The sequence below is a fragment of the Klebsiella spallanzanii genome, from assembly GCF_902158555.1.
GTDB classification, from domain to species: domain Bacteria; phylum Pseudomonadota; class Gammaproteobacteria; order Enterobacterales; family Enterobacteriaceae; genus Klebsiella; species Klebsiella spallanzanii.
This window is the reverse complement of the sequence record NZ_CABGGS010000047.1, coordinates 1-115,099: the sequence shown is the minus strand read 5'-3', so window position 1 is coordinate 115,099 and position 115,099 is coordinate 1. Positions and strand designations below refer to the sequence as shown.

At 53.0% G+C, this 115,099-nt stretch carries 107 protein-coding genes and 2 pseudogenes (1 of these 109 cut by a window edge); 63 read left to right on the top strand and 46 right to left on the bottom strand.

Going from position 1 to position 115,099, the window contains the following annotated elements:
• From FN082_RS28860 to yciH, 4 genes are all read left to right on the top strand, one after another.
• Positions 1-222 carry the 3' portion of a LapA family protein gene (locus tag FN082_RS28860; protein WP_139537987.1) on the top strand. 87 nt of this gene lie to the left of the window's left edge, so 222 of the gene's 309 nt are visible here — the last part of the coding sequence; the start codon falls outside the window, past its left edge; its stop codon occupies positions 220-222.
• Between the two features lie 6 nt (positions 223-228).
• The gene (gene lapB, locus FN082_RS28855) at positions 229-1,398 is read left to right on the top strand and encodes a lipopolysaccharide assembly protein LapB (protein WP_142982819.1); all 1,170 of its coding nucleotides are present in this window, start codon (positions 229-231) and stop codon (positions 1,396-1,398) included.
• Between the two features lie 191 nt (positions 1,399-1,589).
• Positions 1,590-2,327: an orotidine-5'-phosphate decarboxylase gene (gene pyrF / locus FN082_RS28850; protein ID WP_139537989.1), complete on the top strand. Its 738-nt coding sequence runs from the start codon at positions 1,590-1,592 to the stop codon at positions 2,325-2,327.
• Positions 2,327-2,653 carry a stress response translation initiation inhibitor YciH gene (gene yciH, locus FN082_RS28845; RefSeq protein WP_139537990.1) on the top strand — a complete coding sequence of 109 codons (327 nt, stop codon included), beginning with the start codon at positions 2,327-2,329 and terminating at the stop codon, positions 2,651-2,653. Before pyrF ends, yciH begins: the two co-directional genes overlap by 1 nt.
• A gap of 95 nt (positions 2,654-2,748) precedes the next feature.
• Here the strand turns inward: yciH and osmB are convergent, their stop codons facing one another.
• The 14 genes from osmB to pspF all read right to left on the bottom strand — a co-directional run bounded on the left by osmB (position 2,749) and on the right by pspF (position 16,426).
• Complete coding sequence (gene osmB / locus FN082_RS28840; RefSeq protein WP_139538233.1) at positions 2,749-2,967, bottom strand: osmotically-inducible lipoprotein OsmB; 219 nt, start codon at positions 2,965-2,967, stop codon at positions 2,749-2,751.
• A 277-nt stretch (positions 2,968-3,244) separates the two neighbouring features.
• Positions 3,245-3,994: a DNA-binding transcriptional regulator YciT gene (gene yciT / locus FN082_RS28835; RefSeq protein ID WP_139537991.1), complete on the bottom strand. Its 750-nt coding sequence runs from the start codon at positions 3,992-3,994 to the stop codon at positions 3,245-3,247.
• 72 nt (positions 3,995-4,066) lie between these two features.
• The gene (locus tag FN082_RS28830; protein WP_139537992.1) at positions 4,067-4,249 is read right to left on the bottom strand and encodes a YciZ family protein; all 183 of its coding nucleotides are present in this window, start codon (positions 4,247-4,249) and stop codon (positions 4,067-4,069) included.
• A 176-nt stretch (positions 4,250-4,425) separates the two neighbouring features.
• Entirely contained in the window at positions 4,426-6,360 is a 1,935-nt protein-coding gene (locus FN082_RS28825) for an exoribonuclease II (protein ID WP_142982818.1), read from the bottom strand.
• A gap of 81 nt (positions 6,361-6,441) precedes the next feature.
• Complete coding sequence (locus FN082_RS28820; RefSeq protein WP_142982817.1) at positions 6,442-7,599, bottom strand: carboxymuconolactone decarboxylase family protein; 1,158 nt, start codon at positions 7,597-7,599, stop codon at positions 6,442-6,444.
• Positions 7,600-7,782: 183 nt separating this feature from the next.
• Complete coding sequence (fabI, locus tag FN082_RS28815; RefSeq protein ID WP_142982816.1) at positions 7,783-8,571, bottom strand: enoyl-ACP reductase FabI; 789 nt, start codon at positions 8,569-8,571, stop codon at positions 7,783-7,785.
• Between the two features lie 210 nt (positions 8,572-8,781).
• Positions 8,782-9,324, bottom strand: coding sequence for a HutD/Ves family protein (locus FN082_RS28810; RefSeq protein ID WP_139537996.1), 543 nt, complete (start codon positions 9,322-9,324; stop codon positions 8,782-8,784).
• 17 nt (positions 9,325-9,341) lie between these two features.
• Complete coding sequence (gene sapF, locus FN082_RS28805) at positions 9,342-10,151, bottom strand: putrescine export ABC transporter ATP-binding protein SapF (protein WP_139537997.1); 810 nt, start codon at positions 10,149-10,151, stop codon at positions 9,342-9,344.
• A gap of 1 nt (position 10,152) precedes the next feature.
• Positions 10,153-11,145, bottom strand: a complete 993-nt coding sequence (gene sapD, locus FN082_RS28800) for a putrescine export ABC transporter ATP-binding protein SapD (protein ID WP_112216493.1) — start codon at positions 11,143-11,145, stop codon at positions 10,153-10,155.
• Complete coding sequence (sapC, locus tag FN082_RS28795; protein WP_112216494.1) at positions 11,145-12,035, bottom strand: putrescine export ABC transporter permease SapC; 891 nt, start codon at positions 12,033-12,035, stop codon at positions 11,145-11,147. Before sapC ends, sapD begins: the two co-directional genes overlap by 1 nt.
• Complete coding sequence (gene sapB / locus FN082_RS28790) at positions 12,022-12,987, bottom strand: putrescine export ABC transporter permease SapB (protein ID WP_139537998.1); 966 nt, start codon at positions 12,985-12,987, stop codon at positions 12,022-12,024. The genes sapC and sapB overlap by 14 nt, the downstream gene beginning before the upstream one ends.
• Positions 12,984-14,627: an ABC transporter substrate-binding protein SapA gene (sapA, locus tag FN082_RS28785; protein WP_139537999.1), complete on the bottom strand. Its 1,644-nt coding sequence runs from the start codon at positions 14,625-14,627 to the stop codon at positions 12,984-12,986. The genes sapB and sapA overlap by 4 nt, the downstream gene beginning before the upstream one ends.
• Before the next feature lie 359 nt (positions 14,628-14,986).
• On the bottom strand, positions 14,987-15,271 hold the full coding sequence (locus tag FN082_RS28780) for a hypothetical protein (RefSeq protein ID WP_139538000.1): 285 nt from the start codon (positions 15,269-15,271) through the stop codon (positions 14,987-14,989).
• A 165-nt stretch (positions 15,272-15,436) separates the two neighbouring features.
• A complete protein-coding gene (gene pspF, locus FN082_RS28775) occupies positions 15,437-16,426 on the bottom strand; it encodes a phage shock protein operon transcriptional activator (protein ID WP_180349533.1) in 990 nt (329 codons plus the stop codon).
• A 152-nt stretch (positions 16,427-16,578) separates the two neighbouring features.
• On the opposite strand from pspF, the gene pspA reads away from it, so the two are divergent.
• The 7 genes from pspA (at position 16,579) to FN082_RS28740 (ending at position 21,039) form a co-directional block, all read left to right on the top strand.
• On the top strand, positions 16,579-17,247 hold the full coding sequence (gene pspA / locus FN082_RS28770) for a phage shock protein PspA (protein ID WP_139538002.1): 669 nt from the start codon (positions 16,579-16,581) through the stop codon (positions 17,245-17,247).
• Between the two features lie 51 nt (positions 17,248-17,298).
• Positions 17,299-17,523: an envelope stress response membrane protein PspB gene (gene pspB, locus FN082_RS28765; protein WP_139538003.1), complete on the top strand. Its 225-nt coding sequence runs from the start codon at positions 17,299-17,301 to the stop codon at positions 17,521-17,523.
• Positions 17,523-17,882, top strand: a complete 360-nt coding sequence (gene pspC / locus FN082_RS28760) for an envelope stress response membrane protein PspC (RefSeq protein ID WP_139538004.1) — start codon at positions 17,523-17,525, stop codon at positions 17,880-17,882. The genes pspB and pspC overlap by 1 nt, the downstream gene beginning before the upstream one ends.
• Before the next feature lie 19 nt (positions 17,883-17,901).
• Positions 17,902-18,132, top strand: coding sequence for a phage shock protein PspD (gene pspD, locus FN082_RS28755; protein ID WP_142982900.1), 231 nt, complete (start codon positions 17,902-17,904; stop codon positions 18,130-18,132).
• 33 nt (positions 18,133-18,165) lie between these two features.
• Positions 18,166-18,483, top strand: coding sequence for a thiosulfate sulfurtransferase PspE (pspE, locus tag FN082_RS28750; RefSeq protein WP_139538005.1), 318 nt, complete (start codon positions 18,166-18,168; stop codon positions 18,481-18,483).
• A 100-nt stretch (positions 18,484-18,583) separates the two neighbouring features.
• Complete coding sequence (locus FN082_RS28745) at positions 18,584-19,981, top strand: YcjX family GTP-binding protein (RefSeq protein WP_142982815.1); 1,398 nt, start codon at positions 18,584-18,586, stop codon at positions 19,979-19,981.
• Positions 19,978-21,039 (top strand): YcjF family protein, encoded by a 1,062-nt coding sequence (locus tag FN082_RS28740; protein ID WP_142982814.1) that lies wholly within the window; start codon positions 19,978-19,980, stop codon positions 21,037-21,039. Before FN082_RS28745 ends, FN082_RS28740 begins: the two co-directional genes overlap by 4 nt.
• A 172-nt stretch (positions 21,040-21,211) precedes the next feature.
• Here the strand turns inward: FN082_RS28740 and FN082_RS28735 are convergent, their stop codons facing one another.
• Positions 21,212-22,138: a LysR substrate-binding domain-containing protein gene (locus FN082_RS28735; RefSeq protein WP_142466571.1), complete on the bottom strand. Its 927-nt coding sequence runs from the start codon at positions 22,136-22,138 to the stop codon at positions 21,212-21,214.
• A gap of 114 nt (positions 22,139-22,252) precedes the next feature.
• Between FN082_RS28735 and FN082_RS28730 the strand changes: the two genes are divergently transcribed.
• The 6 genes from FN082_RS28730 to FN082_RS28705 all read left to right on the top strand — a co-directional run bounded on the left by FN082_RS28730 (position 22,253) and on the right by FN082_RS28705 (position 31,106).
• A complete protein-coding gene (locus tag FN082_RS28730; RefSeq protein WP_139538009.1) occupies positions 22,253-23,566 on the top strand; it encodes a 6-phospho-beta-glucosidase in 1,314 nt (437 codons plus the stop codon).
• A 106-nt stretch (positions 23,567-23,672) separates the two neighbouring features.
• Entirely contained in the window at positions 23,673-24,758 is a 1,086-nt protein-coding gene (locus FN082_RS28725) for a lysophospholipid acyltransferase family protein (RefSeq protein ID WP_142982813.1), read from the top strand.
• Positions 24,755-25,654: a phosphatase PAP2 family protein gene (locus FN082_RS28720; RefSeq protein ID WP_139538011.1), complete on the top strand. Its 900-nt coding sequence runs from the start codon at positions 24,755-24,757 to the stop codon at positions 25,652-25,654. The genes FN082_RS28725 and FN082_RS28720 overlap by 4 nt, the downstream gene beginning before the upstream one ends.
• Positions 25,654-28,161: a PEP/pyruvate-binding domain-containing protein gene (locus tag FN082_RS28715; RefSeq protein WP_235892163.1), complete on the top strand. Its 2,508-nt coding sequence runs from the start codon at positions 25,654-25,656 to the stop codon at positions 28,159-28,161. Before FN082_RS28720 ends, FN082_RS28715 begins: the two co-directional genes overlap by 1 nt.
• 232 nt (positions 28,162-28,393) lie before the next feature.
• The gene (gene tyrR, locus FN082_RS28710; RefSeq protein ID WP_139538012.1) at positions 28,394-29,935 is read left to right on the top strand and encodes a transcriptional regulator TyrR; all 1,542 of its coding nucleotides are present in this window, start codon (positions 28,394-28,396) and stop codon (positions 29,933-29,935) included.
• Between the two features lie 115 nt (positions 29,936-30,050).
• Complete coding sequence (locus FN082_RS28705; protein ID WP_185932175.1) at positions 30,051-31,106, top strand: AbrB family transcriptional regulator; 1,056 nt, start codon at positions 30,051-30,053, stop codon at positions 31,104-31,106.
• A 45-nt stretch (positions 31,107-31,151) separates the two neighbouring features.
• On the opposite strand, the gene tpx is transcribed toward FN082_RS28705, so the two are convergent.
• Entirely contained in the window at positions 31,152-31,658 is a 507-nt protein-coding gene (tpx, locus tag FN082_RS28700; protein WP_142982812.1) for a thiol peroxidase, read from the bottom strand.
• A 101-nt stretch (positions 31,659-31,759) separates the two neighbouring features.
• Between tpx and ycjG the strand changes: the two genes are divergently transcribed.
• Entirely contained in the window at positions 31,760-32,725 is a 966-nt protein-coding gene (gene ycjG, locus FN082_RS28695; RefSeq protein ID WP_142982811.1) for an L-Ala-D/L-Glu epimerase, read from the top strand.
• On the opposite strand, the gene mpaA is transcribed toward ycjG, so the two are convergent.
• On the bottom strand, positions 32,716-33,429 hold the full coding sequence (gene mpaA / locus FN082_RS28690; protein ID WP_142982810.1) for a murein tripeptide amidase MpaA: 714 nt from the start codon (positions 33,427-33,429) through the stop codon (positions 32,716-32,718). The genes ycjG and mpaA overlap by 10 nt on opposite strands.
• Before the next feature lie 189 nt (positions 33,430-33,618).
• Here mpaA and FN082_RS28685 point away from each other — a divergent pair, with 189 nt between their 5' ends.
• The 5 genes from FN082_RS28685 (at position 33,619) to FN082_RS28665 (ending at position 38,827) form a co-directional block, all read left to right on the top strand.
• Positions 33,619-35,235, top strand: coding sequence for a peptide ABC transporter substrate-binding protein (locus tag FN082_RS28685; protein WP_142982809.1), 1,617 nt, complete (start codon positions 33,619-33,621; stop codon positions 35,233-35,235).
• 234 nt (positions 35,236-35,469) lie between these two features.
• Positions 35,470-36,339, top strand: coding sequence for an aldo/keto reductase (locus tag FN082_RS28680; protein ID WP_142982808.1), 870 nt, complete (start codon positions 35,470-35,472; stop codon positions 36,337-36,339).
• Positions 36,340-37,081: 742 nt separating this feature from the next.
• Positions 37,082-37,270, top strand: coding sequence for a cold shock small protein YmcF (ymcF, locus tag FN082_RS28675; RefSeq protein WP_139538018.1), 189 nt, complete (start codon positions 37,082-37,084; stop codon positions 37,268-37,270).
• Positions 37,271-37,490: 220 nt separating this feature from the next.
• Complete coding sequence (locus FN082_RS28670; RefSeq protein ID WP_139538019.1) at positions 37,491-38,120, top strand: winged helix-turn-helix transcriptional regulator; 630 nt, start codon at positions 37,491-37,493, stop codon at positions 38,118-38,120.
• Positions 38,121-38,245: 125 nt separating this feature from the next.
• Positions 38,246-38,827: an outer membrane beta-barrel protein gene (locus FN082_RS28665; RefSeq protein ID WP_142461604.1), complete on the top strand. Its 582-nt coding sequence runs from the start codon at positions 38,246-38,248 to the stop codon at positions 38,825-38,827.
• A 134-nt stretch (positions 38,828-38,961) separates the two neighbouring features.
• Here FN082_RS28665 and FN082_RS28660 read toward each other — a convergent pair whose 3' ends face one another.
• From FN082_RS28660 to FN082_RS28650, 3 genes are all read right to left on the bottom strand, one after another.
• Positions 38,962-39,276 (bottom strand): PTS sugar transporter subunit IIB, encoded by a 315-nt coding sequence (locus tag FN082_RS28660; protein ID WP_139538021.1) that lies wholly within the window; start codon positions 39,274-39,276, stop codon positions 38,962-38,964.
• A gap of 179 nt (positions 39,277-39,455) precedes the next feature.
• The gene (locus FN082_RS28655) at positions 39,456-39,647 is read right to left on the bottom strand and encodes a hypothetical protein (protein ID WP_139538022.1); all 192 of its coding nucleotides are present in this window, start codon (positions 39,645-39,647) and stop codon (positions 39,456-39,458) included.
• A 156-nt stretch (positions 39,648-39,803) separates the two neighbouring features.
• Complete coding sequence (locus FN082_RS28650) at positions 39,804-39,998, bottom strand: hypothetical protein (RefSeq protein WP_139538023.1); 195 nt, start codon at positions 39,996-39,998, stop codon at positions 39,804-39,806.
• A 294-nt stretch (positions 39,999-40,292) separates the two neighbouring features.
• Between FN082_RS28650 and umuD the strand changes: the two genes are divergently transcribed.
• Entirely contained in the window at positions 40,293-40,715 is a 423-nt protein-coding gene (gene umuD / locus FN082_RS28645; protein WP_139538024.1) for a translesion error-prone DNA polymerase V autoproteolytic subunit, read from the top strand.
• The gene (gene umuC, locus FN082_RS28640; protein WP_142982807.1) at positions 40,715-41,980 is read left to right on the top strand and encodes a translesion error-prone DNA polymerase V subunit UmuC; all 1,266 of its coding nucleotides are present in this window, start codon (positions 40,715-40,717) and stop codon (positions 41,978-41,980) included. Before umuD ends, umuC begins: the two co-directional genes overlap by 1 nt.
• Before the next feature lie 69 nt (positions 41,981-42,049).
• On the opposite strand, the gene FN082_RS28635 is transcribed toward umuC, so the two are convergent.
• Both FN082_RS28635 and FN082_RS28630 read right to left on the bottom strand, forming a co-directional pair.
• On the bottom strand, positions 42,050-43,141 hold the full coding sequence (locus FN082_RS28635) for an oxidoreductase (protein WP_185932174.1): 1,092 nt from the start codon (positions 43,139-43,141) through the stop codon (positions 42,050-42,052).
• Positions 43,134-43,877: a DeoR/GlpR family DNA-binding transcription regulator gene (locus FN082_RS28630; protein ID WP_142461608.1), complete on the bottom strand. Its 744-nt coding sequence runs from the start codon at positions 43,875-43,877 to the stop codon at positions 43,134-43,136. Before FN082_RS28630 ends, FN082_RS28635 begins: the two co-directional genes overlap by 8 nt.
• 720 nt (positions 43,878-44,597) lie before the next feature.
• Between FN082_RS28630 and FN082_RS28625 the strand changes: the two genes are divergently transcribed.
• The 4 genes from FN082_RS28625 to dbpA all read left to right on the top strand — a co-directional run bounded on the left by FN082_RS28625 (position 44,598) and on the right by dbpA (position 48,341).
• Positions 44,598-45,152 carry a helix-turn-helix transcriptional regulator gene (locus FN082_RS28625; RefSeq protein WP_235892162.1) on the top strand — a complete coding sequence of 185 codons (555 nt, stop codon included), beginning with the start codon at positions 44,598-44,600 and terminating at the stop codon, positions 45,150-45,152.
• A gap of 349 nt (positions 45,153-45,501) precedes the next feature.
• Complete coding sequence (zntB, locus tag FN082_RS28620) at positions 45,502-46,485, top strand: zinc transporter ZntB (RefSeq protein ID WP_139538028.1); 984 nt, start codon at positions 45,502-45,504, stop codon at positions 46,483-46,485.
• A gap of 277 nt (positions 46,486-46,762) precedes the next feature.
• On the top strand, positions 46,763-46,948 hold the full coding sequence (gene ynaL, locus FN082_RS30415; RefSeq protein WP_289177103.1) for a proline-rich small protein YnaL: 186 nt from the start codon (positions 46,763-46,765) through the stop codon (positions 46,946-46,948).
• A 19-nt stretch (positions 46,949-46,967) separates the two neighbouring features.
• Complete coding sequence (dbpA, locus tag FN082_RS28615; RefSeq protein ID WP_142982805.1) at positions 46,968-48,341, top strand: ATP-dependent RNA helicase DbpA; 1,374 nt, start codon at positions 46,968-46,970, stop codon at positions 48,339-48,341.
• A gap of 44 nt (positions 48,342-48,385) precedes the next feature.
• Here the strand turns inward: dbpA and ttcA are convergent, their stop codons facing one another.
• The 5 genes from ttcA to nifJ form a co-directional block, all read right to left on the bottom strand.
• Positions 48,386-49,321: a tRNA 2-thiocytidine(32) synthetase TtcA gene (ttcA, locus tag FN082_RS28610; RefSeq protein ID WP_139538030.1), complete on the bottom strand. Its 936-nt coding sequence runs from the start codon at positions 49,319-49,321 to the stop codon at positions 48,386-48,388.
• 190 nt (positions 49,322-49,511) lie between these two features.
• Positions 49,512-49,946, bottom strand: a complete 435-nt coding sequence (gene uspF, locus FN082_RS28605; protein ID WP_139538031.1) for a universal stress protein UspF — start codon at positions 49,944-49,946, stop codon at positions 49,512-49,514.
• An 82-nt stretch (positions 49,947-50,028) separates the two neighbouring features.
• Positions 50,029-50,241, bottom strand: a complete 213-nt coding sequence (locus tag FN082_RS28600) for a KTSC domain-containing protein (RefSeq protein WP_110273436.1) — start codon at positions 50,239-50,241, stop codon at positions 50,029-50,031.
• Between the two features lie 155 nt (positions 50,242-50,396).
• Positions 50,397-51,503, bottom strand: coding sequence for a porin OmpC (gene ompC / locus FN082_RS28595; RefSeq protein ID WP_142982804.1), 1,107 nt, complete (start codon positions 51,501-51,503; stop codon positions 50,397-50,399).
• A gap of 356 nt (positions 51,504-51,859) precedes the next feature.
• Positions 51,860-55,387: a pyruvate:ferredoxin (flavodoxin) oxidoreductase gene (gene nifJ / locus FN082_RS28585; protein WP_142982897.1), complete on the bottom strand. Its 3,528-nt coding sequence runs from the start codon at positions 55,385-55,387 to the stop codon at positions 51,860-51,862.
• A gap of 487 nt (positions 55,388-55,874) precedes the next feature.
• Here nifJ and FN082_RS28580 point away from each other — a divergent pair, with 487 nt between their 5' ends.
• The 16 genes from FN082_RS28580 (at position 55,875) to FN082_RS28500 (ending at position 75,502) form a co-directional block, all read left to right on the top strand.
• On the top strand, positions 55,875-56,576 hold the full coding sequence (locus tag FN082_RS28580) for a S24 family peptidase (protein ID WP_185932173.1): 702 nt from the start codon (positions 55,875-55,877) through the stop codon (positions 56,574-56,576).
• A gap of 434 nt (positions 56,577-57,010) precedes the next feature.
• On the top strand, positions 57,011-57,373 hold the full coding sequence (locus tag FN082_RS28575) for a transcriptional antitermination N peptide (RefSeq protein ID WP_142982803.1): 363 nt from the start codon (positions 57,011-57,013) through the stop codon (positions 57,371-57,373).
• 77 nt (positions 57,374-57,450) lie between these two features.
• Positions 57,451-57,843 (top strand): phage holin family protein, encoded by a 393-nt coding sequence (locus FN082_RS28570; RefSeq protein WP_139538035.1) that lies wholly within the window; start codon positions 57,451-57,453, stop codon positions 57,841-57,843.
• A complete protein-coding gene (locus FN082_RS28565; RefSeq protein ID WP_139538036.1) occupies positions 57,833-58,108 on the top strand; it encodes a phage holin family protein in 276 nt (91 codons plus the stop codon). Before FN082_RS28570 ends, FN082_RS28565 begins: the two co-directional genes overlap by 11 nt.
• Before the next feature lie 129 nt (positions 58,109-58,237).
• Positions 58,238-58,780 carry a glycoside hydrolase family 108 protein gene (locus FN082_RS28560; protein WP_139538037.1) on the top strand — a complete coding sequence of 181 codons (543 nt, stop codon included), beginning with the start codon at positions 58,238-58,240 and terminating at the stop codon, positions 58,778-58,780.
• An 85-nt stretch (positions 58,781-58,865) separates the two neighbouring features.
• Positions 58,866-59,285: a hypothetical protein gene (locus tag FN082_RS28555; RefSeq protein ID WP_139538038.1), complete on the top strand. Its 420-nt coding sequence runs from the start codon at positions 58,866-58,868 to the stop codon at positions 59,283-59,285.
• Positions 59,286-59,409: 124 nt separating this feature from the next.
• Entirely contained in the window at positions 59,410-60,072 is a 663-nt protein-coding gene (locus FN082_RS28550) for a phage tail protein (protein WP_139538039.1), read from the top strand.
• 59 nt (positions 60,073-60,131) lie between these two features.
• A complete protein-coding gene (locus tag FN082_RS28545) occupies positions 60,132-60,443 on the top strand; it encodes a phage tail assembly chaperone (protein ID WP_139538040.1) in 312 nt (103 codons plus the stop codon).
• The gene (locus FN082_RS28540; RefSeq protein ID WP_328592369.1) at positions 60,440-60,751 is read left to right on the top strand and encodes a DUF1799 domain-containing protein; all 312 of its coding nucleotides are present in this window, start codon (positions 60,440-60,442) and stop codon (positions 60,749-60,751) included. Before FN082_RS28545 ends, FN082_RS28540 begins: the two co-directional genes overlap by 4 nt.
• Positions 60,752-60,836: 85 nt before the next feature.
• Complete coding sequence (locus FN082_RS28535) at positions 60,837-61,946, top strand: phage tail tape measure protein (RefSeq protein ID WP_142982802.1); 1,110 nt, start codon at positions 60,837-60,839, stop codon at positions 61,944-61,946.
• A gap of 22 nt (positions 61,947-61,968) precedes the next feature.
• Positions 61,969-62,316 (top strand): phage tail protein, encoded by a 348-nt coding sequence (locus FN082_RS28530; RefSeq protein ID WP_139538042.1) that lies wholly within the window; start codon positions 61,969-61,971, stop codon positions 62,314-62,316.
• Entirely contained in the window at positions 62,313-63,065 is a 753-nt protein-coding gene (locus FN082_RS28525) for a phage minor tail protein L (protein WP_142982801.1), read from the top strand. The genes FN082_RS28530 and FN082_RS28525 overlap by 4 nt, the downstream gene beginning before the upstream one ends.
• A 1-nt stretch (position 63,066) precedes the next feature.
• Positions 63,067-63,777: a C40 family peptidase gene (locus FN082_RS28520; protein WP_142982800.1), complete on the top strand. Its 711-nt coding sequence runs from the start codon at positions 63,067-63,069 to the stop codon at positions 63,775-63,777.
• A 227-nt stretch (positions 63,778-64,004) separates the two neighbouring features.
• Positions 64,005-64,619 (top strand): tail assembly protein, encoded by a 615-nt coding sequence (locus FN082_RS28515; protein WP_142982799.1) that lies wholly within the window; start codon positions 64,005-64,007, stop codon positions 64,617-64,619.
• 62 nt (positions 64,620-64,681) lie between these two features.
• On the top strand, positions 64,682-75,010 hold the full coding sequence (gene gpJ / locus FN082_RS30315) for a TipJ family phage tail tip protein (protein ID WP_235892161.1): 10,329 nt from the start codon (positions 64,682-64,684) through the stop codon (positions 75,008-75,010).
• A gap of 219 nt (positions 75,011-75,229) precedes the next feature.
• A complete protein-coding gene (locus tag FN082_RS28500; protein WP_139538049.1) occupies positions 75,230-75,502 on the top strand; it encodes a putative hemolysin in 273 nt (90 codons plus the stop codon).
• Here the strand turns inward: FN082_RS28500 and hslJ are convergent.
• From hslJ to FN082_RS28485, 3 genes are all read right to left on the bottom strand, one after another.
• Positions 75,499-75,939, bottom strand: a complete 441-nt coding sequence (hslJ, locus tag FN082_RS28495) for a heat shock protein HslJ (RefSeq protein ID WP_142461621.1) — start codon at positions 75,937-75,939, stop codon at positions 75,499-75,501. The two genes, FN082_RS28500 and hslJ, sit on opposite strands and share 4 nt — an antisense overlap.
• Positions 75,940-76,064: 125 nt before the next feature.
• Positions 76,065-77,054, bottom strand: a complete 990-nt coding sequence (locus FN082_RS28490) for a 2-hydroxyacid dehydrogenase (protein ID WP_139538051.1) — start codon at positions 77,052-77,054, stop codon at positions 76,065-76,067.
• Between the two features lie 146 nt (positions 77,055-77,200).
• The gene (locus FN082_RS28485; RefSeq protein ID WP_139538052.1) at positions 77,201-77,701 is read right to left on the bottom strand and encodes a DedA family protein; all 501 of its coding nucleotides are present in this window, start codon (positions 77,699-77,701) and stop codon (positions 77,201-77,203) included.
• 195 nt (positions 77,702-77,896) lie between these two features.
• Between FN082_RS28485 and FN082_RS28480 the strand changes: the two genes are divergently transcribed.
• The 3 genes from FN082_RS28480 to FN082_RS28470 are packed head-to-tail and all read left to right on the top strand — an operon-like array spanning position 77,897 to position 81,052.
• Positions 77,897-80,536, top strand: coding sequence for a YdbH family protein (locus FN082_RS28480; protein WP_142982798.1), 2,640 nt, complete (start codon positions 77,897-77,899; stop codon positions 80,534-80,536).
• A complete protein-coding gene (locus FN082_RS28475) occupies positions 80,536-80,721 on the top strand; it encodes a YnbE family lipoprotein (RefSeq protein ID WP_110273412.1) in 186 nt (61 codons plus the stop codon). The genes FN082_RS28480 and FN082_RS28475 overlap by 1 nt, the downstream gene beginning before the upstream one ends.
• Positions 80,722-80,728: 7 nt before the next feature.
• Positions 80,729-81,052: a YdbL family protein gene (locus FN082_RS28470; RefSeq protein ID WP_110273411.1), complete on the top strand. Its 324-nt coding sequence runs from the start codon at positions 80,729-80,731 to the stop codon at positions 81,050-81,052.
• Here the strand turns inward: FN082_RS28470 and feaR are convergent, their stop codons facing one another.
• Positions 81,053-81,961, bottom strand: coding sequence for a transcriptional regulator FeaR (feaR, locus tag FN082_RS28465; RefSeq protein WP_142982797.1), 909 nt, complete (start codon positions 81,959-81,961; stop codon positions 81,053-81,055).
• A gap of 235 nt (positions 81,962-82,196) precedes the next feature.
• On the opposite strand from feaR, the gene FN082_RS28460 reads away from it, so the two are divergent.
• The 3 genes from FN082_RS28460 (at position 82,197) to FN082_RS28450 (ending at position 85,999) form a co-directional block, all read left to right on the top strand.
• Complete coding sequence (locus FN082_RS28460) at positions 82,197-83,696, top strand: aldehyde dehydrogenase family protein (protein WP_142982796.1); 1,500 nt, start codon at positions 82,197-82,199, stop codon at positions 83,694-83,696.
• A 204-nt stretch (positions 83,697-83,900) separates the two neighbouring features.
• Positions 83,901-85,091 carry an MFS transporter gene (locus tag FN082_RS28455; protein ID WP_139538056.1) on the top strand — a complete coding sequence of 397 codons (1,191 nt, stop codon included), beginning with the start codon at positions 83,901-83,903 and terminating at the stop codon, positions 85,089-85,091.
• A 29-nt stretch (positions 85,092-85,120) separates the two neighbouring features.
• Positions 85,121-85,999: a LysR family transcriptional regulator gene (locus FN082_RS28450; RefSeq protein ID WP_142982795.1), complete on the top strand. Its 879-nt coding sequence runs from the start codon at positions 85,121-85,123 to the stop codon at positions 85,997-85,999.
• A 37-nt stretch (positions 86,000-86,036) separates the two neighbouring features.
• Here the strand turns inward: FN082_RS28450 and FN082_RS28445 are convergent, their stop codons facing one another.
• The 4 genes from FN082_RS28445 to FN082_RS28430 are packed head-to-tail and all read right to left on the bottom strand — an operon-like array spanning position 86,037 to position 90,047.
• Positions 86,037-86,768, bottom strand: a complete 732-nt coding sequence (locus FN082_RS28445) for a class II aldolase and adducin N-terminal domain-containing protein (RefSeq protein WP_142982794.1) — start codon at positions 86,766-86,768, stop codon at positions 86,037-86,039.
• Between the two features lie 4 nt (positions 86,769-86,772).
• Positions 86,773-87,603 carry an ABC transporter substrate-binding protein gene (locus FN082_RS28440; RefSeq protein WP_139538059.1) on the bottom strand — a complete coding sequence of 277 codons (831 nt, stop codon included), beginning with the start codon at positions 87,601-87,603 and terminating at the stop codon, positions 86,773-86,775.
• A 23-nt stretch (positions 87,604-87,626) separates the two neighbouring features.
• Positions 87,627-88,499, bottom strand: coding sequence for a phytanoyl-CoA dioxygenase family protein (locus FN082_RS28435; protein ID WP_142461627.1), 873 nt, complete (start codon positions 88,497-88,499; stop codon positions 87,627-87,629).
• A 27-nt stretch (positions 88,500-88,526) separates the two neighbouring features.
• Positions 88,527-90,047, bottom strand: coding sequence for an amino acid ABC transporter permease/ATP-binding protein (locus tag FN082_RS28430; protein WP_142982793.1), 1,521 nt, complete (start codon positions 90,045-90,047; stop codon positions 88,527-88,529).
• A 486-nt stretch (positions 90,048-90,533) separates the two neighbouring features.
• Here FN082_RS28430 and FN082_RS28425 point away from each other — a divergent pair, with 486 nt between their 5' ends.
• The 7 genes from FN082_RS28425 (at position 90,534) to FN082_RS28395 (ending at position 97,558) form a co-directional block, all read left to right on the top strand.
• A complete protein-coding gene (locus FN082_RS28425) occupies positions 90,534-91,448 on the top strand; it encodes a LysR substrate-binding domain-containing protein (RefSeq protein ID WP_112215697.1) in 915 nt (304 codons plus the stop codon).
• Positions 91,449-91,617: 169 nt separating this feature from the next.
• Positions 91,618-92,877 (top strand): flavin-containing monooxygenase, encoded by a 1,260-nt coding sequence (locus FN082_RS28420; RefSeq protein ID WP_142982792.1) that lies wholly within the window; start codon positions 91,618-91,620, stop codon positions 92,875-92,877.
• Positions 92,878-92,899: 22 nt separating this feature from the next.
• A complete protein-coding gene (locus tag FN082_RS28415) occupies positions 92,900-93,334 on the top strand; it encodes a RidA family protein (RefSeq protein WP_139538064.1) in 435 nt (144 codons plus the stop codon).
• Entirely contained in the window at positions 93,331-94,005 is a 675-nt protein-coding gene (locus tag FN082_RS28410) for a DUF1028 domain-containing protein (protein ID WP_142982791.1), read from the top strand. The genes FN082_RS28415 and FN082_RS28410 overlap by 4 nt, the downstream gene beginning before the upstream one ends.
• Positions 93,998-95,167 (top strand): acetylornithine deacetylase, encoded by a 1,170-nt coding sequence (argE, locus tag FN082_RS28405; RefSeq protein ID WP_142982790.1) that lies wholly within the window; start codon positions 93,998-94,000, stop codon positions 95,165-95,167. The genes FN082_RS28410 and argE overlap by 8 nt, the downstream gene beginning before the upstream one ends.
• Positions 95,168-95,190: 23 nt before the next feature.
• Positions 95,191-96,006 carry a phytanoyl-CoA dioxygenase family protein gene (locus FN082_RS28400; protein ID WP_142982789.1) on the top strand — a complete coding sequence of 272 codons (816 nt, stop codon included), beginning with the start codon at positions 95,191-95,193 and terminating at the stop codon, positions 96,004-96,006.
• 568 nt (positions 96,007-96,574) lie between these two features.
• The gene (locus FN082_RS28395; RefSeq protein WP_142982788.1) at positions 96,575-97,558 is read left to right on the top strand and encodes a hypothetical protein; all 984 of its coding nucleotides are present in this window, start codon (positions 96,575-96,577) and stop codon (positions 97,556-97,558) included.
• 227 nt (positions 97,559-97,785) lie between these two features.
• Here the strand turns inward: FN082_RS28395 and gap are convergent, their stop codons facing one another.
• Positions 97,786-98,796 (bottom strand): type I glyceraldehyde-3-phosphate dehydrogenase, encoded by a 1,011-nt coding sequence (gene gap / locus FN082_RS28390; protein ID WP_142982787.1) that lies wholly within the window; start codon positions 98,794-98,796, stop codon positions 97,786-97,788.
• 78 nt (positions 98,797-98,874) lie between these two features.
• Positions 98,875-99,855 (bottom strand): GlxA family transcriptional regulator, encoded by a 981-nt coding sequence (locus FN082_RS28385; RefSeq protein WP_142982786.1) that lies wholly within the window; start codon positions 99,853-99,855, stop codon positions 98,875-98,877.
• Positions 99,856-100,223: 368 nt separating this feature from the next.
• On the opposite strand from FN082_RS28385, the gene FN082_RS28380 reads away from it, so the two are divergent.
• Positions 100,224-100,970, top strand: a complete 747-nt coding sequence (locus tag FN082_RS28380; protein WP_139538071.1) for an SDR family oxidoreductase — start codon at positions 100,224-100,226, stop codon at positions 100,968-100,970.
• 187 nt (positions 100,971-101,157) lie between these two features.
• On the opposite strand, the gene FN082_RS28375 is transcribed toward FN082_RS28380, so the two are convergent.
• The 7 genes and pseudogenes from FN082_RS28375 to FN082_RS28345 form a co-directional block, all read right to left on the bottom strand.
• Positions 101,158-102,141, bottom strand: coding sequence for an alpha/beta hydrolase (locus FN082_RS28375; RefSeq protein ID WP_142982785.1), 984 nt, complete (start codon positions 102,139-102,141; stop codon positions 101,158-101,160).
• A 180-nt stretch (positions 102,142-102,321) separates the two neighbouring features.
• On the bottom strand, positions 102,322-103,986 hold the full coding sequence (locus FN082_RS28370) for an ABC transporter ATP-binding protein/permease (RefSeq protein WP_142982784.1): 1,665 nt from the start codon (positions 103,984-103,986) through the stop codon (positions 102,322-102,324).
• 61 nt (positions 103,987-104,047) lie between these two features.
• The gene (locus FN082_RS28365) at positions 104,048-106,543 is read right to left on the bottom strand and encodes a TonB-dependent siderophore receptor (RefSeq protein ID WP_142982783.1); all 2,496 of its coding nucleotides are present in this window, start codon (positions 106,541-106,543) and stop codon (positions 104,048-104,050) included.
• 99 nt (positions 106,544-106,642) lie between these two features.
• Positions 106,643-107,653, bottom strand: a complete 1,011-nt coding sequence (locus tag FN082_RS28360; protein WP_235891693.1) for a FecR domain-containing protein — start codon at positions 107,651-107,653, stop codon at positions 106,643-106,645.
• Positions 107,628-108,182: a sigma-70 family RNA polymerase sigma factor gene (locus tag FN082_RS28355; protein ID WP_080895899.1), complete on the bottom strand. Its 555-nt coding sequence runs from the start codon at positions 108,180-108,182 to the stop codon at positions 107,628-107,630. The genes FN082_RS28360 and FN082_RS28355 overlap by 26 nt, the downstream gene beginning before the upstream one ends.
• Positions 108,183-108,413: 231 nt before the next feature.
• Positions 108,414-108,544, bottom strand: a pseudogene (locus FN082_RS30310) (integrase); the annotation flags it as partial.
• A 250-nt stretch (positions 108,545-108,794) separates the two neighbouring features.
• Positions 108,795-110,156, bottom strand: coding sequence for a YncE family protein (locus FN082_RS28345; RefSeq protein ID WP_139538075.1), 1,362 nt, complete (start codon positions 110,154-110,156; stop codon positions 108,795-108,797).
• A 446-nt stretch (positions 110,157-110,602) separates the two neighbouring features.
• On the opposite strand from FN082_RS28345, the pseudogene FN082_RS28335 reads away from it, so the two are divergent.
• Positions 110,603-111,237, top strand: a pseudogene (locus tag FN082_RS28335) (transposase); the annotation flags it as partial.
• 319 nt (positions 111,238-111,556) lie between these two features.
• Here the strand turns inward: FN082_RS28335 and FN082_RS28330 are convergent.
• Positions 111,557-112,216 carry a DUF1345 domain-containing protein gene (locus FN082_RS28330; RefSeq protein ID WP_142982782.1) on the bottom strand — a complete coding sequence of 220 codons (660 nt, stop codon included), beginning with the start codon at positions 112,214-112,216 and terminating at the stop codon, positions 111,557-111,559.
• Between the two features lie 421 nt (positions 112,217-112,637).
• On the opposite strand from FN082_RS28330, the gene FN082_RS28325 reads away from it, so the two are divergent.
• The 3 genes from FN082_RS28325 (at position 112,638) to FN082_RS28315 (ending at position 114,500) form a co-directional block, all read left to right on the top strand.
• Entirely contained in the window at positions 112,638-113,216 is a 579-nt protein-coding gene (locus FN082_RS28325; protein WP_142982781.1) for a hypothetical protein, read from the top strand.
• Positions 113,217-113,369: 153 nt separating this feature from the next.
• A complete protein-coding gene (locus FN082_RS28320; RefSeq protein ID WP_142982780.1) occupies positions 113,370-113,753 on the top strand; it encodes a GFA family protein in 384 nt (127 codons plus the stop codon).
• A gap of 207 nt (positions 113,754-113,960) precedes the next feature.
• Positions 113,961-114,500: a VOC family protein gene (locus tag FN082_RS28315; protein ID WP_142982779.1), complete on the top strand. Its 540-nt coding sequence runs from the start codon at positions 113,961-113,963 to the stop codon at positions 114,498-114,500.
• 280 nt (positions 114,501-114,780) lie between these two features.
• Here FN082_RS28315 and FN082_RS28310 read toward each other — a convergent pair.
• A partial coding sequence (locus FN082_RS28310; RefSeq protein WP_142982778.1) for an EAL domain-containing protein occupies positions 114,781-115,099 on the bottom strand: 319 nt, incomplete at its 5' end.

Sequence of the window (115,099 nt, the reverse complement as noted above, 5' to 3'; positions counted from 1 at the left end):
TTCAACTATTTACTCGCGCAGGGTGAATTCCGCATCTCAACGCTGCTGGCCGTGCTGTTTGCTGCCGGTTTTGCCATCGGCTGGCTGATTTGCGGCCTTTTCTGGCTGCGCGTTCGCGTCTCTCTGGCGCGTGCCGAGCGTAAAATTAAGCGCCTGGAGCATCAGATTGCCCCGGCCAACGCTGCGCCTGCTCAAGCTGGTGTTCCTGCGGTGAAGGAATAATCATTTATGCTGGAGTTGTTGTTTCTGCTTTTGCCCGTTGCCGCAGCCTATGGTTGGTATATGGGGCGCAGAAGTGCACAACAGTCCAAACAGGACGATGCGAGCCGTCTGTCGCGTGATTACGTAGCGGGGGTCAACTTCCTGCTGAGTAATCAGCAGGATAAAGCTGTCGACCTGTTCCTCGATATGCTGAAAGAAGATACCGGCACCGTCGAGGCCCACCTTACGCTTGGCAACCTGTTTCGCTCGCGTGGTGAGGTTGATCGGGCTATCCGTATTCACCAAAGCTTAATGGAAAGCGCCTCGTTAACGTACGACCAGCGCCTGCTGGCCGTACAGCAGCTGGGGCGTGACTATATGGCGGCCGGGCTCTATGACCGGGCTGAAGGCATGTTTAAACAGCTGGTGGATGAAACGGATTTTCGACTTGGCGCTTTGCAGCAGTTACTGCAAATTTATCAGGCAACCAGCGACTGGCAGTCCGCGATTGAAGTGGCCGAACGTCTGGTTAAGCTGGGGAAAGAGAAGCATCGCGGTGAAATCGCCAATTTCTGGTGTGAACTGGCGCTGCAGCAAATGGCCGGCAACGACCTGGACAAGGCCATGACGCTGCTGAAAAAAGGTGTGGCAGCGGATCGTAATAGCGCTCGTGTCTCCATCATGATGGGGCGAGTATGGATGGAAAAGGGCGACTATGCGAAAGCCGTAGAGAGCCTTGAGCGGGTGATTGAGCAGGACAAAGAGCTGGTGGGTGAAACGCTGGAGATGCTGCAAACCTGTTACCAGCAATTGGGGAAAACCGACGAGTGGGAAGCGTTTTTACGCCGCTGCGCGGAGGAAAATATCGGGGCGACCGCCGATCTTATGCTGGCGCAGATCATCGAGCAGCGAGAAGGGGTTGAATCCGCGCAAAACTATGTGACTCGCCAGCTGGAGCGCCATCCAACGATGCGAGTGTTCCATAAGCTTATTGATTACCACATCAATGAAGCTGAAGAAGGGCGCGCGAAAGAGAGCCTGGGCGTCCTGCGCCATATGGTGGGTGAGCAGGTCCGTAGCAAACCGCGTTACCGTTGCCAGAAATGTGGCTTTACCGCCCATACGCTGTACTGGCACTGCCCGTCCTGCCGCTCATGGTCAACAATCAAGCCAATTCGCGGCCTTGACGGACAGTAAATTAAAAAAAACGCCATTTTAGTTACAACATACTTAATGCGTTTTTCTCTTCTCCTCGCCGGCTCCTGCGATTAAATCGCCTGGCAGGGAGGGGAAATGCAGCCTGTTATTTTCGCTTTATCACAGGTAGAATGCTGCCCGTTTACCTTTTTTGCGCCGCACCGGCGCTCATTAACAATTAAGGTCCGGTCATGACGTCTACAGCTACATCTTCTTCTCGTGTTGTCACATCCTCTCCCATCGTCGTTGCTCTCGATTATGATAACCGTGATAAAGCGCTGGCATTTGTCGACCGCATCGATCCACGCGACTGCCGCCTGAAGGTTGGCAAAGAGATGTTTACTCTGTTTGGCCCACAGCTTGTTCGCGACCTGCACCAGCGCGGTTTTGAGGTCTTTCTCGATCTTAAGTTTCACGATATCCCAAATACTACGGCACATGCGGTCGCCGCGGCGGCTGACCTGGGCGTCTGGATGGTCAATGTCCACGCATCCGGCGGTGCGCGTATGATGACCGCCGCACGTGAAGCCCTGCTGCCGTTTGGTAAGGATGCGCCTTTGCTGATTGCGGTCACCGTATTAACCAGTATGGAAGCCAGCGACCTGCAGGATCTGGGCATTACGCTTTCTCCGGCCGACCACGCCGCGAAGTTGGCGGCGCTGACTCAGCGCTGCGGCCTGGATGGAGTTGTCTGTTCAGCGCAGGAAGCGGTGCGCTTCAAACAGGAACTCGGTCAGGCGTTTAAACTGGTGACGCCAGGTATTCGTCCGCAAGGCAGTGATGCAGGCGATCAGCGGAGGATCATGACGCCGGAACAGGCGCAGGCCGCAGGCGTTGATTATATGGTTATTGGTCGTCCGGTTACGCAGTCTGCCGATCCTGCCGCCACGTTACTTAGCATTAATGTATCGTTGAACAAGGGGGCATGATGAGCGATTCCAACAGTCGTCTGGTGTATTCGACGGACAGCGGCCGTATCGATGAACCTGAACAGGTACAAGATCGCCCTAAAGGGGATGGAATTGTGCGTATCCAGCGTCAGACCAGCGGTCGTAAGGGTAAGGGCGTGTGCCTGATTAGCGGAATTGATGAAAATGACGAGGCGCTGGCTAAGCTAGCTGCCGAGCTGAAAAAGAAATGCGGCTGCGGCGGGTCGGTTAAAGATGGCGTGATAGAGATTCAGGGCGATAAACGTGATTTGCTGAAATCACTTCTTGAAGCCAAAGGAATGAAAGTAAAGCTTGCTGGCGGTTAATCAATAAATAAGGCCACGATGAATATCGCGGCCTTGAATTTTTGCTGCTGTACTAGTCAGCTAATATATTTTTATTCTCTTTATTCCGATAAGTATTATTTACCGACCTGGTGGCCAATAATACCGCCGACTGCTGCGCCGCCCAAGGTACCCAGGGTGCTGCCGTCGGTTAATACCGCACCACCAATCGCACCGGCACCCGCGCCGATAGCCGTGTTACGATCGCGTTTAGACCAGTTAGAACAAGCGCTCAGAGACATTGCAACAGTGACGGCCAGGACCACAGCGGCCATTTTTTTGTTCATTGAAGTCATCATTTTTTTCTCCTGAATAATCTATTCATGGATACAACTTCCTTTAAGCATAGCTTGTTACTCCTGCCCAGGGGTTATTCCATGAAGCTTAAGTTGCGCAGGTGTTACTTTAATCACGCAGGTGATAGTCACTTCCTGTTATATCGCTAACATTAATTCTACTTTCTATAAATTTTTCAGGGAGGTAAAAAGTCTGAATTCAGGCGTCAGAAAAGTCTCAGACGAAGCCTGTGCCGGGCATCACCCGGCACAATAAACGGAATGGCGATAATAAATATCAGGGCTGGTTAACGATATCAACGGCTAAGCCGCACTGGGTTAATTGGTTGCGAACGGCATCGCTAAGATTGTCATCGGTAATAATGCGATTGAATCGACCGACGGGGCCGAGCGGATAGGGGTGAATTGCGTTGAATTTTGAGCTGTCGCTAAGAACAATTGCTTCACAGCCTTTTTCCAGCACCGCGTTGACCACATCGGCGCGCATCATATCGCGCCCAGTAAATCCGGTTTCACCCTGCCAGCCGTCAATGCCGATAAAAGCCTTACTGAAGTGGACCTGCTGAATAAACTGTCGCGTCAGTGGACCCACCATACTCTCGCTACGCTTTTGATAGATTCCGCCCAGCAGGATCACTTCTCCGGGCGTCTCTTTCAGCAGATGCGCAATATAGCTGCTGACGGTGATGATCGTGATATCGCCACGCTCGGCAAGCGTACGGGCAAGCAGGGCGTTGCAGCTCCCGTTTTCGATAAACACTGTCTCACCGGACGAAACGAGCGTAGCGGCCCGCGCAGCCAGCTCTCGCTTGATGGCGAAATTGGTCATCATGCGGGTTTCCACATCTTCGCTATCCAGAGGAACGGCGAAACCGTGAGTACGACGCAGGTAGCTCTGCTTCTCTAATGAATTCAGATCCTGACGAATAGTGACTTCAGAGACACCGGTCATCTTCGCGAGGTCGGTCACGCTCATACGGCCTTTATCGATGACCATTTGCAAAATACTTTGTTGTCGGGCGTTCATAGCAACATCACGGTTAAGGGCTATTTGGGCTAACAATCGGCCTTGCCTGGTCGATTGCGGCGATGAAGATTATCAGATTTCCCACGGCGCTTTAGGCTGACCGGGTTTACCTTCCTGCTCGTCGCTGGAGAGCGCCTGCAGTTCGGCTTTCAGAATTTCCAGGTTATGGATCGCAGAGTGATAATCCCCGGCAACCAGGATATCCAGTACGGTATCGATACGTTGGGCGAGCAGGCGGGCATTCAGATCTGACATGGCGTTATCCTGGTTACAAATGTGAATAAAATCAATGATGCTAAAAACGGATGAAAAAGAGAAGCGAAAAAAACGCACAACCTAACTCATCTACGATGATTAGCGGCAACGCACAGAAAAATAACGGGAAGGACCTGAATGCGGCTCCGTATAGGGGAGCCGCACGGGAAAGTCTATCAGGCGGCAGGACGCGCAATCACGCTGCGAGTTTCCATGCGAACTTCGGCAATCGTCACATCGATAACGTCGGTCACTTTATAGACGACTTCGCCTTTAATCTGCACGGTACCGTTTTCCTGGCTGCAAACCAGCTCATCGCGCACGGCGTGCAGGAACGGTGCGGGTATAAAGGCAACCGCGCCGTTATCCACCAGACGCACACGCATACCGCCACGGCTGACATCAATAATTTCAGCCGCAAAACGGGTATCGGTACCCGCTTTCGGACTCAGATAGCGGGCGTATAGCCAGTCTCCGACATCGCGCTCCGCCATGCGGTTGAGGCGACGACGCTCAGCCATTTGCACCGCAACGTCATCCTGCGGACGAGCGATAGATTCCCCCTTAACAATCGCTTTCAGCAGGCGATGGTTGATCATATCGCCGTACTTACGAATCGGGGAGGTCCAGGTTGCATAGGCCTCAAGACCCAAACCAAAGTGCGGGCCTGGCTCGGTGCTAATTTCGGCAAACGACTGGAAGCGGCGAATACGGCTGTCGAGGAAGCCGGACGGTTGTGCATCCAGTTCGCGACGAAGCTTGCAGAAACCTTCGAGCGTCAGTACTTCCACCGGGTCAACGTGCACATCGTGAGTTTTCAGCAACGCAGCGAGCTGCTCGGTATTGGCCGGATCGAACCCGGTGTGGACGTTATAAACGCCGAAGCCAAGCTTATCGCGCAGCACGCGTGCAGCGCAGATGTTTGCCGCGATCATTGACTCTTCAACGATGCGGTTGGCGATGCGGCGCGGCTCGGCAACGATATCCAGCACTTCGCCTTTCTCACCCAGCACAAAGCGATAGTCCGGGCGATCTTTGAACACCAGCGCGTGGTTTTTACGCCATTCGCTACGACGCAAGCAGACATCCTGCAGCAGCTTAATTTGCTGTGCGATAGTCTCGTTGTCAGGCTGCCAGCTACCGTTATTTTCCAGCCAGTCAGAAACATCATCGTAGGCCAGCTTCGCTTTAGACTCGATGGTGGCGGCGAAGAACTCAATATCGCCCTCGATGGCGCCATCATCAGCCAGAATCATACGGCAGGCCAGAACCGGACGAACTTCGTTAGGGCGCAGAGAACAGAGGTCATCGGACAGTTCGCGCGGCAGCATGGGAATATTGAAGCCCGGCAGGTAGTTGGTAAAGGCGCGAATCTTCGCCGTATTATCCAGCTTGCTGCCTTCAGCAATCCAGGCCGTCGGGTCGGCGATAGCGACGGTCAGATGCAGTTTACCGTCTGCGGCAAGCTCTGCGTACAGCGCATCGTCCATATCTTCGGTGCTGGCGCTGTCGATAGTCACGAAAGCCAGCGCGGTTAAATCGCGGCGTTCCAGACCTTCATCCAGCATTTCAGTCGCTGCACCGTCCGGTGCTTCTTTTTCCAGATTGTGACGCGCCAGGGTGACCCACCACGGCACGAAATGGTCATCGCCATAGGTGATGTACTGAGTGAGTTCAGCATAGAAACCGCGGTCACCTTTCAGCGGATGACGACGCATTTCAGCAACGGCCCAGTCACCCTCTTTAAAATCATGCTCTACGCCGCGAGCGGCGCGGCAGGGGATAGCATCTTTCAGCAGCGGATGATCAGGAACGATGGAAAGACGATCGTCTTTCTTATGAACTTTACCGACAAAACGCGTCAGGAACGGCTCAACCAGTTCTTCCGGCTCAGCGCTTTCGCGTTCTTTTTCCGTATTGACCACAGCGATAATACGATCGCCATGCATCACTTTTTTCATTTGCGGCGGCGGAATGAAATAGCTTTTCTGCGAGTCGACCTCGAGGAAGCCAAACCCTTTTTCCGTCCCCTTAACGACCCCTTCAACGCGCGGAGTCTGGGAATGCAGTTGCTGTTTAAGCTGCGCTAGCAGCGGGTTGTCCTGAAACATAATTTCGTATTTTCGTGGCTAAAAGAGCGGCTGACATTTTTACGCGAATATGCCTGCCGCAGCAAGCGCTGTTTCAGCATTTTACGTCTGCTGACGCACATTCCCGAGGGCGATTTTCAGACGATTCATCCAGCCGCACAGCCCGCACCAGACAAGAAGATCGATAGCGGAGGTGCGGGAAAGCCCGTATTCAGTCAGGGGAGTTAGCTGGGCGGCGCTGAAGCGGTCAGGTGAGCGGGTTAAAAGCTGTGCGGATTGTAAAAGCAACCGCTCAATGGAATGGTTTTTTCCCCATGCCTGAGCGCCAGATTCGTGACGAGATAACGTCTCTGCGAGTTCGGCTAAATCTGGACATCGCGAGGCCCAGGCGTCAAAACAGCTTGTGCTGCCATTAATACGCGCGGCTATCAGCGCCACCTGTGCGGCCAATGGCTGCTGTGCGCTGAGGTGGCTCAGAAGTTGCTCCAGTATCTCAAGCGGTGGTTCCTGAGCGGCCAGCAGGGGGGCCAGTTCAAACAGGCCGGGATGCTTTTGCCAGTTTGTCAGCAGAGACTGACGTTCGTCATCAGCATAGCGTAAATCTGAATCGTCCAGGCCCGGCTGCCAGTCAAGATCGCTCACGGCAAAAAGCGCTTCTGGCGCATCTTCCTGCTGTGGCATGCCGGGTATCCAGCGAACCGGATAGGCTAATGCTGCCTGGAATGCGGCGATAGCGCGGGCCTGAAAGCCGACAAAACCAATGATCTGATTGATAAGAATAATATCGCGACTGGTCAGGCCGACTTCGTCCAGTTGGCTGCGGGACTGCGCGTTAATCACTGAAGGGGAGCTGGCGAGCTGGCGGGCATACTGGGTCATTTGCGCCAGGCGGCGGTTGCTCTCACGCGAGGAGTCCGGGCCAGGAAGCGGAGCCAGCCGTGCCGCGTAGTGGTTACAAAGACGCTGTACGCCATAAACCTGGGCGACGGTCAGCGCCGTGCTCAGCCGATCGTAGGCGTTAAATGTTTGCAGACGATTAACCGTCACTGACGCCGGGAAGAGCGCATCAGCCAGCCGACGGGCGGGCGTAAGCCAGCGCGCATGCGCCTGGTGCAGGTCTTCGGGCAGAGTCAGATCGAGTAGAAAGCGATCTTCGACATGGGCGGCTTCAGGGACGAGCGGCAATACATCCACCGGGCAGATTGTTGACTGGGTCTCATGATACCAGTGGTTTTTGCCGTAAATGCGGCGTTGCTCCATGGGCGTTCCTTGTTCGGTATGTGGCAAACCGCCGTTTCGCGGTCATGCTATGCGGAACTATCCTGGCTTAACCCTGGGGTGGGAGAAAATATTGATACGTGCTAACAAATAGCGGATTGGAATAACAAAAGGAAGGCGCGGGGGGAAAGTCCCCTCCTCACGGTCGCGAGGAGGGTAAAGAACTTATTTCAGTTCCAGCTCGTTCATTGCGGCGATGCTGAAACCGCCGTCAACGTGAACAACTTCACCGGAGATACCGGCAGACAGGTCGGAACACAGGAATGCCGCGCTGTTACCCACGTCTTCGGTGGTGACGGTGCGACGGATCGGGGTGACCGCTTCGCAGTGTGCCAGCATTTTACGGAAATCTTTAATACCGGATGCCGCCAGAGTACGGATCGGGCCAGCAGAGATGGCGTTAACGCGAACGCCTTCCGGACCCATGGCGTTAGCCATGTAACGAACGTTAGCTTCGAGAGAGGCTTTAGCCAGACCCATCACGTTATAGTTCGGGATGGCGCGCTCAGCGCCCAGGTAGGACAGCGTCAGCAGGGCGGAGCCCGGGTTCAGCATCCCGCGGCAGGCTTTCGCCATCGCCACAAAACTGTAGGCGCTGATATCGTGAGCGATTTTGAAGCCTTCACGCGTGACCGCATTTACATAGTCGCCGTCTAACTGGTCTGCCGGGGCGAATCCAATGGAGTGCACGAAACCGTCGAACTTCGGCCAAACTTTGCTCAGTTCGGTGAACAGAGACGCAATGCTCTCATCTTCAGCCACGTCGCACGGCAGGACGATATTAGAGCCCAGCGCGGCAGCAAATTCTTCCACACGACCTTTCAGTTTTTCGTTCTGATAGGTGAACGCCAGTTCAGCCCCTTCACGGTGCATGGCTTGCGCGATGCCGTAGGCGATGGACAGTTTGCTGGCAAGGCCAGTCAACAGAATGCGCTTACCGGAAAGAAAACCCATAGCTTTTAATCCTTATCGTTATTGCTTATTTTTACTTTAACAATCATTTGGTTAGCATTGCTATTTCAAAATAACTCAAATTTAGCCGGGAATTATATCCCACTGACGACCCCTTGTGTCACGATATTTTTCTGCCATTCGCCACCTCATACCGCGCGTTGGCTACCGTGTATACAAGAGTATACCATCTGATGCTACAGGCATCTGGCGCTAGCGGCGTTCGATCTCCGCCAGTAAAAGCCGGGCATCGGGAGAGTTCGGAATCAGTTCGCCAGGCGACTCGTCCTGCCACCAAATCCCGGAACTGGCCTCATAAATCCTGTCAGCCAGTAGCCAACTGCCCTGGAGCACCCATGCGATGCCCTCCGTGCCCGGTCGCTGTGGCTCAGAGACGACGCTGACCCGCGAGGCGGCACGCGAGCGCTGGGTCATAATATTGAAGTCCAGGCCGCGCCCGGAGATCCCTTCGCTGGCAAGAGACCATTCGCCAGCAAACCCCCACGGCTGCCAGAGTTCAAGCCGCTGGGCGATATTGTCGCCGCGCAGCCACAATGGCTGCCCCTCAAGAAGGATGATGACCCTGTCGACACCGGGGAAGGGGGAAAAAGGACCATCGTTTTCCAGCGTGGCGATACTGGCGCGCCAGGTAAACGGTGCATCTGGCGATGCAACGCAGACGATTTCACGCGTTTCGCCGCCACCGTTTTTCCACGGCGTCACCGGGAGGGAAGAAAAGTGAACCGGGACGATCATTGTAATTTGCGCCTCAATTATTTGCCGTCTTTACGCCACGCATCGGCGGTAAGCGCCTCGCCAAAATGACCGGCAATAAGACGTTTAGTCAGATCGTGCAGTGGAGAAGCCAGAACGTCGGCGGTGCTGCCGCGCTCAACCACTTCCCCCTGGTGCATCACCAGCACCTGATCGCTGATGTGCTTCATCATGCCCAGATGCTGCGTCACGTAAATATACGAGATCCCCTGTTTTTCCTGCAGCTCCAGCATCAGGTTAATCAGCTGCGAGCGCATCGACATATCCAGCGACGCCAGCGCTTCATCGCAGACGATCACTTTTGGCCGCAGGATCAGCGCTCGCGCCAGACCCAGACGCTGCTTTTGCCCTGGTGCCAGCATATGCGGGTAGTAGCTGACGTGATCCGGCAGCAGGCCGACCATACGCAATGTTTCGATAATCTGCTTCTGCCGGGCTTCGGGCTCAAGGTCGGTATTCAGGCGCAGCGGAAAATCGAGAATTTGCGAAATCCGTTGTCGGGGGTTAAGCGAAGTCGATGGATCCTGGAAGATCATGCGAATTTTCTGGCTGCGGAATGAGTAATCGCCAAACTCCAGCGGATGGTCATCAATCAGCAGTTCGCCGGTGCTCGGTTCAACCATCCCGGCGAGCATTTTCGCCAGCGTGGATTTCCCCGAGCCGTTTTCGCCAATAATCGCCAGCGTCTGGCGTTCACGCAGGGTGAAACTGAGCGGCTTTACCGCTTCCACTGTTTGCCGATGGAACCAGCCGGTACGATAGCGAAAGGTCTTACTCAGATTGCGTACTTCAAGCAACGTTTCGACCATTTCACTCTTTCTCCATGTTCAGCGGGAAATGACAGGCGTAGAGATGATTACGCACGCCCACCAGGCGAGGCGTTTCGATGCATTCCCGCTGGGCGTAGGGACAACGCGGCCCGAGACGACAGCCGATGGGCAGTTGTTCAAGTAGCGGGATGGCCCCTGGCATAGTATTGAGTCGGCTTTTATGCGGCATGGCGCTACCGAAATCCGGAATTGCCCGAATCAGCGCCTGGGTATACGGATGATGGGGGATCGTCACCAGCTCTTCGCTCGGCGCGCTTTCCACCGTCTGTCCGCAGTACATCACGTTAATTTTGTCCGCCCATTTGCTCAGCATCTGCATATCGTGGCTGATCAGCAAAATCGTGGTGTTGTTGTTTTGGTTGAGGCGCGTCAGCAGACGGATGATTTGTGCCTGGGTAGTGGGTTCCATGGCGTTGGTCGGCTCATCGGCAATCAGCAGCCGCGGCTGGTTAGCCAGCGCGATGGCAATCATTACCTTCTGGCACTCTCCGTCCGTCAACTCATAGGGGAAGCTGCGCATTGCATCTTTATGATCTTTGATCCCTACGCGGTGCAACAGTTCGATTGCGCGCCGTTTGCGCCAGCCTGGACGCTGCCACCAGCGACCTTTAAAGGTCCAGCCGGGGATATTCTGCGTCAGCTGCTGGCCGATGCGTTCGGAAGGATCGAGACAGGATTGCGGCTCCTGAAAAATCATCGAGACGTTGTGGCCCACCAGCTTACGGCGCTCGCGAACCGAGAGACGCAGCAGATCGATGTCGTCGAAGCGCATACGGTCGGCGGTGACCCGCCAGTTGTCTTTAGTGACGCCGCAAATAGCCTTGGCGATTAAGCTCTTACCCGAGCCAGACTCCCCAACCAGGCCGCGAATTTCCCCTTCGGCAAGGGTCAGGCTGACGCGATCGACGGCTTTAACCCAGCCTTCGTTAGTCTTGAATTCGATGGTTAAATTACGGATATCGAGTAACGGCATTATTCCACCCCTGCGATAATTGCGCGGCGGATCCCGTCGCCCAGCAGGTTAACCAGCAGGACGCTTAGCATAATTGCTCCGCCTGGCAGCATGACCGTCCACGGCGCGACGTAAATCAGCTCCAGCGCGTCGCCGAGCATCGCTCCCCACTCCGGCGAGGGGAGCTGAGCGCCGAGGTCAAGGAATCCCAGCGCGGCAATATCCAGAATCGCCATCGACAGCGCCCGGGTGATTTCGGTGACCAGGCCGGAGGTAATATTCGGCAGCACTGCAAACCATAAAATATTCAGCGTTGATGCTCCGTCGAGGCGCGCGGCAATAACGTACTCTTTTTCCAGCTCATCATGCACCATGCTGTAAACAGACCGCACCATACGCGGCAGCAGCGCCAGCCAGACCGCGAACATCGCGTGGCTGAGATGTGGGCCGGCGAAGGCGACAACGATAATCGCCAGCAGCAGGGATGGGATCGACAGCAGAGTATCGAGAATATGATTCATCACCGCCGAACGCAGGCCGTGAGTCGAGCCGGCAATCACGCCAAGCACCAGACCCAGCAGCGTCGCGGCGAGTGTGACCACAAATGCGCCGCCGACCGTGGGCGCCGCGCCGCTTAGCAGGCGGCTGAGGACGTCACGGCCAAGATCGTCAGTGCCGAGAAAGAACGACACTTCACCGTAGCGCGACCATGATGGCGGCAACAGCTGATAGCCAAGAAACTGCTGGTCGATGCCGTATGGAGCAAACCAGCCGCCGAAAACGCACAACAACACCAGCGCTCCACAGCCGTACAGGCCCACCATCGCGGTGGTATCACCGTAGAATTTTCGCCATACGGTGCGCAGCGCACCCGGCGGGCGCTTCTCCAGATAAACGCTATCGTAGGGCATACCATTCCTTATGTTTCAGTGGGTTAGCCATGGCACCCAGAATATCTGATATCACGTTAACAATAATCACCAGCGCGCCGATGACCATCACGCCCGCAGAGATAGCGGCGTAGTCCTGTTGGCGAATCGCATTGATTAGCCAGCGGCCCAGGCCAGGCCAGCTAAAGACCATTTCGGTAATCATCGCCAGCGTCAGCATGGTGGAAAACTGCAGCCCCAGACGCGGGATCACTGGCGGCAGCGCATTGTGCAGCACGTGGCGATGCAAAATCGTGCGCCGGGATACGCCGCGGGTGGCGGCAGCTTTGACATAGTTGGTGTCGTACACTTCGCTGGTGCTGATTCGCATCAGGCGGATAACTTCTGTCGTCGGCGCAACCGCCAGAGTAAGTACCGGCAGTACCATATGGCGCGCGGCGCTGACGATCATTTCATGGCGCCACGGCGAATCAGAGAGCCAGGCGTCGATCAGCGCAAAGCCGGTGACCGATTTCACTTCGTATAACAGGTCAAAGCGTCCAGATACCGGAAACCAGCCCAGGGTGAGGGAGAAGAACAGGGTCAGCAGCAGCGCCAGCCAGAATACCGGAATGGAGAAGCCCAGCAGCGCCAGTGCGCTGATCAGGGTATCTGGCCATTTATTGCGCATAATACCTGCTAGCATGCCGACGGGGATCCCGATGACCAACGCAAAGCCGAAGGCGAGGATACAGAGCTCCATCGTGGCGGGAAAGACCTCTTTAAGCTGCTCAGAGATCAACTGCCCATTGATACTGGAGACGCCAAAATCCCAGCGCAGTACGCCTTCAAACCAGAACAGCCAGGCGTTCCATAGCGAGGCCCCCTGTAGCGGCGCGTGGGGCGTAAAGTAGCTCAGGCTAAAACCGACAAAGGTCAGCAGGAAGAGGGTAATCAGCAGCAGCAGCAGGCGGCGCAGGGTAAAAATAATCATGGTTCTTTCACCTCATTTTCTTTTTCCCGCGAGACGCCGGCAAAAGAGGCGTTGCCAAACGGACTCAGCACCAGGCCTTTCATATCGTAGCGATAGGCCTGTAAACGCAGTGAAGAGGCCAGCGGCAGTACCGGCAGTTCAGCAGCAAGGATGTGCTGGGCCTCTTTATAAGCCTCAATGCGTGAGGCCAGCTGCTGTGACGTCAGCGCTTTTTGCAACACTTCGTCGAACTCACGATTACACCAGTGGGCGTAGTTGGTTTGCGAGGCAATCGCCGCGCAGCTCAGCAGTGGACGGAAAAAACTGTCCGGGTCATTGCTGTCCGTTGCCCAGCCGGAAAGCGTCAGATCGTGGTTCATATCCATCAACCTGGCTTCCTGGAAACGGCCCTCAACCGGCACAATGATCACCCTCACGCCAATTTGCGCCATATCTGCCTGAATAAGCTCGGCGGTTTTGAGCGGACTGGGATTCCAGGCCTGCGAGCTGGTTGGCACCCACAACTTAAGCGTTAGCTTTTCCAGCCCGAGCGCTTTAAGCCGGGCGCGGGCTTCCGTTGGATTATATTCAGTAATCCTGGCGTCGTTATCATAAGCCCAGGACGCTCGGGGCAGCATTGATGCCGCGGTTTCCGCTGTCCCATAGTAAATCGACTGCATCAGCCGCTGGTTATTAATAGCCAGCGCCAGCGCGTGGCGAACTTCAGGGTTATCGAGCGGCGGTTTCGCGGTGTTAAATGCCAGCCAGGCGATGTTCATTCCCGGACGCAAGGTCAAACGTAAACGCGGATCGTCGCGCAGAATAGAGAGCTGGCTGGCGGCGGGCCAGGCCAGCACGTCGCATTCGCCGGTTAGCAGTTTAGATAAGCGCCCGGTGCCGCCGGAACCAAGATCGACAACCACTTGCGGCATCAATGGCTTACCGCGCCAGTAAGCAGGATGGCGCTGCAAGCGGATGTACTGACCGCTGCGGTACTCTGACAACAGGAAAGGGCCGGTGCCGACGGGTTGACGGTCAATGAGTTCCTGACGATCGCCCTGGGCCAGCTTTGCGGCATATTCTGCGGACATTACCGAAGCGTAGTGGGTTGCCAGGTGCCACAGGAACGAGGCGTCCGGGCGCTTGAGACGAAACTCAACGGTCTGATTATCCAGCTTACGCACGCTTTCTACGCTATCGGCAAACTGTAAGCTGTCGAAATAGGGGAAGCTGCTGCCGTTGACGTTATGCCACGGATGGTCGCGGTTAAAAATGCGGCCAAAGGTGAAGATAACGTCATCGGCATTAAAATTACGCGTCGGTTTGAACCAGGACGTGGTCTGAAATGGCACGTTGTTGCGCAGATGGAAGCGGTAAGTTGCGCCGTTGTCCAGCACCTCCCAGCTTTCGGCCAGTTCGGGGACCAGACGGTAGGTATAGGGGTCAACATCGAGCAGTCGGTCGTAGAGCTGAGCGGCCAGGGTATCGACAATCAGGCCACTGCTGACTTTTTGCGGGTTGAAGGTGTTGACCTGGCCGCTTACGCAATACACAAAGCCGCTGTCACGAATATCCGCGTGCGCAGGCAGGGCGGGCGCGGCAAAAGCTTGCCCGCACAGCATAGATACGGCTGCCAGGAGAGAAGACAGTTTCAGGCGCATAGTTTCTTTTTGATTATAGAGCAAGGCTCTATCTTATTAATATTAAATAACATTTACCACCACCTTAATTGCTTATGGAGATAATGTAAGCGATGGTTGCGTTGGTTATTTGGCCAACTGAATCAAATTTAAACCGCTTATTAACTTCGAGTATACCTCTTAAATCACCCTGCGTTTGGCGGCAGGCAAGCGAAGGTATTATGAAAAGGATTCATATGCGCCACGGGTTGCGGGCACTATACGTACTGAGCACGGCGCTTTTCTGCACCGTAGGCACCCTGTTTTTGGCCACATGGTATCTTTTTATTAGCGGTTTCTCCAGTTAGCCGTGTTGGCACGGCCGCTGGATTGTGAAGGCGTTATAGCGGAAGGAGTCGGTTATAACGGGCGATATAGTCTTTGGGGGTTATTTCCAGCTCGCCGCCATCCTGGTGGATGGCAACGTAAGTACGCAGTACCAGGCCGCTTTTTCGCGGCGTAATTTCCCAGCCTTGTTCACGATACGAATCCTCGGTCGAGCGAATCAGCAGGTCGGAAAAGATCATCATCACCGAGAGCGCGGGGCCTTTGTGGCCTTTCATGGTATGGACCAGGCTGACGTGCGCCGCATAACGGCCAAGCGTTGAAGAATTAACCGGAATCATCTGTATTTTCAGTCCGTTGAGTCATTATGCGCAGATGATAATTCACATTGACTTATCTTACCAGTTACAAATATTTAACTGCGGGTCTCGATCATTGAATCAGCCTCAGCTCATCAATAATAAATAAAATACCGCTTGGTGACAGTGTCACTTTTTTCGTTATCGTCAAAGCTGATGCTTTTTCAGCAGCGCCCGCAGCTGGTGGTAGGTCAACCCTAACAGGTCAGCCGCTTGCTTTTGATTGTACTTAGCCTGTCCGAGACTCATCTCGAGCAGGCTTTTTTCTTGCTCCTGCTGGAAGGCGCGTAAATCGAGCGGCAGCGTTGGCCCGGCGCGCTTTTCCGCCACCGCAAGCGGCGTCGTTTGCTGCTGGCGGAAAGGATTAATAATGATGTTATCCAGCTCGCTGTCGCTGCTGCCGTGGCGGTAGACCGAACGTTCAACCACGTTTTTTAATTCACGAATATTGCCCGGCCAGCGGTAGCTTTGCAGCGTCTCAATGGCGCGTTCGCTAAAGCCGGGAAACAGGGGCAGCCCAAGCTCGCGGCACATCTGGATGGCAAACTGCGTGGCGAGTAGCATGATATCACTCTGACGCTCGCGTAGCGGCGGCAACTGCACCACATCAAAGGCCAGGCGGTCGAGAAGGTCCGCGCGAAAGAGTCCTTCCTCCACCATTTGCGGCAGGTCGGCGTTGGTTGCGCACACCAGACGGACGTTCACCTGCAGCGGCTGGCTGCCGCCGACGCGCTCCAGTTCACCATACTCAATCACCCGTAGCAGCTTTTCCTGCACCAGCATCGGCGCGGTGGCCAGCTCATCAAGAAACAGGGTACCGCCGTCGGCGCGTTCGAAACGCCCCGGATGACGTTTGCTGGCGCCGGTAAACGCCCCGGCTTCGTGTCCGAAGAGTTCAGAGTCGAGCAGGTTTTCATTCAGCGCTGCGCAGTTCAGCGAGATAAACGGTCCCTGCCAGCGGGAAGAGAGGAAGTGCAGGCGACTGGCGATCAGCTCCTTGCCGGTTCCGCGCTCGCCGATCACCAGCACCGGTTTATCCAGCGGCGCCAGTCTTGATACCTGCTCCAGCACTTCAAGAAAGCTATTAGCCTCGCCGAGCAGGTTGTCCTTGTAATCCGCCATGATGAATTTCGCCATTTAGTAGTGTGATTCACCAAATCACTTTAGCAATCCACTGTGCAGATAACAACCTCATCTTTTAAAATCAATAAGATAAAAAGTTGGCACGCCATTTGTATTAGTCATTACACAGGCCGATGCCTGATACCAGAACTATGAGGATTGAAATTATGGGTATTTTTTCTCGTTTTGCCGACATCGTGAACGCCAACATCAACTCCCTGCTGGAGAAAGCGGAAGATCCGCAGAAGCTGGTTCGACTGATGATTCAGGAGATGGAAGACACGCTGGTTGAAGTGCGTTCCACCTCGGCGCGGGCGCTGGCGGAAAAGAAACAACTGAGCCGTCGTATTGATCAGGCCGTTGCCCAACAGGCGGAATGGCAGGACAAAGCCGAACTGGCGCTGCGTAAAGAGAAAGAGGATCTGGCGCGTGCAGCGCTGATCGAAAAGCAGAAGCTGACCGATCTTATCGGTAGTCTGGAGCACGAAGCGCAGCTGGTTGATGAAACCCTGTCGCGGATGAAAAAAGAGATTGGCGAGCTGGAAAACAAACTCAGCGAAACCCGTGCTCGTCAGCAGGCGCTGATGCTGCGTCATCAAGCAGCAAGCTCTTCCCGCGACGTTCGCCGTCAGCTGGATAGCGGCAAAATTGATGAGGCGATGGCGCGTTTTGAATCGTTCGAGCGCCGTATTGACCATATGGAAGCAGAAGCGGAGAGCCACCGTTTCGGTAAAGATAAATCGTTGGATCAGCAGTTCGCCGACCTGAAAGCGGACGATGAAATCAGCGAGCAGCTGGCGGCGTTAAAAGCCAAAATGAATCAAAATAACCAGTAATTGTATTCGGGCGGCACCGAGACGTGCCGCCGCCATCTGCAAGGAGTTGATATGAGCATGCTTTTTCTCGCCATCCCTTTAACGTTGTTTGTGCTGTTTGTTTTGCCGGTCTGGCTCTGGCTGCATTACAACAACCGTACCGCCAACGGTAGCTTATCGCAGAACGAACAGCAGCGTCTGCTGCAGCTGACCGATGACGCTAAGCGGATGCGCGAGCGTATTCAGGCGCTGGAAGCCATCCTTGATGCTGAGCACCCGAACTGGAGAGAGAAATAATGGGCGGACTGGATCTGAGTAAAAAACTGTGGCGCATTCCGCAGCAGGGCATGGTGAAAGGCGTTTGCGCCGGTATCGCGCAGTATCTCGACGTGCCGGTTAAGCTGGTGCGCCTGATTACCGTACTGGCAATGATTTTTGGTCTGTTCCTGTTTGTGGTTGTGGCCTACATCATTCTCTCGTTTGCGCTGGATCCGATGCCGGAAAGCGAGCTGTATGGTGAAAAAAAGCCGAGCAGCGGAGAGCTGTTAGCGGCTGCGGATAAAGAGCTGGCGGCCGGCGAGCGTCGTTTGCGTGAAATGGAACGTTATGTCACCTCCGACACCTTCTCGCTGCGCAGTCGTTTTCGCCAGCTATAACTGAAAGTTGAGGTTAATGATGAACATGAAATGGCAGCAGGCCGGGCAAAAAGTGAAACCGGGTCTGAAAATCGTAGGCAAGCTGGTGTTGCTCACCGCGCTACGCTATGGCCCGGCGGGCGTCGCTGGCTGGGCGGTAAAATCCGTCGCCCGTCGGCCGCTGAAAATGCTGCTGATGCTTGTTCTGGAACCGATGCTCAGCCGGGCAGCGCTGCGGTTTTCTAAACGTCGCGGATGGCGTATGTTATGAGTGCCTAATAACTCACTCTATCAGGATGATAAAATGCTACGAAAATTGCTCTTGGGTTTAGCGCTGGCGGTTGTCTTACCCGCATCCGCAGCGGAGCACTGGATTGATGTTCGCGTTGCGCAGCAGTATCAAAAAGAACACGTTAACGGCGCGGTGAATATCCCGCTGGCGGATTTAAAAACGCGGATTGCAGCTGAAGTACCGGATAAAAACGACACGATTAAAGTCTACTGCAACGTTGGACGGCAGTCGGGCCAGGCTCAGCAGATGCTGACCGAGATGGGCTATACACAGGTGGTTAACGCGGGCGGCCTCAGTCAGATTGATATGCCGAAAAGCGCCAGCAAATAATCTTCAGCCCCGTTGCTGCGGGGCTATTGCATTTCATTGATAATTAGCAAGTTAGCCCTCATGTTTATTTCCCCCGTTCTTCAGGCACAACAGGATGGCGATGAAGCGACTCAAAACTGAATTTAATGCGCTGGTTAATCGTGGGGTTGACCGGCATCTCCGTCTGGCCGTTACCGGCCTTAGCCGCAGCGGCAAGACCGCCTTTATCACCGCGCTGGTCAATCAGCTCCTGAACATTCACGCCGGGGCGCGATTACCGTTGCTCAGCGCGGCGAGAGAAGAACGCCTGCTGGGCGTCAAGCGCGTACCGCAGCGGGATTTTGGTATTCCGCGCTTTACCTATGACGAAGGGCTGGCTCAGCTATATGGTCAGCCGCCGGTCTGGCCAACGCCCACCCGCGGCGTCAGCGAAATCCGCCTGGCGCTGCGCTATCGCTCTAACGATTCGCTGCTACGTCACTTTAAAAATACTTCGACCCTGTATCTGGAGATTGTTGATTACCCCGGCGAGTGGCTGCTGGATCTGCCGATGCTGGCGCAGGACTACCTGACCTGGTCACGACAGATGACCGGGTTGTTGCAAGGGCTGCGGGCGGAATGGTCGACGCGTTGGCGGCAGCTTTGTGAAGGGTTGGACCCGCTGGCTCCGGCCGATGAAACCCGCCTGGCAGAGATTGCCAGCGCATGGACCGATTATCTGCATACCTGTAAACGCGAAGGGATGCACTTTATTCAGCCAGGGCGTTTTGTGCTGCCCGGCGAAATGGCCGGCGCGCCTGCGCTGCAATTTTTCCCCTGGCCGGACGTTGATGCCGCCGGTGAAGCTAAGCTGGCGCAGGCGGATAAGCATACCAATGCCGGAATGCTGCGTGAGCGTTTTAAATACTACTGCGAGAAAGTGGTTAAGGGTTTTTACAAAGAGCATTTCCTGCGTTTTGACCGACAAATCGTGCTGGTGGACTGCCTTCAGCCGCTCAATAGCGGGCCGCAGGCGTTCAACGATATGCGCCTGGCGCTGACGCAGCTAATGCAAAGTTTTCACTATGGTCAGCGCACGCTGTTTCGCCGTCTGTTTTCGCCGGTTATCGATAAGCTGCTGTTTGCCGCAACCAAAGCGGATCACGTGACCGTCGATCAGCACAGCAATATGGTGTCGCTGCTGCAACAGCTGATTCAGGACGCCTGGCAGAATGCGGCATTTGAAGGGATCAGTATGGATTGCCTGGGGCTGGCGTCGATTCAGGCGACCCAGGGCGGGCTTATCGAGGTGAACGGCGAGAAGATCCCTGCGCTGCGGGGCAACCGGTTGAGCGATGGCCAACCGTTGACCGTTTATCCCGGCGAAGTTCCTGCCCGTCTGCCGGGTCAGGCATTCTGGGAACAACAGGGGTTCCAGTTTGAAAACTTCCGTCCGCAGGTGATGGACGTTGATAAGCCGCTGCCGCATATTCGCCTCGACGCGGCGCTGGAATTTTTAATAGGAGACAAGCTGCGATGACCGAACCGTTAAAACCGCGTATCGATTTCGACGGCCCGCTGGAGGCGGAAAAGGCGCAAATTTTGAAATCCGCGCGCGCTTTTGCTGGCGCGGACGCGGAGAAGTTCGCTCCGGCGCGCCTTGATGTCGTGGAAGAAGAAGAGGGGGCGGCGGAAGCGGTTGTTGAATCAGTTCTGCGGCCCAAACGTAGCCTGTGGCGAAAAATGGTTAGCGCCGGTCTGACTATTTTCGGCGTGAGCGTAGTCGCGCAGGGCGTGCAGTGGACAATGACCGCCTGGCAGACACAGGACTGGATCGCGCTTGGCGGCTGCGCTGCCGGGGCGCTGATTATTGGCGCTGGCGTCGGGTCAGTAGCGACTGAATGGCGGCGGCTGCGACGGCTGCGTCAACGAGCGCACGAACGCGATGAGGCGCGAGATCTGATGCACAGCCACGCGGTCGGCAAAGGGCGGGCTTTTTGCGAGAAGCTGGCGCAGCAGGCCGGGCTGGATCAATCGCATCCGGCGCTACAGCGCTGGTATGCGGCGATCCATGAAACGCAGAATGACCGTGAAGTGGTGAGCCTGTATGCGCAGATCGTCCAGCCAGTCCTTGATGCTCAGGCGCGGCGTGAAATCAGCCGCTCGGCGGCGGAATCGACGCTGATGATTGCCGTCAGTCCGCTGGCGCTGGTGGATATGGCGTTTATCGCCTGGCGTAACTTACGCCTGATCAACCGTATTGCCACGCTGTACGGCATTGAGCTGGGCTATTACAGCCGTCTGCGCCTGTTCCGTCTGGTGCTGCTGAATATCGCCTTTGCCGGAGCCAGCGAGCTGGTGCGGGAAGTGGGTATGGACTGGATGTCGCAGGATCTGGCGGCCAGGCTGTCGGCGCGCGCGGCGCAGGGCATCGGTGCCGGGCTGCTGACCGCGCGGTTGGGGATTAAAGCGATGGAACTCTGTCGCCCGCTGCCGTGGATCGCCGATGATAAACCGCGGCTGAGGGATTTTCGCCGCGAGCTGATTGGTCAACTGAAAGATACCTTACAGAAGAGTAAAAACAGTCCGGAGAAATAGGCGTTTTGCGCATTCCCGGCCTGCAGATATCTGTGAATCCGTAGCCCCGGTAAGGCGCTAGCCGCCACCGGGGAAAGAATCAGAAGCTGCATTGCGCGTTGTTTCCCGGAGGCGGTGCTGGCGCACCTGTCCGGGCTACCGGCCCGCAGACGGCTGTTGACTTGTAGCCCGGTCAGCGTAGCGCCACCGGGGATTTATCCTGACCACACTCCTCCTTTAACCACTCGCTGAAGGCGAGAAAACGCGGGCGCGATCGGTTCTCTTGCGGGCAAATCAGGTCATATCCAAACGGCGAGGGCACCGTTTCCTCACTCAATGCCACCAGCTTACCGCTGTCGAGCAGAGGTTGAATTAGCGTCTGGCGGCCCATCATCACGCCTACACCGTTCTCGGCCATCTGAATAGCGAGAGAGTGGTTGTTCACGGCGTAATAACGCCCCTCGAAAGGTAAATTCCTCTCGGTTTGCTGACACCAGAGTCGCCACTCGGCAAATTGATCCTGCACATCCGTTGATTCCGAAGCATGGATCCAGAGGACTCCTGACGATGCGCCTGCGTTCAGCGGCTGATGCTGGCGCTGATACTCCGGCGAACACACCGGGAGCAGGCTTTCATTCATTAATCGCTCCTGATACAGGTCAGGATATTGGGTTGCGCCGTAGTAAATAGCCAGGTCCACACGCTCTTCGTTAAAGTCCATCACGCCGGCCCGCACGCGAAACTGTAAGTTCAACCCCGGCCACTGCGCCTGAAAATCCGGCAGGCGCGGCATTAACCAAAGATGAGCCAGCGTCGGCGCGATGCCAACATGAAGCGTACCGCGCAGGTCCTGCTCACGAATATCCTCGATTTCATCATTAATGGCGCGCAGAGAATGGCTGAGGGTGGTCAGCAGGCGTTTGCCTTCTTCGGTCAGCGCCAGCCTGCGCGTCAGGCGAATAAACAAGCGAAAGCCAATGTGCATCTCCAGCTTGCGGATCCGGTGGCTCACTGCTCCCTGGGTCAGATTCATCTCGTGCGCTGCGAGGGTAAAACTGAGGTGCCTTGCCGTTACCTCAAACGTTTGCAGCAGCGCAAGAATACTTTGTTGCTCCAGCATGGTCGTTCTCCATTATGCATTACTCACATTCATGCATGGGTCGTTTTATTTCGTTTGTTCCGCTGATTATGGCGGTTTTAAATAGTTATACCCTATATCAAATGGAGACATACCATGTCAGGACTTAAAATTGTGGTGATTGGCGGCGGTTCCAGCTATACCCCGGAACTGATTGAAGGCCTGCTGACTCGCCATACAGAAATGCCGGTAACATCGCTATGGCTGGTTGATATCGAAGACGGCAAAGAAAAGGTGGAAATTATCGCCGGATTGGCGCGGCGCATGATCGCTAAAGCAGGCTTATCGATTGAGGTGGTGGCAACGCTTGACCGGGAAAGCGCCCTGGCAGGGGCGGATTTTGTCTGTTCGCAGTTTCGTGCGGGTTGTCTCGATGCGCGTATTAGCGATGAACGCATCTCGCTAAAATATGGCCTGATCGGCCAGGAGACCAACGGGCTGGGCGGCTTTGCCAACGCCTGCAGGACTATCCCAATCGCTCTGGAGATTGCGGCGGATATGGAGCGTCTGTGTCCGGACGCCTGGCTGCTGAACTTTACCAACCCGTCGGGCATGGTGACGGAAGCGGTACTGCGTCATAGTAAAATTAAAGCCGTGGGCCTGTGTAACGTACCGGTGATTATGCAAAAGGGTGTCGCGCAGCTGCTTAATTGCGCTAACGAAAATGATTTCATCATGCAGGTGGCTGGCCTGAATCACTTTATTTTTGTACGGCAGATTTTGCACAAAGGTAAAGAGTGGCTACCGGAAGCGATCGCCCAGATTGCCGCAGGCAACGATCCTCTGGTACCGCGTAATATTCCGCCGTTCCGTTGGCCGCAGCATCTGCTGGAAGGACTCGGGATGATCCCTTGCCCGTATCTGCGCTACTACTACATGAAAGACGACATGCTGCGTCAGGAACTGGAAGAAGCCGACGGCGAAGGAACTCGCGGCGAGGTCGTGAAGCGACTGGAAAAAGAGCTTTTTGCACAATACAGCGATCCGAATCTGGCAGTAAAACCGAAGGCCCTGGAAGGGCGCGGCGGACAATACTATTCCGAAGCCGCCTGCGAGCTGATGAACGCTATCCACAACGACAAGCGCATTATTATGCACGTTAATACGCGCAACAACGGCGCGATTAACGGTCTGCCCGATGATTGCGCCGTTGAGGTGAGTTCGCTGATTACCGCCTCCGGTCCGCAGCCGCTGAACGTGGCGTCCTTCCCGGAAGGTACGCTGCGTCTGCTGCAACTGATGAAGTCCTTCGAACGGCTAACTATTGAAGCGGCGATAACCGGTAATCGTCATACGGCATGGAGCGCATTGGTGCTTAACCCGTTGATTGTCAGCGGAGAGAAGCTTGAACAGGCGCTGGACGAGGTTATCGAACATAACCGGAAGCTGATGCCCGCATTTCATCCGTAGTAATTATGAGGGGGCGATGATGCCCCCAAACTGCTCATTGTAATCCCTTAACGAAGCGTCTATTGTGCGGAAATGTTAAACAAGGACATGATGACAACCGCACGTTATGGAAAAACGTAATCCTCCCTGGCTGCGATTCACGCCGGGCAGAGCGTTGCCGCGCTGGTATCGCTTTATCGCCAGGCTATTGAGCCATTTCTACTACGCTTCGATCGATTTTATTGACGAGCGTGGCCACCGTGTTTTACCGCTGGACGACGCTATTCCCACAATTCTGCTTGTTAGCCACCGTAATGGGGCGACCGACGGGTGGGTGGTTAGCCCACTGTTGCCGCATGGCCAGTTTCTTGCCTCCGTTCAACTGCTGCGATCGCGTTTTTTGCGCCTGTTATTTACCGGCATTCCGGTTGTGCGTGAGAAAGATCGCATTCGCTACGGTTTTAGCCGGACGCAGGCGGGAAACCCTGTGCTGCACGCTATTGCCCATATAAAGCAGGGCGGCAGTCTGGTTATCTTTCCGGAAGGCACCAGCGAATGGAGCTATGCACCACAGCCTTATCAGCCGGGAACCGTGAAAATCATTCGCCGACTGTTGCAGGAAGGCCAGCGCTTTCGGGTGATCCCGGTAGGGAGTTTCTACCAGGCTCCGGATCGCTTTGGTTCGCGGGTCGAGCTGCTGGTTGGCGAAGCGCTGGTATTTCCCGCGCGGGAAGATAAGTCCCAGGAAGCCTGGGAAACGGAAATCTCTGAATGTGTGAACAATGCGTTGAATCAGGTTTCGGTCAACTGTGCCAGCGAGGCGGCCATGGTGGACGCCGAACGCTATGCCCAACGGCGGCAGCTTCATGGCGAGTCCTGGGCGTTGGCTTTTAAACGAGCCGCAAGCGGAGTGCATGCTGAGAAACAATCGGATAAGCGGCAGCGGCGAAGAAACATTTGGGCCTGCGTGCTGCAATTGCCGTTTGTGCTGGCGCTTTTTCCGGTACTGCTTTGTGCCTGGTGGGTCGGTAGACAGGCCGACGGGCGCAACACGGTAACGTTTTTTCGTCTGGCGAGCGGCTTTGCCGCCTCGCTGCTGTGGCTGCCCTGTTTGGTAGTGCTGGGTATCCTCTTTCCCTGGCTGTGGCTGCTTTACGCTGCGGCTTACCTGGGGTGGCGGCAACGTTCGGTTTGGGGAGAGGTGAAAGCTTGAGTCTGATAAAGAACGCTCATTTTATCGGTTTGGCAGACCAGAACCGTCCGGGGTATGGGATCTACTTAGCCCTGATCGCCTTGATTTCCGGGTTGGGGATTTTTTCCGCCTGGCAACTGCGTGACCCCCAATTTATTGCGCCGGTAATCGCCAGCGTGGTGGTTTGGCTGCTGTTGCTGCAATCAATGCGTTCGTCGTCGTCGCGCTGGCGCAGCTGGATTGGTGTACTGCAGTTTGCCGCCAGCTGGCTGGTTTTCCCTCTGTTTAAGGCGATTCAGCTGGCAATGCCGCGCTCAATGGACGCCAGGCTGCTGGCGGGCGATCGTTGGCTGTTCGGCAGCGGATTAACAGAACGGCTACTCGGCTGGGAGAGGGGCTGGTTAAGTGAGGTAATGAGCCTGTGCTACCTCTCGTTCTATTTTATTATTCTGCTGCCGGTGCTGATTTGCGCTTTCCGCCGTCATGAACTTGCCAGCCGTGGTTTCTTCTACGGCCTGATGCTGATGTACCTCTTTGGATTTATCGGCTATCTGCTGGTACCCGCCGCCGGGCCTTATCTTGCCTTTCCGGACGTTTTCACCTACCCGCCGCAAGGCGGTGCGCTGACTGCGTTGCTGGTTTCGCTGGTGGCGAATGGCGGAACGGGTATGGACGTTTTTCCCAGCCTGCACTGCGGGATTAGCCTCTATGTATTTGGTTATCTGCTTTTACAGCGTCGCTATCTTTGCGCGCTGTTGCTGTCGCCGCTGGTGGCGGGGCTGATCCTGGCGACGCTCTATCTACGCTATCACTACGGTATCGATCTGATTTTTGGTGCTCTGCTGGCGTTTCTGGTGCTGGTATGGCTGCGCCGCTGCGGCTTCTCCAGCCGTAACAACATGATAAGGAAAGCATAATGCTAACGGAAGACTCGATGATTTTTACCTTTCACGATCCGCACGCCAGCGAACTGGCGCTGAGCGGGGGGAAGGGCGCCAACCTCGCGCGTCTGACCGCAGGGGGCCTGCCGGTGCCGCCCGGTCTGATTGTGTCGGCTTCTGCTTATCAGCTGTTTCTGGCGCCGCTAAGAGAGCAAATCCAGACTCTACTGCAACAATATGACGATTTCGGCATATGCAGTCGCGAAATTCAGGCGCTCATTCGTCGACAAGCTTTGCCGGAAGCGCTATGCGCGGCGGTAACGCAACGGCTGGACGCGCTTGGGGCGAAGGACTGGAACGTTGCTGTGCGCTCTTCAGCGACGTTTGAAGATTTGCCCGGCGCGGCTTTCGCCGGACAGCACGATACCTTGCTCAATATGCGCGGTGCTGATGCGATCCTCAATGCGGTGCGCGAATGCTACGTTTCGTTATGGCATGAACACGCCATGCGCTATCGCGCGCATCTACAACTCGTTCACCTCGACGCCGCGATGGCGGTGGTGATCCAGCAGATGGTGGAGATGACGGAAAGCGATGCGGCCGGTGTAGCCTTTTCCATCGATCCGGTACGCGGGGAGCTGGAGCAAGTGTTGATTAACGCTTGCTTTGGATTAGGCGAGAGCGTTGTCGGCGGCGAGAGGGAGGTGGATGAATACCGCGTTGCCATGCCGCAGGGAGAAGTCACGGAACGTAGTATCGGACAAAAAAAGACGATTTTGCTCAAAGACAGCCAGGGCGTACACGATGTAGTCCTGCCCGCATCCCGGCAATCGCAGAGTTCCCTTAGCGATGAACAGTGTCTGACGGTGGCGAGCGTCGCCCGGCAGGCGCAGGCGTTCTTTGGTTTTCCCCAGGATATTGAATGGGCATTTTCCGGCGCTTCGTTCTATCTGCTGCAATCCCGTCCGGTCACGTTCGTGCCGGAACGCTGGACGCGCGATGAATCCGCTGAACGCTTTCCTAATGCGGTAACGCCGTTGACCTGGGATCTGGTAGAGGAAGGTTTCCATGAATCGCTCAACTTCTCTTTTTCCCTGATGGGACTGCCTGGTTTTGGGGGGAAATGGTTCGCGGTAAAAGAGTGCTATGTCTATGGCAACCAGAATGCGGTGGAGCTGTATGCTGGCAGAATGCCCGGCGGAATCAGTTCGCTGGAGCAGCTGCGAGCGGCTCTGCCGACGCTGGCAAAGCGCTATGCCTGGGTGCAGGAGTTGCCGATCCGCTGGATGCGCGATCTGGATACCTATCTGCTGGAAATCGGCGCGCTGATGCGCGAGCCGTTGGCTAGCTACACGCTGGCACAGTGCTGGGATTATCTGCTGCGGGTACGCGATGCGGGTAAACGCTATTTCCTGCCAAATATTGCTATTTCCCTGACCCAGCGCACCTTGTATGCCGTGCTCTACCAGATCCTGCAAATGTCGATGCCTGCGGCAGAGGCCAAATCGATGTTCGATCTGTTGCTGTCGGTCGCCGAGACTAAAACCGGGCAAGTTAACGCTGAGCTGTGGGCGCTATCGCGGCAGGTTCGCTGCGATCCTGAGCTGCTGCGGGAGTTCGCCGACACCCCGTCGCTGGCGCTTGTTTCACGTCTTAGCGCATATCCTGCGTTTGATACTGACTTCAACCAGTTCCTGCAACGCCACGGCCATCGTGAGCTGGATTTCGACGCTTATTATCCGACCTGGCTTGAAGCGCCGCATATTGTATTGGATCAGCTGAAAATGCTGGTGGAGCTGCCGGACGATGATTTGGCGGCGCAGGCGCTTAACGGCAAGCTGACGGCTTCAGCGGCGCAGCACGCCTGGCTGGCTCAGGTGCCGGAAGATCTGCGCTACTTTGTTGAAGAGGTGACTCGCCTGGCGCGCGTTTATACCTGGCTGGACGACCTTGAGCATTATCAGACCACGCGCCTGACGCTGCCGTTCCGCAGCGGCGTGCGCGAGATGGGGGAGCGGCTGACTGCGGCGGGTATTCTGCAAGAAGCGGATGATCTCTATTTCGCGTCATTCGCCGATCTTGATGCTGCGGTGGCACAGAACGCTTTCGAAGATCTGGCCGCGCAGGTGCACGCCAATAAGTCTGCCTGGCAGGCGGCGAAACAGCGCAGTCCGTCATGGAATCTTGGCGAAGATGATGCGATCCCAGAATTGCCGCAGGGTGAGGGATTACAGGGGATGGCTGGCAGCCCTGGCGAGGTGGAAGGTGAGGTCTTTCTGGTTCATGGACCGGAGGAGTTTGCCGCGTTTCCCAAAGGCGCGATTCTGGTGGCGCGAACGACTAATCCAGCATGGACCTCGCTGTTTTACCGCGCGAGCGGGGTGATCACCGAAAGCGGCGGACCGTTGTCACACGGGGCGGTCACTGCACGTGAGCTGCAGCTACCGGCGGTGATGAGCGTGCGTGGGGTGATGACGCTGCTGGAGAACGGGATGCGGGTCAGGGTGAACGGAAGAACGGGAGTGGTCGATATTTTGCGTTAACGGAGCGGTTCGATGATGATGCCCTCAAACCAGCATAAGGTACCTTGCCGGTTTGAGGGCTGATGACTCGTCTGAACGATTCTGGTCATGTGTCCGCGTTGACCGTATAACTTTACGGCAGAAAGGCCATTTTTCCGCCATACTGTCAATAATTGTTGACAGCTATCTTCACGCCAGCAAGTAACTGTCCTATTATTCATCCGTCATTGGCCTCTTTAGGGTGAAAACTCCTATGCGTCTTGAAGTCTTTTGTGAAGACCGTCTTGGTCTGACCCGTGAATTACTCGATTTATTGGTGCTGCGGGGTATCGACCTGCGCGGCATCGATATTGACCCTATTGGCCGAATTTACCTCAATTTCGCCGAGCTGGAGTTTGCCAACTTCAGCAGCCTGATGGCGGAGATCCGCCGCATTTCGGGGGTAACCGACGTACGCACCGTATCGTGGATGCCGTCAGAGCGTGAGCATCTGGCGCTCAGCGCGCTGCTGGTGGCGATGCCGGAACCGGTACTGTCTCTTGATACTAAAGGTAAAGTTGAACTGGCTAACCCGGCCAGCTGTCAGCTGTTTGGCCAGAGCCAGGATAAGCTGCGTAGCCACCCGGTCGCGCAGCTGATTACCGATTTTAACGTTCAGCGCTGGCTGGAGAATAGCCCACAAGAGTCGCATGCTGAACATGTCGTGGTTAACGGCCAGAACTTCTTGCTGGAGATCACGCCGGTTTATCTGGAAAGTGAGCATGGCGAAAGGGTATTAACCGGCGCGGTAGCGATGTTGCGTTCGACGGTTCGTATGGGGCGTCAGTTGCAAACGATGACTATCCAGGATACCAGCGCCTTTAGCCAGATCCTCGCCGTGGGTCCGAAAATGCGTCACGTTGTTGAGCAGGCTCGCAAGCTGGCCATGCTCAGCGCACCGCTGCTGATCGTCGGCGATACCGGCACCGGTAAAGATTTGCTAGCCCACGCCTGCCATCTGGCCAGCCCGCGTGCGGGTAAGCCTTATCTGGCGCTGAACTGCGGCTCTATCCCGGAGGACGCGGTGGAAAGCGAGCTATTTGGCGACGCCATCCAGGGGAAAAAAGGCTTTTTCGAGCAGGCTAACGGCGGCTCGGTTCTGCTGGATGAAATTGGCGAAATGTCCCCACGGATGCAAACCAAACTGCTGCGCTTCCTCAATGATGGTACTTTCCGGCGGGTGAGTGAAGATCATGAAGTGCACGTGGATGTTCGGGTTATCTGCGCTACGCAGAAAAACCTGGTGGAGCTGGTGCAGAAGGGGCTGTTCCGTGAAGACCTTTATTATCGCCTTAACGTTCTGACGCTATCCCTGCCGCCGCTACGCGACTGTCCGCAGGATATCATGCCCCTGACCGAACTGTTCGTGGCGCGTTTTGCCGATGAACAAGGGATCCCGCGGCCGAAACTCTCAGCTGATTTAAATACCGTTCTGACGCGCTATAGCTGGCCAGGTAACGTACGTCAGCTTAAGAACGCTATCTATCGTGCGCTGACCCAACTGGATGGTTTTGAACTGCGCCCTCAGGATATTCTGTTACCGGATCACGACGTTGCTTCGCTGGCGGTGGGCGAAGAGGCGATGGAAGGCTCTCTGGATGATATTACCCGCCGCTTCGAGCGCTCAGTGCTCACCCAGCTTTATCGTAGCTTCCCCAGCACGCGCAAACTGGCCAAGCGTCTTGGCGTTTCGCACACCGCGATAGCGAATAAGCTACGCGAATATGGTTTAAGCCAGAAAAAAGGCGACGAGTAACTCCCCTGGCCGGCTGCCTGTGCCGCCGGCTGGCATTTCCAGAAAAGGGCGGGGTCCTTCCGTAGAAGGATTCTGTATATACTCCATTTTTACTCTTCTTTTTGCAGGAATACGCATGTGGATCTGGCGTAGTCGTTTTTTTCAGTGGATGAAATTACTGGCGCTTTCCAGCGCGCTCTCTTTTGTGCTGTTCTGGTTTCATCTTCCCGCCGCGCTGCTGCTGGGGCCGATGATTGCCGGAATTACTCTTAGCCTTTGCGGCGCAGAAATCTGCGTTCCCCGTCCTTTTTTTGTTGCCGCTCAGGCGATTATCGGCTGCATGATTGCCCGCAGCCTGACCCCCTCCATCTTCGGCGTTCTGCTGGCTAATTGGGCGCTAGTACTGTTGATCCTCTTTTCCACCCTTGCTATCAGCGCGCTGGCGGGGTGGCTGCTGGTGCGCTATAGCGCATTGCCGGGCGCGACCGGCGCGTGGGGAAGTTCACCAGGCGGCGCTTCAGCGATGGTGATTATGGCTCAGGAGTACGGAGCCGACGTTCGGCTGGTGGCGTTGATGCAGTATCTGCGGGTGTTATTCGTTGCCGGAGCCGCGGCGCTCGTCGTTCGCGTCGCCCTTGGTGGCGATGCCCAGGGAATGACTCAACAGGTTATCTGGTTTCCTTCGATAAGCTGGCAGTTGCCGCTCACGCTATTATTGACCGCGGTGGCGGGGTGGTTGGGACTACGACTGCGTTTCCCTTCCGGCGCAATGCTTTTCCCTATGCTGTTCGGCGCCCTGGTGCAGGGAGAAGGTTGGCTACAGCTCGAACTTCCTGAGTGGCTGCTGGCGTTAGCTTATGCCGCCATAGGCTGGAGCGTTGGTCTAAAGTTTAATAAACAGATTTTCCTGCTGGCGCTCAAAACCCTGCCGCAGATCCTGGCATCAATCATTGGCTTGATTCTGCTCTGTGCGCTGATGGCTTTTGGGTTGACGCAGGTTTTGCCGCTGGACTTTATGACCGCCTATCTGGCGACCAGCCCAGGCGGGTTGGATACGGTAGCGATTATCGCTGCCGGTACGCGGGCGGATATGTCGTTTATTATGGCGATGCAGACGCTGCGGCTGTTCACCATCTTATTGACCGGCCCGGCGATTGCACGTTTTATCTCTCGCTATGCGGAGCGGGAATAAAAAAAGCCCCCGATAAACGAGGGCTTACATAGCTTAGCTGCGAGATTACGCTTTCAGCGCGGCCAGAGCTGCGTCGTAGTCCGGCTCTTCGGTGATTTCATTCACTAGTTGGCTGTAAACAACCTGGTCGTTTTCATCAATGACGACTACAGCGCGCGCCGCCAGACCGGCCAGCGGGCCTGCGGAGATGGCCACACCGTAGTCGGCCAGGAACTGCGCGCCGCGCAGGGTGGACAGCGTGACAACGTTGTTCAGGCCTTCCGCGCCGCAGAAGCGAGACTGCGCGAACGGCAGGTCGGCGGAAATGCACAGCACCACGGTGTTGTCCAGTTCTAACGCCAGTTGGTTAAATTTACGTACCGATGCCGCGCAAACGCCGGTATCGATGCTCGGGAAAATGTTCAGCACTTTACGTTTGCCGGCGAACTGGCTCAGCGCGACGTCAGAGAGATCTTTGGCGACCAGCGTAAACGGCTGCGCTTTAGCGCCTGCCTGCGGAATGGTGCCTTGAACAGAAACGGGGTTGCCCTGGAAATGCACGGTTTGTGACATGGTTATCTTCCTGTTTACATATAGTTAACGTCACGGCTAGTGTATGACATCAGTCATCAGCACGGCAAATCCTTTTAATACTTACCTGCGAGGTTCAGGGAATGCGAAATCTGCGAGTCTATGAAGAAGCCTGGCCGTTACATACTCCTTTTGTGATCGCCCGCGGCAGCCGTAGCGAGGCAAAAGTCGTGGTGGTGGAAATTGAAGAGAACGGCGTCAAGGGGGTCGGGGAATGCACGCCTTACCCACGCTATGGTGAGAGCATTGCTTCCGTGATGGCGCAGATTATGACCATTGGTGAAGAGATTGAGCGGGGTGCCTCTCGCGAGCAGATTCAGCATCTGCTGCCGCCTGGGGCAGCCCGCAACGCGGTGGATTGCGCACTTTGGGATTGGCAGGCGCGAAGCCTAGGTAAGAGCATCGCGCAGCTATTGGGCGTGACGCTACCTAACCGGGTGGTCACGGCGCAAACGGTGGTGATTGGCACGCCGGAGCAGATGGCGGCCAGCGCAGCGGCGCTGTGGGAGAAAGGAGCCACTTTGCTGAAAGTGAAGCTTGATGATCATCTGATTAGCGAACGGTTGATAGCGATTCGCGAGGCGGTGCCCCAGGCGACGCTGATTGTCGATGCCAATGAAGCCTGGCGCAGCGATGGTCTGGCCGAGCGCTGTCAGCTGTTGGCGGATATCGGCGTCGCGATGCTGGAGCAGCCGCTTGCGGCGGGAGCCGATGACGCGCTGGAGAATTTTATCCATCCGCTGCCCATTTGTGCTGATGAGAGCTGCCATACTCGAGAGGATCTGGCTGAATTACGCGGCCGCTACGAGATGGTCAATATCAAACTTGATAAGAGCGGCGGCCTGACCGAAGCGCTATTGCTGGCAGAGGAGGCGGAACGGTTGGGATTTGCGCGGATGCTCGGCTGTATGCTGTGTACCTCAAGGGCCATTAGCGCGGCTTTGCCGCTGACGCCGCTGGCCCGTTTTGCCGATCTTGATGGCCCGACCTGGCTGGCGGTGGATGTTGAACCGGCGCTGCATTTCAGCACCGGCGTACTTCATCTCTGAGGGTGCCAGTGCAGCAGATCGGTCATTGCCTGAAGGTATTTATCCGTGGCTTCGTCGGCGGATATCGGCGGGAATTCAGCGGTTATGCAGGGCAGACTGATATCTGCACACCAGCTGCCAAAGGAGCCGGGGGTTTCATAGCCGACGCTCCCCACCAGCGGCAGGCTAAACGCATCAGCAAGCCAGTGCCCCAGCTCGCTGTGGCCGGAATCTTCAATGCAGGCCAGCGGATCGTGAAATGAAACTACCCACGCCGGGTGGATCTGGTGGATCAGCTGGCACAGCGCCTGAGTTTCTGGTTCTGAGCCCGGTTTTTCACCGGTTAGCAGTACGACATCGCGCTGTTCCGCCGCGCTATTCCAGCGATAAACCGTTTCGCCTTCCTTCCAGTTTGCCGCGGGAAAATTGCGGTTCAAGTCGATGCCGCGCGCGTTGGCGCGCAGCCCCAGCTGGCAGCCATCAGGGTTCACTGCCAGCACCACGTGGTGGCGTCGTAGTTCCGGCTTGAGCGTGCGTAACGCGCAGGAAAGCGTGACGATGGATGAGTTTTCATCGCCGTGGGTACCGGCAAGAATCAGGCCGCTGCGGCTATCTGCCAGCGGCGCAGGGAACCACAACAGCGGCGCGCCCAGTTGGGACTGGCCGTAGCGTTGGGTTCCCGGCGGAAAATCACCGCGCTGGGGGCGGGGACGAGAAACGGGCATAGGGCATCCTGTTATCAGGTTATTTTTCAGCAGTGTTGTGTAAAACCGTCCCGGAATCAAATAGTTTCCAGCGATGGTGAAATCAGCACATATGTCAATTTTCTTTCACAAGCCGTTTGCAATTTCAGGTGATGAAACAAATAATTATCGCACTGCCAGCTGTGGTTTTTTTATTTTAAAGGGGATCTTATGAAGTATCCTGTCACATTGACATGCGGCGCGCTGTGGTTAGCCAGCGTTTCCTCTCTTGCCAGGGCGGCGGATGTCCCGCCTGGCACCGTATTAGCCGAAAAACAGGTGCTGGTGCGGCACATTAAAGATGAGCCTGCCACCTTAGATCCCGCTAAAGCCGTTGGCCTGCCTGAAATTCAGGTAATCCGCGATCTTTTTGAAGGTTTAGTCAATCAGGACGCGAAAGGCAACCTTATTCCAGGCGTGGCGACTCGCTGGCAGAGCAATGATAACCGCGTCTGGACCTTTACCCTGCGCGACCACGCGCGCTGGTCCGACGGAACGCCGGTGACGGCAGAGGATTTTGTTTATAGCTGGCGGCGGCTGGTTGACCCCAAAACCACGTCGCCATTTGCCTGGTTTGCCGCGCTGGCCGGTATCACTAATGCGCAAAATATTATTGATGGTAAAGCCGCTCCGGATAGCCTCGGCGTTACCGCTGTAGATGCGCGAACGTTGCGGGTACAGCTGGATAAACCGCTGCCGTGGTTCAGTAATTTGACCGCCAGTTTTGCTTTCTATCCGGTACAAAAGGCCAATGTAGAGAGCGGCGATAACTGGACCCGACCAGGAAGTCTGATTGGTAACGGTGCATATGTTTTAAAAGATCGCGTGGTAAATGAAAAGCTGGTGGTGGTTCCCAATACGCACTACTGGGATAACGGAAAAACGGTGATCCAGCAGGTCACGTTTACACCAATCAATCAGGAGTCGGCGGCGACTAAACGCTACCTTGCTGGCGATATCGATATCACCGAGTCGTTTCCGAAAAACCTGTATCAGAAGCTGCTGAAGGACATCCCGGGACAGGTCTATACCCCGCCGCAGCTGGGCACTTATTACTATGCGTTTAACACGCAGAAGGGGCCAACTGCCGATGAGCGCGTGCGCCTGGCGCTGAGCATGACGATTGACCGTCGTCTGATGGCAGAGAAAATTCTGGGAACCGGCGAGAAACCGGCCTGGCGCTTTACCCCGGATGTCACCGCAGGCTTCACTCCGCAGCCGGTGCAAATTGAGAGCATGAGTCAGGCCGAGCTGAATGCTCAGGCGAAAGCGCTGCTGCAGGCTGCGGGCTACGGTCCGAGCCGTCCGCTGAAGCTGACTTTGCTGTATAACACCTCGGAAAATCATCAGAAAATCGCTATCGCGGTGGCGTCGATGTGGAAGAAAAACCTTGGCGTTGATGTGAAGCTGCAAAATCAGGAGTGGAAGACCTATATCGACAGCCGTAATACCGGGAATTTTGATGTGATCCGCGCTTCGTGGGTCGGAGATTACAACGAGCCGTCGACTTTCCTGTCGCTGCTGACCTCAACCCATAGCGGCAATATCTCCCGTTTCAACGATCCGGCCTACGACAAAATTCTCGCCCAGGCGGCGCTGGAGACCTCAGAAAAAGCGCGCAACGATGATTACAACGCGGCGGAAAAAATCATTATGTCGAAAGCGCCCATTGCGCCAATTTATCAGTACACCAACGGGCGTCTGATTAAACCGTGGCTGAAAGGGTACCCGATAACCAACCCGGAAGACGTCGCCTATAGCCGCACGATGTATATCGTGAAGCACTGATCGGTACTGGTTTCCTGATAACGCAAGGTAACCACGGATAAACCCAGAGCTGGCGCGGCTTGCAGCGCCAGTTTCTCCTTCTGATTATCTCCCGCCTTTTTAGGCTGCACGTTCCGAATGTAGCCGTGTAACCCTATTGATGAATTTTATGCATAAGCCAAATCAGGAATGACAGATTAATTGTGACAGCGTTTATGGCATAAAATCGTGTTTTAACGTGATGAGGGCTTTGCCGTGGAATATTCAGTATTAAGTAACAACCTCAAAATGCCGATGATGGGTTTTGGTGTTTTTAAGGTCACTGATAAAGAAGAATGCAAGCAGTCGGTGTTAAGCGCTATTCGCACCGGTTATCGCCTCATCGATACCGCGGCGGTATACAGCAATGAAGATGCCGTGGGTGAGGCGGTCCATGAAGCCATCGCTGAAGGTCTGTGTACCCGCGAAGAGTTATTTATCACTTCTAAGCTGTGGGTTCAGGATATGGCCAACTATGATATGGCTAAAGCCGGTATTGAGGCGTCGCTGAAAAAGTCAGGGCTGGAATACGTTGATCTCTATTTACTGCATCAGGCCATGGGCGATTATTTCAGCGCCTGGCGCGCGCTGGAAGAGGCTTATGAAGCGGGTAAACTGAAGGCCATTGGCGTATCTAATTTCTATGCGCATGTGTTAGCCAACTTCTGCGAAACCGTCAGAATTAAGCCCATGGTGAACCAGGTCGAATTGCATCCTTACTTTGCGCAACCTGTAGCTATTGAAACCATGAAGTACTATAACGTTCAACCTGAAGCCTGGGCACCATTGGGTGGTGGGAGACATAAACCGTATGAAGATGAAATGCTTCAGGGAATCGCTGATGCCCATCAAAAAACCATTGCTCAGGTTGTCCTGCGCTGGAACGTGCAGCGTGGCGTCACGGTCATTCCTAAATCTACCCGGCAGGAGCGTATTGCAGAGAACTTTGCCATTTGGGATTTCTCGCTGACCGATAGCGAAATGGCCCAAATCAGCGGGCTGGATTTAGGCTATGTTGGTGAGGCCGTGAAGCATTTTAACCCTGAATTTGTTCGCGGCTGTCTTGGCGTTAAAATCCACGGCTGATCGCGCTGGTTACATGGTGAGTACATAATCAGGCACTAGAGATACGTATTGTTGCTTACTGATTATGGCGTTTTTTTGTACCATAATCAGTTGCCTGGCCTCATTTTACTGGCGGATCGCAGTGAGTATAAAATAAAGCTTGCTATCAATCGTCATCTGTGTGATTAATAGCAAGTCGATTGGCTGCACAGGTGTATTAATAAAACGGTTTAGTGAAGCAGTTCTCATCTCAAGCGTTATCCATAGATAATCCTTCTTTAGAATCTTCTTATCGTCTTAATAAAAAATCTGTGAAGCAAAAATATTTGCAATTTTTTTGAACCTGCGACAACGATGACGGTCTAAACCCGAGTAGTCAGGTTCAGAATCTGGCGTTAAAGGTGATACTGAAGGTGGTAGTTTTAGTATCCCGTTTAGCGTGAAGAAAAGTGCAGGAGAGATATCGCTATCCCAACCGCACAGTGCTGTTTTTGGTAGTGAAATTTACCGAACGTTACGTGCCCTGAGGGCAAATTAAAAAAATTAACAACATTAAAAGATCGCTGGTGCAGTAATAGAGTTCAATCTGAAGTGAGCTTCAGATTCATCTATAAGTAGTAATGACAATGAGGTCATTGTTATTCTCAACCATTCAGAACAGCGTTTTCCACGCTGTCACTGAAAACCCGGGAAGGCGTTTTTAGTGAAATATGGCTAAATGTCCCTGCGGTAGTGAATGTTGTAGCAAAGAGAGGCTAACATCATGACTGACCACATTCATTTCAGATGCCCATGCTGTCATGGGTCCCAGTACAGAACATCAACGTATGATGTTTCTGAAAAAAATCCGTTTGGTGCGAAATGTATTTTTTGTAAATCCGCAATGATTACATTTGATAATATCGTACCGCATATTTCCAGAAACTCGGCATCGCTGGAGCTACGGAAGTAACATATCGGCCCTGAGAAGGGCCTTTTGACATCTAAACAGTAAGATGTTTTTAGCATTTTTGACAAGGCTGCCCGTAGGCAGCTTTTTCATTTGTTTAAATTTAAATCGTGTTGTGATTTTTTTGTGTGCTCACATATGAGTAAATGCGGAGTTACGCAATTTTTACGGAAATCTGGTTGCGTTCTATAATAGTTTAAACCGGAACCCATCAGGTCTTTCTATGCATATTTTACCGCCCGTTCGCCCGGAAGAGAGTATCCAGCGCTTGACGGCTCTTCTGGAGCCAATTGCCGAAAAAATGAAAGTAGTGCCGCGAAAACGTATAACCTGGACGCACAAAAACCAACCGCAGCTGTACCTTTTTCAGGAAGGTGAGCTTTCCATACTCAGAGCCTCAGACGGCCTGCTGATTGTCACCGTTTATCACCCTCATCTGTTTGGCATTGCCGAGATGATCCAGCCGGTGCGCGGCCACCAACTGCGGGCGGAAACAGAGTCGACGATACTGCGCGTTGATGCGCAAAAAGCGATGGAAACCTTCCGCCAGCACGGCGTATGGGAAGACGTCGCCTCATTATTATCGTACCACACGGCTTATCTTTTTTATCGCGACGCCCTGGTTGTTCAGCAGCGAACTTACGCCGTTATTCGCAACCACCTGCTGGAAATGGGCCAGCTCCCGGAAGAGACTCGAATGCGGGTATCTATTCTGGATTATATTCAGGAACGTACGCATTTATCACGCAGCAGTGTATTAAATGTGTTATCTGCGTTAAAAAGTGGTAACTATATTACGTTTAAACGGGGGGGCTATTTGATTGAATTAAATAATTTACCCGAGCGTTTTTAGGGGTGCCTGTTTGTCCAAAATTAAATAATAAAGCGGTTATCAGCGTAGCATTAATGTTTTATTGTAGGCCCACTTAATTCTTAAGTATTTCATTTATTCGACAACGGGTCGACAACAGGATTATTATGAAAAAGACGCTTATTACGTTAATTATTGCTAATGCTTTTACGGCTACCGCTGCTTTCGCTGCGGCGCAGGAGGGGACCTGGTATGCGGGGTCTAAATTTGGATGGTCGCATTACGGCGATTCCAGTACCAACCAACAAGTTGACGTTGATCGCGATAACGTTGGCGGCGGTATATTTACCGGCTATCAGATTAACCCGTGGCTGGCGGTCGAAGGTGGATATGACTATTTAGGTAACATGGGGATCAACGGTCGTCATGGCGCATCCGGGTCACAGATGAAAAGCCAGGGGCTACAGCTTTCATTGAAAGCCAGCTACAGCCTGGGTAGTGACTGGGATCTGTACGGTCGCGCAGGAGTGATGGGCTATCGTGCGGAGTCCGATGTTAATGGCAAAAATCGGTTTGATACCGGCGTGCGCCCGGTGTTGGCTATCGGTACCGAATATGCCTTTAACGACAACTGGTCGGGGCGTCTGGAATATCAGTGGGTCAACAATGTGGGTAACGAAAACCAGATTGGCGTGAGCAGCGATGTTAGCTCTGTGATGGCCGGGGTTAGCTACCGTTTCGGGCAATAAGGAAAGGGCCGTTTTTGGGCCATACTGGGGCTCTTTCTCCGATGCTCATCGTGTGCTTCTGGGGGTGCCTGTACAGATAATCCCTTACGAAAGAACCCATGGTTTCGTGGGTTCTTTCGTCTCAGCCATACAGGCTATGACAGAGATTGGGGCATTGTATTCAGCGCGAAGCTAAGGATTTTTTCGCCATCAAATGAAGCATAGGGCAAGCTTTCAATAACGGCAATTTCTTGTCTGGAATTCAGTGAGTTAATAAATTCTTCAATTTTATACTGGATATGGGGAGCGACCAATACGCCATCATAGGCGGGGGCGATACTAAAGAAGTTCTCCACACCAACGGCGCTGATTAATAGATCCAGTTTCCGAATATCGGCAATTTTTTGCATTTTCCGGGCGAGAATTCCCGCCGTTTCGCCGAACAGGCAACATATTAATAATTTTTTCACGATTTAACCCTCGGTGAGATACCGGTGGCTACATTATTCTCCTCTCATTAATGAAAATGAGCGATGTATCAATTTTTTAGATTAATTTATTCCGCTATTTTTATTCTCATGGAGGGCATCACAGAAGCCAGAACCGACAGCTTCTGTGATACTGTGAATGGCAGGGTAAAACTATCAGACTACTTTTTCTTTCGTGAAATAACGAAGCGCTCGCCGACTCGCGTGAGCTTCGCTCCATTGGTACAATACTCAATGGCAAAATTAAAAAACTCATCAGAGTCGAGCTCGAAATCCAGTTCGATTTTAATGGCGTCGCCGGACTGCAGAAGCTGCTTTGCCTGTTCCAGATTGCTGGCTTTTACTGTTCCCATCTCTTCACCTCGATTTAGCGCTGGTGGCGTCCGGGCTCTATCTTACAACCTTTATTTTACGATCGCGTGACACGGCTTTTTTGTCTTAACTTTCTACTGTCCACAGGTGACCACCATCGCTATGAAACGTCAATAGCGATGGTATTAAGTACAATCTTAATCAACGTTAGTGAAGTAGTCCCGCGCCGCCGCCTCAACGTTCTTCGCATCAATGCCGGTTTTCTCGGTGATTGAGGCAATAAACGGCTTGAACTTCTCCGTCATCACATGACCACCGTCCCAATGAGCGACGTAAAAGCGGCACTGATAACGATAAAAGTGGAGAGTCTTGTCTCCTAACGTGTAATACATATGAATCTCCAGTTCAGTATGTCGGGTTGACAACGGCCAACAACGAGTGATGAGCAAAGAGCACATCAGTTGATTCTATCCTCCTCCCAATTGGCGGAAATTTCCAGCGTGCAGTAAAAAACCATCTGGAATACGTACGAGGGGGCATTCGCCACTTCAGCGATTCGCAAGCCAATACGCTAAATTCACCGCAACTTCAAAGCCTTCACGCTAATGTTTGAGAGATGGCTTGATAAACGTCGATGAAGTATTAATACTGTATATAAATACAGTATTGTCGTGGGTAAGTTTATTATGATGTTCTACAAACCGGTTGAATTGCGTCAGGTCATGTCAATTCCGCTATTTAGCGACTTTGTTCAATGTGGGTTTCCCAGCCCGGCACAGGATTACATTGAGAAGGGGATAGATCTCAATGAGCTTTGCGTCAGCCATCCAGCGGCTACCTTTTTTGTCATGGCGACAGGCCTGTCGATGGTTGATGCCGGCATTTATGAAGGCACGCTGCTGGTGGTGGATCGCAGCCTGAAAGCGAAGCATGGCGATATTATCATTGCTTCACTGGCCGGTGAGTACACGGTTAAACGCCTTTGTATGCACCCCACGATGCAATTGTTGCCGATGAACCCTGATTTCCCGCCAATAGTGCTGCACCATGACGGCGAAGATCTGGAGATCTTTGGGGTTGTCACTTTCAGTCTCAACAGGCTTCGTTAATGTTTGCCCTGGTGGATGTGAATTCATTTTATGCCAGCTGTGAAATGGCTTTTCGCCCCGATTTACGCGGGCGTCCGGTAGTGGTGCTAAGCAACAACGACGGCTGCGTGATTGCCAGAAACAATGAGGCTAAACTGCTGGAAATCCCAATGGGGGCGCCGTATTTCAAAATGAAATCACAGTTTGAGCGTCATCAGGTGGCGGTTTTCAGCAGTAATTATGCGCTTTATGGCGATATGTCCAATCGGGTCATGACTCTTCTCGAAGAGCTGGCGCCTGCGGTTTATCAATATTCCATTGATGAAGCGTTCGTGAGTCTTTGTGGAATTCATCGTTCTGATGAGCTTGAGGCGTTTGGTCGCCACGTGCGAAGCACATTGCTTCAGTGTACGGGCTTGACGGTGGGAGTGGGGATTGGGCCGACGAAAACGCTGGCCAAGTTGGCCAATTATGCGGCAAAGAGGTGGCCAACATTTGAGGGCGTTGTCGATCTCTCCCTGCCGGCCAGACAGAAGAAACTGCTGGCAAGGGTTGGCGTTGGTGAAATCTGGGGAGTGGGTCGACGAATCGCGAAAAAGCTTAATGATATGGGGATTAAAACGGCTCTTGAACTTGCCGGGACGCCTGCTTCGCTTATCAGAAAACATTTCAGCGTTGTGCTGGAGCGCACCGTACGGGAACTATGCGGTGAGTCCTGCCTTGAGCAGGAAGAGTACATGCCGACGAAACAGCAAATTATCTGCTCGCGGTCATTTAGTCAGAAGGTGAATGAATATGGGCCGATGCGCGAAGCAATATGCAGCCATGCGGCTCGCGCCGCTGAGAAGCTGCGCGCGGAGCACCAGTACTGCCGCTATGTTTCCGTCTTTGTTAAAACCAGTCCGTTTGCGGGTAATGAGGTTTATTATGGCAAAGATGCCGGAACGACAATCCAGATCCCGACTCAGGATACCCGGGATATTGTTGCTGCGGCGATAAAATGCCTGGATACCATCTGGCGAGAGGGATGCCGGTATCAAAAGTGTGGCGTGATGCTAGGGGACTTCTTTAGCCAGGGCGTGGCTCAATTGGGCCTGTTTGATGACTATCGTCCGCGGGCTAATAGTGAACAGCTTATGACGGTGCTCGACTTCGTTAACAAGCGAGAAAAAGGGCAACTCTGGTTTGCCGGACAGGGGATAGAGCGTAGCTGGGAAATGAAGCGGCATATGTTATCGCCCGCCTACACCACCCGGTTCAGCGATTTGCTACGGGTGAAACTGTAGACGGGTAATAAAGGACTCCGTCATCCGCAGTGGCGCTGACGTAAAACTGTCCGCGCCTTTGTTTACCGTTTACTTCAGACCCGCCAGTTCATCAGCGGTCAGTGCTAAAGTTTGCGACGTTCCGCTCTCGGCGGATTGCACTGCGGCTTCCAGCACCGCCATCACAGCGAGCGCTTCTAATGGTGATACCGGATTGTTGATTTTACCCGTTAGCGCGTCGCGGACCTGAACATAGTACTGGCGCTGATCGCCGCGCAGCGTGCCGATCTCCCGGGATTGCAGGTTTGTATCAAACACCACCAGGCTATCGTCGTCATGGCCCCAGCTTTCACTGCCCGGAACCACGCCCGCCAGCAGTTGGCTCTCCTGCTGGTCGGCTCGTTGTTTGACTACGCTGCCTTTATCGCCATGAACAGTAAAGCGCGATACGCCACCCGCCACCAGCATGCTGCAGTGCAGAATCACTTTATGCTGCGGATAGTTCAGGACCACATGTGCCCAGTCGTTGATTTCCGCGCCTTCACGCAGGGTCGCGATATTGCCCTGTACCGACTGCGGCAGGCCGAACAGTTGCAGGGTTTGGTCAATCAGATGTGGACCTAAATCGAACCACAGACCGCTGCCAGGTACGTTCTGCTCGCGCCAGCGGACGCGTACCTCGGGGCGGAAGCGATCGATATGTGATTCAAAGTGTTTAATCTTTCCGATAACCCCTTGTTCAATAACCTGCTTTACTCCCAGATAATCACTGTCCCAGCGGCGGTTGTGGAATACTGACAGCACTCGTTGTTTCTCTTCTGCAAGCGCAATCAGCTCGCGGGCTTCCTGCATATCGAGCGTAAACGGTTTGTCGACCACCACGTGCTTACCAGAATTTAAGGCCAGACGGGCAAGCGGAGCATGAGTCGCGTTAGGGGAGGCGATGACCACCAGATCGACATCCGGATGCTGAATAGCCTCTTCAGGCGACGCGATGACGGTAACATCCGGCAGATCGCGCTTCACTTTCTCTTCATCGCGGGAAGCGACAATCGCCAGATTTAGCCCGTCGACAGATTGGATCAGCGGCGCATGAAAAGTTTTGCCGACGAAGCCGTAGCCAATCAAGGCAATGTTAATGTTCTTACCGTTAGTCATAAGCATCTCCGCGTTATTAAGCATCAGCGATATTGAGTTGTGTTGAGCCGTTATCCTTCAACTCTTCCCATGGGCGGTCGAGAAAGAGCTGATGGATGTCGGCGAGTCCGGCAACCAGCCAGGGCTCGCAGTGATTCAGTTTCATATGATCGGCGACCAGCCAATGTTCGGCACTGGCCGTCAGCATGGCGCGCTTGACTTCAGCATCCGCTTCCTGGCTGGCGCTGAGACCAAGTTCGGCATGGAGCGCGCAGGCGCCGAGAATAGCGATATCCGCTCGATAGCGTTCCAGCAGCGACACCGTGGCGCTACCGGCAAACAGGCGCTGCTGCATATCCCACTTGCCACCCAGCAAAATAAGCTGAATATCAGGGCGATCGCTAAAGTGCTGGGCAATATCCAACGAGGTGGTAATGACCGTCATCGGTCCCTGTATCTGGGTGGCGACGGCTAATACAGTGCTGCCCGCGTCAAGAAACAGCGTCGAACCGCAGGGGATCTTCTCCGCCACCATTTTGCCTAAGCGCTGCTTGGTATCGGGGAGCAGCGCGTTTCGGCTCTGGCGGTTCATGACTGAGAGATTGAGCGCGATAGCGCCGCCGTGGTTTTTCTGGGCCAACCCCTGCTTTTCGAGATCGCTAAGGTCGCGGCGTAGTGTATCCGCAGAAACCTGCAGTTTATCTACCAGTTCGCTGATAGTGATTTGACCTCTTTCACTAAGAATATCAATCAGATATTTTTGTCTGGCTTTTTTGTGCATGCTTTAAATTCCGCAAAATACTGCAATAACTTGCATAATACAGCATTTTTCCGGGAAAGATATCACAGAACGATATGCTTCTCAGGATGGCGGGTTTCTGTAAAATTTTTCCTGGGGGTTTGTTTATGAAACGTTTAATGACGGTGGGGAATAGTTGCTGAAATGCTCAATGTAATCGTCTGTTTTAAAGATCAGTGTTTGCATGATGCGATGACTGAGAGCCTGGTTTCCAGAGGAAAGATGGATGATGAAGAGTCTAAAATGATACCCAAAAAAACTTGAGTTAATGAGCGAGTTTATATGAAAATTCACTTCAGCAGAAATAGTGTTGTTGTTGATATATTTCATAGCCAGCAGGACTTTTCGGCGGTGGCCCGACTGGCAGAAATCTAATTCATATAGATGTTATAACGTGTTCTCAATATGACGTTTTTTGGATGGTGGTAGCGGATATTAATATAGGGTGGGTATGTCGGGTTTAATCAGTTGGAGATGATTTGCCTCGGTAGATAGTTATTTTTCTTAAATTTCGTTGTGTGTCATTTTTCAGGTCAAAAAATGTTTTTTTATATCGTGTTTTGTAAAACGACGATAGCTGTACTGTGCGTATCGTTAGCAGTCTGGATACTCCTTGATTTACTTTCGTCAGCAGGCTAAGTCGATGTTGAATATAGTTATCAAAATAATAATCAGTTCTTTAATTTAGGATTTCATTTTTTATTGCAAAAATTTTTCCCCGAATATCTATTCTCTACACAATTTGCTGCATCGCTTAATGAACGGGCCGTGCGCGATGCTGATGTGGTTGTGCTGGATTTATGTCGTGGAGAGGAATTCGTGTGTCATCCAGAGTTGTTAAATCGAAAACAAGGATTACTGATCGGTCTGATTGCCAGGCAAAACCAACGCGGGAGAGGCGCTTTACCGCTTTGTCTGAAGGATATGGTCTTTATTGGGCGCGATGAAAACCTGGCTCAGGTTATGGACAAAATTAAACTCTCATGGATTTTGACATCGCCATCAGCGAAAGAAAAACTGACGTACAGATGCGATAGTTGCCCGCACAGAAAACTTTCCCCGCAACAGAGAATAATCGCGGCAGAAATTTATCAAGGGTTAACGGTGAATACGATTGCCAGAAAGCTGTCGCTTTGTAATAAAACGGTTTTTGCACACAAACGGCTCATTATGTCGAAATTTCAACTACGCAACGATTTAGATCTGGTGCTATTGCTGCGATATATGGATAACGCACGCTGCGTTGATAGACGGTAGTCATTAAACTTGCAAACCGGTAATATCTCTCTATTCTTATTTTGCTTACAACAATGGAGGATTAAAGCATGTGCACTCATTTGCACGACAACGCGCGTCAATACGCAGAAGAGAAAAAATGAACGACTCCCGCTAATCTGCCTTCCCGCCAGCCTGATTTCTGGCGGCGGATGATAACGCAGGTTAGACGCTGTATGGCAAAGTCTATCCACAACCCGCCGTCGGCGGGTTCTTTGTTTCTGCTTTCTCCCTTTTCACCAGTGAATTCAGCAGCATGCCCTGATTAACTCTTGCGTAACCGTCGTGTAAGGCTAGACTACGGAAATGTGCATGAGTTAACGGAGGTCCAGTGGACGCTATTAAGGGAACGGAACTGAACGTGCCGGATGCCGTTTTTGCATGGGTGTTCGACGGGGAGGGCGGCGTGAAGCCGTTAGCCGACAGTGACACCATTGATAAAGAGCATCCTTGCTGGCTACATCTTAACTATACCCACGTTGATAGCGCGGAATGGATAGCATCGACGCCGCTGTTGCCCAATAACGTGCGCGATGCGCTGTCCGGGGAGAGTACGCGTCCTCGGGTGACGCGGATTGGCGATGGGGCGTTAATCACTCTGCGCTGTATTAACGGCAGCACCGATGAGCGACCGGATCAACTGGTGGCGATGCGTCTTTATATGGACGAGCGTTTAATCGTTTCTACCCGTCAGCGTAAGGTCCTGGCACTGGACGATGTGCTTGGCGATTTGCGTGAAGGTAACGGTCCGGTTGATGGCGGTGGCTGGCTGGTGGAGGTCTGCGATGCGCTGACCGATCACTCCAGCGAATTTATTGAGCAACTCCACGACCGGATTATCGATCTGGAAGATGATTTATTGGATCAACAGGTGCCACCGCGTGGTTTCCTGGCGCTGCTGCGTAAACAGCTTATCGTCATGCGACGCTATATGGCACCGCAGCGCGATGTCTATGCCCGACTGGCCAGCGAACGTCTGCCGTGGATGACGGACGACCATCGTCGACGGATGCAGGATATTGCCGAGCGTCTGGGGCGCGGTCTGGATGAAATTGATAGCTGCATCGCCCGCACGGCTATTATGAGCGATGAGATAGCGCAGATTATGCAGGAGTCGCTATCGCGCAGAACTTACACCATGTCGCTGATGGCGATGGTCTTTCTGCCGAGCACCTTTTTAACCGGGCTGTTTGGCGTCAACCTTGGCGGCATTCCTGGCAACAGCTGGCATATGGGCTTCTCTATTTTCTGCATAATGTTAGTCGTTCTCATTGGGGGTGTTACATGGTGGTTGCATCGTAGTAAATGGTTGTAAAGAATCGCCTTTTTTCACGATGATGGCAGCGAAAACCCGGCAATGTTTGAGCGAAATCAATAAACCATCTACCCATTCAGGGCAATATCTCTCTCGCAGGTGAATGCAACGTCAAGCGATGGGCGTTGCGCTCCATATTGTCTTACTTCCTTTTTTGAATTACTGCATAGCACAATTGATTCGTACGACGCCGACTTTAATGAGTCGGCTTTTTTTTGCGCTCTGATTGCCAGCTTCTACGCTTAATGGGTGTACCCGTCCATAACCGGGAGTCAATATGCGTTATCAGCCGCTAAACTCAATACCCATTCCACCTGAGCCCAACGAGCCGGTTCCTGTACCGGATCCAAGACCTCGCCCGCATCCGCTGCCTGACCCGCCGCCTGACGATGAACCGATTAAATTGTCGCATCGGGAGCGGAGATCTGCGAGGATACGCGCCAGCAGATTGTCCGCCCTTTAATGTAATGCGAGAAATTATTGTGACCGCTTTTTCAACTCTGAATGTTTTGCCTGCCGCCCAGCTAGATAACCTGAATGAACTGGGATATCTCTCTATGACCCCGGTTCAGGCGGCGGCTTTGCCCGCTATCCTTGCGGGTAAAGATGTGCGCGTGCAGGCGAAAACCGGCAGCGGTAAAACGGCGGCGTTTGGCCTCGGATTACTTCAGCATGTAGATGCTTCACTTTTCCAGACGCAGTCGCTGGTGCTGTGTCCAACGCGTGAGCTGGCGGATCAGGTCGCCGGCGAACTGCGTCGCCTGGCGCGATTCCTGCCGAATATTAAAATTTTAACTCTCTGCGGTGGTCAGCCCTTTGGCGCGCAGCGTGATTCACTTCAGCATGCGCCGCATATTATCGTCGCCACGCCGGGGCGTTTGCTCGATCACCTGCAAAAGGGCACCGTATCGCTGGATGCGCTGCAAACGCTAGTGATGGACGAAGCAGACCGTATGCTGGATATGGGATTTAGCGACGCCATTGATGAAGTGATCCGCTTTGCACCGGCTTCGCGCCAGACGCTGTTGTTTTCTGCTACCTGGCCAGAAGCCATCGCGGCGATCAGCGGTCGCGTACAGAACAACCCGCAGACCATTGAAATTGATGCCGTTGATGCCATTCCGGCTATCGAACAACAGTTCTTTGAAACTTCGCAACACGGTAAAATCGCGCTGCTGCAAAAGCTACTGAGTCAGCATCAGCCCGCCTCGTGCGTGGTGTTCTGCAACACTAAAAAAGATTGTCAGGCCGTTTGTGATTCGCTGAATGCCGCCGGACAAAGTGCACTGTCGCTACATGGCGATCTTGAACAGCGCGATCGCGACCAGACGCTGGTACGGTTTGCTAACGGCAGCTCGCGTGTGCTGGTGGCGACCGATGTCGCGGCTCGCGGGCTGGATATTAAGTCGCTGGAGCTGGTGGTGAACTATGAACTGGCCTGGGACCCGGAAGTTCACGTGCACCGTATCGGTCGTACCGCTCGCGCTGGAGAAAGCGGTCTGGCGATCAGCCTTTGTGCGCCGGAGGAGGCGCAGCGTGCGAATATTCTTGCCGAAATGCTGCAAATAAAGCTGAACTGGATGAACGGCCCGACGAATAACAGTATTGTGCCGCTGCAGGCAGAAATGGCGACGCTATGTATTGATGGCGGCAAAAAAGCCAAGATGCGCGCGGGCGATGTGCTGGGAGCGCTAACGGGTGATATCGGCCTTGATGGTGCGGACATCGGCAAGATCAACGTCTATCCGGCGCATGTCTACGTTGCCGTGCGTCAAAACGTGGCGCATAAGGCGTTTAAACAGCTGCAAAACGGAAAAATTAAAGGCAAAACCTGCCGGGTTCGTTTGCTGAAATAAGCGCGGAAAGTGCGTCTCAGGCAGAGGTCTGAGACGCGAGAGCATTATTTTACTTCTACCACGTTCAGGCGCAGTTCATCCAACTGCGCTTCATCTTCTTCCGGCTGCCATCCCGCTGGCTGCATCGGGATCTCTTCGCGATCGAACGCCAGGTCGCCGCCGTCAACCACCGCAGAACCGTGGTGAATCCCTTTAAAATCGAACAGGTTAACGTCGCTAAGGTGGGAAGGCACCACGTTCTGCATCGCGCTAAACATGGTTTCGAGGCGTCCCGGATAGCGTTTATCCCAGTCGCGCAGCATATCGCCAATCACCTGACGCTGGAGATTCGGCTGTGAACCGCACAGGTTGCACGGAATGATTGGGAACCCTTTTGCCTGAGAAAAGCGCTCGATATCTTTTTCGCGGCAGTAGGCCAGCGGGCGAATGACAATGTGTTTACCGTCGTCGCTCATCAGCTTCGGCGGCATACCTTTCATCTTCCCGCCGTAGAACATATTGAGGAACAGCGTTTGTAAGATGTCGTCGCGGTGGTGGCCCAGGGCGATTTTGGTCGCGCCCAGCTCCGCGGCGGTACGATAAAGAATGCCACGACGCAGGCGCGAGCAAAGCGAGCAGGTGGTTTTACCTTCCGGGATTTTCTCTTTAACTATACCGTAAGTGTTCTCTTCAACAATCTTGTATTCAACGCCCAATTGCTCAAGATATTCCGGCAGAATATGCTCCGGGAAACCCGGCTGCTTTTGGTCGAGGTTTACCGCTACCAGCGAGAAAGAGATCGGCGCGCTTTTTTGCAGATTGCGCAAAATCTCCAGCATGGTGTAGCTGTCTTTACCGCCGGAGAGGCAAACCATAATGCGGTCGCCTTCTTCAATCATATTAAAATCGGCGATCGCTTCGCCGACGTTACGGCGCAGGCGCTTCTGCAATTTGTCGATGTTGTATTTTTCTTTCTTACTAATTTCTTGATTTTGCAGCATTTAATAGTGGCTCAATTCATAGTGTGGCATCAGAAGAGCACGCGTTCTGCCAGCATTCTATCGGTTTTTTGCTGGTGCGTAGCATGTGGCGTGTATGGTACGGATTAGCGAGGGGAATGTCAGCACATTTAAGGTTAAATACCCCTGAGGGGGAAAGACAAAAAGCCCGCGCAACGGCGGGCTGAGGGGATTAGCGCACTACCAGCACCGAGCATTCGGCGTGACGCACAACGGCGGCGGCGTTAGAGCCCAGCAGATAGGTGGTAATATCGGGACGATGTGAAGAGATAATGACCAGGTCTGCCGGTAGAGACTTCGCCATCGCCAGAATTTTATCTTTTGGCGAACCCTCTGAAACGTGAAAGTGGATACGGTCTTCAGGGATATTAAACTTACTCACAATTTCCTTCAGCCGCGCTTCTGATTCCGCTTTCAGGTCATCCATCGCCGGTAGCTCAGCGGTGTAGGCCATTCCCAGCGAGGCGTAATAGGGCAGGGAGGGAATGACGGTCAGGAAATGCACCTCGGCATCATCGATTCTGGCTTCTGCTTCAACATGCTTGATAACGCGGTCAGTTAATTCTGTATCGGAAATATCGATGGGCACAAGAATCATTCTGTTCATAAAACCTCCTGTTTAAGTAACCACTAAAAGTGTAGGCCATCCAGGCGATTATTGTACATTGACCACAATCACACTTTTACTATCAGGCGCAGCGGCGTTCGGTAAATTTACCTTTGATGACGCCATCGTAAAAACGACCTTTAGAAACAACTTGCAGGAAATTACGGTAAATACGCGGCGGGACACCGATATACTGCAGCGTTTGGTTATCGCGAAAGCGTATTTCAAGAATGCCAGAGGACTCGTCGTAGGCGACGGAGGTGATTCGGGAAGATTTTACGGGCTGATGATTCATAACGGGCGTCCTCTACGGCTACGGCAGTTCTTGATAGCAATATATCATTCATCGGACGACTATTTTAAGGCATTAGATATATTGTTTTGATTTGACTGTGGCTGTTGGAGGGGGAAGAGAAGGAGAGAGCCCGCCGTTGCCAGCGGGCCTTAACATTAGAACTGGTAAACCAGGCCCAATGCTACAACGTCATCAGTAGAGATGCCTCTGTTAGAATAGAAGCTGTCGTCTTCGTCCAGCAGGTTGATTTTGTAATCAACGTAGGTAGACATATTACGGTTGAAGTAATAGGTTGCGCCGACATCAGCATATTTCACCAGGTCTTTGTCGCCATCGGTATTGCTCAGGTCTTTACCTTTAGACATCAGGAAAGAAACTGCCGGGCGCAGACCGAAGTCGAACTGATACTGAGCGGTCACTTCAAAGTTCTGCGTTTTGTTCGCGACGCCGTTACCGTTGCCGTACGGAGTCATGTTGCGGGTTTCTGAATACATGGTTGCCAGATAGATGTTGTTGGCATCATATTTCAGGCCAGTCGTCCATGCTTCAGCTTTGTCGCCGCCGGCAGTGGTCTGGGTCATCTGATCGTTGGTACGGTCAGAAGAGGTGTAAGCGGCAGCGGCGCTAATACCCATACCGAAATCATAAGAAGTAGACAGACCAAAGCCGTCGCCATTCGCGTTGCGCACGCTGCGGTCGCCGTTGTTGGTGCCTTCGCCGCTACCGGCGTTTTCATTTTTACCCTGATACTGCAGGGCGAAGTTCAGACCGTTAACCAGACCGAAGAAGTCGTTGTTACGATAGGTCGCGACGCCGTTAGCGCGGCCGGTCATGTAGTTATCTGCTTTGGTATAGGAGTCGCCGCCGAACTCTGGCAGCATATCGGTCCAGCCTTCTACATCGTACAGTACGCCGTAGTTACGACCATAGTCGAATGAACCATAGTTAGCGAATTTCAGGCCAGCAAACGCCAGACGTGTCCACGCCTGATCGCTTGAACTTTCAGTATTATTTGCCTGAACGTTATATTCCCACTGACCGTAACCGGTCAGCTGATCGTTAATCTGGGTTTCACCTTTGAAGCCAAAGCGAACATAAGTCTGATCGCCATCAGAATTATTATCATCAGAGAAATAATGCAGACCGTCTACCTTGCCATAGAGGTCCAGTTTATTTCCGTCTTTATTATAAATCTCAGCGGAGTGAGCAGCGCCGGCAGCTAATAATGCCGGGATAACGAGGGCCAGTACTTTTCTTTTCATTTAGACAATCCTTTAACTGTTTTTGTTTTAGCTTCCTCCAGGGAAGTGAACTCATGCTAAAGGAGCAAATTAAGATATGGTAAGTATCAATTGTTACGATATAAGTAAAATCTAAAACAAATAATACTAATGAAATGGTAATAATTGACGTGAATGGTTTAATGAAATGCATATAAAATAAAAATTATACATATCCGTTTTAATGCCGTACTATTCGCCCGTTATATGCCTTTTATTGTCATCCAAAAATTTACGTTGCCGTCCGTTCCTGAGAATGGTTTTTTATTGGTCGGTAAAATGACAAGCCCGAATTGATATTCGGGCTTTTTTTGTGTGCTTAAAAAAACATCTGTGAATTAGCTTTCGGTTGCCGGTTTTTCCACCTTGCCGGCCAGCTGCGCGAGGAAGTTATAGCGTTTCTGCAGATCCGCCGTTGCGTCCTTCCACAGCTGTTCCGCTACTTCCGGCTGCTGGGCATTCAGGCGACGGAATCGTTGCTCATTAAGAAGCGTCTCGGCCAGCGCATCTGACGGCGGACGGGAATCCAGCGCCAGCGGAAGTTTACCCTCATCAGCACGACGCGGATCAAAGCGATACAGCGGCCAGAATCCGGTTGCGGTCAGCTGGCGCATTTGGTCGTGACTTAGGGCCAGATCGTAACCGTGCTCTTCGCAAGGGCTGTAGGCGATAATCAGCGACGGTCCCGGATAAGCCTCTGCTTCCTGAATCGCTTTCACCGTCTGGTTAAGCTGAGCGCCCAGTGAAATCTGCGCGACGTACACATGGCCGTACATCATCATGCTGACGCCGAGATCTTTGCGCGCTTTGCGCTTGCCGTGTTCGCCAAACTTAGTGACCGCGCCCAGCGGCGTAGCCTTCGACGCCTGGCCGCCGGTGTTGGAATAGCACTGGGTATCGAGCACCAGAATATTGACGTTTTCGGTCAGGCTCAGGACATGGTCGAGACCGCCGAAGCCGATATCATAGGCCCATCCGTCGCCGCCGATCAGCCAGATAGATTTCTCTACCAGCGCATCGGCGTCTGTTAACAGTTCCTTCGCACCCTCTTCATTTGCCAGAACCTTACGCAGTTCGGCAACCTGTTCACGGCGCACCTCAGGCGTCGCTTCTGCATGCAGCGCGTCGTTCAGCTCCGCCGGAAGCTTACCTGCAAACTCTGACAGCAGGCGCATAACGCGCTGACGATGCTGATCGACGGTAAGGCGGAAGCCCAAACCAAATTCGGCGTTATCCTCAAACAGCGAGTTCGCCCATGCCGGGCCGCGACCGTTAGCATCCGTGGTATATGGCGTAGAGGGCAGGTTACCGCCGTAGATTGATGAACAACCCGTAGCGTTGGCGATCAGCATCCGGTCGCCGTAAAGCTGGGTCAGAAGTTTGATATAAGGCGTTTCGCCGCAGCCGGAGCAGGCCCCGGAGTATTCGAACAGCGGGCTGATCAGCTGCGAGGTGCGGATATCAATACGTTCCAGCTTGCTGCGGTCAATTTCCGGCAGGTTGAGGAAGTAGTCATAATTCACTTTCTCTTCTTCAACGTGCTCAAGGCGCGACATCATATTGATGGCCTTGATTTCCGGGTTCTGTCGGTCTTTTGCCGGGCACACTTCGACGCACAGATTACAGCCGGTGCAATCTTCCGGCGCGACCTGCAATACGTATTTCTGTCCGCGCATATCGCGGGATTTCACATCCAGAGAGTGCAGGCTGGTCGGGGCGTTTTCCATCGCTTCCGGGGAGACCACTTTAGCGCGGATCGCCGAGTGCGGGCAGGCGGCGACGCAATGGTTACACTGGGTGCAGAGTTCTTCCTTCCAGATTGGGATCTCTTCGGCAATATTGCGTTTTTCCCAACGAGTGGTGCCCATTGGCCAGGTGCCGTCCGGCGGCAGAGCGGAAACCGGCAGCGCGTCGCCTAGCCCTGCCAGCATGGCGGCGGTCACGGTTTTGACGAAATCCGGCGCGGCATCGGATACTACCGGCGGACGGTTCGGGCTATTGGCATCGACCTGCTGCAGCGGTACTTCCGCCAGCGATTCGCGGGCCATCGCCAGCGCCTGCCAGTTACGTTCCACCAGTTCCTGACCTTTGCTGCTATAGCTTTTGGCAATAGCGCCCTGCAGCTCCGCCAGGGCGTTATCGCCCGGCAGGATTTGCGTCAGGTGGAAAAATGCCATCTGCATAACGGTATTAATACGCGCGCCGAGGCTGCATTCGCGGGCGATTTTTGCCGCGTTGACGACATAGAAGCGTGCTTTTTTCTGATTCAGCGTTGCCTGCACTTCCTGCGGCAGACGCGACCAGACTTCATCAGCGCTATAAGGCGTGTTGAGCAGGAAAATACCGCCGGGCTTCAGCCGCTCGACCATCTGATACTTGTCGATAAACTGCAACTGATGGCAGCCGACGAAATCCGCCTGCGAAATCAGATAAGAAGAACGAATCGGCTTCTCGCTGACGCGCAGGTGCGAAACCGTCAGGCCGCCGGCTTTTTTCGAGTCATAGACGAAATAGCCCTGCGAGAACCACGGCGTTGAGTTACCGATAATCTTGATGTTGTTTTTGGTCGCCGAAACGCTGCCGTCGCTGCCGAGACCGTAGAACAACGCTTCCAGCTTCGCTTCCGAGGGCAGGGTATTTTCCACCAGCGGCAGGGAAAGGTTGGTCACGTCGTCGTAGATGCCAACGGTAAAGCGCGGCTTAGGTTTGGCGGCGCTCAGTTCGTTGAAGATCGCCAGCACGCACTCCGGGCCGAACTCTTTGGACGACAGTCCATAACGACCGCCGATGGTGCGTGGCAGAGTTTCGCGCTCGCCGCGATTGAAGGCTTCCGCGAGGGCGGTCATCACGTCGAGATACAGCGGTTCCGCCTGAGCCCCTGGTTCCTTAGTGCGGTCCAGAACCGCGACGGCGCGGGTGCTTTCCGGCAGGACTTCCAACAGATGAGCGGCGGAGAAGGGGCGGTAAAGACGAACTTTCAGCACGCCGACTTTTTCGCCGCGGCTCAGCAGTTCTTCAACCACTTCTTCACAGGTGCCAATTGCAGAGCCCATGATCACAATGACGCGTTCTGCCTGCGGATGACCGTAGAACTCAAACGGCTTGTACTGGCGCCCGGTGGCAGCGGCGAAATCGTCCATCGCGGTTTCAACGTGCTCGTAGACCGCGTCGTACCACGGGTTAGTTGCTTCGCGGGACTGGAAGTAAGTGTCCGGGTTAGCCGAGGTGCCGCGGATCACCGGATGTTCCGGATTCAGCGCGCGCTGGCGATGTTCATCGATTTTGTCCTGCGGCAGCAGGCTGCGGAGGGTATCGTCGGCCAGCGGAGCGATTTTGTTGATCTCGTGCGAAGTGCGGAAACCATCAAAGAAATGAATAAATGGTACCCGGCTTTGCAGCGTCGCGATGTGCGAAATCAGGGCAAAATCCTGCGCTTCCTGGACGCTGCTGGCGCAGAGCATCGCGCAGCCGGTCTGACGCACGGCCATCACGTCTGAGTGATCGCCAAAGATAGAGAGCGCGTGGGTGGCCACGGTACGCGCAGCGACGTGCAGAACAAACGGCATTAGTTGGCCAGCCAGTTTGTACAGCGTCGGGATCATCAGCAGTAAGCCCTGCGATGAAGTAAAAGAAGTCGAGAGGGCGCCGGTTTGCAGCGCGCCGTGTACGGCGCCAATGGCCCCGGCTTCCGACTGCATTTCGACGACGCGGGGAACGTCGCCCCAGACGTTTTTCAGCCCGTTGCCAGCCCAGGCGTCCGCTTGCTCTGCCATCGTTGAGCTGGGCGTAATCGGGTAGATGGCGATAACTTCACTGGTGCGAAACGCGACTGAAGCGACCGCGCCATTACCGTCGATAGTGATCATATCAATACTCACATTGCTTAATGTTTGATAAAAAATATTTTTATGTTCAGAGACGCAATCTGAACACTTGTTCATGCGTTCTCCGGAACTCGCCTGTCGTGATTCCATGACACCTTAGACGTTCATTTTTCGCTTGCCATATGGTCAGTGGTACGCTGCCCGCTTGGTTTCTGACAGGGTTACTTTGTTTGCGGCTAACAGCTTAAGTATAGACGCCACAGGAACATGATTTTTTGATCTCCGGTGGCTACAAAATCCATAGTTTAGATAAATTAATTCAACTTATTGCATAGGTGTTCATGTATGAACGACACCCTACACCAAAATCGAAGGCTTCATTTTTCCATAAGTAGCAATGTTGCCGATCTCCGTTCGGCACCAGGAAGATGATGAAGCGTGGACATTGATGATAATTACCTGTAGGTAATTTTATGAGCGTTTGCTATATTTTGCCCATCTGAGGGTAAATGACGTTAAAATCGCTCCTATGGACAAATACGAAATCCGGCGGCAACGCCTGCTCTATATCCGCGATAATTTATGTGGCGGAAAAGCCGTTGATGTGGCCCGAACTATTGGTCGGGAGCCTTCTTATGTCTCACGGATGCTCTACCCCGAAGGTAAGAAGCAAAAGAAAAGGATAGCTGACGAGATGGTCGAACTTATTGAATCTTCATTCAATCTGCCGCGTGGATGGATGGACGGTATTACCGGGAGTATTGATAGCGTGGGCGAACGAGTGGAAAATTCACCACAGATACAATACGTTATTGAAGTTCTGGATGCACAAGCCAGCGCCGGATCCGGTTGTATTGTCTCAAGTGAAGTTGATGAAACCGTCAGCAGTATCACCTATGACTCCGTCGGCGCGCTCAGGCTTTTTGGTAACCGGCCCGCAGAGCATATCAAAGTGATCACGGTATCCGGCGATAGCATGTCAGGCACGATTGAAACTGGCGACTATATCTTTATTGATGTCTCGAAAGACTACTTCGAGGGTGACGGCATCTATGTCTTCTCATTTAAAGGCGCGGTTCTGGTGAAGCGTCTTCAGTTCACGGCGGAAGGGCTGCTGGTTCATTCAGATAACAGCAAATATGCCGACTGGACGATTGGCGAAAGCCATGAACAGTATCTGAAGATTATCGGCCGCGTTATCTATAGCCACAGCGTTAAACGCTTTGTTTGAGTGTAGTTGTCTGCACGCTCAGGCGTGCAGATGCGTTATGTTAGTGCCTTGTTGAGAAGGCTCCACGGACTCCGCTATCAGGGTTGCTTATGGCATCGCATGGGCAACACTTGTACTCTTCCATCCCCTTTGCGACTCTCCTGTCAAATGAGTTACATGTAAAAATCCTTTTTTTTTCATGTGATTACAAGTTTTAACAGAAAAATATACCCACAGGTATTTATTTTTGAATAACCTTTAGGTATCTTTATTTCATCAACACGATTTACCTCAATCATCCTGATGATGAGATACAACGATTCAGTAATGAATCTACGTGGCTGAAAAGCCAGTTTCCTCAAATAATGAACTTTGGGATGGGGTTTTCAATAAGGCTCGTTTAAGCGAATGTCTCCGCTATGACCGTACCACCAAAGATCATTAAGGAGGCCGCTATGTCCCGTCGAACCGCGTTTAAAGGTTCTGCAGCGGGCCGACGCCGTGAACGTCGCTCGCACTTGCAAAATCCTGAAACCCTCACTGCAGACGTTCTGCATCGACCGACGCCTGGTCGCGCTCAGATTCAGGCCAAAGGAGTACATCATACGCCGGACTCTATTGATAACGCTGTGCCAATAAAATTTATTGCTCAGGATGCTATCTGGCAACGTGAAGAATACAAACGCCAAATTGAGCGAGCGGCAATTATTTATCAACAAGAGTTCGGGCATAAATATATAGAATCCGCTGACTATCTTTGCCATCGGGCGATCTATGCACTTGGTTTACAAAAAAGAAAGAAAATTACGGCGAGGTAACCATAGTGTAAGTATGAAAAATTACTCTGCACTTCGGTATTCACCATCATCACTCACAGTGAAAGAAGGGAGGATAAATGTCTGATCCTGTTTCCGGTACATCGCTAGTTGTTGCTGGTGGATTAATGGGAGCTGGTATGTTTGGGTTGGTAACAGGTATTGATTATGGCGTTGTTTTTGGGGCTTTTGCTGGTGCGGTATTTTATGTGGCAACTGCGGTAAATATTACCCGCTTTCGATTGGCCGCTTATTTCATGACTTCCTTTATTGTTGGTGTCCTGGGAGCCGGGTTAATCGGGACGAAACTGGCATCCTGGACAGGGTATAGTGAAAGGCCATTAGACGCGCTGGGCGCGGTGCTGATATCTGCACTTATTATTAAGATCCTCACGTTTCTGAATAATCAAGAGCTAACCGATTTATACAAAATATTAACCCGGCATAATAATGAGCGTCCGAATGGAAAATAACCTTCCCGCGTTGGTTAATTCAGTTCTCTGTGCTTTTATTACCCTGAATTTGATGCTATATCGCCGTTCTCAGTACAGAAGATATCGGCCATGGGTATCATGTACAGCCTATTTACTGGTGGTTACTTACGCAAGTATACCGTTTCGCTATTTATTCGGCTTGTATGAGTCGACCCACTGGTTGGTTGTTGTGGTCAATTTTTTTGTTTTTATTACTGTATTTCGTGCGAAAGGGAATATTGCACATTTAATCGACATACCCTAAATAATTCGAGTTGCAGGAAGGCGGTGACGCAGGGAATCCCCAGGAGCTTACTCAGGTAAGTGACTGGGGTGAGCGAGGAAAGCCAACGCACATGCAACTTGAAGTATGACGGGTATAAATGAGGCATGTATGAACAAAGATGACATTTTTAATACCATTTTGGATAAGGAGGGCGGTTATGTAAATCATCCGGATGATAAAGGCGGTCCGACAAACTGGGGAATTACTCAGGTGACCGCCCGGGCCCATGGCTATGATGGCGATATGCGAAAGCTGACGCGCCAGCGAGCGCTGGATATTCTCAATGCTGACTACTGGATTGCGCCCCGGTTCGATCAGGTTGCTGACATATCTGCCACTATCGCTGAAAAGTTGTGTGATGCCGGTGTCAATATGGGACCGTCATTACCGAGCAAGTGGCTTCAACGATGGCTAAATGCTTTTAATCATCGAGGAATGCTCTATCCGGATCTCATCTCTGATGGAGTTATTGGCCCCAGAACCTTAAATGCGTTGAGTCTTTATCTTATCCGCAGAGGGAAAGAGGGAGAGAACGTATTACTTCGAGCACTGAATTGTAGCCAGGGACAGTATTATCTGGAGCTGGTTGAAAAGTATGATTCCAATGAATCATTTGTATATGGCTGGATGAAAGCGAGAATAGCTATTTAATATTTAATGACGAATCTCTGAATGCGATTAATTCAAACGTTATACTACTATGATTAGTACCGTAACTGTCACCTGGAGAAAATAAATGTATACATCTAATGATTTAACTCTTTCAATGTTTTACTCATCCACTGTTGCCGAGGAAACAGGGAATAAAATTGTAACGCTCACTGTTCAAACTGTTGGGCCATCGGCGGAGGTTCTACAAATCAGTAAGCTGCATTGCATTACTGATGAAAATAAAACGAAGCATTATAGTATTGGCGAGCAGTTCGTTGCTAATGGCTCCGACCCTCTTCTGACTTCGATCGAAAGTTGGTGCCGTGATAACTCAGCAACTTTAATTCAAGAGTTAATGCTTGAAGTTATGGAGTTTATTTTTAGTAATATTAATCAAAATGCGACGTGGATTGGTCAGTATGGCATGAAGATTTTTGAAAATGAACCATTAACAAAACGCATCCCTGATAGCGTATTGCATAATGGCAGCTCAGAAAATTCATAATAAATTAAAATGCTTTTGGTTTTAAACGTAATAATTATGATGCATAACAATAAGTCATAATTAAACAAACTGATTTTTATAAAGTGTATTCTAAAATTTAAATATTAATAATGGAGATATTATTATGGCTTTTGCTCTGCCTAATGGCTCGACCGTTTTTGTTGGCTCCGGTCTGAGTAATCCAGTTTCAGTCAGCGCGGTTTCCAATGGCGAAGGGGCTATTTTTACCGTTGCTGAAAATCATAACCTTAAGGTCGATGATGTCGTGCTTATTTCTTCGGGATGGGGACTTATCGATGGTTTAGTTGCCAGAATCACCGCGCAAACAACAAATAGCGTGACCATTTCGGTTGTTAACTCTAGCGATAGGAATTTTTTCCCTGTTCATGCCGGTAGCGGGAAATTACAGAAAATCACTGAATGGACTGAGATTCCACAGATTACGGAAGTCGCGCAATCAGGTGGTGAACAACAGTATGCGCAGGTACAGTTTCTGGCAGACGATCGCCAGCGTAATATTGGCACCTTTAAGGCGGCAAAGAATCAAACCTTCACGTTAGCCCATGATGCTTCTTTACCGATCTACAATGTGTTGAGTATGGCGGATCGTTATGGTCAGGTTTTACCGCTACGCATGTATGTTCCTAATGCGAAAGAATATCGCTATTGGTCCGGTGTTCCGTCATTTGATCCGCAACCGGTAACGGCCGTGAATAGTGTTGAAACCGTACAAGTCGCGTTTTCCATTCATTCGCGGGATATTACCTTTTACAAATCGGAAGATTAATACTTCTCCTTGTAATTAAATTTAACCGGGCTCCTGCGGGAGCCTTTTTAAGGGTACTTATGAGCGCTATCTTCAAATTACAACCTGAACCTGTTTTTAAAGCGGATGTCATTATTCCCCGAGCTGGTGAAGACGACGGAGTACTGAATTTTACATTTAAGCATCGGCCAATAAAAGAGCTGGCAGAACTTGAAAATATTGACGAGAAAACCGCCAGTGATTATTTACTGGAGATCGTCGATGACTGGGCATTATCTGAACCCTGTACGCGAGAGAATATGGGAACACTGATAGATAACTATCCGGGGGCGGTTAAAGCAATAATGACCACCTATTATCAGGAGCTGACAGGGAATCGCGAAAAAAACTGATTGCGGTTGCTTCTGCATTCTATACGCCTGAACCATCAGCGGATGAGCTGAGCGCATTTGGTCTGACAGCCGAAGACTATGACGATGTTGTTATCAACGTCTGGCCTGATATCTGGCCTGCATTTGTAGTCTTTCGCGCGGCCAGTACGCAGTGGCGCACCAGCCCGGGAGGGGTCATCGGTCTGGATTATAATGTCCTTGCATGGCTCATGAGGGTTTATGATGTAGCTGACGAGGTAACCGCAATAAACGATCTTCAGATAATGGAACGGGTGGCGTTGAATATCCTGAATAAACTACAGAACTAGTCAGGATTTTTATCGGAAGGATGTTCTATTTATTCATCAACTTAAACCAGGCTATCGTCTGGTTTATTCTTTCAGGAGAAATTCAATGGCGGGTGATACAACAATAACACTGCGCATGAATAACAGTGAGCTGGAAAAAAGCAACCGACTTCTGGATCAATATCAACAGAAAGTCACTGTTGCCAGCCGGAAAAGTGAAGAGTTTAATAAGACTTTTCGTGCCGCAACAGATATCCAGAAAAAACATACGGATGGCCTGAAAAGGCTAATGCAGACGTTACCTCTTCCTCCGGCCAGAATGGGGTCAATACTTCAGGATATGGCAAAGAAGTCGGAGAATGAGGCCTACAATATAACGACAGGTCCTAAGAGTTACTGGGATTCAATAACAGGGATGGGCAGTATTTCAAACGTCGCGGTGGGTAATACGTTAATACCTTTCCTACCTGGCACAGAGAGAGAAGATAATTCCGGCAATAGTAAGAAAGATGTGGATAAGAGTGATTGGCTCGGCGGTTTAATGGCTGGAGCCAAAGAGGCGTGGGACAAATTCCTCGCGGATGGTACAAATGTTCACGGAAAGTTAAAGGAATTAGCCAAAGACGCTTTTAGCTCAATGGGGAACTCGCTGGTGGAATATATAACCACAGGAAAGGCGAACTTTAACGATTTCCTGATGACCTTTCTGAAGGGAACGTTGAAGATGCTTAGCCAATTATTGTTGGTAAAAGCCATGCAGGCTTCCTTTAACGCGATGTCGAATTCCGGCATTGGTTGGGTAGCATCCATCGGTAAAGTTTTCACTGGCCATTCCGGAGGCGGATATACCGGAGACGGTGGTAAATATGAGCCAAGAGGGATTGTTCATGGCGGTGAATTTGTTTTTACCAAAGAGGCGACCTCGGCGATAGGGATTGGCAATCTTTACGCCATGATGCGCGGCGCACAAGGGTATGCGGGTGGCGGTTATGTGGGAACGGCATCGATGCAGGGACTGGGTTCTTTTGGCGCAGGGCCACTTACCGTTCAGACCTCAGTACTTATTCAGAATCAGAGTTCAGAAGCGCAATCGACCGACAATAATGGTGCGGTGAATCGCGCCTGGCAGCAGACTATCGATCGTTCAGTGCGTGCTGGCGTGGCGAATGAATTGAGGCCGGGTGGCCTTATTTGGAATGCAAACCACGCGCGTTAATTTTTTGATTCCCGGAGATGATATGGCAATAGAAACTTTTACCTGGCGAACACAAATACAAGCGGGTTTGCAAGGCGATTTTAATTTTAACGTCCGTGAGGCCAGTTTTGGTGATGGCTACCAGCAGATCGTGGGTGATGGCATTCATTCTGAAAAACAAACCTGGCCGGTAACATTGACCGGCGAAAAGGAAGAGATATTAGCGGTGCTCGAGTTTATGCGCCGCCATGTCACGAAGTCGTTTATCTGGGATTCACCAACGGGTGAATCTGGACTTTATCGCGTCAGCCCCGACTCATTAAAGCTTTCACCATTATCAAGTCAGGTCATGACGGTAACCGCCACATTTAACCAGGCATATGCACCATGATTACAGCTGATTATCAAAAACTTGAACCAGGGAGTGAAATACGCTTGCTGGAGATTGATGGCAGCGTCTTTGGAATGGATGACGTCTTATATTTCCACGGACATAGCATCGCTCATAGCGAGGCCGAGATTCTGGCTGCGGGCGGCGATGAGACTCGTTTACCTGCCAAACCCATTTGGTGGCAAGGAAATGAATATATGCCATGGCCTTGTATTATTGAAGGTATTGAATCTACTACCGGTGGTCGGGACGCGCAGCCATCGCTTAAGGTGGCAAATATTGACGCTTCGATTACTGCTCTATGCCTGTATTACGATGATCTGGTACAGGCGAAGGTGACAATCCACGATACTCTGGCAAAATATCTTGATGCACGTAATTTTCCTGAGGGGAATGCGGCTGCCGATCCCACGCAGGAAAAAAGAAAGGTCTTTTTTATTGATGCCAAAAGTGAAGAAACGAATGAAGCGATTGAGTTTACTCTTGCCAGCCCAATGGATTTGCAAGGGGTCATGATCCCAACTCGCCAGCTACATTCTATCTGTACCTGGTGTATCAGAAATAAATACCGCAGTGGTGATGGCTGTGATTATGCCGGTCAGCGATATTTTGATAAAAATAATATATCTGTTACCGATCCGGCGATGGATGTCTGCAACGGTACTTTATCAGCCTGTAAATTACGCTTTGGTGAAGACAACGAGTTACCTTTTGGTGGTTTCCCCGGCACGTCTTTAATTCGGAGCTAATATGCGCCAGAAGGTTATCAGGGCTATTCAGGAGCATGCCCGGCAGGAGTATCCTCGTGAGTGCTGCGGTGCGATTGCGCAAAGAGGAAGGGTAGAACGCTATTTTCCCTGCCGTAACATTGCTGACGATCCACAAGAGCATTTTGTCCTTGCGCCGGAGGATTACGCTCAGATAGAGGATTGGGGCACCGTCACGGGGATTGTGCACAGCCACCCTGATGCTACGACCCAGCCAAGCGAATTGGATAAGGCTCAGTGTGACGCGATGTTGCTACCCTGGCATATCTTTAGCTGGCCGGAAGGTGATCTCCGTACGATTTATCCTCGAGGGGAGCTGCCGCTATTGGAGCGCCCGTTTGTTCTTGGCCACTATGATTGCTGGGGATTGGTAATGAGTTATTTTCGCCAGCAGCATGGTGTTGAGTTGACGGACTACCGGGTGGATTATCCGTGGTGGGAAAATGACTATCCTGATAACTTTTATCATGATTGCTGGTATGAATGCGGATTTCGCGAGTTTTCTGGCCCGCCGCAGCCCGGTGATATGATTATCATGCAGGTGCAGGCGAATAAATGGAATCACGCAGGTATTCTCCTGGAGGGAAATATGCTACTACATCATCTGTATGGTCATTTGAGTCAGCGGGTACCTTACGGTGGATACTGGCAGGAAAGAACGGTGAAGATATTGCGTTATAACAGCTTGGGTTGAATGCTTGAATAGCGACGATGAGTTGTGAATGTCTTTTTATCTTAAGCCATAGCATGTCTATTTATTAATTATTATCTTCCTCTTAAACCAAGAGGTTTGAGATGATTTTCACGCTTAACGCTAGTGTCTATACATTGTATATCTAAGGTTTTTTATTCATGGTGAAATGGAATTATATTTTCTTATTATCGCCAAAATAAAACCACAGACAGAGAGAGTATCTATCTATGCAAGAACGTATGGTCAGGATCGAGCTGGGTGGTATTTTGGGTAAACAGTTCGGTAAATCGCATTGTCGGATGGTAGCGACAACTTCCGAAGCGATACGCGCCTTATGTTGTACTATAAATGGATTTGAAAAATTCATGAACAACAGCAAGGCAATGGGTTTAACATATGCAGTATTTAAAGGAAAGGAAAATATTAGAGAAGATGATATACCTTTCCCAATAAATGATAACGTAGTACGAATTGTTCCTGTTGTCATCGGTAGTAAAAAGGCTGGCGTCTTACAAACGATATTAGGTGTGGCTTTGATTGCGATTGCTTCAATCGCGACAATGGGGGCAGGAGGCGTATTGGCCGCTATGGCAGCTGGCTCTGGTTGGGGGAGTGTTGCAATGCTGGGCGCCTCAATGGCGCTTGGCGGCGTGCTTCAGATGCTTTCCCCTCAGGTTCCAGGGTTAGCCAGCCAACAATCCCCTGAAAATAAAGCATCTTATGCCTTCGGTGGTGTGACAAATACAACTGCTCAGGGATATCCGGTGCCGCTGTTATACGGCAAGCGGCGAATCGGTGGCGCAATTATTACCGCTGGAATTTATGTAGAAGACCAGCAGTAAAATATCTGGTCCCTCTCTTTTTCTGGCCACCTTCGGGTGGTTTTTTTATGGACATAATATCTATGACACAGCACCTCATTAAAGGGCGCAAGGGCGGGAGTTCGAGTCCGCGTACCCCAACGGAACAGCCAGATGATTTGCAATCTGTAGCAAAAGCCAAAATTCTTCTTGCTTTGGGCGAAGGTGAATTTGCCGGTGCGCTCACCGCTAAAGATATTTATCTTGACGGTACGCCGCTGGAAAATTCCGATGGTTCACAAAATTTTAGTGGTGTAGCCTGGGAGTTTCGTCCAGGAACGCAGGCACAGAATTATATTCAGGGGATCCCAGGTTCAGAAAATGAAATTAACGTAGGTACGGAAATTTCCAGTAAAACGGCCTGGACCCATTCTTTTAGTAATACTCAGCTTTCCGCCGTGCGCCTGCGCTTAAAATGGCCATCTTTATTTAAACAAGAAGATAACGGCGATCTGATGGGTAACTCCGTGAGCTACGCTGTCGATTTGCAAACCGACGGAGGTAGCTGGCAGACGGTGCTGGAAAGCGCGGTTACTGGTAAAACCTCTTCCGGTTATGAACGATGCCATCGAATTGATTTACCTCGGGCTAATACGGGCTGGGTTTTGCGCCTGCGTAAGGTCACAGAAGACGTCAGCACCTCAAAAATTGGCGATGCCATGACGTTGCAAAGTTATGCTGAGATTCTCGATGCAAAGCTACGTTACCCCAATACGGCCTTGCTGTACGTGGAGTTTGACTCCCGTCAGTTTAATGGTTCAATCCCCAAAATCGCCTGTAGTCCTCGCGGGCGCGTTATTCGCGTTCCTGACAATTATGACCCCGAAACCCGACAATATTCGGGTATCTGGACGGGAGTGTTTAAATGGGCATGGACGGATAACCCAGCATGGATATTTTACGATCTGATCGTTACCGATCGTTTTGGTCTGGGAAACCGTCTTACCTCAGAAAATATCGATAAATGGACGTTGTATCAGGTTGCCCGTTATTGCGATGAAACTGTGCCTGACGGTAAGGGCGGTGATGGCACCGAGCCGCGCTATCTTTGTAACGTCTATATTCAGGATCGCAATGATGCCTATACGGTGTTACGAGATTTTGCCGCTATTTTCCGCGGCATGACCTGCTGGAGTGGCGATCAGGTGATAGCGCTGGCGGATATGCCTCGCGATATTGACTACACCTACACCAGGGCTAACGTGATTAATGGTCGTTTTCAATATGCCAGCAGCAGTAGCAAAACGCGCTATACCAACGCGCTGGTTTCCTGGTCCGATCCTGAGAACGAATATGCTGATGCGATGGAACCGGTTTTTGAGCAGCCGCTGGTGGCTCGCTATGGCTTCAATCAGCTTGAACTGACGGCGATTGGCTGTACCCGCCAGTCGGAGGCTAACCGTAAAGGGCGTTGGGGGATCCTGACTAACAATAAAGACCGCGTAGTCACTTTTTCCGTCGGACTCGACGGTAATATTCCGCAACCCGGTTATGTCATTGCGGTGGCAGACGAGATGCTGGCGGGAAAAGTCAACGGTGGCCGCACCAGTAAAGTGGACGGTTGCGTGATTACGCTCGATCGCCAGACGGAAGCGAAAGCCGGAGATCGGTTGTTGCTGAACCTGCCATCGGGCGTGACGCAAAGCCGAACCATAGAGAGCGTCGATGGACATGTTGTTACCGTTACTACCGAATATACTGAAGTACCGGAAACAGAATGCGTGTGGGCTGTAGAATCTGATTCTCTCAAGGTTCAGCAATATCGTGTCGTGAGCGTTAAAGATAATAACGATAGCACATTCACTATTTCCGCAGCCGCTCACGATCCTGATAAATATGCGAGGATTGATACTGGCGCAATTATCGACAGTCGACCAGTCAGCGTTATTCCCCCGGTAAATCAAAGTGCGCCAGCTAATATCGTCGTTGAGTCCTATGCGGTGGTTAATCAGGGCATTAGCGTTGAAACACTACAGGTTCACTGGGCGACAGTAAAAAATGCCATTGCTTATGAAGCACAGTGGCGTCGCAATGAAGGTAACTGGGTAAATGTTCCTCGCAGTTCTGTCACATCGTTTGATGTCGGCGGAATTTATTCCGGGCGATATACGGTAAGAGTGCGCGCTATCAATGCCGCAGAGGTCTCCAGCGGTTGGGCGTATTCAGCCGAGAAAACGCTGAGCGGAAAAACCGGCCTGCCATCGGCACCATTGGCGCTGACCACCACACCGCTCCTGCACGGTGTACAACTGAGCTGGGCGTTCCAGGAAGGGAGCGGGGATACGCAGAAAACCGAGCTGCAGTACAGCCCAAATCAGACAGGCAATGGAGCGATGACGCTGGCTGACGTGGCGTTTCCAGGGAAATCGTATCAGCAGATGGGCCTGCAGATTGCTGCAGCGTTCTGGTACCGGGCGCGTATTGTCGATCGCCTTGGCAATGAAAGCCCGTGGACAAGTTGGGTTCAGGGGCAGGCCAGCGATGACATTAGCGAATATTACGACCAGTTGACGGATGCAATTAAGGATACGTCTGCCTGGCAGGAAGTTCAGAGCGATGTTGAAGAGACGCATAACGCGCTGACGGGAACCGCCGATGCTATTCGTCAAGAGGTCGCGCAGCAGGTTGCTGATATTAACCAGAGTATTGATGAGACCGTCGCGGAGATCGGTAAACAGGTTGACGGGCAGATAGACTCGGTCAACAAGTCGATCACGGAGAATATCGACCTCGTCAATCAAACGCTCAGTGACAATATCACGGCGGTGAACAAGAGCATCACCGATGCTGTGAGCGACATTAATGCCTCCGTTGACCAGCAGATAACCGACGTCAACAAAACCCTGACCGAGGGGGATACCGCATTAAAATCCCAGTTGCAGACGGTTGAAAACAGTCTGAAACAGTCCATCGCTCAGGCGAATACGGGCTGGGACAAAGCGGTAAAACAGGAGACCGCCGACCGTATAGCAGACGTCAACGCGAAAGCTGCGCAGGCGGCAGACCAACTGCTGAATGAAAAAAATGAGCGCGTCGCCGCCATTGATACCCTGCAGACGATTATTCAGGATGGCGATGAATCGCTGGCTCGTCAGATTTCTGAAATTTCCGCCGGTAGCGGGCAGCAGTTCGACTCACATAGCATCTGGTATTTCAGCGACAGTAATGAAGGCTGGACCGAGGACGATTCCAGCCAGATCCCGATGCAAATCACGGGTGACGGCTGGCTGAAAGCGTCGAACAGTAACTCATCCTGCCGCTCGCCCAACGGGCAGAAAATCCCGGCCTCTTCCTATCGCACTATCATGCTGCGTATCAAGCGTGTAGGTAATCCTGTGTGGAAAGGGCGACTCTACTGGATCGGTGTGGATGAGCAGGGCTGGAGTGATGCTCGCTCTGTGAATATCACCGAGCAGGAGTTTGATGGTGACGGTATCAGCGTGGTGGCCATCGCAGATGTGAACTGGAATGCGTCTGGCGCGGTCCGCCGCTTTCGCCTCGATCTGGCCCTGGGGCAGAACGCTGACAACTATTTCCTGATCCACTGGATATCCGTCGGGCGTCCGGCACCGGCGGCGAGCACTTCAGCATTACGCAATGAGGAGATGGCCCGCACCCAGTCCGACGAAGCGGAGGTGCTGAAACGCTCCACGCTGGCGGCGCAGATCAGGGGGACCAGTGACAGTAACAGCTTGAGCGATTTACGCTCCGGCCTGCTGTATCAGGAAATGAACGCGCGTATCACTGCCGATCGTGCGGAGGTCGTGGCGCGGGAATCTCTCCAGACGCAGTTCAACGAAAATAAATCCTCCGTGGCGGAGGAACTGAGTTCCCTGTCGACCGCACAGGGCGCACAGGCCAGCAAAATCAGCGGGCTGGAAACCACGCTCGGGAAAAAAGCCGATGCCAGCGCCCTGCAGTCACTGACACAAAAAGTCGAACAGCAGGGCACCACGCTCACGTCTCAGGGCAGTTCGCTGACCTCACTGACGAACCGTGTAGGAAAAGCCGAATCGAGTGTGTCTGCAAACAGCAGCGCTATAACTGGTTTGCAGTCCACTGTTACCCAGCAGGGCAAAACATTGACCAGTCAGGGCTCCGCGGTAACAAAGCTGCAGAACGACCTGACCACGACGAATGCCAGCGTCAGTAAAAAGGCCGATGCGAGCGCACTCTCCGCCCTAACTAACCGGGTAACCGCGACGGAAGGAAGCCTGACCACTCAGTCTGGTCAGCTGACGATGCTGAAAAACTCCATGGCTGAAGGGAGTCTGATTAGCAACGGCGGAATGGATGTGGATCTGTCGTTCTGGGAGAACTCCGGGACCGGTTCGGCATTCACTCACGATTCAGGTGAAAAAGCCCTGAGAACGACCACCGGTTCCATTCGTGTTGCCAACGTGACGCGTATCCCCGTCGAGGCCGATACCATTCTGACCGTGTCTTTTGAGTACAGGACATCGGAAACGGTTAACAGCATATCGTCTGATACCGTCGGCGTGATAATAGATTTAGGTAATCCGATTGGCTGGTTGTCTTCTGTGTCGCCCTGGTTGAGTGGGGTGACGACCAGTTGGCAGACGAAAACCGTGGAACTGACCATTCCGGCCAGTTTTACCGGAAATTATGTTTATCTGCGATTTGCCGTTGGCGGCTGGGCACCGGCTACCAGTGCGCGTCTCTATATCCGTAAAGTCGATGTTTTCTCATCGACCGGCGTGTCGAAGAAGGCAAATGCTTCAGCAGTGACTGACCTGACCAGCCGGGTTGATACGGCGGAAGGCAAGCTGACCAGCCAGAGCAGCGCGATCACTAAGCTGCAGAATGACCTGACAACGACTAACACGAATGTGAGCAAGAAGGCGGAACAGAGCGCCCTGACGTCACTGACCGGGCGGGTGGAGAAGACGGAAAGCGGCCTGACGGCGGCAAACAGCAATATCACCGGCTTAACTTCGGCTATCAGAGCAGTGGGTGCTGCTGGGGATGACTTAATCCCTAACCCCACGTTTGATTCTGACTATGACCGCATGGGTTTACCCGTGGTGGAGTCGTCGGCATCCGGCGTTCCTGCGAACTGCCCTTATGCGTATGTTGCCAAACTGACCTCACGCGACCATATTCCAAAGATGAACAACATTCCGGCGACTGCCGGTGATGTGATTGAAATATCGGCGCTGGTTGCCTGTGGCGCTGGTACGGCTGCATTCAATTTGTATGTGGCCTCAGCGTCTTCTCCCTCGGGTGGTATTGCTGCCGCAAACTCGGGAGGTTCGGTTTCTGCAACAGCAGGAAAAACCTGGGTACGTACCACATGGCGCTATACGGTTACCGCTGCGGTTGCGGCGAAGGGCTACTTCAGACCGTTCCTGCAGATTAACCAGAGTTCACCCTTTGGTACCATCTGGTATGCGACCGACTGGCACTGCCGGAACATCACGGCGGCAGCGAAGGCTCAGAGTACAGCTGATGCCACGGCGTCTGCTGTTGATTCTATGACGACGACAGTGACTCAGCAGGGAAATACGCTCACCAGCATCGGGACCCGGACCACAACGCTGGAGAACGGGCTGAAGACAACGGATACCAACGTCAGCAAGAAAGCGGATGCAGCTGCGCTGCAGACGTTGCAGAACAAGGTAACGGAACAGGGTAAAACGCTGGCAAGCCAGAGCAGCAGCCTGACGACGCTCAATAACACCCTCAGTACAACGCAAAATGATGTTGCTGCTATGCAGGATGATGCTGTGGCCAGCGTCGCCGTTGTGGGTAACATGCTCGTTAATAGTGGTTTTGAATTAGGGAGCAACTGCTGGACAGTCTCTGGCGCGGCGACATTTACCACGGCATCGGCTCCGCATAGCGGTAGCAGGATAGTGCGTTGTGTCGAAGGTAAAGCGGCGATTTCTCAACGCATCAATGTAAAAGCTGACCGGACCTACAGGATCGGTGTATTCACCCGTCGTAATGGGGCAGCAGTCACGGCAGACCAGTCGTATCACAAGCTGAGAATTGGTGATACCAGCGGTTCGATTCTTTCTGCGGTGAATTTTATTACGCCGGACCTACCGACGGGATCTACCTGGACAGACATTAGCGGTTCCTGGAAAGCGTCTTCAGATATGATTGTTGAGGCTGCGATCTGGTCGTCATTGTCTGCCGGTGAAATATACTTTGATGATTTTTATGTCGTTGATATTACGGACGAGAGCAGCATTGCGGCTAATGCGGGCGCAATCAGTAATCTGACAAGCCGGGTCAGCAATGCCGAAGGGACACTGACCAGCCAGAGCAGCAGTATCACCAGTCTTCAGAACGGACTTTCTACCGCCAACCAGAACATCACGAAGAAGGCCGACGCGTCAGCCGTCACCTCGTTAAGTAACCGGGTTACCGAAGCTGAAGGGAAGCTGACCAGCCAGAGCAACAGCATCACACAGCTTCAGGCATCGCTGATATCCGGCAGTCTGATTGCTAACGGGGGGATGGAATCTGACCTCTCGCTATGGGTGGACTCCGGCACTGGCTCCGCGTTTACGTATGATGCCGGGGAAAAGGCGCTGAGAACGACGACAGGCTCCATTCGTGTGGCCAACCAGACCCGCATCCCGGTTGAGCCTGATACGAAATTAACCGTTACGTTTGAGTTTAAATCCTCTGAAGCGATGTCGAATATTTCCGCTGATACCGTTGGTGTGATTTCTGACCTGAATAACCCGGTCGGCTGGCTGGCATCCACTACGGCATGGCTAAAAGGAGTCACGACAGCCTGGCAGACAAAGAGCGTTGAGCTGACCATTCCGGCAGATTTCGCCAGTAATTTTGCCTATCTCCGGTTCGCTGCGGGTAGCTGGGCACCGGCCACCAGTGCGCGACTGTTTGTCCGTCGCGTTGTTGTGTTTTCCTCAAATGGTGTAGCCGGTAAAGCGGACGCCAGTGTAGTAAACGACCTGTCGTCAAAAGTCACTCAGCAAGGCAATACGCTGACCAGCCAGGGCAGCGCGATCACTAAACTGCAAAACGACCTGACAACGACCAACGCAAATGTGACGAAGAAGGCTGACGCCACTGCCTTAAACGCGTTATCTAATCGGGTAACGCAGACGGAAAAGGATATCAGCAGCCATGCAGAAAGCATTACCAGCCTGAACAGCTCGCTGAATATTAATGCCCGCAAAGGCTCAAACCCGTGGCTGGACGGAACGTTTGAAACCTACGATGCAAACCACAATCTGGGCGGGTCAGCGCGGGTGGTTAGCGGAATTAGTTACTCTGGTGGCAAATGCATGCGTGTTACGCGCGCCCCGAACACAAACGGCAATAGCGACGACATGATCGGTTCGCGTCTGGCCATTCGCGACACAGCAGTATTCAGGGTTGAATTCTGGGCGATGATGCCTTCCAGTGAAAACCCGTCAAGTGGGTGGATCACGGCGGTCGGCCTCAATGTGCAAAATGATGCGGGCGCTAACTCATGGCTGGTAGCTGCCAATGTCAGCGAGTCCGCGCTGGGCGGTCGTGACCGATGGGTTAAATTTTCCGGTTATGCAAAAGCCACAGCGAAAGGCGCGACCCGTGCCGCAGTATGGGTCTCGACCCGTGGGGCTAACGGCAGCAACACGCCGGGTTATAATCTGTATATCGACGACATGGTTATCACAGATGTCACCGACGCATACAATGCACAGGTCACATCTGACGCCACGGCCTCTGCAGTGGATTCCCTGACGACGAAAGTCACTCAGCAGGGCGATACGCTGTCCAGCATTGGAACCCGGACCACGGCGCTGGAGAACGGGCTGAAGACAACGGATACCAACGTCAGTAAAAAGGCGGATGCGAGTGCCGTGCAGACCCTGCAGAACACGGTCACGCAGCAAGGGAAAGGTATCACGGCGGCGAACAGCGCTATTACAAAGCTGACCAGTGACCTGTCGACAACGAACGCCAATGTCAACAAGAAGGCGGATGCGACCGCGCTGCAGTCACTGCAGAGCACGGTAACTGAGCAGGGTAAGACCCTGACCAGCCAGGGCAGTAGCCTGACGCAGTTGAATAATTCTCTGAGTGATACCACGACCAGCCTGGCTGCGGATGGTAAGATTCCCGGTAACCTGATTTCCAACGGCTCATTTGAGCGCGGTCAGGATGCATTCACCGGGTGGAGCAGCATCACCTCGGTTATCAGCGCCCAGTCACCGAACTATGGCGGTAAGATTTTAATGTGTAGCACGGGGCTGGCGGGCATTTATCAGCAGGTCCCGGTCGTCAAAGGCAACACCTATAAAATCGGTGTGTTTGCCCGCGCTCAGGGCGGTTCGGTGATGAATGACCAGGGCAATAATAAACTGCGTATTGGCCAGGCATCTCTGCTTTACGACCGCCAGTTCAATACAGCGAACCTGCCCACTAATGCCTCATGGATTGAGCTGACCGGCACGTGGAAGGCGACGGTAGATGGTATGGTGAACGTTTCTGTCAACTCGTCACTGAAGTCCGGTGCGCAGTATTTTGACGACTTCTACTTTGTTGATATCACCGGTGAGGTGGATATTGCGGCTAACGCGGGAGCCATCAGCGGTCTGACGACGAGAGTGACTAGCGCAGAAGGCACGCTGACAAGCCAGGGCAGCAGCATCACAAAGCTGACGAACGACTTGGCAACCACCAATGGCAACGTTAATAAGAAAGCGGATGCGACAGCGTTGACCGCGCTGACCAACAGGGTGACGAGCGCCGAAGGGAAGCTGGACAGTCAGAGCAGTAGCGTCACGTCCCTGAATAACAGCATTGTGACCACCCAGCAGGATGCCGACGCAGCAAAATCAATGCCGGGCAACATGCTGGCGAACAACTCGTTCGAGCGCGGTTTTGACGGCTGGAGTAACTCGGGCTGGAGTACGCTGGCGGCGCAGAACCCGAAATCCGGGAAGTACATTATCCAGGCAACGAAGACATCCAGCGGCTCCACGGCCTGTGACCAGACGGTGAAGCTTACCGGCGGCCAGACGTACCGCATCGGTGCCTGGGTGCGTAAGTCTGGTGACATGGCCATCAGCAATACCAATAATACCAAAATCAGCATCCGTAATAGCTCGGGACCGCTGAAAGACATTACGATTCCGGCCAGCGTCGGTATTGCATGGACTTATATCAGCGGCGACTATAAGCCGACGGCAGACGCAGAGTTGACAATCTCACTGCGCTCCAGCCTTTCGGCGGGTTATCTGTATGTGGACGACGCGTTCTGCATCAATGTCAGCGATGAAGTGGCGAATACTGCTAACTCTTCGGCTCTTACCGCCCTGAATACCCTGGTTGAAAAAAATGGGGATCTAATTAAGGCCCAGAGTAAGAAAGTCGATGGACTTGAGGTTGATTTAGGGAAAAAAGCAAGTGCCAAGGCGTTGGACTCACTCACTGCCACAGTGATAGAAACGAATAAATTGCTCTCAGTTAAAGCTGACGAGCTGAAAACCTTGGATGCTACGGTAGATACACTGGATGGGAAGGTAAGCAGTTCAGTACAGGAGCAAAAAACGGCCCTCGCCGAAACAAATGACAAAGTTAACTCACTGTATTCGATTAAGGTTGAGACGAATAACGGGAAGAAAGTGAGTGCCGGGATTGTGCTCGGGAGTGATGGTTCAACTAGCGACATGATCCTCTATGCCGATCGTTTCTCGCTATTTAACCGCAACAACGCGACGGCCGTACCAGTGATGATTGCTGAGGGAAATGAGCTTTATATTGATTCTACGCGGATTAAAAACGGCTCTATCACGACTGCGAAAATTGCAGACCGTATTTCTTCTACCAACTATTCAGCAGGAAAGAGCGGTTGGAGTATTGCGAAAAACGGCGAGAGTGAGTTTAACAATGTGACTGTCAGGGGCAACATTGAGGCGGATTCTGGTCGGTTGAAAAACGTCACTATTGATGAGAGTTGTGATGTTAAAGGAACGATTTATGCGGAGCGAATTGTTGGTGATATTGCAACAATGACTGAGCATGTCGAGAAAAAATGGGGTAATGAGAATGGAACAAAATCAGACATAAGATACTCAATTGCGACAATTGATGGCGTTCCCTTCAGAAGACGGATGGTTTTTTGGGGAAGTACAAGGATTACCAATTCATGGCGTCAGAAAATTACAATCAGATTAAATGAAGATATCCTTTGGCAATATGATACTGGTAATAATCGACATGAACTAACTTCGGATAGCTTTACTCTTGATATACCGGCAACAGAATGGGGTAATAAACAGATATTAACTATTCATTGGCCTAATCGAAATGATTCTGGAACTTTTAGTTTCACTGGAGTAATCATGCTATATCGTGCCTCTAATTCTATTAAGTTGGCGTAAAGTTAGTTCTGATCTTCCCGCTCAGCAAGCGGGAAGATCCAGCTTCTGCTGATTTCCATAGGAACATATAGAGGTCTCGAATCATTGTTTTTAACAAAAAAATTGCTAGAAAATGTTAATACGGCGCATAAATACGTACTTCGCCTCTCGACGCCGGACGCTGCGCTGCCTATTATTCTTGGGTTTGTTCATTTTCAGATGTATCTGAGGGGAGAGAAGATGCGAGCAGCTTTTTTAGTAGGATGTGCCGCGTTGTTACTGTCGGCGTGCAGCAGCAATGATGAACCTGTTCAGCAGGCAACGGCGGCGCATGTGTCGCCAGGGATGCGTGCCGCGATGAGCAGCAGCGGTGAGGCAAACTGCGCGATGGTTGGCGGCTCGTTATCGGTGGCCCGCCAGCTTGATGGCTCAGCTATCGGCATGTGCGCATTGCCAAACGGCAAGCGCTGCAGCGAGCAGGCGCTGGCAGGCGGAAGCTGCGGTAACTATTAATTCACCAGGTCGGCGAGTTTGTAGACCAGCGTTTGATCGGCGGTGGCCAGCGTGAGCTGATTTTCCGTCAGGTCGACCTGCGCGCCTTCGCGCAGCATTTTACCCAGCGTAGCGTCCAGGGCGTTGAGCTGCGAGTCGGTACAGAGCATGCGGGTCATTGCCAGCTCTTCAACCTTCAGCGCACCGTCAGAGACTTTGCCCGTGCCGCTGAAACGGTTGCACATATTACCTGAAACGAACATCTTGCCAGTTACCGGCATCTTTTCGCCGAAGCTCAGTTCCAGCGGCTTATCACCGTTATTTAGCGGTTGCCCATTGACGCTGGTCAGCACAAAACGGTGGTGCTGAAGCTGTTCCGCTCCGGTCGACACCTTACTGTTATAGACGCAGCCCGATAGCAACATTCCCGCCGCCAGCAGCGCAGCAAATTTGTTCATTTAATCTCCAAAAATATTTATCACATCAATAAATGAAGGGGATTGTAACTTTATCGCAGGCGATTTCTGTGGGGATTATCTGAATGTGCCCCCCGCAGAGGGGGAGCACAAAAGGGAAAGGAATATCAGACCAGCGCGTTAGGGCAGGTTTCTCCAGCATCCACCTGACGCAGGTTGTCGAGAGTGGTTTGCGAAATACTGATCAACGCTTCCGCGGTCAGAAACGCCTGGTGACCGGTAAACAATACGTTATGGCAGGCGGAGAGACGGCGGAACACATCGTCCTGGATAACATCATTCGACTTATCTTCAAAGAACAGATCGCGTTCGTTCTCATATACGTCCATTCCCAGTGCGCCAATCTTCTGGTGCTTCAGGGCGTCAATCGCTGCCTGAGAGTCGATCAGCGCACCACGGCTGGTATTGATGATCATCACGCCGTCTTTCATCTGTTCGAAAGCGGCATGGTTCAGCAAATGATAGTTTTCATCGGTCAGCGGGCAGTGCAGGGAGATAACATCTGACTCTCTGTACAGCGTTTCCAGGTCGACATACTCCACCCCAAGATCTAACGCCGCAGCGCTTGGATACGGGTCAAATGCCAGTAGACGCATACCGAAGCCTTTAAGAATGCGCAGCGCGGCGACGCCGATTTTACCGGTGCCGATAACCCCCGCGGTTTTACCGTGCATGGTGAAACCGGTCAGCCCTTCCAGAGAGAAGTTAGCGTCGCGGGTACGCTGATAGGCGCGGTGAATGCGGCGGTTCAGCGACATCATCATGCCGATAGCATGCTCTGCGACCGCTTCCGGCGAGTAGGCCGGAACGCGCACCACGCGCAGGCCCAGCTCTTTGGCGGCATCGAGGTCAACGTTGTTGAAACCGGCGCAGCGCAGCGCGATGTACTTCACTCCGTGGGCCTTCAGTTCTTCAAGCACCGGGCGGCTACCGTCATCGTTAACGAAGATGCACACCGCTTCACAGCCGTTGGCGGTTTTCGCGGTTTTCTCGTTTAGCAGGAAGTCAAAAAATTCGAGTTCAAAGCCGTATGCATCATTAACATGCTGCAGATACTTCTTGTCGTACTGCTTCGTACTATACACAGCGATTTTCATAAGACTTTTCTCCAGTGATAATACCGTCACGGTAGCATAATTAAAATAATCTTACAAATATTAAAAATTAGTTTAATCATCAGGTTATAGTAATAATTCTAGAGCATATCGCCGGGTTAAGAAATCTGTTTAAAAGACAATACGTTTCACCACAAATTGAGGCTTAAAGCCCCCGGGGCCAGCAGCATTAGCGGCCAGAGCAAACCGGAACTGACGTTAGCGAGCTGAAAATGCCAGTGAGAAGTGCCGCTGGCGCCGGTCACCAGCGGGACGGTGGCGCGCAACGGGGAGAGAAAACGGCCAAAAAAGACCGCCCATGCGCCGTGACGACGCAGAAACAGCTGGCCACGGGCCAGACGCTCGGCATTAAGCCAGCGAATGCGATGCAGATGGTGTCGGTAGCGGCGTCCTGCCAGCCACGATAGCCAGAATCCGCCGATTGCGCCGAGGCTGGCGCTAAGCCACATTAGCAAGAAATGCCCGACGCTGGTGGAGGCCAGGGTACCAAACAGCAGCAGCCCCGAGGTGCCCGGTATCAGCAGCGAGATAACGGCGCAGGATTTAGTGAACGTCAGCAGGAAAACCATCAGCAATACCAATGAATAATGGCGCTGAGCGTGCTCCACCAGCGAGATAATCAACTCCACAGGATCGCCCGTTTGTGATTGCAGATGTTAATCAGTGTCGCAGGGGAAAACTAAACATCGTCTCAATAGCTTGCTGGAGAATCACGCGACGGCGACTACGCTTAAACGGGACGGAAACTTTAACTCGCAGGTCGAACGTGCCACAATAACGGCCTCTCGGCTTTTACTTATTTTGAATCAGGATATTAGCTGCCCATGAAGGGTAAATATAAAGCCGCCATCGCGCTATTATTAGCACTAGTGTTGCTACCGCTGGCTTTGTTGTTGACGCTCACCCATTGGGTCCCCACGCTGGCGGGGATCTGGCTGCCGGCGGGGACCCGAATCTCTCTTGATGAAAGCCCGCGCCTGACGCGCACCTCGCTGCGTATCCCCGATCTGCGCTATCTGGTGGGCGACTGCGAAATTGCGCACGTCACTAATGCCGAGCTGTCCCGTCCCAGTCGCTGGCGTTTACATATCACTGAACTGGATATTAACAGCGCCTGTCTGAACAAGCTGCCGGAGAGCGAAGCCGCTCCCGGTGCGCCGAAAACCCTCGCCGAATGGCAATCGATGCTTCCTTATAGCTGGCTGACCATTGAAAATCTGCGTCTGTCGCCGTGGGAAAAATGGCAAGGGCGGCTGGTGATGTCGCTCACGCCAGAGCAGCAGGATATTGGCTATGCCGGAAAAGAGGTTTCTGTTCAGGCGCGGCTGCGCGGCCAGGCGTTGACGGTCAGCGACTTTTCCGCGCGTTTAGTGGAAGATCAGGCCCCGGTGACGTTGGTGGGTGAGTTTCATATGCCGCTGGTGCCGGACGGCTTCCCGGTCGATGGCCACCTGTTCAGCACCTTCGAGTTTCCACAAACGCCCGGCCTGGTTGATGCCGAACTCGAGTGGCAGGAGAACCGTGGACAACTGCTGGTTACGCCGCGTGGTGAGGTGGAGCCGATGCTTGATCTGCCGTGGGAAATTACTCCGGATCGTATTGTTATCAGCGATGGCCGCTGGCACACCGAATACGAAGGTAATGCGTTAAGCGGTCGCGTCGCGCTGTCGGTGGGCAACTGGCAGCAGGGCACCGAGCAGATGCAGGTGAGCGGGCGGCTGAACGTACTAACTCAGGGGCAGGCCGGTAAGGGCAACGCTGTGCTGAATATCGGCCCCGGTAAGCTGAGCATGGACAGCAGCGACATGCCGCTCCAGTTGACCGGTGAAGCCAAGCTTGGCGATCTGATTTTTTACGCCAGACTGCCCGCGCAACTGAGTGGGCCGCTCACCGCGCCGGTACTTAATTTTCATCCCGGCGCGCTGCTGCGTTCGCGCGGGCGAGTGATTGATTCGCTCAATATTGATGAGATCCGCTGGCCGCTGGCGGGCGTTAAAGTGACCCAACAGGGCGTCGATGGCCGCCTGCAGGCCATTCTGCGCGCCCACGAGCAGGAGATGGGCGATTTTACCCTGCATCTTGACGGTCAGGCCGACAACTTTATGCCCGACCGCGGTCGCTGGCAGTGGCGCTATTGGGGCGAAGGCCATTTCACCCCGATGCAGGCGCGCTGGGATGTCAAAGGCGCGGGCGAATGGACCGACAGCGCCATCGTGCTTAACAGCTTGTCTACGGGCTTTGATAAGCTGCAATACGGCTCCATGCTGGTCAGCACGCCGCGTTTGACGCTGGAAGAGCCGATTCACTGGCTGCGCGATGAACAGCATCCTAAGCTGACCGGCGCGCTGTCGCTGGACGCCGGAAAAACCACCTTTAGCGGCGGCAGCGAACTACCGCCCTCGACGCTCAAATTTAACGTCGATGGGCGCGACCCGACCTGGTTTCAGTTCAACGGTTCATTGCATGCGCAAAACATTGGTCCGGTGCGCGTTACCGGGCGCTGGGACGGTGAACGCCTGCGTGGTCAGGCGTGGTGGCCAAAACAGTCTTTAACCGTGTTCCAGCCGCTGGTGCCGCCGGAGTGGAAGATGAATCTACGCGAAGGCGAGTTGTACGCTCAGGTGGCGTTCTCTGCCGCCGCCGATCAGGGTTTTGAAGCGGGCGGGCACGGCGTCCTGAAAGGCGGCAGCGCCTGGATGCCGGATAACCAGATTAACGGCGTCGATTTTGTGCTGCCGTTCCGCTTTAGCGAAGGGACCTGGCAGCTTGGCACTCGCCACCCGGTATCGCTACGCATTGGGGAAATCGTCAACCAGTTCACTTCGCGTAATCTGACGGCAGATCTCCAGGGCTCCTACCCGTGGAGCGAAGACGCCCCGTTGCAGCTCAGCAACGTCAGCGTCGATATACTCGGCGGCAAGCTGACCATGCAGCAGTTGCGGATGCCGCAGCATGATCCGGCGCTGCTGCGTTTGCAAAACATCTCCAGCAGCGAACTGGTGAGTGCTATCAAAGTGAAGCAGTTTGCGGTTTCCGGACCGTTTAACGGTGCGCTGCCGCTGTGGCTGACTAACGATAAATGGATAATCAAGGACGGCTGGTTCAATAATCCGGGGCCGATGACAATGCGCCTGGATAAAGACACAGCGGACGCGCTGGTGGCCGACAACGTCTCCGCCGGGGCGGCGATAAACTGGCTGCGCTATATGGAAGTCGCCACCTCGTGGACGCGCATCAACCTCGATAACCTTGGCGTACTGACGCTGAAGGCGACGATTAGCGGTACCAGCCGGGTAGAGGGCAAAAGCAACACGGTGCACTTAAACTATTCCCATGAAGAGAATATTTTTGACCTGTGGCGCAGCTTGCGTTTTGGCGACAATTTGCAAGCGTGGCTTGAACAAAATGCCAGGCTGCCCGCGCAGCGCTGTCAGGACAGTAACACCTGTAAGGAACAACAATAATGATCAAACTACTCACCGCCTTTCTGGCGACCATGCTGCTGGCGGGCTGCACGCCGCGCATTGAGATTGCGGCGTCAAAGGAGCCGATCACCATCAATATGAATGTCAAAATTGAGCATGAAATTCATATCAAGGTGGATAAAGATGTTGAGAATCTGCTCAAATCGCGTAGCGATCTGTTCTGAGGCGATGATGAGAAAACGACTGTTAACTGCGACGCTGGCGCTCGTGTTATTCAGCACTCAGGCACTGGCTTTAACCTTGAACGAAGCTCGCCAGCAGGGGCGGGTAGGCGAAACCCTCAACGGCTATCTTGAACCGCTGCGACAGGATAAAGAAACCCTGGCGTTGGTTAAACAGATTAATGCTGCCCGCAGCGAAAGCTATCAGCAACTGGCGGATGACAACAATCTGCCGGTGGATCAGGTAGCGAAAATGGCCGGGCAGAAGCTGGTCGCCAGGGCGCAACCGGGGGAATATGTGCAGGGCCTTAACGGCAAATGGCTGAAAAAATAGCTAACGGCAGCGCTTGCGATACTCTCCCGGCGAGATGCCGAAGCGTTGCTTAAAGGCGGTAGAAAAGTGGCTATGATCGCTGAACCCCCAGCTGTAGCCAATCCCCGCCAGCTTTTCGTCATCATGTGCGCTTTGCAGCGCGCGGGCGCACAGATCGAGCCGACGATTCTTAATGTACTGCGCGACCACCAGCCCCTTTTCAGCAAACAGCCGATACAGACTGCGAACCGACATCCCGGTTTCGCTGGCCAGCCACTCCGGGCGCAGGTGTTCCGCCTGTATTGACTCATCAATTAACGCCATAATTTTCTGAAACTGTTTATCGCGCCGGGATGGCCGAGTCTCCTGATGGTGCAGCATCGGGCGCAGCAGGCAGGCTATGGCCTCCAGCGCCGCTTTGCTTTCGCTCGCCGACAGCTCCGGGCTGTTCATACTTTCATGCAGCAGGCGTTGGCTTAGCTGGACCATCGGCAGGCTTTTCGTCAGCCGGGTGGCAATGCTGATTTCACTGCCGCGCAGTTGCTGTTCCAGCAGCGTTCTTGGCAGAAGTAAGGAGGCCTGGCGTGAGGTTTGCTGCCAGACAATCGAGCACGGACGGGAAGCATCAATCAGGGTGATATCGCCGCTCTCCAGCATCGCCTGGCGACCGTCCTGCTCGATTGTCGCCTGTCCTGAGAGCTGGAAGACGGTATAAAACCAGGCGTCGTTATCGCGCTGGATCTCCTGCCGGGTACGGTAGAGGTTGATGCCGCGAGCGGTCACCGTGCTGACTTTCAGGTCGCCAGCATAGCTGGCGTCTATCTCACCGTGAAAATTATCATCCAGCGGGCGAGCGGCGAACTGCCCGCAGACCTGATTGATTTTTGCTAACCAATGCTGGTAATCCTGCCCACGATTTGCCGTACTCATCGTGCATCCCTTGTAATAATAATGTTTTTGCATTGTTGCATTTATGATGCTTCTGGCAAGGGCTGGTGGCGGAGTATATGAAAGAACTATTACCTGCGGCACATTTTTTGTCCGCGAAATCGACTTAATTGCGGTGCCTGTCACAGCGGCACAAGCGAATGTCACAGAGAAAAAAGCGTGAACCGCGACCCCGGCATAGACTGAAACCACTATCCGCGAACAATAAGGAAGGGGTATGTCCACATCACAGGTCGCGCGACTTGCCAGCGTGCAGCAGTTTTTAGACAGACAGCATGGTTTGTACCTCGATGGTGCGCAGCAGGCGGCAGAGAGTGAAAAGCGCTTAACCGTCTGGAACCCGGCCACCGGGCAGGCCATCGCCAGCACGGTGGATGCCAATGCCGCAGACGTTGATCGCGCGGTGATGTCTGCGTGGCGTGCGTTTGTCTCCCGCAGTTGGTCAGGGCGGACGCCCGCAGACCGAGAGCGTATTTTGCTGCGCTTTGCCGATCTGGTTGAGCAGCACGGCGAGGAGCTGGCGCAACTGGAGACCCTGGAGCAGGGGAAATCGATTAATATTTCCCGCGCCTTTGAAGTGGGCTGCACCCTGAACTGGATGCGCTATACCGCCGGGCTGACCACTAAAATCAGCGGTCGAACTCTGGATGTGTCTATTCCCTTCCCGCAGGGCGCGCGCTATCAGGCGTGGACCAAAAAAGAGCCGATTGGCGTCGTGGCCGGGATCGTGCCGTGGAACTTCCCGCTGATGATTGGCATGTGGAAAGTGATGCCCGCGCTGGCGGCTGGCTGCTCTATTGTCATTAAACCGTCGGAAACCACGCCGCTTACATTGCTACGCGTGGCAGAGCTGGCAAGCGAAGCAGGCGTACCGGACGGCGTGTTCAACGTGGTCACCGGCAGCGGTGCCGAGTGCGGCGCGGCGTTAACCTCGCACCCGCAGGTGGCGAAGGTGAGCTTTACCGGCTCGACTGCCACCGGTAAACAGATTGCCCGCGTGGCGGCTGACCGCCTGACCCGCGTAACCCTGGAATTAGGCGGTAAAAACCCGGCTATCGTGCTGAAAGATGCCGATCCCCAATGGGTGATCGAAGGGTTGATGACCGGCAGCTTCCTTAATCAGGGGCAAGTTTGTGCTGCCAGTTCGCGTATCTATATTGAAGCGCCGCTGTTCGATACGTTGGTAAGCGGCTTTGAGCAAGCGGTGAAATCGATGCTGGTGGGGCCAGGGATGCAGGAAACCACCCAGATCAACCCGGTGGTGTCGAAGGCGCACTGCGCCAAAGTGGCGGCGTATCTCGACGAAGCCCGCCAGCAGAAGGCGGAGTTGATTAGCGGTCACGGCGGGCCGGATGCGCAGGGGTACTATATTGCCCCAACGCTGGTGATAAACCCGGATGCTAACCTGCGCCTGACTCGCGAAGAAGTGTTTGGCCCGGTGGTCAACCTGGTGCGCGTTGCCGATGGCGAAGAAGCACTGCGTCTGGCCAACGACAGCGATTTTGGCCTGACCGCCAGCGTGTGGACGCGTGATTTGACGCAGGCGTTGAATTACACCGACCGCCTGCAGGCGGGTACGGTGTGGGTTAACAGCCATACGCTGATCGACGCCAACCTGCCGTTCGGCGGCATGAAGCAGTCCGGCACCGGCCGCGATTTCGGTCCCGACTGGCTGGACGACTGGTGCGAAACGAAATCGGTTTGCGTGCGGTATTAGCGGTATTTTCCCCGGTGGTGGCTAACGCCTTACCGGGGCAACCTGTAGCCAGGACAGGCGCGATCATCAGGATAGTCGCCGTATCTCGCTCTGCGACGCCATCACCATGACATAATAATATTAATGCCTGGTATAAAATCGATAATTTCAGTTATGTCTTAATTCTCCGTATTTTTATCGCCTCTTCATTTTCCGGAGGCGATTATGCCGCTTGTTATTTATATCTTCACCCTCAGCGCGTTTGCGCTGGGTTTAGCTGAATTTGTACCCATCGGCCTGACTGACGTGATGGCAAACGGATTAGGCGTGAGCATTGAACAGAGCGGTGGTGCGGTGACGGCCTATGCGCTGGGTGCCACCGTGGCCGCACCGGTTCTCACCGCGCTTACCGCGTCCTGGAGTCGCAAAAATGTGATGCTGGTGACCGCTGTGGTCTTCACGCTGGGAAGTTTCGCCGCGGCCTTTGCCGCTAATCTGACGCTGCTGTTGGCGGCGCGATTTATCGCCGGGCTAGGTCATGGACTGTTTCTCGCCGTCGCGTCAAGCACTGCTGCACGTCTGGCGGGCCCGAAAAAGGCCGGTAGCGCCGTGGCGGTAGTGTTCGGCGGATTCACTCTTGCCATGGCGATTGGCGTACCGGCCAGCACCGTTCTGGCGGGCGTGATGCCCTGGCGTTATGTGATGGCAGCGATTGGCCTCTTTGGTGCGATTGGCTTCTTTGGGCTGCTGTTTGGTATGAAAGATGCGCTGGCTACGCCAAAAAATGCGCAAGGCAATTCTGCGCTCAGTCATCTTTCCACGATGCTTAATCCCACCTTGCTGGCCGGGGCGCTGGTAACAGTATTGGCCTACGGCGGCTCGTTTACCGCCTATACCTATATTGCGCCACTTCTGACGACGAAAACCGGCGTGACGACGGCAACGGTCAGTATATTCATGCTGGTCTACGGTGTGATGGCGGCGTTGGGTAATATCCTCGGCGGCAAAATGACTGATGCGCTTGGCGTTAATCGCGCCTCGGTACTGATTGTGCTGGGGATCATTATCGTCACAGCGGGAATGTGGCTATTCAGTGGTTCGCTCTGGCCCATGGCAATTCTGGTTGCCCTGTTAGGGATGCTGACTTTTGCCGCCGTACCTGCGCTACAAGCTCGCCTTATTAGCATTGCCCAGACTCATGCGCCGCACGCTCACGGCGTGGCTGCAGGGCTCAATATCGCTGGTTTTAACTCGGGTATCGCCCTGGGTTCGGTGCTGGGGGGGATAACAATCGTTCACGCGGGTATTGTGTGGGTAGGGCTTGCTGGTGCGCTGCTCTCATTACTGGGTTTGGGATTATTGTGGTGGCAAATTACACGTCGTCTTGCCGCTGGCGCAGAGGGTGCGGTAGCCTGATAAGCAAATTAAACGAAGAGTAACCCTGAATGAGCCATCTGACCCACCTGCGAACCTTTCTTGAAGCATACAGAACTGGCTCATTTTCCCGTGCTGCGGAGCAACTTGGGATCACCCAGCCCGCAGCCTCGCAGCATATTCAGGCGCTGGAGTCGCTGGTGGGTAAACCGCTATTCGTCCGCCAGGCTCGTGGGGTCAAGGCCACGGACGCGGCGGAAGAGCTGGCTCGGGCCGTTGCACCGTTTATTGACGGTGTGGAGGCGAAAATTGCCAGCTATCGTCCACAAGTAGATGCGGGTGGAACGGTCTATTTTGTCGGCTCCTCGGATTTTGTTTATTACCGTTTTACCCCAACCCTCGCAAAATTAATGAATGCCGGATATCGGGTGCGCTTTCACGTGGGCGATCGGGCGAGAATTTATGCCATGCTGGAGGATGACAGCGTCGACTTTGCCATTACCGCCAGCGTGCCGGATGAAAAAAATTACCACTACTGCTTGCTGCATACGGAAAGAATGCTGCTGGTGCATAGTCCTGCGTTGACTGACGCCATCGGTATGACGCCTGACATGATTACCCTCAGCCAACTGCCGCTGATCGCGTTTGACGAAGATCTACCGCTGATTCGAACGTTGTGGCAGGCGATGTTCCATAGCGCACCGCCGTTGCAGGCGGCATTGACGATCCCGGATATGCGGATTATCCGCCAGATGGTGATCGACGGGCAGGGCTGGAGCGTGCTGCCGGATTATCATTGCGCCGATGCTTTGGCGCAGGGCAGGTTAGTCTCACCGACGCCAGTCGAGATCTCACCGACCAGTTATCTTTACCTGGTGTGGCATAAAAAGCGGGAAAACCCGCGCTTAAACCGTATCCGCGAGATCATTACAGCCGACTTTGCTTCGTAGAGGGATATCCCCGGACGCGGTTGTCCGGGGAAACCGGCTAATCCAGCAACGACGGATCGGCGTCGATCATTATCTGCTTCATCTCTTCGAAATGCTGACGTGAAAAGTCGGCGATCCCCTCCCAATCCTGCGCGGTTTTCTCCGCCACCGCATCGGAGAGCACTTTCAGCGGCTGCCCCGTTGACCAGGCGGTCACCAGAATCTGGCAGGCGCGCTCCAGCGTCCAGATATCATCGAATGCCTCGCCAATAGACGGGGCGGTTACCAGCACGCCGTGGTTGCCCATCAGCAGTCGGCGCTTATCGGCCAGCAGCGATGCCAGTCGGGCGCCTTCCGCCGTGGTGTCTGCCATGCCGCCATAAAGCGTATCGACGGCAACGCGGTTAAAATAGCGCGCTGTATTCTGATCGACCGGCGGGATATGCGGTGTCTCCAGGCAAGCCACGCTGGTGGTGTAAACCGGATGCAGGTGCAGCACCACCCGCACCTCCGGTAGACGCTGGTGGATTTGCCCGTGAATCGCCCACGCCGTGGCGTCTACGTCCGTCCGATGGGCGCAGGTTTCATCATCAGCATCCAGCAGCAGTAGATCGCTGGCGCGGATCCGCGAAAAGTGTTTCCACTTCGGGTTCAGCAGGAACTTTTTGCCGTCCGCCGAGATGGCCGCGCTAAAGTGGTTGGCCACCGCCTCGTGCATCCCAAGATGGGCGATGATGCGAAAGGTTGCCGCCAGGTCGATACGCGTCTGTTCTTCATAAGACCGGGCCATATAATTACTCCGCTTTTGGCATCAGGGTTTGCAAATCCTCTTGCGTCGGCGCCTGGAAGTTGTATTTCTTCAGTAACGCAGCGTATTCCGGCGTGGCGCTGTATTTCTTCAGGCCTTCCTCCAGTGCGGTTTTCACCTCACTGTTGCCTTTTTTCACCCCAAAACCGTTCAGCACCGGGTAAATCAGGGTTTCCGATGAGATAACCACCCGATCGCCAAGCTTATCAATGACGCCGCGCGCCACCGCCGCATCGGTGATTTGCGCCTCTACCGCCCGCGACAGCAGCGCCTGAGTGGTTTGCGGGTCGGTGGTGTATTCACTGAGCGCAATCGGCTTCAGGCCCTTTTTCACGCAGTAATCGGTAGAGAGCTTTTGCAATTGCGCCAGCCATGAGGTGGCTCCCATGGAACCAATTTTGTGGCCGCAAAACTCTTCCGGCGTTTTCGGCTGATAATCGCTGCCTTTCAGCGCGAGGATCGCTTCGCCGCTCTTCAGATAGGGCACCATATCGATAACTTTCAGACGTTCGGCGGTGATGTACATCGACGAGTTGGTGATATCAAAACGCCCGCCCTGTAAGCCCGGAATTAAATTCGGAAAACGGGTATCAATATTCACCGCCTCGCGGCCCATGGTTTTCGCCAGTCCGGCAAGGAACTCGATGTCGAATCCGGCGGGTTTGTTGTTTTCCATATATTCATACGGGAAAAAGGTCATATCCGAACCCGCGGTGATTTTTCCCGGCTGCTGGAAGGCCAGCGTGCTAAAGGACGTCAGGGCTCCGGTGACGCAAAGGAGCAGGGCAGCAGGGCGCAAAGCATTAATACATTTCATACAACCTCCAGGGAGTGGGCAAATTACATGCTGGCGCGATCGGTACCGGCCTGCTGGACGAAAAAGGATGCGCCGCGCGGTTTTTGCGGCAGGCGTAAATGATTAACGGTACTGCGCACCAGGCCGCTCTCTTCACCGGCAACCATCTGCCCGGCATGAATGCTGGGCAGCGGATTTTCGCCATACGGCAGGGCGTCCTCCGCTGCATACACACTGATAAACAGCGTACGTGGCAGGTCGGTTTCATTCGGGCTGGAGGCGTGGAGCAGGCGAGTGTGCATAAAACATACCGATCCTGATGGCCCAAAACAGGCTTGCGGCCGTTGGCAGTGGGCCGCTTCAACCTGCGGGTCCACCGAGCCGGTAAAGCGCGCGTTTTGCCAGTGGGACCACAGCGGTCCCTGATGGCTGCCCGGCACCACGTTGAGCGGGCCATTTTCCGGCGTCACTTCACTGACCATTAGCAGGGCGGTGATGATGTCGTCGTTACTGTGCGGGGTAAACAGAAAATCCTGATGCCATTTTACCTGCGTTGCGGTGTGCGGCAGTTTGGAGTTAATTTTGCTGTGATGAAAACGCGTTCCGCTGCCGCCGATAAGCTGACCGGCAATCGCCGCCATCTTTGAATCTAGCGCGGCGTGGCGGTAGGCGGCGGAAATCTCGGTGGGCGAACTTACCCGACGCAGCGAAGGGTGGTGGGCCGCGTGATCGCTTTCCAGATCGAAACGCGGTCGACCGTCGAGAGTTTCCCCCCAGACTTCACTATGCTGCCGACTCTCTTCTACCCAGGCGTCGAAATCGGCTTGCAACAGGGCGACTTCCTCTGCGTTAAGCACCTCTTCGACGACCAGAAAACCCTGCTGATGAAACTGTTCGATTTGCCACTGCGCAATCATAATCTTCTCCTTTGAGGAACGGAGGCGTTAAGCCAAAGAGACATCTTTCAGGAAGGCATCCACGCGCGGGTGTTGTCCGTCGCGCATTGCCGCAGGCGTGTCGTCGCAGACCACGCGACCTTTTTCCATAAACACAATTCGGTCGGAAACCTTGAAGGCAAAGTTCATCTCATGGGTGACGATCACCATGGTGATGCCTTCATGAGCCAGCGATTCGATAACCTGTAGCACCTCGTTAACTTTTTCCGGATCCAGCGCCGAGGTGGGTTCATCAAACAGCATAATTTGTGGGCGCATCATCAGCGCGCGGGCAATCGCTACCCGCTGCTGCTGGCCGCCAGAAAGCTGATGCGGATACTTCCACGCGTGTTCCAGCATGCCCACTTTATGCAGCAGTTCGCAGGCGTGCTGTTTCAGCTCGCCTTCGCTGGCCAGATGGTGATAGCGCGGCGCCAGCAGCAGGTTGCCGAGAACGGTCAGGTGGGGGAACAGATTGAAGCTCTGGAATACCATGCCGATATTCTGGCGATGTTCGCTGTTCTCCATAAAACGCGGCTTCTGTTGTCCCTGCCGATCCAGGTGAATAAAAGGTTGTCCGTTGATTTTGATCTCACCGTTATCGATCTGCTCAAGACCGTTTAGCAGGCGAATCAGCGTCGTTTTACCGGAACCCGACGGGCCGATAACGGAAACCACCTCACCGGGCTGAATTTGCAGGCTGACCGCGCCCAGCACTTCGACATTGTTATAGGCTTTATGCAGCTTTGAGGCCTGTAGCGCGGGTTCCTGCGCCACGCTGACGCTGCGGGCCATCGCCGGACGCCGGACCGTCGCCAGTCGCTGCATTTCCTCATCCACTGGGCGCGTGATTTTGCGCTGAGTGACATCGAGCCAGGTCTCCAGGCGTTTGAGCAGGAAATCAAAGACCGTGACGATCAGGATGTAATAAAACGCGACCGCCGCCATGGTCTCCATCACCAGGAAATTCTGCGAATAGAGGCGCTGGCCGACCATTAAGATTTCGGTCAGAGAGATGACCGATACCAGCGAGCTGAGCTTGACGATGGCAATATACTCATTGGCCAATGCAGGCAGGGCGACGCGCAGCGCCTGCGGGATCACCACCCGCCACTGGGTTCCGGCATAGCGCAGCCCGAGCGCGCGAGCGGCTTCGCTTTGCCCTTTAGGGATCGACAGCAGCCCGCCGCGATGGATTTCAGCGATGTAGGCGGCCTCGCTAAGCACCATCGCCAGCAGCCCGGCCCAGAACGGGTCGTTCAGCACCGGAGCAAATGACGGCAGCGCCTGGGGCATGTTGTAGACAAAAATCAGCAACACCAGCAGCGGCATACTGCGAAACAGCCAGATATAGAGGCGGGCAGGCACATTAAACAGCTTGCGCGGCGACTGCTTTGCCAGCGCCAGAATAAATCCCAGCACAATACTGAAAGCCCAGGTCAGCAAACTTAATTTGATGACGGTCCAGGTGGCCTGCCAAAAGTCGACATCGCTGAGCAGGCTTAACATATAGTTCCAGTTAAACGTCATGGGCTATTTCACTCGCCATCATTAACGGAAATTAAGGCGATTCCAATGTTCTAAAATGGGGAGTCGCCAGCGTTCATATTGCAATGACACTATGCTGGCAGTATTCCATTGGAGGCAATTAGTAAATTTTGGGCCTTTAAGTTTAAAAAAACTATACAGCAATATTAACCTTAAGTAATTCAACGTAATTAATGCGAAACAGTATTGAAACAACTTAAAAACAATCACTGTTATTTTTAAACTGAATTTCCACTGAAATGAGAGTTTGCGCAATATTGGGGCGTATTGTGAGCTAATAAGGTGCAGTGCGAGACGTTATGGTGCAATCCGGTAAATATCGCCCGAGAAATAAGAAACGAAGAAATAGAGTTAGCGACTGGCCAATCAATATTTTAATCAAAATCGGTATGGCACGAGGCTTGCAAGTTGCATATCGGAAAACTAAGCCTGATTGCAGTAAGACAATATTTTATCAATGGTGACGCTATGAACCGATTTACCCTCAAACAGCTAAAGTATTTCGTGACGGTGGTGGAAACGGAGAGTATTGCCGAGGCCTCCCGGCAGCTGCACATTGCCCAGCCATCAATCTCGATTGCGATTAAAAACCTTGAAAGCACTTTCGACCAGCAGTTGTTTATCCGCCATCATGCGCAGGGCGTTTCCCTGACCTCTGGCGGACGGCGTTTCTACGATAAAGCCAAAGAGCTACTGCGGCTGTCGTATGAGTTTGAACAGAATTCGCGGGCGGATAAGGAGCTGGTTTCCGGGACTATTTCTGTGGGTTGCTTTGAATCCGTTGCGCCGTTGTATATGCCAAAGCTGGTGGCCGGGTTTAAAAAAATGTATCCCGAAATCACCCTCCAGCTCTACGATGGCGAACAGCACGAACTGATGCATGGCCTACACCGTGGGCGATTCGATCTGGCGCTGGTCTACGATCTGGAATTAGGGCACTCCATTCATAAAGAGCTGCTGAATGCGCCGCATAAACCCTATGCTTTGTTGCCTGCATCTCATCCGCTGGCGCAGAAAAAATGCGTCACGCTTCAGGAGTTAAGCCGGGAACCGATGATTTTGCTCGATGCGGTTCCCAGCAAAAACTATTTTGTCTCGATATTTAAAGAGAAAGGTTATCACCCGGAAGTTGCCTACAGTTCGCCATCTATTGAAATGGTGCGCTGCATGGTCGGGCAGGGATTGGGCTTTTCGGTACTGGTTACCCGCCCGCTTTGCGATATAACCTATGATGGTGAAAAACTGGTGCAGCTGGATATTGCCGATGAAATGCCGGCATCCACATTAATTATGGCGCATCTGACAAATAATGAACCCACGCGCCCGACGCAGCTCTTTATGGATTATTGTCGCAGCATTGAGTTAACGCCGCATCAGGTCTGATTATTTTATTTGGCTAACAGGAAGCATTATTTTTTATTGTTTATATAGCCTCGTAAATTTCTATTCAGAGGAACGTTTTATAATATTTTACCATTTCATCACACTTACTTAACCTGAGCTCTGTCAATTCCGGCAAATAGCCGGACAACCGTGCTTGAAGGACACAGAAATGACAGAGCAGATTACAGAAATCGATACCCTGGTGGTTGGCGCGGGACAGGCAGGCGTCGCGATGAGCGAGCATCTGACCCATCACGGCGTCCCCCATCTGGTACTGGAAAAAAAACGCATCGCTGAGGCCTGGCGCAGCGGCCGTTGGGATTCGCTGGTCGCCAACGGACCCGCCTGGCACGATCGGTTTCCCGGCATGATGTTTTCCGGCTGCGATGCCGATAGTTTTGTCGCCAAAGAGCAGATCGCCGACTACTTCACCGCTTATGCCAAAACGTTTAATGCTCCGATACGCACCGGCGTTGAGGTGTTCAGCGCTGAACGTTTAGACGGGCGTCCGGGCTTTCGCGTCGAGACATCGCAGGGAATCATCGAGGCTCAGCGCATCGTCGTCGCCACCGGGCCATTCCAGCGCCCGACGATCCCGGCTATCGCGCCGCAGGATAGTGCAGTTCATCAGATTCATTCTGCGCAATATTACAATCCGCAGCAGCTTCCGGAAGGTGGCGTGCTGGTGGTTGGTGCAGGCTCTTCCGGCGTGCAAATCGCTGATGAGTTACGCCGGGCAGGGCGCGCGGTGTGGTTGTCCGTCGGCGCACACGATCGCCCGCCGCGCCGCTACCGTCAGCGTGATTTTTGCTGGTGGCTGGGCGTATTAGGACTGTGGGATGCGCCAGCCAACCAGCCTGGAAAAGAGCACGTGACGATTGCCGTCAGCGGCGCCCAGGGCGGAAATACCGTCGATTTCCGCCAGCTAGCGCACCAGGGCATTACCCTGGTTGGCCAAACCCAATCCTTTACCGAGGGGAAAGCCTTCTTCCGCGACGATCTGGCGGACAATATTCGCCTTGGTGACGCCTCCTATCTGGCGCTGCTCGATGCCGCCGATGACTATATTGCCCGCAACGGATTGACGCTGCCAGAAGAGCCGGAGGCACGCTTCTTTCTGCCCGACCCTGATTGCCTGACCCAACCGCTCGCTGAACTCGACCTGCAAAAAGCGGGCGTGCGCAGCATTATTTGGGCCACCGGATATACCACCGATTACCGCTGGCTGAAGGTGAACGCCTTTAATGAACAGCAGCGCCCGCAGCATCATCGCGGTGTCTCCAGCGAACCCGGCGTCTATTTCCTTGGCTTGCCCTGGCTTTCTCGTCGTGGCTCAACCTTTATCTGGGGCGTCTGGCATGATGCGAAATATATCGCCGATCAGATTGCCATTCAGCGCCAGTATCAACACTACCAACCCTCCTGCTAACGCCTGATTTGAGGACGCTAATATGCCAACACATACCCGCATTCGGATGTTTAACACCAAAGAGACCTACCCGAATCAGACGCTCAACAACGATCTGTGCCAGGCGGTACGCGCAGGCAATACCGTTTACGTTCGTGGTCAGGTCGGAACCGATTTTGACGGCAACCTGATAGGTCTTGGCGACCCGCGCGCTCAGGCGGAGCAGGCGATGAAAAACGTTAAGCAGCTGCTGGAAGAGGCCGGAAGCGATCTGACGCATATCGTCAAAACGACGACCTACCTGATCGACCCGCGCTATCGCGAGCCGGTGTATCAGGAAGTGGGTAAATGGCTGAAAGGCGTGTTTCCGATTTCGACCGGCGTGGTGGTGTCGGCTCTCGCGCAGCCGCAGTGGCTGATGGAAATTGATGTCACGGCGGTGATACCTGATGACTGGAATGAGCAGGGGGCGTTATGACCATTTCTATTTCCGCCTTGTGCCCGGAGTCAGGTCAGCTAGGGATCGCGATTAGCTCGTCGAGCATTGCCGTCGGCGCTCGCTGCCCGTGGCTGCTACCTGGCGTTGGCGCGGTAGCCAGCCAGAATATTACGCTGCCCGCGCTTGGGCCGCAGATCCTTGCCGGACTGGAAGCGGGGCTCCCTCCGGAGCAGGCCCTGAAGCAGGCGCTGGGCGAAGACCGGTTTAGTGATTATCGCCAGGTGGTGGTGATCGACGCCAGCGGTGAAAGCGCCGTTTTCAGCGGCGAGCATACGCTGGGTATCTGGCAGGTGGCGCAGGGCGAGAACTGCGTGGCGGCGGGAAATATGCTCGCCAACCCGCAGGTCATTATCGCTATGACGGCGGCGTTCGAAGGCGCTACCGGTGAACTGGCCAGCCGTTTGATTACGGCTCTGCAGGCGGGAATTGACGCGGGCGGCGAAGCGGGGCCGGAGCACTCGGCGGCGCTTAAAGTGGTGGAAGATTACGCCTGGCCAGTCGTTGATTTACGCGTGGACTGGGCGGAAGAGAACCCAGTGGCGGCGCTGGAAGCCTTGTGGCTGGCCTATGAGCCGCAAATGGAAGCGTACATCACCCGCGCGCTGGATCCGCGTGAAGCGCCGACCTACGGGGTGCCGGGCGATGAGTAATCGCCTGCGGGAGATCCTCGGAGAGCTGCTGGCGTTTGATACCACCAGCCGCGAGTCGAATCTGGCACTGATTACCTGGGTCGCCGACTTTTTGCACGCGCGCGGCATAACGTCGCAGCTGTTTTATGATGACGAAGGGCGCAAAGCGAACTTGTATGCCCGAATCGGCCCGTCGGGTCCCGGCGGCGTGATGCTCTCCGGCCATACCGACGTGGTGCCGGTGGATGGCCAGGCGTGGACGGTGCCGCCGTTTGCGCTGACCGAACGCGACGAGCGCTATTACGGTCGCGGCAGCGCGGATATGAAAGGTTTTATCGCCTGCGTGCTGGCATCGCTGGAGGCGTTTCTTGCAGCGCCGCTGCGAATGCCGCTGCATCTGGCGTTTTCTTATGATGAAGAGGTCGGCTGTCTGGGCGTGCGCAGCCTGGTGGATTTTCTCCGCGCGTCGGCTGAGAAACCGGCGCTGTGCATTATCGGCGAGCCGACAGAAATGCGTCCGGTCTATGGGCACAAAGGCAAACTCGCCATGCGCTGCTGCGTGGAGGGGCACGCCTGTCACTCAGCTTATGCTCCGCAAGGGGTTAATGCGATCAGCTATGCGGCGAAGCTGATTAACCGCCTGGATACGCTGGGCGAAAGCTTCGCGCAGCAACAGGACAGCCGGTTTTCCCCGCCATCGGGCACGCTGCAGGTGGGAACCCTCCACGGCGGCGCTGCGCTGAATATCGTCCCGCAATCCTGTTGGTTTGATTTTGAAATCCGCTATTTACCCGGTACGCGACCACATTCGGTGACCGACGCCCTGGACGACTATGCCCGCGAGCAACTTCTCCCGGCGATGCGCAAGGTGGCGCAGAGTTGCGATATCCGTTTCCAGCCGCTGAGCCACTATCCGGGACTGTTGAGCGATCCGCAGTCGGACTTTGCCCGCTGGCTGGCGCAGTGGTGCGGCAACGACAGTTTAACAACGGTTGCCTACGGTACCGAAGGCGGCCTGTTTGATGAGGCGGGCATTGCGACGCTCATTTGCGGGCCGGGCAGCATGGAGCAGGGCCATAAGGCGGACGAGTATATCAGCATCTCCCAGACCGAACGCTGTATGGCGATGTTGAAAAACCTTTGCGCGTGGATGCGCGCCGATACCCCCGATTCTCTCACCTGATTTATCAACACAGGATGGCGACTATGCAAAACCAGCACTCCCCGCGTATTGATCAACAGACCATCGACCGCTGGCAGGCGGATGGCGTGGTGCTACTCAAGGGTGTATTTACACCGTGGATCGAGAGCCTGTCGGGCGGCGTCGCCGCGCTGATGGCAAACCCCAGCGAGTATGGCCATGCGCGAACCGTGATCCCAAAGGATGGTTCCGCGCCGTTTTTTCAGGACTACTGCAACTGGGCGCGGATCCCGGAATTTACGGATTTTGTGTTTCAGTCTCCGGCGGCGGAAATCGCCGCGGCGCTGATGGGCTCGCAGACGGCGAAGTTTTTCCACGAACACACGCTAGTGAAACAGCCAGGCGGCAGTACCGTTACGCCATGGCATCACGATCAGCCCTATTACTGCGTGGAAGGGCGGCAGAACGTGAGCTTATGGATCCCGCTGGATCCGGTGGCGGAGGAGATTTCGCTGCGCTGCATTCGCGGTTCACATCTGTGGGATGATGAATTTAGCCCAACGCGGTTTAACGGTTCAAAGCTTTACGCACACACGCGCTATAAGGAGCTGCCGGATATTGATGCCCATGAGGAGGATTATGACATTGTGAGCTGGGCGCTGGAGCCGGGCGATGCGGTGGCGTTTCATTTCCGCACGCTGCATGGCGCAAAGGGGAATACAACCGCTCGTTCGCGCCGGGTTTTTTCCGCCCGCTGGGTGGGGGACGATGCGACTTTCGCCGATCGTGGTGGGGTGACATCGCCGCCGTTTCCAGGGCTGAAGCTGCGCGACGGCGAGCCGCTGGTCGCCGACGAATTTCCGCAGGTATGGCCACGGTAGCGATGATAAGGCCGGCTGGGCAATGGGCGAGAAGCGAACATTCCTCGCGCGGCTCTTGTGGCCAGGTTGATAGGTAAACCTGGCTGCAGTAAGGCAATTTATTACGTTTAAATCTGGCGTATTAAATAATCAATAATACAAATAGAAATATACGCCATTTTTAATAAATGCAAGTATTCAGTGGATGACTGCCACAAAAATAAGATAATTCCAGAGAGGTTAAGAGTGTTTGCCTATAATGGACATTATCGCGGCAAATTCACCTTCAAATATATTCTCATTATTTACAGTTACTTACACTTGTAATGTGATATTTTGGGCGATAAAAAATGGTTAAAATAATATCTTCTACTAATATCAAATTGTTGATTAAATTCATGCATCGTTAATTCGTATTAATTTAGATGGTTGGCTTTATATCGATTCGCCCGCAATTCAAGCGGTGGTGATAGCTGCTTCGTTTATTACCCAATTCGATGTTGCCATAGATCTGGCAGGTAAACTTCTGCTGTGGACGTTTGTGCAATACGGCTTCGGGACTAAAGAGTTATTTTAAAGGACAACGTAAATGACGAATATCTACGAATCTACCCATTTAGGCAATCAGGAACCCGCCAGGCACTTGCCTGCCGCCGCTGTAAACAGCGCTAGCGCGGTATCATGGGGGGCAATATTTGCAGGCGCAGCTGCAGCGGCTTCGCTGGCGCTGATGTTGCTTATGCTTGGCGCAGGATTAGGCCTTACCTCCATTTCCCCTTGGGAAAATCACGGCCTTGCGGCCGGTACCGTAGGCATTGCCGCTATCGCATGGCTGACATTTACACAAATCGTGGCATCAGGAATGGGGGGATACCTGGCCGGACGCCTTCGTACGAAATGGGTTGATACTCACACCAATGAAGTTTATTTTCGCGATACTGCGCATGGTTTTTTGACGTGGGCCGTTGCATTGCTTGTATCCGCAGTCCTTTTGACCACAACCATCAGTTCCCTCATCGGCGGTAGCGCAAAAGTGGTGGGCTCCGTTGCCGGGGGCGCGACAGCAACCGCCATGAATAATGCGGGAGACAAATCCTCTGTGCTGTCGAAGTCATCGATGGAATATTTTACCCGCTCACTTTTTAGGGCGACCGGTCCCACCCCGACAGAAAACAGCGGGCTTCCTGCAAATTCATCAGGTAATGACGTCATGGCAATGAATCAGCCCGCGCCGCCAAGAGCCGAGTCACCAGCGCAATTAGCAGAGGTTACGGGTATTTTTGCTAACAGTATTTATTCTGGCGCGCTTCCCCCGGATGACCTGACTTATGTGGCGCAGTTAGTTTCTCAAAATACCGGCATCAGTCAGAAAGAGGCCGAGCAACGTGTTCAGTCTGTTTATGATAAAGCGCAGGCCAATTTGAAAGAGGCAAAAAATAAAGCGCAGCAGGCCGCAGATACTGCCAGAAAAACCACTAGCTATGTCACCCTGTGGTCATTTATTTCTCTGTTAATCGGTGCGTTTGTCGCCAGCCTCTGCGCAACCTATGGCGGCCGTCAGCGTGATTTATAGCTTTCAATATTCATTATGAAGGAGGAACCTATGCGTTCAATATTGCTTTTCTTTCTGGGTGTGCCTATTCCTATCATTATTTTGATCGCGTTATTTGTGCACTAAATATTTTCCAGCACGACAGGAATACCTGATCAGAAAATATTTGCATTCCGCACATTGCCGTAAAAGCATAAATGCCCCTAGAAGGCATTTATGCTTTTTAGATTGAGTGCGAGAGCAGGGGGTTAGCGTTCACGCCTTGCCATCATCAGCGCCAGGTCGACGAGGCGGTTTGAGAATCCCCATTCGTTGTCGTACCACGCCAGTATTTTGACCATATTGCCGCCAATCACCAGCGTTGACAGACCGTCGATAATGGAAGAGCGCGGGTCACCCTGGTAGTCGCTTGAGACGAGCGGTTCATCGCTATAGCCGAGGATCCCTTGCAGTGGTCCCGTCGCGGCGGCGTCACGAAACGCATTATTGACCTCTTCTGCAGTTACATCCCGCTCAAGCGTGACGGTCAGGTCGACAATGGACACTACCGGAACCGGGACGCGCAGCGAGTAACCGGTTAAGCGGCCATCCAGCTCAGGGATGACCTTGCCCAGCGCCTTTGCGGCGCCGCTGGAATAAGGCACTATCGACAGTGCAGCGGCGCGGGCACCACGCAGGTCTTTTTCCGGCTGGTCGTGCAGCGCCTGGCTGTTGGTGTAGGCGTGGGTGGTGTTCATCAGACCATGCTTAATACCAAAATGCTGGTGCAGAACCTGTGCGGCGGGTGCCAGGCCGTTAGTCGTACAGCTCCCGTTGCTGACAACAAAGTGTTTATCCGGGGAGTAGAGCCCATCGTTAACGCCCATCACGATGGTTAAATCGTCGTTTTTACCGGGAGCGGAGATAATCACGCGCTTTGCGCCACCGCTGTGAATATGCACCGCCGCCTTATCACGGTCAGTGAAGAAGCCGGTAGCTTCAATAACGATATCGACTTCACGCTCACGCCACGGGATATTGGCCGGGTCGCGTTCGCTGAACACGGTAATGGGTTTACCGTCAACCACCAGTTGCCCCTCACCGGCGGTAACGTCGGCGTCGAGTTTTCCGAGCAGCGAGTCGTATTTCAGCAGATGCGCCAGCGTTTTACTGTCTGTCAGATCGTTGATTGCCACAATCTGAATGTCCGGATTGCCCTGTGCAGCACGCAGTACGTTACGTCCGATACGGCCAAAACCGTTAATACCGACCTTTACCATGATCAACTCCTTATCTGTTGTCTCTGGAGCTAATGTAGGCCGGTCATGGATTGGCGTAAATGACAAAAAAGGATCACTTTACGCCATTTTACGACAGTGAAAGCGCTGGCGATATTCACCCGGTGTGAGGTGGAGCTGTTTTTCAAACAGCCGCCGTAGGTTGATGCTGCTGCCAAATCCCGTTTGTTCGGCGATACGCTCCAGCGTCTCGTGAGTTTGCTCCAGACGCTGCCGGGCAGCGGCGAGACGGGCTTCGGCGACGTAGCGCGCCGGAGATGCGCCGGTTTCACGGGTAAATACGCGGGTGAAATTTCGCGGACTCATGGCGACTTTTTCCGCCAGTTTGTCCACGCTAAGGTCGGCGGTGAGGTTCTCAAGCAACCAGGCCAGCAGATCGTTAATAGGGCCCAGAGTGCTGGTTTGTTGAAGGTTGTAGCGGCTAAATTGCAGCTGGCCGCCGGGACGGCGCAGATACATGACGAAGTCCTGAGCGATGTCGCGCGCCAGGCTGAAGCCGTAATCCTCTTCAACCAGCGCTAGCGTCAGGTCGAAGCCGGAGCTGACCCCGCCTGAGGTCCAGATGTGTTCGTCCTGAATATAGAGCGGACCGCCTTCCACGCGCACCTGAGGATATTCCGCCTGCATGGTTTCCAGTAGCTTCCAGTGGGTGGTGGCGCGCCTGCCGTCCAGCAGCCCGGTTTGCGCCAGCAGCATCGCACCGCCGCAAATGGAGGCAATGCGGCGGGCATGGGGAGCGGCAAGGCGCAGCCAGTCAACCACCGCAATCCCTTCCTGCGGATTTTGACCTCTGCCGGTAATCATGATGGTATCGAGAGGCTCGCGCGGGTCTATCTCGTGCAGGCGATGATCGGCCAGCAGATTTAAACCAGACTGACCATGGATCACCTGATGCGGCTGGGTTGTCGCGAGTTGGACCTGATAACAGCTGTCCGTAGCGCCTTCCGGATGCAGACGGTTGGCCTGCATCAGAATGTCGGCAATACCTGCGGATTCAAACAACATGCCGCCATCGGGGACAATAATGAGTATTTTCTTCATGTCCTGAAAAGTAATCTTTTTACAGAATAAGTCAACAGGGCATATGCAGAGGGCATCTTTCCTGCTGCGGTGAGGGGGCTTGTGCTGGTTGTTTGATATTGAGTGGACGGGGTCGTCGGCTGATGTGCGTTGCTGGCACAAACTTGTCTGTGGTAACGGCTAAGGGCTGCTTTGAGCGAAGCGGACTTTGCATTGTATTTAACTCACATTAATGAGCTGTACTCATAATCGCTATAAATTTATGCGCATTATCGAATTAATGCTCCACTGCTAAGATTATCCCTGTTCAGGAACGTGTCACTGAAGTCTGAAGAATCTCAGTCTGATAGTGATGACAACAGCCTTTCCCCTATTCAGGAATAGTAAAAATGACAGATAACATCATAGGAAAAGTAATTGTAATTACTGGCGCATCAAGCGGTATGGGTGAGGCGGCTGCACGTCATCTTGCTGAAAAAGGAGCAAAGGTTGTGATGGCAGCGCGAAGAATAGACCGCATAGAGGCTATTGCGAGTGAGCTCCAAAAGCAGAATAAAGAAGCAATTGCCGTCGCAACCGATGTGACGAAACTTGATGACGTAAACAACCTCATTGAGACAACAGTCAACAAATTCGGTCGTGTAGATGTGCTTATCAATAATGCCGGCCTGATGCCACTTTCCCGCCTTGATCAGGGAAATGTTGATGAATGGAATCAGATGATTGATGTCAATCTGCGCGGGGTTCTACACGGGATTGCTGCGGTGCTGCCTTATATGAAATCACAAAAAACAGGTCATATCATTAACACCGCATCTGTTGCTGCACACCTTGTCTTCCAGAGTTCTGCTGTCTATTCAGCGACAAAATTTGCTGTCCGTGCTTTAACAGAGGGTTTGCGCCAGGAAATGGCGGCACATAATATCCGTGTCACGTTAGTCTCTCCCGGTGCAGTTAAAACAGAACTGCTGGAGCATATAACAGATGAAGACGTGAAGGCGGCAAATCAGGATTACGTTGAAAATGTCGGTGTGCCAGCAGAAACCTATGCACGCATGGTAGCCTTCGCTATTAATGAACCAGAAGATGTTGGTGTGAGTGAAATTATTTTCAGACCAACGGCTCAGGAATTGTAATTAGGTTTAGTGGCGGCGACTGGAGAAAAACAACCAGAGTTTAGGCTTTCAAGTTCGGCATACCCCGTATGCCTTTTCCGTAGCCTAAAAACATGATTTTTCTTGCTCCTGACTACGCGAAATGTCCGCTCCCAGCACGAAGCAGACCCTATGTGAGGGAGTTCATTTGCCGAGAGCAGAGCAGCTGTTACTTTTCGGGAAAAGGTGAGTTGTGGTTCAGGAAATGCTCAATCGAGTCGATTAAACCGGGAGCTAAGGGGAGCGCGGGTTCAGCGTATGAGGCGATATTCGCCTTGCGATCGTCCGAAGCCACCTCTTTCATAACATGGTTCATATTGGGCAGTATAACCAGGGACACTTGAGGATTCGCGGCCTTAAGCAGTCTTGCATCCGTTTCTTCCACCTGGAGATCACGTTGCCCTTGTAGCACTAACACGGGTTTGGAAATCCTCGAAATGAGATGACCCGGATTATATGAAAACGCATTGATCAAAAAACCCTGAACCGCAGGATTAAAGAGACTTTGTAGTGCTGGGTGCATATTCGTAATATCGACTCGCCGCCGATGCTCCAGAGCATCAATTATCGGCAGTGCCTGCTTTAATAGTATTTCGTTTTCCGGATTAGCGTTAAGTTGCCCCCTCAACACCTCGCCCATCCGCCTCCCGGGCGTTGCGATAAGAACCACGCCGCACACATCCTCTTCTTGAGCCGAGGCAAGTGCGACTACGCCCCCTTCGCTGTGTCCTAAAACCCAAATACAGGGAGTGTGCATGTGACGTTTAAGCACGTCTACCCAGGATCGAACGTCGTCAACATAGTCAGCAATCGTCACCGCATTGGCATCCTCTACGGCCATTGCGCTAGCGAACATTCCACGTTTGTCGATACGAAGCGTCGCAAAGCCTTTGGCAGCCAGGCCTTCAGCAAGAAGTCGGTAAGGCGATGCATTCACACCAAGCGGGTTGTTTCCATCCTGATCGGTCGGTCCGGAGCCAGGAACGATAAGAACAACGGCTGTTGGTTTTGAATTCGGGGTAAGTAACGTGCCTTTCAAAGGGCCTTTTGGTCCAGCGGCATCCAGGACAGTTTCGGAGAAGGTCACCGGTACTGCTGCCAGACTCACAAATGGGCAAGCGCTCAAAAGGGCAATGGAGGCGGCAATATTCATCGGAGAGGTTCCTGTAAAATTCAGCGTACCCGTCAATTTATATTATAAATATGGCCTGCTCTCCATTGATTAATACATCAGCGGCATTAGAAAAGTCCGCTGCTGGCACGGAACGGAAAGAAGCAAGGTCGCAATGCCCGTGTTCGCAGTGAGTGCATGGTTGGCCTAACCTTTACGATGCTAGTGCCGCGGCTCTAGCACCCAATGATGCTCAAAGAGTTCGAAGACTGCAGGTTGGTGGCTGATGGCCAGTACTATCGTCTGTGGTAATGCCTCTTGCAACAGCCCGAGTAGGTCAATAGCAGCCGCGTCGTCCAGATGGCTGGTTGCCTCGTCCAGACACAACAACGCAGGCTGCAATAACAGGGCGCGGGCCAACGCCAGACGTTGTTGCTCGCCGCCCGACAATACGCGCCCCCAGTCACATACCTCATCCAACCGACGGCAGAGTGATGGCAGGCCAACTTGGGTTAACACATGTCGTAGTTGCGGCGTATCCGGTGTTTGCGTCAGCGGATAGCTCAACACGCGACGTAGCGTCTCCTGCGGCAGATAGGTTTTTTGCGGCAGGCACAGCATACCTCCTGCCGGAAGACTCCATTGTCCCGATGCGGCGGGGCATAGACCAGCCAACGCGCGCAGTAGCGTCGTCTTGCCGCTACCGCTGGGTGCTGAAAGTACGGCCCATTCACCCGGTAAGAGCGTAGCTGTAAAGGGGAAAAACAAAGCTGTACCGTCGGCGTGGCGCACGGTCAGCCCGAAGATGTTCAGGGCTGTGCCTGCGCAGGGTATTGCCGGCGATATCGGTAAATACTGCAGGCTGCTCTGGAATTCCCACAGCCGCTCTACGGTGGCGGACCATCGCGCCAGCTGGCGATAGGAGTCGATAAACCAACCAAAGGCGTCCAGCACGTAGCCGAAGGCGGCTCGGGCCTGCATGATTGCTCCCAGCGAGACCAGACGCGTCAGGTATAGTGGCAACACGGCAAATACCGGGATCATCAGGCTAAAGCGGAAGTAGAGAGTGGTAAACGTCTCCAGCCTGAACTCCTGGCCCATCAGGTGGCGCCAGTTTTTTGTGATGGTCAGAAAACGTTGCTGCATTCGCACATGCTCAGCCTCTTCCCCGCGGTAAAACGCGATCTGCTCGCCATGTTCCCGTATGCGCAACAGAGTGGCTCGGTAGTCCGCTTCAGCGTGCTGTTGTGCCACGTTGAGTCCATGCAAATGACGGCCGAACAGATGAGCCAGTACGCTGCTCAACGCAGCATAGCCCAGAGCGGTCCACACCAGATATCCGTGGATGGTTATGGTGTAGCCATCGCTGAGGTGCAGTGTGTGTACGCCGGACAGCTGCCAGAGAATGGCGATGAATGAAAACAGACGGGCGATATTTTTTACCAGCGAAAGCAACATCTCCAGACTCTGTGTAATCAACAGGTTGATGTCTTCGGCAATTCGCTGGTCCGGATTGTCCGGCTCGCTGGTCATACTGAGCCGATAGTGGGCGCCGCCTGCCAACCACATCTGCTCGAAACGCTGCGTCATTTCACGGCGGCAACGTATGATCAGCAATTTTTTAAGCCAGTTACCGCAGACGATAGTCAACACAAACAGCATGGTATAACCCGTATAGCGCAGTGCTAAAGCCGCAATAGAGGCGTGCTGGAAATAATCGGCCAACGCATCATAAAAATCTTTGCTCCAGTTGTTATACAACACGCTGATGGCTACCACCGATAACGTCAGGCCGATGATTGTCAATAGTAAAAGCCAGTGCAGGGCTGCACTGCGGGCACACCAGAAAGGGGACATCAGGTGATAAAAGCGTTTAAGTGTTTGCATCGTGTCAAGCCAGCGACCTGCCAGTGGCAGGCCGCGTTCCATTGAGAGGGAGGTCCGGCAATCAAAACGTGTATTTTGCCGTCAGCATAAAGTTGCGTGGATCGCCGTAAAAGTTGTTGCCGCCAAGGTGGCGGTTGACCAGATTGCGGTAGTAGACCTTGTCAGTCAGGTTGTTGCCCACCAGGTTAAAGCTCAGGTTATCGCTGTAGCGGTAGCTCACGTTGGCGTTCAGCAGAGTGTAACCCCCCTGATACAGTCCGTAGGTCCGGTTAATGTAGGTTGCTGTGGCGGTCTGCGCCGTCAGGCCTGCGCCGATAGTCCACTGGTTTAACTCGCCAGGCAACGTGTAGCTGCTGTACAGCTTGAACATGTGCTTCGGCGTACGCGGGCTGAATCCAGCGGCCTTTTGACTCTCCGTGGCCTCGAGGTATTTGCTGTTGGTCAGCGTGTAGCCTGCCTGAATCTGCCAGCCTTCGGTGAGCTTACCGGCTATTTCCAGCTCGACGCCCTGACTGCGCACCTTTCCCTCAGCACTGTAGCAACCGCTGTCAGCATCGACACAGACAGAGCTGTCCGGCTCGGAAAGCGCACGGTTGGACTGGATGATGCGGAACAGCGCCAGTGAGGCGTTCAGATCGCCATTCAGGAATTCGCCTTTCACACCTGTTTCATAGTTGACGCCGGTGATGGCGGGCAGAATGTTATTGCTGCTGTCCCGCTCGCTTTGCGGCTTGTAGATGTCCGCGTAGCTGAGATACCAGGTATAGTGAGTGGCAAAATCCCACAGCAGGCCGCCGTAGGGGACGAATTTATCGCGCACGTGCAGGCTGCTATGCTCGTTGGAGGAGCTATTACGGTGGTTGTCATAGTAGTAGTCATAGCTGTAAGCACTATATCGACCACCGAGGATCAACTTCCAGTCATCCGCCAGTTCCAGTCGTGTTGTGGCGAACAGTCCGCGCTGATAAACGTTGTAACGATCGTTGTAGCGGCTGTTGTAAAGATCGAGATTCGACCAGTCAGGTTCAGCCACGGATTCTGGCTGCCAGTTGTAGATATCGACCGTAGCGGTGTTGGCGATCCTGCCAAACTCGTTGTCGAAATTTTCTTTCTGGTAATCACCGCCGAACACCAGTTCGTGGCTGCGCCCCAGCCATTCAAACGGGCCGCTCATGCTCAGGTTGTAACCCCACTGTTCGCCTTTGTTGTCGTAGCGCAGATTGTTGTTGAGTCTGCCCGTGCCCACGGCTGGATCGACCCCTGTCGTACTGTTGCCCCATGCACTGATATACCTGCCGTCGGAGCGGGAGTGGGTGTAGTTGAGGGCACTTTTCAACATCCAGTCGTTGGCAAAAATATGTTCAAGCTCAACGAACGGATTGATTTTTTCAAAACTGACGCGGTTCCAGCTAGCGCCCAGATAGGTTGAACGAGGCAGATTCAGACTGCTTTTGTCGGTGGCGAACGGAACACCATAGATGTCAGGTACCGAGCGAGTCTTCTGCCAGTTGATGCCTCCCGTCGCAATGGTATCGGGGGTAAGGTCGTAGGCCAGCACGCCGTACAGCACATTGCGTTCGCTATGAATATAATCCACAAAGCTTTGTTTATTCTGATATACGCCTACCACGCGGCCGCGCAGAGTAGCATCATCATTTAACGGCCCTGAAATATCCATTTCGCCGCGGTAGTTGTCCCAACTGCCTGCACTGACACTGCTATATCCCTGGAATTGATAAGTGGGTTTTTTACGCACCAGATTCACCGTGCCTCCAGGTTCGCCGCTCCCTTGGGTCAGGCCAGAGGCACCTCGCAGGATCTCCACCCGATCATAAATTGCCATATCGGGCGATTCGCTTGATGCCTGAAAAGCGTTCATCACGCTGTTTTGGGTGGAGGCGTTGACGCCATCCTCCTTGATGTTGTCCATCACGAACCCACGTGATTCGTATTTCACCTGAAAGCCATTCTGATTAACGACGTTAACCCCGGTACTTTGTCCCATCGCTTCGTCCAGCGAGATGATGCTCTGGTCGTTCATGCGCTGGCGCGTCATCACGCTTACCGACTGCGGCGTTTCGCGTGGCGACAGGTTCAGCGCCGTGGCGGTATTCATACTGCGCGTGGTGTAGGATCCTGATCCCTCCGTGACGCCATTCTGATTGACGCTTGCCAACACCAGCATCTTATCGTCCGAGGAGATTTTTTCTAACACATAGGATCCGTTGGACTGTCGTACCGCCTGCAGGCCGCTGCCGACAAGTAAAATGCCAAATCCCTCTTCTACGCCATAGTTCCCCGTCAACGCTGTACCGCTCCCGGTCGCCAGACTGGCGTCGCCTGCCAGATACACCCCTGACTGAGCGGCAAACTGGCTAAGCTGCTGGTTCAACTGCCCGGCAGGAATAGCGTAGACGCGCGATGGTTGAACTGTCGCCTGTGCAAAACCAGGCGCGATCAGCAGCGGGGTACCACAGAGTAATAACCGAATGACAACCGCTAGCGGGGTGGGGGTTCGGCTTGCGCCGGATGATGAGATCAATGATGTAAGCGACATACCGATTTACCTTCTACCCAGAGTGAAAAACAAAGAGGTTTTCTAGTGAATCGAAGGAGAACGGTAAAAAGGGAACCGGAAAGATCAAAAAATTGGGGGTCAACGCTTTTCCACCGTCACCCACCAGGAAAAACGTCGGTGGATGCGCACAGGGAAAATTTGTGCCAGCATCGCCAGCGACTTGTCCGTGTCTGCCAGCGGGAACGCGCCCATCACCCGCAGATCGGCAACATTCGGGTCGCAGGCCAGATAGCCGTGTCGGTAGCGAGCCAGCTGCTTAATAATTTCGCCAAGCGGGGTGTTATTCGCCTGCAATACGCCTTGCGACCAACCAGCGTCAACATGTGCATTAGGGGATAACGCCCCCTTGCCGTAGCGATCAAAATCCAGCTGCTGGCCCGCATTGACCCGGCGTACAACGTGTCCACGCTGCGCAGAAACTTCAACGGTACCGCTGTAAACTGCCAGGTGAGTAGAGCCATCATGTTGTTCCACGCTGAAACGGGTACCCAATGCCTGCATCTGGCCTTGTTCACTTGAGACAAAAAATGGCCGCGTATCGCGAGCGGTGTCGATTAACAGATCGCCCGATATCAGGACAATTTGCCGGAGCTGCCTATTGTAGCGCACATCAACAGCGCTGGCGGTGTTCAGCCACAGGCGCGTGCCATCCTGCAGGGTCAGCTGTTTTATTTCGCCCGTGGCGCTGTGGTAGTCAGCGGTGACGGCAAGCAGCGATTCACGCAGCGGCGTGTGGCGGTAAGTTAGCCATGAGAGCAAGGTGCCGGAAGCGAACAGCACGCTCAGTTTTAGGGCCCGCCGGCGCCCCATGACCGTAGAAGGTAACAGTAGGGTATCTGCCGCGGCTGAAGCAAGCCCACCACTCAGCGGTTGGAAACGCTGGCTGACGGTTTGCACATAACGCCAGGCGTGGCGATTCTCTTCACACGCGTCAAGCCAGGCACGCCAGCGTTGATGGATTTCAGCCTGCGGTTCGGCCTCAAGCAGTTGTGCATACCACTCTGCGGCTTGCTGCAGCGCCAGATAATCAGGTTTGTGGGGGAGGGAGTCTGTCATCGCGGCGTTAACGAGAGCCCGCAGACGGGACATCCGCTGTGGCGTCTGACAGTTCCGCTTCCAGCAATATGCAGTGAAGCATTGCTTTTGCCATGTATTTTTTCACCATTCTTTCGGAAACCTGTAAGGCCAAAGCTATTTGCGCGTAAGTCATCCCCTGAATCTGCGACATAATGAACGTGGTGCGCACTTTTTCCGGCAGGCTGCGCAGCATGGTGTCAACCTCATACAATGTTTCCAGTATCAACACTTGATGTTCAGTGGAAATCACGATGGTGTTGGCGCGGAGTTGCATCGTGTTAAGCCATGCTTTTTCTAACTCTTTGCGTCGCCACAGATCGACGCACATACCATGCGCCATTACGCTCAAATAGGCCCTCGCACCTTCGTTGCTGTCAAAACATCGGGGCTTTAGCAGTAGCTGGATAAAAACATCGTGGGCCAGGTCGGCGGCATCGCTGAGGTTACCTAATCGTTTACGCAGGATCCCTCGCAACCAGCTGTGATGATGCAGGTACAGTTGATGGATTTCTGATGGAGATGAGGCATCAATGGCGGACATATCAGGTTCTCAGGTTTTCAAGTTGAGTGACTTCCATCACATTTTAATTGAGAACGATTTTCATTACAATTATGAGCAAGTAAAACCCACCTCATCAGGCGCTTTTAGTGAGCAGCGGCAGACTCGTGGCATGACTTCGGGTCTTTAGATAATTGGCGCCTTTTATGAAGCCACATGGGGTGATCTTATTAATCCACTCCGATGCATCCCCATTAATGGCAATGCCGTCTAAACATTGAATAGAGACAAATCGCGCGTTTTACGTTCCAGTTCAAGCCTGATTCGGATCTCCCAGATATGAGATATCTGAAGTGGTCATTTTGGCCAATAACACGATCTTTGTTCCACGGTGACATATTCATACTCAAACCTCCTGTGATGTGGGAGATTTGAGTATGATTGTCCCTCATGAGCGAGAAACTGCCTCCTGGAGACTTGCGTATGGGCAGCCTGGTGCGGCAGATATTGTCGCGCGGAGTAATTGTTGTAAATTCGTGTGTATGAAGCGTGATGGGCGTCAGAGTGCCTCGGGTAAAAGGATGTGAATACCGTTCAGATATGCTGAAAACATACCCCCCAGCCAACAGGCGGCTGGGGGGAATAATAATGCCGTTATTTTTGGGCGGTGATTTTCGTCACTGAGCCTGTCTGAACTTTATCCCCGGTCGTACCATACATAGATACCAGATAAACGGCGCCATCAGGCCCGGCGGTAAGGTTGTTTGGAGTATTATCCATCGGGATATTAGCGACCAGTTTACCATCCTTATTCAGCACAGCTACGCTGCCGCCTGCGCGTGTGGCCGCGAAAACTTGCGACGTCAGCGGATCCCAGACGACAGATACGCCCCCAGCACCAATATAGGTATCCGCAAGTACCTTACCGTCCGCGTCAAGAACCACGACATTGTTCGTCTCCTGGGACGCGACATAAAGACGGCCAGTCTGCGGATCGCGAGCGATGTCGGTTGCGCCCTGCGCCTGAGGTACTTTCACCGTTGTACTCTTGCCGGTTTTGAGATCAATCCAGCCTACCCATGGCGTATCGCGGCTAACGCCGTAGAGTTTGCCGCCAGCGCTATCGAGGGTAAGATCGGTACTGTTAAACAGTTTTTTGCCACGCTCCACCACAAACTCCAACTGACCGATGTGCTCTAGCGTTTTGGTGTCATACACTTCGACAAAACCGGTCAGAGCCGCGCTGACATAGGCCCGATTGTTGGCTTCATCAATAACCACATCGCGTGGATGCGAGACCGATCCCTCCGGGAAAACCTTCACGACGGAAAGCGTTTTTGCGTCATAGACGGTCACCGTCTCGGCAAGAGTGTTCGTCGTCCAGACCTGATTATGGACGTTATCAACACCGACGCCGAAGACACCAATCTGCTCACCTTTTTTGTCTTTAGGTAGAGTTGCCTCTGCTTCGATAGCCAGGGTTCCGGCGTTCAGTCTCATTAGGCGGCTACCATCCTTCGGGCCGCGTGCAGAGGTCACGAACAGCTTCCCGTCAGCCGACACTGCCGACTGGTAAGCTCGCTCACCGACGGACGTTGTTTGTAGCCTGAAAGCCTCCGTGTTTTTTGGCGGGACAATCTGGGACAATTTCAACATGACCTGCGAAACGCTCGCGGGATTTTGCGTAATAACAGTGAGTGGATGAAGGCCTGTAGCGGCATCGGCCGGAACGGTCAGCGGAATATTGAGATTTCCTTTTTCATCGGCAGTCAGTGGTTTTGGTGTCAGCACTTCAGTGCCATTGAGCATGGTGACGGTCGTGCCCGCCTGCAGGTTCTTAATGGCTACAACCGTTTTATCTCCAGGCTTGACGGGAACTTCCCGTGACCCGGCACGGATATTACCAGGGAAGGTAGTGGTGGCGGCTGCCCATTGGCTATCGGCGTATGCCGTTGTGGCGGTTGACATCGCAATAGTGGAGGCCAACAGCACTGACCAGACTGAAATTCTTCTCATCTTATCTCCATAAATTGTATTGATGCTGCATCTCAACGCAGCCACAGTTTATCCCCACGCGATGAGTCTTATCTTCCGCCATGAGAACCAAGTCTTGTTTTAAGCGTGTTTAACATAGCACATTGATGCAAATAGTTATCATTACTGTTTGAGTGGTATCATAAATGCGGGGCCTTGGCTGTATAGTGGGAAAACGGGTGGCGGTTTTTGGTTGGGGGCATGCTACTGGTGGACAATAGGAGAGTTCAGACATACCAACGAAATAATCTTTCCACTCGATTTGATCATCAACATACTTGAAGGCAAGTTAACCGTTAACGGTTCGAAATGACCTTAATTTCCGTATTTGGCAGGAAACGGACGAGCTGGTTGAGCTGAAGGTCTGCTATGAGCTGTGAGTTCAATGGGTCGATGCAACGCTATCCTTAATCAAGGGGGACGTTGCCATGAAACGAAGAACTCGAATTAACTACACGCCAGAGCAGAAGGCGATTATCTGGGACAGATATAAGCAAGGTGATTCCCTGCTTGATATCGCCAGAATGTTCGACAGATTTCATTTTTCTATCATGCCCACAATCCACCAGACAGGTGGCTACCGTCCTCCCGTGCGAAAGCGGCACCGATTAGCGCTTTCGCTTGATGAAAGAGAGGAGATATCCAGAGGACTGGTAGCAAAACTCAGTATCAGGGACATCGCTGCCAAATTATCAAGAGCGCCCTCAACGATTAGCCGCGAGGTCAGGAGGCACGGAGGTGCCAAACAATACCGTGCAGCAAAAGCCGATGCTGCTGCGTGGGAAAATGCTCTGAGACCAAAACCTTGCAAGCTAATTAAAAGCCCCACATTGTGTAAAATCATTGTAGAGAAGATGTATCAGGACTGGTCGCCGGAACAGATCGCCGGTTGGCTGAAACGCTGTTATCCGGATAATCAGGAAATGCATGTGTCACACGAAACGATTTATAAAACGCTTTTTATACAAACCCGGGGGCATTAAAAAAAGAGCTGCAGCAATGCCTCAGAAGCGGAAGAGCGGTTCGTAGATCCAGAACGTCATCGCTTAAAGGGAAAGGATTACAAGAAGAATTAGTAGGCAGAGCAATCATTGAAATGGCTCGAACATTGGTGGCTAAACCAGACGGGTTAGAACGACCGATTCATCGATACTGGCGCATCTTTCAATGCTCCCGCTAGCCCACCATTGAGATGGTGACTGTGCATACGACATGAAATTGCGTTGACTCGCTTTTATGTCGTCGATGAAGTTAGTTCAGGGTTCCAATCCCGGCACCTGATTTTGCAAGTACAACAATAGGATACTGCGCTTAACGGGGCTGAGCAATACGGGCTACTGGAAGGACGCTCGCAAAACTGAATGAAAATAATGATGCGGCGTTTAGCCCAGCAACCCCGCGCCAACGTTCACCGACAGTCCCAGAATCGCCAGATTGAACACAAAAGAGATAACCGAATGAAGCAATGTAATTTGCCGCATTTCGGTGGTTCCCGTCGCCACATCGGCGGTTTGCGACGCGACGGCGATGGTGAAGGAAAAATAGAGAAAGTCCCAGTAACCCGGTTCCCCGGGCTTTTCCGGAAAAATCATCGGCGTGACCTCTTCACTTCGGTGCAGGTAGTGGTGGTGAGCGTAATGCATGGCAAATGAGGTGGGAAGTAAAGCCCAGGATACCGTCAGCGTGGCACCGGTTAGCAGCAGGTGCAGCACGCGCGGGGTTCCGGAAAGGTGCTTAAGCGAGGTGAGCTCAATCAGGATCGCCAGTATGCTGACCAGACAGCCAAGGATCACCATACCCAGCACCAACCCCGCGCTCTCGTCCTGTATTCTGGCGATACGCGGAATATCCCGAACATCGGTACGTAACATCAGAAACCACATAAAGAACAGATACAGCCATGCCAGCATATCCCAGCTAATCAACAGCCGTTGTAGATAACCCAGCCCGGGAGGAACGGTGAAAAAGCAGATTACCCCGGCAAGAATAGCAACCAATAAACGAAGGCGCGCACGAAAGTAAGTTCCGAGAGAAAGGGTCATGATGTTCGTGGCTTAGAAAAGGGACGATAGACTAACTGTAGACCCAGATTCAGCCCTATTCTTGCAAATCTTCGCGAGTTGGCCTTGAAAGTAGATGCTACCGATGTGGCAACGGCGAGGTTGGATCAGCACAAAACGAATCGTTTCCCAGATCAGGTGTTGGCTCACTTTTAGAAATAAGAAGCATCAGCTTTAGCACGAAGCGGACGAGTTGACTAAGCTGAAGGCCCGTTTTGAGCGATGAGCGGACGTTGGTTATTCAAAACTGTAAATGCCAAAATAGTACGTTTGCAGTACGATAACCATCAAGGCTGGATAATCATAAAGTCTGACCTAACCCTTCGCACATTTTACAGTTGTTTGTTTTATAAGACGAATATGTTACTTTGGCTAAGCTAAAAAAATATAGCAAGGAAGTCATATGGTTAATCCTGGATTCGTTACCCGTAAAGCGCTTGCTGGCTGGTATGATGTCCCCGCTTTCTTGCCTCAGTTCCAGTTTTATGAGAAGCACAGTGCCATCATTGAGACGAACTCGCCTGAAAAAATTCTGCCGCTGGTTACAGAATTCGATATTCAGCAAGATCCCGTCATCCGGTTATTAATGTTTGTGCGACAGCTCCCACAGAAATTACGGCACAGTCAGCAAAATCAGGCGGTTAATAGCTTTGGCCTGCACAGCTTTACTCTTCTGGAAAAGTCATCGTCTGAACTTTGCTACGGCTTACGAGGAAAATTCTGGCGTGCAGATTTCGGTCTGGAAAACGTGCCAGATGCCAACGATTATCAGACATCTGCAATGGCGGGTAGCGCGAAACTTTTACTGCGCTATCGGGTAGCGGAACTGAAAAAAGGTCAGTATGAGCTATGTACTGAAACGTTCATCTACTGCTCGGATAGAATCACTCAGCTAAAAATGGCCGCGTACTGGCTGGCGATACGTGCAGGAAGCGGCTGGATTCGAATACGGACGCTCAAGGCTGTTCAGTCGAATCTGTAAGAGCCAGTCAGCGCGCCATGTATTAACGCACCTGATAATTTGCAACGTCTCTCCTGGCACTGAGCGGACTAACTGACTGATTTGAGGTTCCGCTGTGAGGAGTGATCGATGCTATCTTTGTCTATCTGAACATTCTACAAGGGCTTGATAGATATGAAATTGTCAGGTGGATGTTTATGTGGGTTCATCAGATTCACAGCGATAAATCCTTCTTCCCCTCATTCCTGTTCCTGCGATATGTGCCAGAAACATACTGGCTGTCAGACCGCAGTATGGATTGAATTTGACTCCGCAGATGTTGAATGGACTGCCGAAGGGGGGGAACCATCGCTGTTCCGCTCATCAGCAGCTTCATCCAGGGCATTTTGCGCCCGGTGTGGGACCTCGGTCGGTGCTATTGATGACTCTCAGGTAACTGCTTTGCTGAGCGGTATATTTGACCACAACCAACGCGACTTATTTTCGCCATCATCCCATGCATTTCAAGATATGAAACCTCATTGGTGGAGAATAATTATGCCTGATATTGCTGAATAAACACTGAAGCCCTTACATGTATAGCCGTCATGATGTCACTTAAATTTGAAGGCGAGTATTAATTATGGTCTTTAGCTGTTCGTAAGGAGCGAACTACGGATGTTTTTTGCGACAGAAAATTTACAAATTATCAGGCATTGCGTTTCTTAAATGAAAATTGTACTAAACTCTGTTTGATTCATTTAAATTTTTAACCAGAGTATACATATGATAAATAGAGAAAAACGTACCGTTAGCAGAGGCATAAATCATGTGGGTCTAACGGTTCCAAACCTGCAGCAGGCAACTGAATTTTTGCAAAAGGCATTGGATGCCAGGTTTGTTTATGACGGCCTGACCGATAGCGATTCCCCAAGAGAAGGGGCTGATACCGAAAGGCAGTTGGGCCTGACAGAAGGCTCAATGATTATCAAACAGCGGTTGCTGAGAATTGGTAATGGTCCAAATCTGGAGCTTTTTGAGATAGTAAGCAGAGAACAGGCGCAGCCGGTAGGGCTACAGGACTTTGGCTGGAACCACATTTCACTTTATGTGGACGATATACAATACGCGTTGGAAAGAGTCAGGGCAGCGGGAGGGCAGTTCCTTTCGGAAATTCATGAAAATTCGCGTCATGAAGATACTGATGGTAATGCCAGCGTATACTTTAAGGCTCCATGGGGCAGCCTGATAGAACTACAATCAATACCTAATGGTTATTATTATCCTGAAGACAGCGAAGCAGACACATGGATACCTGAGCGATAAATGATATGTTGCTGTTTTAGGACGACGCCGCACTATGATGGAGTTCCCCACAGTTCAAATTTCAGTATCAGGATTGTCCGCTTTTGGCTCACAGCGGACAAGCTCCTGGAGCTGAAGGTCTGTGGAGAGCGAATAGCGGTCTTTAGAATTTGTCATGATTACCCGGATGCAGGACTATCATTGGTGTCTGATAATCAATAGAGAGCTGGTCAGGATGACCAGTTCCCTTCTTATTCATATATTACGGGCAGGCGTGCATACGTATTTACTTAATGCTCGCTCATTTTAAGGCATTGTCTTTACCATGATACCAGGTTTCAAAAACATCGGGGGTCATTGGTTTGGCAAAAAAATAGCCCTGAACTTCATCGCAGCCCAGCTTTCTTAAAATATCAACAGTACTGGCTTCCTCGACTCCTTCGGCCAGAACGATATAGTCGAGTTGCTTGAGGAGGGTGATAATGTTGCGAACAATGATGCGGCTTGCCTTGTCGTGAGCAACCTTACTCACAATAGAGCGGTCAAGCTTGATGATGTCCATCGGGATTTGTCGCAGGTAATTAATGTTGCTGTATCCCGATCCAAAGTCATCCAGAGAA

Excerpts from the sequence above, each read along its gene's own strand:
- FN082_RS28375 (WP_142982785.1), bottom strand. The coding sequence starts at position 102,141 with ATGAATATTGCCGCCTCCATTGCCCTTTTGAGCGCTTGCCCATTTGTG.
- FN082_RS28355 (WP_080895899.1), bottom strand. The coding sequence starts at position 108,182 with ATGTCCGCCATTGATGCCTCATCTCCATCAGAAATCCATCAACTGTAC.
- FN082_RS28470 (WP_110273411.1), top strand. The coding sequence starts at position 80,729 with ATGAGAAAACGACTGTTAACTGCGACGCTGGCGCTCGTGTTATTCAGC.
- FN082_RS28665 (WP_142461604.1), top strand. The coding sequence starts at position 38,246 with ATGAAAAAGACGCTTATTACGTTAATTATTGCTAATGCTTTTACGGCT.
- pspB (WP_139538003.1), top strand. The coding sequence starts at position 17,299 with ATGAGCATGCTTTTTCTCGCCATCCCTTTAACGTTGTTTGTGCTGTTT.
- sapC (WP_112216494.1), bottom strand. The coding sequence starts at position 12,035 with ATGCCCTACGATAGCGTTTATCTGGAGAAGCGCCCGCCGGGTGCGCTG.
- FN082_RS28560 (WP_139538037.1), top strand. The coding sequence starts at position 58,238 with ATGAACAAAGATGACATTTTTAATACCATTTTGGATAAGGAGGGCGGT.
- FN082_RS28685 (WP_142982809.1), top strand. The coding sequence starts at position 33,619 with ATGAAGTATCCTGTCACATTGACATGCGGCGCGCTGTGGTTAGCCAGC.
- FN082_RS28385 (WP_142982786.1), bottom strand. The coding sequence starts at position 99,855 with ATGAAGAAAATACTCATTATTGTCCCCGATGGCGGCATGTTGTTTGAA.
- yciT (WP_139537991.1), bottom strand. The coding sequence starts at position 3,994 with ATGAACGCCCGACAACAAAGTATTTTGCAAATGGTCATCGATAAAGGC.
- lapB (WP_142982819.1), top strand. The coding sequence starts at position 229 with ATGCTGGAGTTGTTGTTTCTGCTTTTGCCCGTTGCCGCAGCCTATGGT.
- hslJ (WP_142461621.1), bottom strand. The coding sequence starts at position 75,939 with ATGAACAAATTTGCTGCGCTGCTGGCGGCGGGAATGTTGCTATCGGGC.
- FN082_RS28745 (WP_142982815.1), top strand. The coding sequence starts at position 18,584 with ATGAAGCGACTCAAAACTGAATTTAATGCGCTGGTTAATCGTGGGGTT.
- feaR (WP_142982797.1), bottom strand. The coding sequence starts at position 81,961 with ATGAGTACGGCAAATCGTGGGCAGGATTACCAGCATTGGTTAGCAAAA.
- FN082_RS28810 (WP_139537996.1), bottom strand. The coding sequence starts at position 9,324 with ATGATCGTCCCGGTTCACTTTTCTTCCCTCCCGGTGACGCCGTGGAAA.
- tpx (WP_142982812.1), bottom strand. The coding sequence starts at position 31,658 with ATGTCACAAACCGTGCATTTCCAGGGCAACCCCGTTTCTGTTCAAGGC.
- sapB (WP_139537998.1), bottom strand. The coding sequence starts at position 12,987 with ATGATTATTTTTACCCTGCGCCGCCTGCTGCTGCTGCTGATTACCCTC.
- ymcF (WP_139538018.1), top strand. The coding sequence starts at position 37,082 with ATGACTGACCACATTCATTTCAGATGCCCATGCTGTCATGGGTCCCAG.
- FN082_RS28365 (WP_142982783.1), bottom strand. The coding sequence starts at position 106,543 with ATGTCGCTTACATCATTGATCTCATCATCCGGCGCAAGCCGAACCCCC.
- osmB (WP_139538233.1), bottom strand. The coding sequence starts at position 2,967 with ATGACTTCAATGAACAAAAAAATGGCCGCTGTGGTCCTGGCCGTCACT.
- FN082_RS28535 (WP_142982802.1), top strand. The coding sequence starts at position 60,837 with ATGGCGGGTGATACAACAATAACACTGCGCATGAATAACAGTGAGCTG.
- umuC (WP_142982807.1), top strand. The coding sequence starts at position 40,715 with ATGTTTGCCCTGGTGGATGTGAATTCATTTTATGCCAGCTGTGAAATG.
- FN082_RS28370 (WP_142982784.1), bottom strand. The coding sequence starts at position 103,986 with ATGCAAACACTTAAACGCTTTTATCACCTGATGTCCCCTTTCTGGTGT.
- fabI (WP_142982816.1), bottom strand. The coding sequence starts at position 8,571 with ATGGGTTTTCTTTCCGGTAAGCGCATTCTGTTGACTGGCCTTGCCAGC.
- FN082_RS28395 (WP_142982788.1), top strand. The coding sequence starts at position 96,575 with ATGACGAATATCTACGAATCTACCCATTTAGGCAATCAGGAACCCGCC.
- FN082_RS28705 (WP_185932175.1), top strand. The coding sequence starts at position 30,051 with ATGTGGATCTGGCGTAGTCGTTTTTTTCAGTGGATGAAATTACTGGCG.
- FN082_RS28655 (WP_139538022.1), bottom strand. The coding sequence starts at position 39,647 with ATGGGAACAGTAAAAGCCAGCAATCTGGAACAGGCAAAGCAGCTTCTG.
- FN082_RS28315 (WP_142982779.1), top strand. The coding sequence starts at position 113,961 with ATGATAAATAGAGAAAAACGTACCGTTAGCAGAGGCATAAATCATGTG.
- FN082_RS28565 (WP_139538036.1), top strand. The coding sequence starts at position 57,833 with ATGGAAAATAACCTTCCCGCGTTGGTTAATTCAGTTCTCTGTGCTTTT.
- FN082_RS28530 (WP_139538042.1), top strand. The coding sequence starts at position 61,969 with ATGGCAATAGAAACTTTTACCTGGCGAACACAAATACAAGCGGGTTTG.
- FN082_RS28450 (WP_142982795.1), top strand. The coding sequence starts at position 85,121 with ATGAGCCATCTGACCCACCTGCGAACCTTTCTTGAAGCATACAGAACT.
- FN082_RS28715 (WP_235892163.1), top strand. The coding sequence starts at position 25,654 with ATGCTAACGGAAGACTCGATGATTTTTACCTTTCACGATCCGCACGCC.
- sapF (WP_139537997.1), bottom strand. The coding sequence starts at position 10,151 with ATGGTCGAAACGTTGCTTGAAGTACGCAATCTGAGTAAGACCTTTCGC.
- tyrR (WP_139538012.1), top strand. The coding sequence starts at position 28,394 with ATGCGTCTTGAAGTCTTTTGTGAAGACCGTCTTGGTCTGACCCGTGAA.
- FN082_RS28330 (WP_142982782.1), bottom strand. The coding sequence starts at position 112,216 with ATGACCCTTTCTCTCGGAACTTACTTTCGTGCGCGCCTTCGTTTATTG.
- FN082_RS28780 (WP_139538000.1), bottom strand. The coding sequence starts at position 15,271 with ATGATTCCGGTTAATTCTTCAACGCTTGGCCGTTATGCGGCGCACGTC.
- FN082_RS28600 (WP_110273436.1), bottom strand. The coding sequence starts at position 50,241 with ATGAATCATCAGCCCGTAAAATCTTCCCGAATCACCTCCGTCGCCTAC.
- FN082_RS28515 (WP_142982799.1), top strand. The coding sequence starts at position 64,005 with ATGCAAGAACGTATGGTCAGGATCGAGCTGGGTGGTATTTTGGGTAAA.
- nifJ (WP_142982897.1), bottom strand. The coding sequence starts at position 55,387 with ATGATCACTATCGACGGTAATGGCGCGGTCGCTTCAGTCGCGTTTCGC.
- pspE (WP_139538005.1), top strand. The coding sequence starts at position 18,166 with ATGCTACGAAAATTGCTCTTGGGTTTAGCGCTGGCGGTTGTCTTACCC.
- FN082_RS28420 (WP_142982792.1), top strand. The coding sequence starts at position 91,618 with ATGACAGAGCAGATTACAGAAATCGATACCCTGGTGGTTGGCGCGGGA.
- FN082_RS28520 (WP_142982800.1), top strand. The coding sequence starts at position 63,067 with ATGCGCCAGAAGGTTATCAGGGCTATTCAGGAGCATGCCCGGCAGGAG.
- FN082_RS28320 (WP_142982780.1), top strand. The coding sequence starts at position 113,370 with ATGAAATTGTCAGGTGGATGTTTATGTGGGTTCATCAGATTCACAGCG.
- FN082_RS28630 (WP_142461608.1), bottom strand. The coding sequence starts at position 43,877 with ATGCACAAAAAAGCCAGACAAAAATATCTGATTGATATTCTTAGTGAA.
- ompC (WP_142982804.1), bottom strand. The coding sequence starts at position 51,503 with ATGAAAAGAAAAGTACTGGCCCTCGTTATCCCGGCATTATTAGCTGCC.
- FN082_RS28825 (WP_142982818.1), bottom strand. The coding sequence starts at position 6,360 with ATGTTTCAGGACAACCCGCTGCTAGCGCAGCTTAAACAGCAACTGCAT.
- FN082_RS28410 (WP_142982791.1), top strand. The coding sequence starts at position 93,331 with ATGACCATTTCTATTTCCGCCTTGTGCCCGGAGTCAGGTCAGCTAGGG.
- ycjG (WP_142982811.1), top strand. The coding sequence starts at position 31,760 with ATGCGAAATCTGCGAGTCTATGAAGAAGCCTGGCCGTTACATACTCCT.
- FN082_RS28570 (WP_139538035.1), top strand. The coding sequence starts at position 57,451 with ATGTCTGATCCTGTTTCCGGTACATCGCTAGTTGTTGCTGGTGGATTA.
- yciH (WP_139537990.1), top strand. The coding sequence starts at position 2,327 with ATGAGCGATTCCAACAGTCGTCTGGTGTATTCGACGGACAGCGGCCGT.
- FN082_RS28580 (WP_185932173.1), top strand. The coding sequence starts at position 55,875 with ATGGACAAATACGAAATCCGGCGGCAACGCCTGCTCTATATCCGCGAT.
- FN082_RS28480 (WP_142982798.1), top strand. The coding sequence starts at position 77,897 with ATGAAGGGTAAATATAAAGCCGCCATCGCGCTATTATTAGCACTAGTG.
- FN082_RS28735 (WP_142466571.1), bottom strand. The coding sequence starts at position 22,138 with ATGCTGGAGCAACAAAGTATTCTTGCGCTGCTGCAAACGTTTGAGGTA.
- mpaA (WP_142982810.1), bottom strand. The coding sequence starts at position 33,429 with ATGCCCGTTTCTCGTCCCCGCCCCCAGCGCGGTGATTTTCCGCCGGGA.
- FN082_RS28425 (WP_112215697.1), top strand. The coding sequence starts at position 90,534 with ATGAACCGATTTACCCTCAAACAGCTAAAGTATTTCGTGACGGTGGTG.
- FN082_RS28740 (WP_142982814.1), top strand. The coding sequence starts at position 19,978 with ATGACCGAACCGTTAAAACCGCGTATCGATTTCGACGGCCCGCTGGAG.
- FN082_RS28830 (WP_139537992.1), bottom strand. The coding sequence starts at position 4,249 with ATGTCAGATCTGAATGCCCGCCTGCTCGCCCAACGTATCGATACCGTA.
- FN082_RS28525 (WP_142982801.1), top strand. The coding sequence starts at position 62,313 with ATGATTACAGCTGATTATCAAAAACTTGAACCAGGGAGTGAAATACGC.
- FN082_RS28725 (WP_142982813.1), top strand. The coding sequence starts at position 23,673 with ATGGAAAAACGTAATCCTCCCTGGCTGCGATTCACGCCGGGCAGAGCG.
- ynaL (WP_289177103.1), top strand. The coding sequence starts at position 46,763 with ATGCGTTATCAGCCGCTAAACTCAATACCCATTCCACCTGAGCCCAAC.
- FN082_RS28325 (WP_142982781.1), top strand. The coding sequence starts at position 112,638 with ATGGTTAATCCTGGATTCGTTACCCGTAAAGCGCTTGCTGGCTGGTAT.
- FN082_RS28440 (WP_139538059.1), bottom strand. The coding sequence starts at position 87,603 with ATGAAATGTATTAATGCTTTGCGCCCTGCTGCCCTGCTCCTTTGCGTC.
- pspC (WP_139538004.1), top strand. The coding sequence starts at position 17,523 with ATGGGCGGACTGGATCTGAGTAAAAAACTGTGGCGCATTCCGCAGCAG.
- pspF (WP_180349533.1), bottom strand. The coding sequence starts at position 16,426 with ATGGCGAAATTCATCATGGCGGATTACAAGGACAACCTGCTCGGCGAG.
- pspA (WP_139538002.1), top strand. The coding sequence starts at position 16,579 with ATGGGTATTTTTTCTCGTTTTGCCGACATCGTGAACGCCAACATCAAC.
- pyrF (WP_139537989.1), top strand. The coding sequence starts at position 1,590 with ATGACGTCTACAGCTACATCTTCTTCTCGTGTTGTCACATCCTCTCCC.
- umuD (WP_139538024.1), top strand. The coding sequence starts at position 40,293 with ATGATGTTCTACAAACCGGTTGAATTGCGTCAGGTCATGTCAATTCCG.
- FN082_RS28460 (WP_142982796.1), top strand. The coding sequence starts at position 82,197 with ATGTCCACATCACAGGTCGCGCGACTTGCCAGCGTGCAGCAGTTTTTA.
- FN082_RS28670 (WP_139538019.1), top strand. The coding sequence starts at position 37,491 with ATGCATATTTTACCGCCCGTTCGCCCGGAAGAGAGTATCCAGCGCTTG.
- FN082_RS28345 (WP_139538075.1), bottom strand. The coding sequence starts at position 110,156 with ATGAGAAGAATTTCAGTCTGGTCAGTGCTGTTGGCCTCCACTATTGCG.
- pspD (WP_142982900.1), top strand. The coding sequence starts at position 17,902 with ATGAACATGAAATGGCAGCAGGCCGGGCAAAAAGTGAAACCGGGTCTG.
- FN082_RS28445 (WP_142982794.1), bottom strand. The coding sequence starts at position 86,768 with ATGGCCCGGTCTTATGAAGAACAGACGCGTATCGACCTGGCGGCAACC.
- gap (WP_142982787.1), bottom strand. The coding sequence starts at position 98,796 with ATGGTAAAGGTCGGTATTAACGGTTTTGGCCGTATCGGACGTAACGTA.
- FN082_RS28435 (WP_142461627.1), bottom strand. The coding sequence starts at position 88,499 with ATGATTGCGCAGTGGCAAATCGAACAGTTTCATCAGCAGGGTTTTCTG.
- FN082_RS28575 (WP_142982803.1), top strand. The coding sequence starts at position 57,011 with ATGTCCCGTCGAACCGCGTTTAAAGGTTCTGCAGCGGGCCGACGCCGT.
- FN082_RS28555 (WP_139538038.1), top strand. The coding sequence starts at position 58,866 with ATGTATACATCTAATGATTTAACTCTTTCAATGTTTTACTCATCCACT.
- sapA (WP_139537999.1), bottom strand. The coding sequence starts at position 14,627 with ATGCGCCTGAAACTGTCTTCTCTCCTGGCAGCCGTATCTATGCTGTGC.
- FN082_RS28500 (WP_139538049.1), top strand. The coding sequence starts at position 75,230 with ATGCGAGCAGCTTTTTTAGTAGGATGTGCCGCGTTGTTACTGTCGGCG.
- uspF (WP_139538031.1), bottom strand. The coding sequence starts at position 49,946 with ATGAACAGAATGATTCTTGTGCCCATCGATATTTCCGATACAGAATTA.
- FN082_RS28650 (WP_139538023.1), bottom strand. The coding sequence starts at position 39,998 with ATGTATTACACGTTAGGAGACAAGACTCTCCACTTTTATCGTTATCAG.
- FN082_RS28545 (WP_139538040.1), top strand. The coding sequence starts at position 60,132 with ATGAGCGCTATCTTCAAATTACAACCTGAACCTGTTTTTAAAGCGGAT.
- FN082_RS28380 (WP_139538071.1), top strand. The coding sequence starts at position 100,224 with ATGACAGATAACATCATAGGAAAAGTAATTGTAATTACTGGCGCATCA.
- FN082_RS28635 (WP_185932174.1), bottom strand. The coding sequence starts at position 43,141 with ATGCTTAATAACGCGGAGATGCTTATGACTAACGGTAAGAACATTAAC.
- FN082_RS28360 (WP_235891693.1), bottom strand. The coding sequence starts at position 107,653 with ATGTCCCGTCTGCGGGCTCTCGTTAACGCCGCGATGACAGACTCCCTC.
- FN082_RS28475 (WP_110273412.1), top strand. The coding sequence starts at position 80,536 with ATGATCAAACTACTCACCGCCTTTCTGGCGACCATGCTGCTGGCGGGC.
- FN082_RS28820 (WP_142982817.1), bottom strand. The coding sequence starts at position 7,599 with ATGGAGCAACGCCGCATTTACGGCAAAAACCACTGGTATCATGAGACC.
- argE (WP_142982790.1), top strand. The coding sequence starts at position 93,998 with ATGAGTAATCGCCTGCGGGAGATCCTCGGAGAGCTGCTGGCGTTTGAT.
- gpJ (WP_235892161.1), top strand. The coding sequence starts at position 64,682 with ATGACACAGCACCTCATTAAAGGGCGCAAGGGCGGGAGTTCGAGTCCG.
- FN082_RS28400 (WP_142982789.1), top strand. The coding sequence starts at position 95,191 with ATGCAAAACCAGCACTCCCCGCGTATTGATCAACAGACCATCGACCGC.
- FN082_RS28455 (WP_139538056.1), top strand. The coding sequence starts at position 83,901 with ATGCCGCTTGTTATTTATATCTTCACCCTCAGCGCGTTTGCGCTGGGT.
- FN082_RS28415 (WP_139538064.1), top strand. The coding sequence starts at position 92,900 with ATGCCAACACATACCCGCATTCGGATGTTTAACACCAAAGAGACCTAC.
- FN082_RS28430 (WP_142982793.1), bottom strand. The coding sequence starts at position 90,047 with ATGACGTTTAACTGGAACTATATGTTAAGCCTGCTCAGCGATGTCGAC.
- ttcA (WP_139538030.1), bottom strand. The coding sequence starts at position 49,321 with ATGCTGCAAAATCAAGAAATTAGTAAGAAAGAAAAATACAACATCGAC.
- FN082_RS28490 (WP_139538051.1), bottom strand. The coding sequence starts at position 77,054 with ATGAAAATCGCTGTGTATAGTACGAAGCAGTACGACAAGAAGTATCTG.
- sapD (WP_112216493.1), bottom strand. The coding sequence starts at position 11,145 with ATGCCGTTACTCGATATCCGTAATTTAACCATCGAATTCAAGACTAAC.
- FN082_RS28730 (WP_139538009.1), top strand. The coding sequence starts at position 22,253 with ATGTCAGGACTTAAAATTGTGGTGATTGGCGGCGGTTCCAGCTATACC.
- FN082_RS28550 (WP_139538039.1), top strand. The coding sequence starts at position 59,410 with ATGGCTTTTGCTCTGCCTAATGGCTCGACCGTTTTTGTTGGCTCCGGT.